The sequence below is a fragment of the Thalassospira alkalitolerans genome (genome assembly GCF_002115745.1).
Taxonomy (GTDB): Bacteria; Pseudomonadota; Alphaproteobacteria; order Rhodospirillales; family Thalassospiraceae; genus Thalassospira; species Thalassospira alkalitolerans.
Window position 1 is genome coordinate 346,029 of record NZ_JFKB01000002.1, and the last position, 89,069, is coordinate 435,097.

General features: G+C 53.5%; 100 protein-coding genes and 1 pseudogene. 23 read left to right on the forward strand and 78 right to left on the reverse strand.

What is annotated here, in order from left to right:
• Nucleotides 1–118: 118 nt before the first annotated feature.
• From TALK_RS04590 to TALK_RS04845, 52 genes are all read right to left on the reverse strand, one after another.
• Nucleotides 119–943, reverse strand: a complete 825-nt coding sequence (locus tag TALK_RS04590; protein ID WP_245829665.1) for a DNA adenine methylase — start codon at nucleotides 941–943, stop codon at nucleotides 119–121.
• Nucleotides 944–968: 25 nt separating this feature from the next.
• Nucleotides 969–1,139, reverse strand: a complete 171-nt coding sequence (locus tag TALK_RS22410; RefSeq protein ID WP_085616302.1) for a Com family DNA-binding transcriptional regulator — start codon at nucleotides 1,137–1,139, stop codon at nucleotides 969–971.
• Nucleotides 1,140–1,245: 106 nt separating this feature from the next.
• Nucleotides 1,246–1,923, reverse strand: a complete 678-nt coding sequence (locus tag TALK_RS04600; protein WP_085616304.1) for a DUF4376 domain-containing protein — start codon at nucleotides 1,921–1,923, stop codon at nucleotides 1,246–1,248.
• 15 nt (nucleotides 1,924–1,938) lie between these two features.
• A complete protein-coding gene (locus TALK_RS04605; RefSeq protein WP_085616306.1) occupies nucleotides 1,939–3,876 on the reverse strand; it encodes a DUF7483 domain-containing protein in 1,938 nt (645 codons plus the stop codon).
• Between the two features lie 297 nt (nucleotides 3,877–4,173).
• Nucleotides 4,174–4,767 (reverse strand): hypothetical protein, encoded by a 594-nt coding sequence (locus TALK_RS04610; protein ID WP_085616308.1) that lies wholly within the window; start codon nucleotides 4,765–4,767, stop codon nucleotides 4,174–4,176.
• A 2-nt stretch (nucleotides 4,768–4,769) separates the two neighbouring features.
• On the reverse strand, nucleotides 4,770–5,375 hold the full coding sequence (locus TALK_RS04615) for a YmfQ family protein (RefSeq protein WP_085616310.1): 606 nt from the start codon (nucleotides 5,373–5,375) through the stop codon (nucleotides 4,770–4,772).
• Entirely contained in the window at nucleotides 5,372–6,484 is a 1,113-nt protein-coding gene (locus tag TALK_RS04620) for a baseplate J/gp47 family protein (RefSeq protein WP_085616312.1), read from the reverse strand. Before TALK_RS04620 ends, TALK_RS04615 begins: the two co-directional genes overlap by 4 nt.
• Nucleotides 6,484–6,963 (reverse strand): phage GP46 family protein, encoded by a 480-nt coding sequence (locus tag TALK_RS04625; protein ID WP_085616314.1) that lies wholly within the window; start codon nucleotides 6,961–6,963, stop codon nucleotides 6,484–6,486. The genes TALK_RS04620 and TALK_RS04625 overlap by 1 nt, the downstream gene beginning before the upstream one ends.
• Entirely contained in the window at nucleotides 6,963–7,592 is a 630-nt protein-coding gene (locus tag TALK_RS04630) for a phage baseplate assembly protein domain-containing protein (protein ID WP_085616316.1), read from the reverse strand. Before TALK_RS04630 ends, TALK_RS04625 begins: the two co-directional genes overlap by 1 nt.
• The gene (locus tag TALK_RS04635; RefSeq protein WP_085616318.1) at nucleotides 7,582–8,646 is read right to left on the reverse strand and encodes a phage baseplate assembly protein; all 1,065 of its coding nucleotides are present in this window, start codon (nucleotides 8,644–8,646) and stop codon (nucleotides 7,582–7,584) included. Before TALK_RS04635 ends, TALK_RS04630 begins: the two co-directional genes overlap by 11 nt.
• Nucleotides 8,639–9,916: a DNA circularization N-terminal domain-containing protein gene (locus TALK_RS04640; protein WP_085616320.1), complete on the reverse strand. Its 1,278-nt coding sequence runs from the start codon at nucleotides 9,914–9,916 to the stop codon at nucleotides 8,639–8,641. The genes TALK_RS04635 and TALK_RS04640 overlap by 8 nt, the downstream gene beginning before the upstream one ends.
• Nucleotides 9,913–11,886 (reverse strand): phage tail tape measure protein, encoded by a 1,974-nt coding sequence (locus TALK_RS04645; protein ID WP_085616321.1) that lies wholly within the window; start codon nucleotides 11,884–11,886, stop codon nucleotides 9,913–9,915. The genes TALK_RS04640 and TALK_RS04645 overlap by 4 nt, the downstream gene beginning before the upstream one ends.
• Nucleotides 11,883–12,083 (reverse strand): hypothetical protein, encoded by a 201-nt coding sequence (locus TALK_RS04650; protein WP_085616323.1) that lies wholly within the window; start codon nucleotides 12,081–12,083, stop codon nucleotides 11,883–11,885. Before TALK_RS04650 ends, TALK_RS04645 begins: the two co-directional genes overlap by 4 nt.
• The gene (locus TALK_RS04655; protein ID WP_085616325.1) at nucleotides 12,061–12,459 is read right to left on the reverse strand and encodes a phage tail assembly protein; all 399 of its coding nucleotides are present in this window, start codon (nucleotides 12,457–12,459) and stop codon (nucleotides 12,061–12,063) included. The genes TALK_RS04650 and TALK_RS04655 overlap by 23 nt, the downstream gene beginning before the upstream one ends.
• Complete coding sequence (locus tag TALK_RS04660) at nucleotides 12,459–12,827, reverse strand: phage tail tube protein (protein ID WP_085616327.1); 369 nt, start codon at nucleotides 12,825–12,827, stop codon at nucleotides 12,459–12,461. The genes TALK_RS04655 and TALK_RS04660 overlap by 1 nt, the downstream gene beginning before the upstream one ends.
• Nucleotides 12,828–12,847: 20 nt before the next feature.
• Complete coding sequence (locus tag TALK_RS04665) at nucleotides 12,848–14,329, reverse strand: phage tail sheath subtilisin-like domain-containing protein (RefSeq protein WP_085616328.1); 1,482 nt, start codon at nucleotides 14,327–14,329, stop codon at nucleotides 12,848–12,850.
• 5 nt (nucleotides 14,330–14,334) lie between these two features.
• Nucleotides 14,335–14,559, reverse strand: a complete 225-nt coding sequence (locus TALK_RS04670; protein ID WP_085616330.1) for a DUF2635 domain-containing protein — start codon at nucleotides 14,557–14,559, stop codon at nucleotides 14,335–14,337.
• Complete coding sequence (locus TALK_RS04675; RefSeq protein ID WP_085616332.1) at nucleotides 14,556–15,137, reverse strand: phage protein Gp37; 582 nt, start codon at nucleotides 15,135–15,137, stop codon at nucleotides 14,556–14,558. The genes TALK_RS04670 and TALK_RS04675 overlap by 4 nt, the downstream gene beginning before the upstream one ends.
• Nucleotides 15,134–15,628, reverse strand: coding sequence for a phage virion morphogenesis protein (locus tag TALK_RS04680; protein ID WP_085616334.1), 495 nt, complete (start codon nucleotides 15,626–15,628; stop codon nucleotides 15,134–15,136). Before TALK_RS04680 ends, TALK_RS04675 begins: the two co-directional genes overlap by 4 nt.
• Nucleotides 15,625–16,023, reverse strand: a complete 399-nt coding sequence (locus TALK_RS04685) for a gp436 family protein (RefSeq protein WP_085616336.1) — start codon at nucleotides 16,021–16,023, stop codon at nucleotides 15,625–15,627. The genes TALK_RS04680 and TALK_RS04685 overlap by 4 nt, the downstream gene beginning before the upstream one ends.
• An 83-nt stretch (nucleotides 16,024–16,106) precedes the next feature.
• Entirely contained in the window at nucleotides 16,107–16,496 is a 390-nt protein-coding gene (locus TALK_RS04690) for a hypothetical protein (RefSeq protein ID WP_085616338.1), read from the reverse strand.
• Nucleotides 16,497–16,524: 28 nt separating this feature from the next.
• Entirely contained in the window at nucleotides 16,525–17,454 is a 930-nt protein-coding gene (locus TALK_RS04695; RefSeq protein WP_085616340.1) for a capsid protein, read from the reverse strand.
• Nucleotides 17,455–17,485: 31 nt separating this feature from the next.
• A complete protein-coding gene (locus TALK_RS04700) occupies nucleotides 17,486–17,863 on the reverse strand; it encodes a hypothetical protein (protein ID WP_085616343.1) in 378 nt (125 codons plus the stop codon).
• Complete coding sequence (locus tag TALK_RS04705; RefSeq protein WP_085616345.1) at nucleotides 17,860–18,975, reverse strand: hypothetical protein; 1,116 nt, start codon at nucleotides 18,973–18,975, stop codon at nucleotides 17,860–17,862. Before TALK_RS04705 ends, TALK_RS04700 begins: the two co-directional genes overlap by 4 nt.
• A 297-nt stretch (nucleotides 18,976–19,272) precedes the next feature.
• On the reverse strand, nucleotides 19,273–20,382 hold the full coding sequence (locus TALK_RS04710; protein ID WP_085616348.1) for a hypothetical protein: 1,110 nt from the start codon (nucleotides 20,380–20,382) through the stop codon (nucleotides 19,273–19,275).
• A gap of 240 nt (nucleotides 20,383–20,622) precedes the next feature.
• The gene (locus tag TALK_RS04715) at nucleotides 20,623–21,936 is read right to left on the reverse strand and encodes a phage head morphogenesis protein (RefSeq protein ID WP_085616351.1); all 1,314 of its coding nucleotides are present in this window, start codon (nucleotides 21,934–21,936) and stop codon (nucleotides 20,623–20,625) included.
• Nucleotides 21,923–23,434, reverse strand: coding sequence for a DUF935 domain-containing protein (locus tag TALK_RS04720; RefSeq protein WP_085616354.1), 1,512 nt, complete (start codon nucleotides 23,432–23,434; stop codon nucleotides 21,923–21,925). The genes TALK_RS04715 and TALK_RS04720 overlap by 14 nt, the downstream gene beginning before the upstream one ends.
• Nucleotides 23,385–25,100, reverse strand: a complete 1,716-nt coding sequence (terL, locus tag TALK_RS04725) for a phage terminase large subunit (protein WP_085616357.1) — start codon at nucleotides 25,098–25,100, stop codon at nucleotides 23,385–23,387. The genes TALK_RS04720 and terL overlap by 50 nt, the downstream gene beginning before the upstream one ends.
• Nucleotides 25,093–25,593 carry a DUF1804 family protein gene (locus tag TALK_RS04730; protein WP_085616360.1) on the reverse strand — a complete coding sequence of 167 codons (501 nt, stop codon included), beginning with the start codon at nucleotides 25,591–25,593 and terminating at the stop codon, nucleotides 25,093–25,095. Before TALK_RS04730 ends, terL begins: the two co-directional genes overlap by 8 nt.
• The gene (locus TALK_RS04735) at nucleotides 25,593–25,814 is read right to left on the reverse strand and encodes a hypothetical protein (protein WP_085616363.1); all 222 of its coding nucleotides are present in this window, start codon (nucleotides 25,812–25,814) and stop codon (nucleotides 25,593–25,595) included. The genes TALK_RS04730 and TALK_RS04735 overlap by 1 nt, the downstream gene beginning before the upstream one ends.
• A 4-nt stretch (nucleotides 25,815–25,818) precedes the next feature.
• Nucleotides 25,819–26,394: a 3TM-type holin gene (locus TALK_RS04740; RefSeq protein ID WP_085616366.1), complete on the reverse strand. Its 576-nt coding sequence runs from the start codon at nucleotides 26,392–26,394 to the stop codon at nucleotides 25,819–25,821.
• Complete coding sequence (locus tag TALK_RS04745) at nucleotides 26,391–26,876, reverse strand: D-Ala-D-Ala carboxypeptidase family metallohydrolase (RefSeq protein ID WP_085616368.1); 486 nt, start codon at nucleotides 26,874–26,876, stop codon at nucleotides 26,391–26,393. The genes TALK_RS04740 and TALK_RS04745 overlap by 4 nt, the downstream gene beginning before the upstream one ends.
• Before the next feature lie 66 nt (nucleotides 26,877–26,942).
• The gene (locus TALK_RS04750; RefSeq protein ID WP_169714939.1) at nucleotides 26,943–27,365 is read right to left on the reverse strand and encodes a helix-turn-helix domain-containing protein; all 423 of its coding nucleotides are present in this window, start codon (nucleotides 27,363–27,365) and stop codon (nucleotides 26,943–26,945) included.
• Nucleotides 27,355–27,786: a regulatory protein GemA gene (locus TALK_RS04755; protein WP_085616373.1), complete on the reverse strand. Its 432-nt coding sequence runs from the start codon at nucleotides 27,784–27,786 to the stop codon at nucleotides 27,355–27,357. Before TALK_RS04755 ends, TALK_RS04750 begins: the two co-directional genes overlap by 11 nt.
• A complete protein-coding gene (locus TALK_RS04760) occupies nucleotides 27,779–28,189 on the reverse strand; it encodes a hypothetical protein (RefSeq protein ID WP_085616376.1) in 411 nt (136 codons plus the stop codon). The genes TALK_RS04755 and TALK_RS04760 overlap by 8 nt, the downstream gene beginning before the upstream one ends.
• Complete coding sequence (locus TALK_RS04765; RefSeq protein ID WP_085616379.1) at nucleotides 28,182–28,397, reverse strand: hypothetical protein; 216 nt, start codon at nucleotides 28,395–28,397, stop codon at nucleotides 28,182–28,184. Before TALK_RS04765 ends, TALK_RS04760 begins: the two co-directional genes overlap by 8 nt.
• Nucleotides 28,394–28,609 (reverse strand): hypothetical protein, encoded by a 216-nt coding sequence (locus TALK_RS04770; protein WP_139833715.1) that lies wholly within the window; start codon nucleotides 28,607–28,609, stop codon nucleotides 28,394–28,396. The genes TALK_RS04765 and TALK_RS04770 overlap by 4 nt, the downstream gene beginning before the upstream one ends.
• 53 nt (nucleotides 28,610–28,662) lie before the next feature.
• Nucleotides 28,663–29,049: an ASCH domain-containing protein gene (locus TALK_RS04775; protein ID WP_085616384.1), complete on the reverse strand. Its 387-nt coding sequence runs from the start codon at nucleotides 29,047–29,049 to the stop codon at nucleotides 28,663–28,665.
• On the reverse strand, nucleotides 29,046–29,702 hold the full coding sequence (locus TALK_RS04780; RefSeq protein ID WP_169714940.1) for an MT-A70 family methyltransferase: 657 nt from the start codon (nucleotides 29,700–29,702) through the stop codon (nucleotides 29,046–29,048). Before TALK_RS04780 ends, TALK_RS04775 begins: the two co-directional genes overlap by 4 nt.
• A 114-nt stretch (nucleotides 29,703–29,816) precedes the next feature.
• The gene (locus TALK_RS04785; protein WP_085616386.1) at nucleotides 29,817–30,116 is read right to left on the reverse strand and encodes a hypothetical protein; all 300 of its coding nucleotides are present in this window, start codon (nucleotides 30,114–30,116) and stop codon (nucleotides 29,817–29,819) included.
• Between the two features lie 3 nt (nucleotides 30,117–30,119).
• Nucleotides 30,120–30,365, reverse strand: a complete 246-nt coding sequence (locus TALK_RS04790; protein WP_085616389.1) for a DUF2312 domain-containing protein — start codon at nucleotides 30,363–30,365, stop codon at nucleotides 30,120–30,122.
• 443 nt (nucleotides 30,366–30,808) lie between these two features.
• On the reverse strand, nucleotides 30,809–31,063 hold the full coding sequence (locus tag TALK_RS04795) for a hypothetical protein (RefSeq protein ID WP_085616391.1): 255 nt from the start codon (nucleotides 31,061–31,063) through the stop codon (nucleotides 30,809–30,811).
• The gene (locus tag TALK_RS04800) at nucleotides 31,063–31,278 is read right to left on the reverse strand and encodes a hypothetical protein (RefSeq protein ID WP_139833717.1); all 216 of its coding nucleotides are present in this window, start codon (nucleotides 31,276–31,278) and stop codon (nucleotides 31,063–31,065) included. The genes TALK_RS04795 and TALK_RS04800 overlap by 1 nt, the downstream gene beginning before the upstream one ends.
• 11 nt (nucleotides 31,279–31,289) lie before the next feature.
• The gene (locus TALK_RS04805) at nucleotides 31,290–32,012 is read right to left on the reverse strand and encodes a DUF3164 family protein (RefSeq protein WP_211274770.1); all 723 of its coding nucleotides are present in this window, start codon (nucleotides 32,010–32,012) and stop codon (nucleotides 31,290–31,292) included.
• Nucleotides 32,013–32,088: 76 nt separating this feature from the next.
• Complete coding sequence (locus tag TALK_RS04810; protein WP_085616396.1) at nucleotides 32,089–32,340, reverse strand: DnaA N-terminal domain-containing protein; 252 nt, start codon at nucleotides 32,338–32,340, stop codon at nucleotides 32,089–32,091.
• Nucleotides 32,337–32,633: a hypothetical protein gene (locus TALK_RS04815; RefSeq protein ID WP_085616399.1), complete on the reverse strand. Its 297-nt coding sequence runs from the start codon at nucleotides 32,631–32,633 to the stop codon at nucleotides 32,337–32,339. The genes TALK_RS04810 and TALK_RS04815 overlap by 4 nt, the downstream gene beginning before the upstream one ends.
• The gene (locus TALK_RS04820; protein WP_085616402.1) at nucleotides 32,623–32,973 is read right to left on the reverse strand and encodes a hypothetical protein; all 351 of its coding nucleotides are present in this window, start codon (nucleotides 32,971–32,973) and stop codon (nucleotides 32,623–32,625) included. The genes TALK_RS04815 and TALK_RS04820 overlap by 11 nt, the downstream gene beginning before the upstream one ends.
• The gene (locus tag TALK_RS21980; RefSeq protein ID WP_139833718.1) at nucleotides 32,957–33,541 is read right to left on the reverse strand and encodes a hypothetical protein; all 585 of its coding nucleotides are present in this window, start codon (nucleotides 33,539–33,541) and stop codon (nucleotides 32,957–32,959) included. The genes TALK_RS04820 and TALK_RS21980 overlap by 17 nt, the downstream gene beginning before the upstream one ends.
• Nucleotides 33,538–34,302, reverse strand: coding sequence for an AAA family ATPase (locus TALK_RS04830; RefSeq protein ID WP_085616406.1), 765 nt, complete (start codon nucleotides 34,300–34,302; stop codon nucleotides 33,538–33,540). Before TALK_RS04830 ends, TALK_RS21980 begins: the two co-directional genes overlap by 4 nt.
• A gap of 52 nt (nucleotides 34,303–34,354) precedes the next feature.
• The gene (locus TALK_RS04835) at nucleotides 34,355–36,529 is read right to left on the reverse strand and encodes a Mu transposase C-terminal domain-containing protein (RefSeq protein WP_085616409.1); all 2,175 of its coding nucleotides are present in this window, start codon (nucleotides 36,527–36,529) and stop codon (nucleotides 34,355–34,357) included.
• Nucleotides 36,526–36,993: a hypothetical protein gene (locus TALK_RS04840; RefSeq protein ID WP_085616412.1), complete on the reverse strand. Its 468-nt coding sequence runs from the start codon at nucleotides 36,991–36,993 to the stop codon at nucleotides 36,526–36,528. The genes TALK_RS04835 and TALK_RS04840 overlap by 4 nt, the downstream gene beginning before the upstream one ends.
• Nucleotides 36,994–37,053: 60 nt before the next feature.
• Nucleotides 37,054–37,353, reverse strand: coding sequence for a helix-turn-helix domain-containing protein (locus TALK_RS04845; RefSeq protein WP_085616414.1), 300 nt, complete (start codon nucleotides 37,351–37,353; stop codon nucleotides 37,054–37,056).
• 223 nt (nucleotides 37,354–37,576) lie between these two features.
• Here TALK_RS04845 and TALK_RS04850 point away from each other — a divergent pair, with 223 nt between their 5' ends.
• The 3 genes from TALK_RS04850 (at nucleotide 37,577) to TALK_RS04860 (ending at nucleotide 40,903) form a co-directional block, all read left to right on the forward strand.
• Nucleotides 37,577–38,290 carry a S24 family peptidase gene (locus tag TALK_RS04850; RefSeq protein WP_085616417.1) on the forward strand — a complete coding sequence of 238 codons (714 nt, stop codon included), beginning with the start codon at nucleotides 37,577–37,579 and terminating at the stop codon, nucleotides 38,288–38,290.
• An 8-nt stretch (nucleotides 38,291–38,298) separates the two neighbouring features.
• Nucleotides 38,299–38,832, forward strand: a complete 534-nt coding sequence (locus tag TALK_RS04855; RefSeq protein ID WP_139833719.1) for a hypothetical protein — start codon at nucleotides 38,299–38,301, stop codon at nucleotides 38,830–38,832.
• A 523-nt stretch (nucleotides 38,833–39,355) separates the two neighbouring features.
• Nucleotides 39,356–40,903, forward strand: a complete 1,548-nt coding sequence (locus TALK_RS04860) for a CYTH and CHAD domain-containing protein (protein WP_085616423.1) — start codon at nucleotides 39,356–39,358, stop codon at nucleotides 40,901–40,903.
• A gap of 28 nt (nucleotides 40,904–40,931) precedes the next feature.
• Here TALK_RS04860 and TALK_RS04865 read toward each other — a convergent pair whose 3' ends face one another.
• Together TALK_RS04865 and pdxR are read right to left on the reverse strand one after the other, a co-directional pair.
• Nucleotides 40,932–42,419: a cryptochrome/photolyase family protein gene (locus TALK_RS04865; RefSeq protein ID WP_085616425.1), complete on the reverse strand. Its 1,488-nt coding sequence runs from the start codon at nucleotides 42,417–42,419 to the stop codon at nucleotides 40,932–40,934.
• A gap of 108 nt (nucleotides 42,420–42,527) precedes the next feature.
• Nucleotides 42,528–44,042, reverse strand: coding sequence for a MocR-like pyridoxine biosynthesis transcription factor PdxR (pdxR, locus tag TALK_RS04870; protein ID WP_085616427.1), 1,515 nt, complete (start codon nucleotides 44,040–44,042; stop codon nucleotides 42,528–42,530).
• Nucleotides 44,043–44,170: 128 nt separating this feature from the next.
• Between pdxR and TALK_RS04875 the strand changes: the two genes are divergently transcribed.
• Both TALK_RS04875 and TALK_RS04880 read left to right on the forward strand, forming a co-directional pair.
• The gene (locus TALK_RS04875) at nucleotides 44,171–44,815 is read left to right on the forward strand and encodes a pyridoxamine 5'-phosphate oxidase family protein (RefSeq protein WP_085616429.1); all 645 of its coding nucleotides are present in this window, start codon (nucleotides 44,171–44,173) and stop codon (nucleotides 44,813–44,815) included.
• Nucleotides 44,816–44,928: 113 nt separating this feature from the next.
• Nucleotides 44,929–45,669 (forward strand): PDC sensor domain-containing protein, encoded by a 741-nt coding sequence (locus TALK_RS04880; RefSeq protein ID WP_085616432.1) that lies wholly within the window; start codon nucleotides 44,929–44,931, stop codon nucleotides 45,667–45,669.
• On the opposite strand, the gene TALK_RS04885 is transcribed toward TALK_RS04880, so the two are convergent.
• A complete protein-coding gene (locus TALK_RS04885) occupies nucleotides 45,656–45,931 on the reverse strand; it encodes a hypothetical protein (protein ID WP_139833720.1) in 276 nt (91 codons plus the stop codon). The two genes, TALK_RS04880 and TALK_RS04885, sit on opposite strands and share 14 nt — an antisense overlap.
• 227 nt (nucleotides 45,932–46,158) lie before the next feature.
• On the opposite strand from TALK_RS04885, the gene TALK_RS04890 reads away from it, so the two are divergent.
• Nucleotides 46,159–46,845, forward strand: a complete 687-nt coding sequence (locus TALK_RS04890) for a GNAT family N-acetyltransferase (RefSeq protein WP_085616437.1) — start codon at nucleotides 46,159–46,161, stop codon at nucleotides 46,843–46,845.
• A 109-nt stretch (nucleotides 46,846–46,954) separates the two neighbouring features.
• Here the strand turns inward: TALK_RS04890 and TALK_RS22415 are convergent.
• Nucleotides 46,955–47,155, reverse strand: a pseudogene (locus TALK_RS22415) (helix-turn-helix domain-containing protein); the annotation flags it as partial.
• A gap of 201 nt (nucleotides 47,156–47,356) precedes the next feature.
• Between TALK_RS22415 and TALK_RS04900 the strand changes: the two are divergent.
• On the forward strand, nucleotides 47,357–47,635 hold the full coding sequence (locus TALK_RS04900; protein ID WP_085616442.1) for a hypothetical protein: 279 nt from the start codon (nucleotides 47,357–47,359) through the stop codon (nucleotides 47,633–47,635).
• A 99-nt stretch (nucleotides 47,636–47,734) separates the two neighbouring features.
• On the opposite strand, the gene TALK_RS04905 is transcribed toward TALK_RS04900, so the two are convergent.
• The 5 genes from TALK_RS04905 to miaA form a co-directional block, all read right to left on the reverse strand.
• Nucleotides 47,735–48,643: a pseudouridine-5'-phosphate glycosidase gene (locus TALK_RS04905; protein ID WP_085616445.1), complete on the reverse strand. Its 909-nt coding sequence runs from the start codon at nucleotides 48,641–48,643 to the stop codon at nucleotides 47,735–47,737.
• A 173-nt stretch (nucleotides 48,644–48,816) separates the two neighbouring features.
• Nucleotides 48,817–49,836, reverse strand: a complete 1,020-nt coding sequence (gene ilvC, locus TALK_RS04910; RefSeq protein WP_085616447.1) for a ketol-acid reductoisomerase — start codon at nucleotides 49,834–49,836, stop codon at nucleotides 48,817–48,819.
• Nucleotides 49,837–49,937: 101 nt separating this feature from the next.
• Entirely contained in the window at nucleotides 49,938–50,447 is a 510-nt protein-coding gene (gene ilvN, locus TALK_RS04915; RefSeq protein WP_085616450.1) for an acetolactate synthase small subunit, read from the reverse strand.
• 106 nt (nucleotides 50,448–50,553) lie between these two features.
• Nucleotides 50,554–52,317 (reverse strand): acetolactate synthase 3 large subunit, encoded by a 1,764-nt coding sequence (locus tag TALK_RS04920; RefSeq protein ID WP_085616453.1) that lies wholly within the window; start codon nucleotides 52,315–52,317, stop codon nucleotides 50,554–50,556.
• A 152-nt stretch (nucleotides 52,318–52,469) separates the two neighbouring features.
• Nucleotides 52,470–53,435, reverse strand: a complete 966-nt coding sequence (miaA, locus tag TALK_RS04925) for a tRNA (adenosine(37)-N6)-dimethylallyltransferase MiaA (RefSeq protein WP_085616456.1) — start codon at nucleotides 53,433–53,435, stop codon at nucleotides 52,470–52,472.
• 209 nt (nucleotides 53,436–53,644) lie between these two features.
• Between miaA and serB the strand changes: the two genes are divergently transcribed.
• Nucleotides 53,645–54,535 carry a phosphoserine phosphatase SerB gene (gene serB, locus TALK_RS04930; protein WP_085616460.1) on the forward strand — a complete coding sequence of 297 codons (891 nt, stop codon included), beginning with the start codon at nucleotides 53,645–53,647 and terminating at the stop codon, nucleotides 54,533–54,535.
• An 85-nt stretch (nucleotides 54,536–54,620) separates the two neighbouring features.
• On the opposite strand, the gene TALK_RS04935 is transcribed toward serB, so the two are convergent.
• The 4 genes from TALK_RS04935 to hflK all read right to left on the reverse strand — a co-directional run bounded on the left by TALK_RS04935 (nucleotide 54,621) and on the right by hflK (nucleotide 58,683).
• Nucleotides 54,621–56,132: a DegQ family serine endoprotease gene (locus tag TALK_RS04935; protein WP_085616462.1), complete on the reverse strand. Its 1,512-nt coding sequence runs from the start codon at nucleotides 56,130–56,132 to the stop codon at nucleotides 54,621–54,623.
• Between the two features lie 217 nt (nucleotides 56,133–56,349).
• Nucleotides 56,350–56,541, reverse strand: a complete 192-nt coding sequence (locus TALK_RS04940; RefSeq protein ID WP_085616465.1) for a DUF2065 family protein — start codon at nucleotides 56,539–56,541, stop codon at nucleotides 56,350–56,352.
• 133 nt (nucleotides 56,542–56,674) lie between these two features.
• Nucleotides 56,675–57,547, reverse strand: coding sequence for a protease modulator HflC (hflC, locus tag TALK_RS04945; protein ID WP_085616467.1), 873 nt, complete (start codon nucleotides 57,545–57,547; stop codon nucleotides 56,675–56,677).
• A complete protein-coding gene (gene hflK / locus TALK_RS04950; protein ID WP_085616470.1) occupies nucleotides 57,547–58,683 on the reverse strand; it encodes an FtsH protease activity modulator HflK in 1,137 nt (378 codons plus the stop codon). The genes hflC and hflK overlap by 1 nt, the downstream gene beginning before the upstream one ends.
• A 148-nt stretch (nucleotides 58,684–58,831) precedes the next feature.
• Here hflK and TALK_RS04955 point away from each other — a divergent pair, with 148 nt between their 5' ends.
• The 3 genes from TALK_RS04955 to TALK_RS04965 all read left to right on the forward strand — a co-directional run bounded on the left by TALK_RS04955 (nucleotide 58,832) and on the right by TALK_RS04965 (nucleotide 61,426).
• On the forward strand, nucleotides 58,832–60,040 hold the full coding sequence (locus tag TALK_RS04955) for an Mrp/NBP35 family ATP-binding protein (protein ID WP_085616473.1): 1,209 nt from the start codon (nucleotides 58,832–58,834) through the stop codon (nucleotides 60,038–60,040).
• A 159-nt stretch (nucleotides 60,041–60,199) separates the two neighbouring features.
• Nucleotides 60,200–60,625 (forward strand): Panacea domain-containing protein, encoded by a 426-nt coding sequence (locus TALK_RS22420; RefSeq protein ID WP_423838828.1) that lies wholly within the window; start codon nucleotides 60,200–60,202, stop codon nucleotides 60,623–60,625.
• Between the two features lie 120 nt (nucleotides 60,626–60,745).
• A complete protein-coding gene (locus tag TALK_RS04965) occupies nucleotides 60,746–61,426 on the forward strand; it encodes a hypothetical protein (RefSeq protein ID WP_085616479.1) in 681 nt (226 codons plus the stop codon).
• Between the two features lie 88 nt (nucleotides 61,427–61,514).
• Here TALK_RS04965 and purL read toward each other — a convergent pair whose 3' ends face one another.
• From purL to TALK_RS04990, 5 genes are all read right to left on the reverse strand, one after another.
• Nucleotides 61,515–63,725, reverse strand: a complete 2,211-nt coding sequence (purL, locus tag TALK_RS04970) for a phosphoribosylformylglycinamidine synthase subunit PurL (RefSeq protein ID WP_085616481.1) — start codon at nucleotides 63,723–63,725, stop codon at nucleotides 61,515–61,517.
• A complete protein-coding gene (gene purQ, locus TALK_RS04975; RefSeq protein WP_085616484.1) occupies nucleotides 63,722–64,411 on the reverse strand; it encodes a phosphoribosylformylglycinamidine synthase subunit PurQ in 690 nt (229 codons plus the stop codon). The genes purL and purQ overlap by 4 nt, the downstream gene beginning before the upstream one ends.
• 81 nt (nucleotides 64,412–64,492) lie before the next feature.
• Nucleotides 64,493–64,732, reverse strand: coding sequence for a phosphoribosylformylglycinamidine synthase subunit PurS (gene purS, locus TALK_RS04980; RefSeq protein ID WP_085616486.1), 240 nt, complete (start codon nucleotides 64,730–64,732; stop codon nucleotides 64,493–64,495).
• A gap of 119 nt (nucleotides 64,733–64,851) precedes the next feature.
• Entirely contained in the window at nucleotides 64,852–65,610 is a 759-nt protein-coding gene (gene purC / locus TALK_RS04985) for a phosphoribosylaminoimidazolesuccinocarboxamide synthase (RefSeq protein ID WP_085616488.1), read from the reverse strand.
• Nucleotides 65,611–65,802: 192 nt separating this feature from the next.
• Nucleotides 65,803–66,582, reverse strand: a complete 780-nt coding sequence (locus TALK_RS04990) for an NRDE family protein (protein ID WP_169714942.1) — start codon at nucleotides 66,580–66,582, stop codon at nucleotides 65,803–65,805.
• Nucleotides 66,583–66,730: 148 nt separating this feature from the next.
• On the opposite strand from TALK_RS04990, the gene TALK_RS04995 reads away from it, so the two are divergent.
• The 3 genes from TALK_RS04995 to TALK_RS05005 all read left to right on the forward strand — a co-directional run bounded on the left by TALK_RS04995 (nucleotide 66,731) and on the right by TALK_RS05005 (nucleotide 68,706).
• Nucleotides 66,731–67,051, forward strand: coding sequence for a DUF1476 domain-containing protein (locus tag TALK_RS04995; protein WP_085616491.1), 321 nt, complete (start codon nucleotides 66,731–66,733; stop codon nucleotides 67,049–67,051).
• 158 nt (nucleotides 67,052–67,209) lie between these two features.
• Nucleotides 67,210–67,887, forward strand: a complete 678-nt coding sequence (locus tag TALK_RS05000; protein ID WP_085616493.1) for a response regulator — start codon at nucleotides 67,210–67,212, stop codon at nucleotides 67,885–67,887.
• 120 nt (nucleotides 67,888–68,007) lie between these two features.
• Nucleotides 68,008–68,706, forward strand: coding sequence for a CTP synthase C-terminal region-related (seleno)protein (locus TALK_RS05005; protein ID WP_085616579.1), 699 nt, complete (start codon nucleotides 68,008–68,010; stop codon nucleotides 68,704–68,706).
• A 59-nt stretch (nucleotides 68,707–68,765) separates the two neighbouring features.
• Here the strand turns inward: TALK_RS05005 and TALK_RS05010 are convergent, their stop codons facing one another.
• Nucleotides 68,766–69,713 (reverse strand): DMT family transporter, encoded by a 948-nt coding sequence (locus TALK_RS05010; RefSeq protein ID WP_085616495.1) that lies wholly within the window; start codon nucleotides 69,711–69,713, stop codon nucleotides 68,766–68,768.
• Between the two features lie 97 nt (nucleotides 69,714–69,810).
• On the opposite strand from TALK_RS05010, the gene TALK_RS05015 reads away from it, so the two are divergent.
• The gene (locus TALK_RS05015) at nucleotides 69,811–70,719 is read left to right on the forward strand and encodes a LysR substrate-binding domain-containing protein (RefSeq protein WP_085616497.1); all 909 of its coding nucleotides are present in this window, start codon (nucleotides 69,811–69,813) and stop codon (nucleotides 70,717–70,719) included.
• 55 nt (nucleotides 70,720–70,774) lie between these two features.
• Here TALK_RS05015 and purB read toward each other — a convergent pair whose 3' ends face one another.
• The gene (gene purB / locus TALK_RS05020; RefSeq protein WP_085616499.1) at nucleotides 70,775–72,085 is read right to left on the reverse strand and encodes an adenylosuccinate lyase; all 1,311 of its coding nucleotides are present in this window, start codon (nucleotides 72,083–72,085) and stop codon (nucleotides 70,775–70,777) included.
• A gap of 294 nt (nucleotides 72,086–72,379) precedes the next feature.
• On the opposite strand from purB, the gene TALK_RS05025 reads away from it, so the two are divergent.
• The 5 genes from TALK_RS05025 (at nucleotide 72,380) to TALK_RS05045 (ending at nucleotide 80,595) form a co-directional block, all read left to right on the forward strand.
• A complete protein-coding gene (locus TALK_RS05025) occupies nucleotides 72,380–74,131 on the forward strand; it encodes an HD domain-containing phosphohydrolase (RefSeq protein ID WP_085616501.1) in 1,752 nt (583 codons plus the stop codon).
• Nucleotides 74,132–74,238: 107 nt separating this feature from the next.
• Nucleotides 74,239–74,814 carry an RNA polymerase sigma factor gene (locus tag TALK_RS05030; RefSeq protein WP_169714943.1) on the forward strand — a complete coding sequence of 192 codons (576 nt, stop codon included), beginning with the start codon at nucleotides 74,239–74,241 and terminating at the stop codon, nucleotides 74,812–74,814.
• Between the two features lie 9 nt (nucleotides 74,815–74,823).
• On the forward strand, nucleotides 74,824–75,900 hold the full coding sequence (locus tag TALK_RS05035) for a FecR family protein (protein ID WP_169714944.1): 1,077 nt from the start codon (nucleotides 74,824–74,826) through the stop codon (nucleotides 75,898–75,900).
• Nucleotides 75,901–76,139: 239 nt separating this feature from the next.
• Nucleotides 76,140–78,959 carry a hypothetical protein gene (locus TALK_RS05040; protein WP_085616507.1) on the forward strand — a complete coding sequence of 940 codons (2,820 nt, stop codon included), beginning with the start codon at nucleotides 76,140–76,142 and terminating at the stop codon, nucleotides 78,957–78,959.
• A 76-nt stretch (nucleotides 78,960–79,035) separates the two neighbouring features.
• Nucleotides 79,036–80,595 carry a trypsin-like peptidase domain-containing protein gene (locus TALK_RS05045; protein WP_085616509.1) on the forward strand — a complete coding sequence of 520 codons (1,560 nt, stop codon included), beginning with the start codon at nucleotides 79,036–79,038 and terminating at the stop codon, nucleotides 80,593–80,595.
• A gap of 73 nt (nucleotides 80,596–80,668) precedes the next feature.
• Here the strand turns inward: TALK_RS05045 and TALK_RS05050 are convergent, their stop codons facing one another.
• From TALK_RS05050 to TALK_RS05070, 5 genes are all read right to left on the reverse strand, one after another.
• Nucleotides 80,669–81,673 carry an ABC transporter ATP-binding protein gene (locus tag TALK_RS05050; protein WP_085616511.1) on the reverse strand — a complete coding sequence of 335 codons (1,005 nt, stop codon included), beginning with the start codon at nucleotides 81,671–81,673 and terminating at the stop codon, nucleotides 80,669–80,671.
• Nucleotides 81,670–82,641, reverse strand: coding sequence for an ABC transporter ATP-binding protein (locus tag TALK_RS05055; RefSeq protein WP_085616513.1), 972 nt, complete (start codon nucleotides 82,639–82,641; stop codon nucleotides 81,670–81,672). Before TALK_RS05055 ends, TALK_RS05050 begins: the two co-directional genes overlap by 4 nt.
• A gap of 5 nt (nucleotides 82,642–82,646) precedes the next feature.
• Complete coding sequence (gene oppC, locus TALK_RS05060) at nucleotides 82,647–83,552, reverse strand: oligopeptide ABC transporter permease OppC (protein WP_139833722.1); 906 nt, start codon at nucleotides 83,550–83,552, stop codon at nucleotides 82,647–82,649.
• Nucleotide 83,553: 1 nt separating this feature from the next.
• Nucleotides 83,554–84,477 carry an oligopeptide ABC transporter permease OppB gene (gene oppB / locus TALK_RS05065; protein ID WP_085616515.1) on the reverse strand — a complete coding sequence of 308 codons (924 nt, stop codon included), beginning with the start codon at nucleotides 84,475–84,477 and terminating at the stop codon, nucleotides 83,554–83,556.
• 78 nt (nucleotides 84,478–84,555) lie between these two features.
• Nucleotides 84,556–86,190: a peptide ABC transporter substrate-binding protein gene (locus TALK_RS05070; RefSeq protein WP_085616517.1), complete on the reverse strand. Its 1,635-nt coding sequence runs from the start codon at nucleotides 86,188–86,190 to the stop codon at nucleotides 84,556–84,558.
• Between the two features lie 242 nt (nucleotides 86,191–86,432).
• Here TALK_RS05070 and TALK_RS05075 point away from each other — a divergent pair, with 242 nt between their 5' ends.
• Entirely contained in the window at nucleotides 86,433–86,663 is a 231-nt protein-coding gene (locus TALK_RS05075) for a hypothetical protein (RefSeq protein WP_085616519.1), read from the forward strand.
• Between the two features lie 199 nt (nucleotides 86,664–86,862).
• Here the strand turns inward: TALK_RS05075 and TALK_RS22245 are convergent, their stop codons facing one another.
• Nucleotides 86,863–87,015, reverse strand: coding sequence for a hypothetical protein (locus TALK_RS22245; protein ID WP_245829669.1), 153 nt, complete (start codon nucleotides 87,013–87,015; stop codon nucleotides 86,863–86,865).
• A 201-nt stretch (nucleotides 87,016–87,216) separates the two neighbouring features.
• Between TALK_RS22245 and TALK_RS05080 the strand changes: the two genes are divergently transcribed.
• Both TALK_RS05080 and TALK_RS05085 read left to right on the forward strand, forming a co-directional pair.
• Nucleotides 87,217–88,062: an AraC family transcriptional regulator gene (locus TALK_RS05080; protein ID WP_245829672.1), complete on the forward strand. Its 846-nt coding sequence runs from the start codon at nucleotides 87,217–87,219 to the stop codon at nucleotides 88,060–88,062.
• Between the two features lie 125 nt (nucleotides 88,063–88,187).
• Nucleotides 88,188–89,042: a MipA/OmpV family protein gene (locus TALK_RS05085; protein WP_085616523.1), complete on the forward strand. Its 855-nt coding sequence runs from the start codon at nucleotides 88,188–88,190 to the stop codon at nucleotides 89,040–89,042.
• Nucleotides 89,043–89,069 lie beyond the last annotated feature (27 nt).

The following is an 89,069-nucleotide window of genomic DNA, read 5'->3' on the forward strand; positions in this document are numbered from 1 at the left end:
GTGCCTGAAATCTTGTCATTGAAAGATTATAGCGCGGCGCGATTTTTTGCATAGTTTGGCAGTCTATTTTGCACAAAGCCACGCAATGAAAAGGGTGGCACTTGGCCACCCCGTTCGATCATTGATTGCTGATAAGCACTTCACCGTATGACTTCCTGCCTTCGGTCTTATTGCTGATCGAGTATGCCACGTTGACGGCCTCTATCTTGAAGCTGGAAAATATCTCACGCACTTCTGGCCGGTCATTCAATGACAGAATGAATGACCCTTTTATCTGGCCCAGTTGATCGGCCAGCTTGGTGAAGTCATCCCGGCTGAAGATATCCTTCCCATAGTCGCCTTCGTTCCCATAGTAAGGTGGATCAAGGTAGAACAGGGTATCAGGCCGGTCATAGCGATCAATGAAGGCCGCGTAATCCAGACATTCAATTGTCACGCCCGCAAGACGGGAATGAAGGTCTTCGAGCATCGGGGCCAGCTTGGTGATATCAAACCGTCCGGGGCGTCCCGGTGCCACCCCAAAGTTCCGGCCTGATACCTTTCCTCCAAATGCTGTCCGCTGAAGATAGAGGAAGCGTGCTGCCCTTTGGAGATCGGTTAGCGTTTCGGGATCGACAGAGGTTAATCGTTCAAATTCCACTCTGGTCGTCAGCCGCCATTTCAGCAGATCGATGAAGTATGGGTAATGTTCCTGAAGGACGCGGAACAGGTTGTAGACATCACGGTTACGATCATTGATCACCTCGCACTTTGCCTGATGATCACGGCGTAAGAAAACACCGCCCATCCCAACAAATACCTCGGCATATGTCGCGTGCGGTATGGTTTTAATCTTCCCGATAATCCGCTTGGCCAGCCTGCTTTTTCCGCCCAGATAAGGGGCCACAGGTTTCACCGGAACCGTTGGAGAATTCTCCACAATATTAGACTTTAGGTCTTTCACTTTTTCTCTCCGAAGCTCTTGGCTTTCAGAGGTGGTCCTCTGATTGGGACTCGATTGCATTAAGGGTCTTACAGCGTGTGCATTTGACCCGGATCAGAATGCGGCCAAAAGCTTCAAGTAACTTTCGACCGCAGGATTTGCACCGGATATCCCGATACTGTTCTTTTTTTGTTCCAGAGCTGGTTGACTCTGCCATCTTCGACCTTTAGCAAATCCCCGACCGTAGCTACGGTGGCGGGGCGGTTATCCGTGAGTGGTCGTTCTCACTCGGTTTGGGCGGGGACACGCCCAAACCCCCGCCGTTATTCAGCGGGGGCTACAGGAAAAGCCGGGAAACCGGCAGTGACGTCAAAATCGATATGCGCCTGAAGGTCATCCGGCAGGGCATCGATGGCGTATTCGCGCTCAGTCTGGGCATCGGTGCAGGCGCACAGCATTGCGCCGACCGAAAGCTTCAGAGCGATGATTTGCGGCTGGGCAAGAAGCGGGGACGCGTTGCTCAACATCCGAACGACCTGCCCGTTTTCCAGCATCTCGGCCTTGGCCAGCTCATAGACATTGTCGATCAGCTCACGGCTTTTAGCATCGGTTTGCACCACATAGGTCGTGCCGCTGACATCAAACGATACGCCACCAGCCATGCGGCTGAATTTGTGATCTTTGACCTTGCGTTCGAGTTTCGCCTTTGCTGCATCAAGACTAATCGGTTGGACCGTGTATTCCAGCATTGCCGTCATCGTTTCCGGCTCTTCCGGGTCGCCATTGATAACAACAGCCGGATTACCAATCACCGTCTGCCACTCCTGATCGGGCTTGGTGCCCTGATCGATCACCAGCACGAAGTTTGCCCGCAAATCCACAACAGATGCCAAGGCCGCATTGGTGTAAGTTTTGCCGGTTTCTGCCTTAAGCCCCATCGGGCTGCGGGCCGTGCGGACCAAAGCCCACTGATCGTCACAAATCGCATAAAGCACTGTCATGGTTTGTCTCCTGTTCTATCGTACCCGTGCGAATTTGCCGGGGGTTTGCGCCCAAGCGGCATAAGGGATCAGGGCTGATCCCGCTGGGTTGACGGTTGGGGTGTTTGTGCGGACTTTGATGCCGTTAGTGACCAAATCCAGAATGGCGGATTGACGTTCAGTATCAGGGAGATTGGTCATCAGGTACTGAGTGGCTGGGTTGGTGTTCTCGCCATGACCCCAAACGAAATGATCATAGGTATTCCCGCCTGTCGTGTAGTTGCGCAGCATGGCAACGCGAGGCAGGAAATCCATTGACCAGAAAGGCCCGTCAACAGTGCCATTTGATGGCATGACGCCGAAATCAGAGAATTGCGGCACAGAGCGCCAAACATAGGCCACATATCGACCAGTTGGCATTTGTGCACCGATGGTCAGGGCTGATGCCGTACTGGAAAACCATCCGGCATCGACCGCAGAGCCGGGTTCACTGTTCAAAGTATAGTAAGCACCGGCAGGCAAGGCATGGTGATAAACACGGCAATCGCCGCCATCCAAAGGCACCAGCCAAGCATATTCAATGACGCCGCCGGAAAGTTGCGTGAACGGTGTCTGGCTCCCTGTCACATGATTAATCGGACCTACGATATCGAAACCCGCCTTTGGGCTTGCGCGCCAGAACCATGTGATGCGATTGCCCTGATATTCGGCAGCGGAGCCGTACACCGGCCCATCGGCAGTCCACGTTACGCCCGTAGCACCCTCGTTGATCTCGGCTCCGCCAACGTCACATGCCCACGCTTTACCATCACCGCGAACCGTATCATTGACGCGCCAACCGGTCGCAGAATTGCGATCTTTCGTGACGGCCAACGTTTTTCCCGTCAGAGCATTCCACGGCAGCGGGTTGCTATCTCCGACAAGTCGGGTCGTAAAATAGTCATCCGGTTTCAGAATGGCCGGGCACGCCCCGTTGGCGGTGCAAACAGCCAGAGCATCCGGGGCAATGTCATAGACAAATGGCTTTTGACCACAATTAAGATCGATGGTTACACCCGAACTTGGTCCGACCGTAACCATCGGGGTCCATCCCCTGGCCGACGAAATTGCATGAGGGCCTGATAAGGGATCACCGTTTCGGAAATATGAAACTGTCCCGGCATCAAGGTCCAACCGGACACCGATATACGATCCGGCAGCAATCTGCCCAACATTTGCGACAACCACCCCGTCAATGAACACATCTCCATCAGACCGAAGGTAGGTGTTGACCATGCCTGTTCCACCAAGAATTCTGCCGTTGGCGGCGTCCTGCCAGCCGATATGGCTAAAGTCCAAGGCGGTGTTGAAACAGGCTTCAATCTTGTAAACTCCGCGGCTCACGCGAAGCGTACCGTATGTGCCCCCAACCCCCGAACTGGTAACGCGCAGGTTACCGGATGAAAGTGATGAACTGCCACTTGGAACAAGCGGGTTTAAAACACAAAAATTGTTGGTCGGAGTGTCGATAACCTGCTGATCGACCGTCAGGCCGACAGCCGTGAAGTGGTTGCCGTTGCCCGATGTGTCCTTGCCAAGGTCCAGCGGGTCGGCAAAATCAAGGTGGAAGCCGTTTGCGCCGTACGCATCAGCACCATCGCCCTTGTGGGCGAACGCTTTATGAACCCACTGACCGTAGGCATTCACGCGCAAAACATCCGTCAGTCCGATATCCGAAACCGCCGGACGGTCACAATCAAAGAACATGAACTCTGCAAGGATCGCGAACAGTTTGTGGTCGGGTGCGCTGGCCGTGCCCGAAAATTCACCAATTCTATGACGGACAGTGTTCGAGATGGCGAGAATATGACTACCAAGATCGCCAGTCGTTTCTATACGAACGCCCGAAATATAGACTTCGGTTGTTGGTGATCTTGTGTTGTCGTAATCAACGAAAAAATTGGCGTGGGTCGCGGGATCTCTTAGCAGGCCCACGCTTTGCTCAAGAGAATATGAACTAACATATTTGAATATTCCGAAGCGATAATTGTTGGCGATATGAAAACCTTCGTCTTGTTCACCTTGCGATGCCGAGAGTAGTCGTTGAGCTATAGTGTTTAGGTTCGTCCTTTTAATCCAAAAAGACGCCTTCCACTTGTTGCGATTTCCGGCGACGGTTGGTGTTCTCTCAAGGTATTGCCCACCGTCGAACAAACAGGCGAATGGGATCGGATCACCTGGATCACCACACCCAATTGCGGGCATCGGATTGTCAAATAGGATGGTCATGGATCAGCCCCCCTTGCGCTGGGTAATGTGGACGTCGATCACCGCACCGGAAAATTCCATATGGATCAGGTTGACCGCGTTCGGCTCACTACTGATTGCGCCATGATTGACGCGAAACCCGGCACCGAAATCGATGGAATAGTTGCCCGTGGCATCAATGGATAGCTCAAGCCGCGCCGACCCACCGGCAGGCAGCGGGTCCGGTGCCGTGATAGTCAGGGCCTCGGTTGCGGTCAGTGTGAAGCGGTTGCCAAGCGCGGCGTTGAACGACACATTGCCCGCTGCAACGGTTGCCGCGACTGGCGTGGTCCAGAAGCCAGCACCAAGGGTTGCAGATACCGTGCGATACAGGGCGTCGGCATTTGCATCGGTAACCGCTTTTTCAATTGCCTTTCGAAGCTGCTGCAAGTCTTCGCCAGATGCCGGAAGCGGGGTTTCCACCGTGCCAAGGAAGAAGGTTACCGCGTTAACGATCTCGCGCATCGTATGTTCAATAGCGGCGGCTGGGACTTCCGATCCTTCCATGTCCTGAGACGCATCGCCGTTGATGTACGGGGCATTAGGATCGGTTTCATTGAGCGGTTTTACATATTCCATGGTCAGTTGCCCTCGTATGAGAATGTGAGTTTCATGTGCGAGTGATTGATGCGTTCAAGAACGCAAATGAGGTCTTCTGCTCGTGCAATGCCCATCAGCTTTTCGCCAGTTCTTGACATCCCGGTGCGAAACCGGGTTAAGCGGGCTTCATAGACGCGAACAGTCCACCAGAACCGGCTTGTGGCGCGTCCCAGCCGGTCGCCACAGCGTGACAGCCCGGTGATAAATGGACGGCGTTCAATGATTTCGGCGTCGTATCCGAGTTTCTTGGCCAGCGCGACGATGGCGTTGGGGTTGAGGCTACCGACACGGGTGCGTTTTTCATGCACAGCCGCCCGGCGTTCCTGCAAGGTGGTTGCGTGCTGATGATCGCAATCAAGCAGGCCAAAGTCGGCCTCCCATTCTTCGAGCGTGATTGATGCCGTCAGCGGGCTTGCCTCGTTCATCAGGCTATCAACCAAGTCGTCCTCAAGCGCGAATTCGCGGGCGATGGCCCTGATCAACCCGTCGCGCTTTTCCGCTCCCTCACGCGGGAAGGCAGGGCCTTGCGGCAGGCCTGCAATCATGGCGGCGGTATAGGCGGTTGTTTTCTGTTCTGTTGTGGTCATTCCGGGCGCTCCCACAGGGTATCCTCGCCAACCGATATCGCGTTGATAACCGGCAGTTCATTGACCCCGTTCGCAATCGGACCACTGGGGCTGGCCAGCGTGTGGTAGTCCTCACCCACAGCCGAAGAAATGGCCGCTGTTAACCAGCTATGGCGAATGTCTTGTCCGGGTTCACCAGAACGTCTGAACAGTGCCTGAACGTTGCTTGCAATCGCCTTCAGCGTCTTGGTGTCTGATGGTGTCAAATCGGAGAATTCGAGATCCACAAGATTGGCATCGATGACGACGACGAACACTTGCGCACCCGAAGGGCGACCTTCCCATTGGCCGGTGATTTCATTGATGTATCCGTCAATGTGATCCGCGACCTTTTGGCGCAGGCTTTCAGACGGTACAGGCCATCCGTTTTCGTCATAGGACGCAATACGGACAGTGACAGTGCCAAGCCCCATTGCCTGTGGCGAAATCCAGACACCATCCACGCCGGGAATATCGGTTGCCCAGACGACATAATCGGCATTGCTGCCACCCATCGGCGGGTTAGCCTGACGATAGAGAATACGTGCGCGAAAGGTTTCCGTGTCTTCAATCGCACGACCAACCGTGAAGGCGGTTGAAACCGTTGCCACCGATGCGATCCCGGACACCGGGGATACCAGTGTAAGTTCCTGCCCAGCAATAAGGTTTCCTGCGGTGCCGGTGGCTTCTGCCTCGGCGGTTACGGTTGCTGTGCCACCGGACACAATGGCATCGGCGGTCGTGACGTAGAATTGACCGTTCGCGTGTTTCCAGCGCGTGCCGGTTTCAAGCGTAACGGATTCCGAACCGTCAAACTGGATCGCGCCGGTCGCCGGGACGGCTTGGCGCTGGCTCATCCCATATTCGGCGGCGATGTTTTTCAGGTTTTCCAGATCGGCGCTTTTGGTGAAACGCTGTTTTGCCTGATACGCAATATGCTGATGAAGATCGTCAATCTCGCCTGCTACCTCGGCGGAAATGACACCGATATTGGATGCGCGACCGGGGATGGCTGCGAGTTTAAGGCCAGTTGAAATGCCTTCGCGCAGACGCAATTCCCGTTCTGTGATGGATGTTGTTTGCCAAGGCATCAGGCAATTTCCTCTAACTTGTATCGACCGGTATTGGTGTCATAGATCAATGAAAAGCGGCGCGGCGCGGATGTCCCGGAAAGATGGAGGTTGAGTTGCGCCTCAATGCGCCCGCGATGGGATGATTTCTGTGCAATTGCACGCACCGTCGTAACGTTCCTTGCGTCACCTTGGGTGTCGTCAATCATGAACTGACAGGCTTGCTCCAAGGTCTCGGTAACGCGGTAAGGCATATTCGGTGTGATCTTTTCGCGCTGCATGAGCCATAAAAGACTGCCTTCAGGCGCGTTGTTCGACAGCGAACTGGCCCAATGGCCACGCGGATCAACGCCGGTTTCGATGGTGTCTTCAGGCGCACGGGCATCACGGAAAAGCGCGTGGATCAACATCGTGATCAATCCATCGCCAACAACAAGGTCGATGCCATCGGTCGCAAAATCGAAGCCGGTTTCACTGGGGTTTGCAAATGCGATATCCATCAGCCGACCCTCATCTTGCTTGAACCTGAAACGATCTCATGAAGGCCTGCCGAACTGCCTGAGGTCACATTAACAAGATCACCAATGCGGGCGACCGGCTGGGCGTCCTCGCCGCCAAAGGCGATATCGTCGCAGTCAAGCGATGCACTTTGGGCTGAGATCGCAACATTGGTTGCGTTCACGTTGACATCCGTGCCGTTGATGGTGACCGTGGGGGCATTTACAGTAACCTCGGGGGCGTCAACGGTTACAGCCTTTGGGGCGGATATTGCCGCAGTTCCGTCAGCATGGAACCACACGGTTTGCCCCCAGCGTGACCACAAAACAACTTCGCCGGGCCTTCCTCCTGTAGGGCGATGACGCGGGTCCGAAATGATGGTTGCAACCAAATGGGACCGTTGCCCCAAGATCGAGCTTACAAACGCTTCTGCGCCTTCTAGCGGATAAACGGCAAGGCCGTATGCCTCGGCATGCTCGATCTTGTCGTCCAACCCCAGACCATGTACTTGAAGATGACGGAGCTTGCCCGGCTCTATCTGATAGACGTAAGTCACACTTGCCCGACTAAAGAGCAGCTTTAGACGCAGTTTGATGTTGTCGAGAGTGTCTTTGATTTTATCAGTCCGCATTCCAGACCTCCCCCGGTTTGGTTTCCGGTTCTGCTACGAGTTCGTAGCTATCCGGGTGGGTAACCGTAAGACGGGTTTCATCTGCTTTTTCAGCCGTGATCGAGAATACGACCTTGCTGATCAGGCGTGTGGCTTTCAGACCGTCGATGGTGTCATTGACGGGAACCTTTTTGTTGATGTCCCACAGCTTGCCATTTGATCCGCGTAAGCCGGGGACAAGGTAATCACGGCTTTCTGAGCGTGCGGCATTGATTGCAGCAGTTGTGGTCGCAAGTTTCGTCATAGCGGAGGCATCGCCGGGTTCATCGGCAATGATCACAAGCGGGCAATAGCTGCTGATGCCGTGATCTTTGGCACGACCAATCACCTTTGAATGCTCGGAGGTTGCCCAGTCCGAACCGGGGCTTTGCGTATGGCAGATATACTCGTTGTGACGGTCGGCAATATCCTCGCTCAACGACAGGGAAAGCGCATTTCCATTGTCGGTATCAAGGCGAATTTCGTCTGACAGTACCGTCGCGGCCTTGGCCGTTGTGACGATCAGTTGACTGTTAGAATCTGCATAAACCATCAACGCCCGGTGGCGGCAAACACGTTCAATCACCTTGGCGGCGGTATCACCGGGCTGGGCGGTAAATTTCTCAAACGGCTTGCCGACAGGGACTTGTGCAGAAACGGAAATGCCGAACGGCTTACAGATATTTTCGATGATCTGAAGCGCTGTCTGATTTTTCCACTCAGCCGGGAAATTGACAACGGAACCACGGACCAACCGCGAAGTTTTGTCCTGGACAACAACGTCAAAATCAAAGCCGTCCTCGTCAAACTCCAAGTCGCGGGATTTGATATAGCCGACAATGAGAGTTTCACCATCGACTGTCAGGCGGGCGTCATCATCAAGCCGGATACTTGGTACCGTTGCCGGACCCTCTTCGAACAGGCGGGTCAGCGATAGTCTCGCCTCGCCATAGATCGCATCAAGCGATTTGGTCACGGTCGCGTCGGTCCAGCCGCTATAGATATGCCCCCGGATATAGAGTTGTACTTCACTCATTCCTGATCCCCTTTGCGAGATAGAGGATTTCTTCGCCTGCTGTGACAAAGGACGGGTGGCGGATGGCATTGCGTGATGCAAGCCCGTCCGCAATCGTTCCCGAAAGCCGGTAGGAAGTGACACGGGCGGGCGTGGATGTTGCCGGGACTTCCTTTTCAAGCCACGGCAATCCGGTGATGTTTTCAGATACATCACGGGAAACCGCTGTGCGCAGATTGCGCAAGGACTGGCTGCGGGCGGCTGCTCGTTCCGGGTCCGCTGTCGTTGAGGTGCTGGCGGCGAGAGAAAGTGCTGAAACAAGGGTGTCGCGTGCGCCAATTGTTTCTTGCACACTTTCGAACGGGGTATTTGCCACTGCCTTGGATGCTGTCACCGCCATTGCATCAAAAATTGCCAGTCCGACCAGTTCAGTATTCTTGGCCTCCGAGCTTGATGCGACATAGTTGGTCGCCATAAAGCGGTTTGATAGTTTGCTGATGACGGGCGAAATCGCAGTGCCTTGCAACACACCGCTTTCACTCACCATGTTCCATGCCTGACCGGCACCTTCCGTCAGAACGCCGGTAAAGGCCCGTACACCTTCTGGTGAAGCCCCGAAATAATCCCCGACCTGTGATGCCATTGAGAAGGCTTCAGACATGAGTGAAGGCCCGGCATGCGCGGTGACCTCAATGGCAAAGTTTGTTGCCATGTCGATAGCCGCACCTGTGATTGCGCCGGGCGTGATTGTCTGGCTCATGCGATACAGGTCAAACGCCGCTTTTGTCAGCTTTGCATAGTCCACTTGCACGGGGTCTGCGGCATCCTGCACATCAAGATCATAACCCGCGATGACGTTTTCTTCGGCAAGGCTTGCCGCCGTTAAAACGTTTGACTTCGTGTCGATGCGAACGGTTGGCCCGATGGCCTTGCCGGACTGGACGAAAGTCACGGTGAAATCGGCAACGCCGAGTTCCGTCATGCTTTCTTCGCCATTGACCGTTTCGGTCACGACTTCAAGTGTGCCACGTGTCGGGTGCACATATTTACCGGGACCGATGACCCTGAATGCGTTCTCAAGGTCACGACGGCGCTGAAACACGTCATCGCCAAGAATGAAAATGGCTTCTTGGAAAACATCGTCATTGAGACCCATGTCGGTCACAAGGCCACGCTTGCCGAACGGATAGGATTTTTTGTCAATGCGGTGCGACAGTCGCAACGAGCTGGTTGCAACGTGGAACGGAATACCCCGGAAAGAGGCCTCGCGGAATTGGGAAAGATCAATCATGGCTGACCTCCCTCAAGCGCACCTGTGGCGTCTCCGCGTTGCTGCTGTCGGCGCTGGCGTCGGCCCATCACACCTTGGACACGGGTGTTTTCCTCAATTGCCGTGGCAAGTCGCTCTTGGGATGAGGTGTTCCTTTCCAGCGCTTCATTGCCCTGACCATTTGAAGTGTTTTCTTTGTCGTCTGAAAACATTTTGTCCCATAGGCCGGTAATGGCTTCTTCGCCGAGATATGCCCCCAGACCGGCACCGATGGCCCCACCAATGGCTGTGCCGATTGGACCGACAATGGTTCCCGCCATCGCGCCAAGCTGCCCACCCGCCAGCGCACCGCCAAGGCTTCCGGTTGCCCCGGCAACGCCCCGACCGTCGCCCGCAATCGCAGCCGATCCGATGTTCATGACCGCAAGGCCGGTGGCAAGCGGACCTGCACCCCGAACGAATTTCCCTGCTTTGGACCCGATACTGGTCAACCCCGTGGCGGCGGATGCCTTTGCACCCATAGAAATCAGACCACCAAGACGACCGCCTCTGCGAATGCGCGGGCTTCTTGATTTTCCATTTTTGCCTGTGCCGCCGCCATCTGCGCCATAGCCATAACCGCCGCCTCGACCCACTGGCCAATTGGTCACGATAACCGGCGTTGCTGCCGCACTCGCCAGCGCACCGGCAGCACGGCCACCGGCTCTTGTGCCGCCACGCAGGCCTTGCACAAGCCGCACGCCTGCCGACGCCCCACGGATTGCCTTGTTTACCGCCCAGATGCCAGCAGCCGCAGCCACGCCGGTTGCCGCAATATCAAACAGGTTTTCAAGTTCCTCGCTGCTCAGTCCCGAGATGGCGTCTGCCAGCGTTTGGATGGGGCCTGAAAGGTTTTCGTCGGCCATGCGGGAAAGGGCTGCATTGAGCGTTTCAATTGCCGCTGCCATTGATTTGGTTTTATCAATAGCGTCCTGTTCAATCTGATTTCCTGTGACTTTCACATTCATTAGATCATCAAGCATCGTCATCTTACCGGTTTTGGCAAAATCGGATTGCAGTTTGGCAATGGCTTTGCCGCCGGTTTCCCCAAAAATCTCATAGACCTTGGCATTGCGTTTGATGGGGTCTTTGATTTTTTCGAGTGCGGTGAATGTATCCTGCAAGATTAGATCAAGATCGCGGCTGTTTCCTTCAGCATCGAAAAGTTTGATCCCACCGGCGTTTAGAAGAGCACCCTTGCTTTTAAGGGCATTAAAGAAGCCCTCAACTGCCGTCGCGGCCTCTGCTGTCGAACCTGTGCCCTTACGTGCGGTCATGAAAAACGCGCCGAGGAAGTTCAACGCTTCCTGTCCGCTATATCCCAAATTCTGCATTTGGGTTGCGAGTGGCCCGATCTCGTTAGCCATTTCCTTGAACGGTACAGACCCTTTTTTACCTTGCTCAATCAGCAACTCAAACGCACGTTTAACGTCCTCTGAACCGCTGACACCAATGTCACGCAACGCGTTCATTGTTTGTGCTATTGCGGTACTATCAGCACTAGAAGCACGCATGGCCAAGCCGATATTGCGCAGGTTTTCTTCGGCGTATGGCAGGTCACCGGTCAGATCGATGAAGGTTGCAAGCCCGGCAATCAGTTCTTGCGGGTTGACCCTTACGGCTTCGTCATTGGCTATTTCATAAAGCTTTTGTTTGAGGTTTTCAGCTTCATCACCGGTCATTCCTGCTTGAACCTGAATGTCCTTCAGGATAGCGCCAAAGTTAATCACACCTTTTGCCAACGCCCCGGTTGCAAAGCCGGTGGCCAACCCGGTGTATTTGTTCCCGATACGATCAATACCGTTGGAAACACCGACAGCCGCTTTGTTAAGTCGCCCAAAGGATCGCGAGGCAGAAGTTGCAAGACCCGACACGGCACGCGACATGTTCTTGGCCGCTGCCGTGAGGTTGCCGCGTAGATCGACCTGTACCTGTGAATTGAAATCACTCATCGGGGCGTGTCTTTTGCCATCATTTTGAGGTAGCGGATGATTTGCCAGACGGGCATGTTGCGAACGGCTTCAAGCGAGGTGCCTGTGGTGCGTGCCAGAGCAAACATCATGCTTTCGACATTTGCCCTGGTACTGATGATTTCTTGGCCCGAGATCGCACCCGGTGCGACGCGATCAAGCGCCAGTGCCGTCAGCACCTTCTCCGGCACCAGCTTCGTCTCGCCCCCCTTTATCGCTTTCGCGTTGCAGGTACAGGGCATCAATCTGATCAGCGCGTTCAACCAGCTTTCGATAGTCGCCTTCGCTCATCTTGCGAAGGTCCACGATCTGAATAGGCCCTTGCATGACAGTGCCAGCCTTGCTTTCGAGCTGTTTGACCTGACGCCGTAGACGCTCGGTCGACACAATGGTTGGGCTCGTGACGATGACAGGTTCACCATCCGGGGCGAACCGGACTTTCTCGCCAGCGGTCGCAGCATCAATCGCTTCACCGGCGTTGAGCGGAGCCATTGTCAGACGGGTGTAAAGGTGTTCACCGATCTTCATGCCGTCCGTTAGAATAAGAGGGTCCATCAGACTTTCTCCGCACTTGAGCCTTCAAACGACAGGCTCCATTTGCTTTCATCGCCGTCCGACATTTCGGGGTCTTCGGTCATAACCATGATCGGAAACACCCATTCCTGACTGGACGCGGTGTCGGTAAATCGTGCGGTGACTTCCTTGCCCGCCGATATGGTTGCGGGGTCAAAGCCTGCACTAGATGACGCCTCAACCTTCAAGGTGCCAAGATTGATATGCACCGACGATCCGAGATATCCACGCGGGCCTTTGCGCGGCTTCGCGGTCGCGAGACCAAGCGTTACCGTGGCGCTGCCCGGAATTGTAGGCAGTTCATATCCATCCATGGCAACGACGGCATCGCCAAACATCTTGTCTGACATTTTTTTCGTCCTTTCTTTGATCAGATCAGGCGGAACGCAGAGCGCACCGCAAGCTGGTGGAACTGGTCAATCGGGCGCGGTTGATCGAAAACATCCAGACGGCCGCGCTTTTGACTGTTTTTGTTTGCGATGATGTCGGCCTTGTAACCGTCGAAATCGTCCATAAGGCCTGCTTCAACCATCGCCTGATAGTGAGCAAGAAACTCGGCAGTACCGGTTTCAGGGGTGATGATGTTTGATGACCGACCGGCGGCTGGATGACCCGACAGTGCCAGTTTGTGGCGAGGGTATTTCAGCTTGAACCGGTTGATGACGGATCGCCGGTAGTACGACATGATCATGACCGTATTGATCGACTTGTAAGCGGTGTCTTCGGCTCCGGTCGCATTCTCACTGTAGGTCGTGACCATGCGTTCGATATGAACTTTGCCATCGTTCCCGATTGTGTGAGTCGACACCCCGCTCGACAGCAACAACTCATTTTCTGCACCAATGCGGCGTTTGCCTTCCGGCGCGCCCATGATGTCTTTCAGTTCAAGAGTTTGAAACGGACGGGCAGGATCAATGGAACCGTAATACATCACAGCACCTGCGGTGGATGCGGCCCAATCCCAAGGCGCGGAAAGGGCATCTGCTGTCGTGTCCATTACAATGCCGTTTTGGGAATTCTGGGAGTTGGCATAAGTTCCCATCTGAGCAACACCCGCACGTTTGGCGGCAAAAACCCGACCGTCGAGACCCGAAAGAGGCCCCCAACGCAGATCGAGTTCTGCACGTAGGGCGGTCATGTTCGTTTCATCCGTGAAAGGCGATACGAAACCTTGGTACTGTGTCAAATCATCCAGCGCATCAATGGCGGCCGTCATATCCGGGTTGCCTGCACCAGTGGCGAAAACACCTGTGCCGAACGTTAAGCCCGGCGTGTTTTGATCGGTGTTGTAGTGGCGGGTACGGAATACGATGTCATTGCCGGTTTCACCCTTCCACTTACAGGTCAGGGTCAGGTCTGCGCCGTCGACGGTTGCCTCTACCGGGCAACTTGGGTCGTTATTCAGAACTGTCGCCAAGCGTCCGGCAACACTGTCCGCGTCTTCAGCGGAGGCGATGCCAAGCTGGTAGCGTTTGTTGTTGATGTAGAACTGCTGAGTCGAGCTGCGGGTAGCTGACCCCGCGAACGTGCGGGTAACTTTAGCCGCAACACCGGCTTCAAGTTCTGCCAGCGGAACAACAAGTAATTCCTGATACGGGTTTTGAAGGCGAAAACATTCGACCATCCCGACCAGCATGGAATCCGTGCCAAACAAAACGGACGCTTCAGACTTGGTGATAACGTCATAGATACTGCCTGCGACGGCTTCTGCATCTGTGCCAAGCTGGCCAAACATCACTGTGCGCTGTTTGAAGACCGGCAGGCCGTTCAAGGCAAGCGTCGGGTCGATTTCGACATAGATGCCCGGTCGCCAGATATCGAGCGGGATCGCGTTAAAGCTGATATCAGCCATCGGGGTTACTCCTTAGCCTTGTTAGCCTGGGCCGCTGTGGATTTCGGGCCGGTTTTGGTTTGGGTGGAAGGGCGCGGCGGGCTTGCCTTGTCGGCTTCGCCACGATTGATGAAGCGCCGGTAAAAGCTGGTGTTCGGGACAAATGCACCCTCGGCACCCATGACTTCGCCGGTATCGGGCAAAGGGATTGTCATGCCCTTGCGCGGCTTGATGTAAATCTGCGCGTTCATGCTTCCTCTTCCTCGGTTTGCGGCAGATCGGTTTCCATGACCGGCGAACCTTCGCCGCCAATTGCTGCCGTGTGATGGATGGTTTCAAAGTCGTCGAGTTCGGCAATGTCCCAGTCGGCGGTCACCGTGAGCTTGCAGGTCAGCGCAAGGCCATAGACCGCGAGGTATTCGCGACCGACCTTGGCGTTGAACAGGTTGGTGACCCGCTGAGGTTCGAATTTCCGGTCGAGTAACTCGTGATCGAGATCGCAGGTCGCAAAGAAACTGAAATCGATCAGTTCGAATGCGCCGATGATTTTGCCGCCGCGACCGCCACCACGAGCATGTTCGTCATTGGTCGATTTACCCGCGACTATCAGCACAAAGGTTGCTTCGAAGCTGTGTGCGCCATTGCGCATCTGCCGAGCCTTTGACATGCCGGAAAAGGTTACGTAGATCGATGGTGCCTTCTGGGCGAGAACACCAAGCAATTCGTCATCAAGCTGGCCGCTATAGGTGTCGATATGAAACGGGATCCCCTTGGCATCCCGTTGCGCGATCAAACGGGCTTTCAATGCCTGTTCAAGAATTGCAATCATGGTCGTGCCTCCGATTTGGCGGCACGAATGAATTCGGCAAGCACACCCCGCATGCCTTTGATATCGTCGTCGGCAATACCAAGAACCGGACGGGCCGGAATGGTGACCTGCTTGGCGAAGACCGGCACACCACCAATCGTGAATGCCAGAAGACGTGCACGCTTGGGCTTGATGACAGCCCCTTTTTGATGGGTGCTGGCATAGATCACGTTCGTACCAGCCGCGACACTGCGGTCCGTGACACGCTTGTCGAACGAGTTGCGATACCGCGCTGTCTTTACAAGGATTTGACCACCACGCGCTGTTGGTTCCCATGGTGCGCCATCCGGGCCGCGCCCTTCCTCGAAACGACGGTCGATATTGAGCAACAACACATCACCGAATCCTTCCAGCAATTCGCGGGGGTTCGCGAGATTGGCAAGGAAGTTCATGACGCGACCGCTCATGCGGCCAAGATCGCGCTGGTCGGTGGTAATGGAAATGCCGCTCATAGCATGTCCTTTCCGACAAACACCGGTTCGGGTGTCGTGAAGACCGCCTTGCTGGACGACTGACTGCCAATGTCGATGTCACCAGCGGCAATGCGTTTGAGCAGCTTGATCGCGTTGTCGTAACGCTTCTCGACTTCCTCGGTGGAACGGCCTGCATAGAGGCGATATCGCGCAAGATCACAACAGACCGAAACAAGTACGGATGGTGCGGGCGATACCGGCGTGCTCATCCGGGAAGCAAGATTTGTATCAATAATGGCGCTGGCATCATCAAGCGCGACAGACATTGAAGCCGCATTGATCGTCTCGACAGATGGATCGTTCTGATTGGTCAGCTCGATCAATTCGTTCGTCGGGAAGCGTGCTTCCATGTCTGTCGCGGTAGCGTATGCCATTTGGTTTCACCTTGTTGGGTTTGAACTGCCGACCGGCGGGGAACGCGGAGAGCGCCGGTCGGCAATTCGGGATCAGTCTTCGCTTAGACGGCTTGTTGCTTTTGGAACTGATCCCATGCCTCGTTACGCAGGGCGGCTGAGACCGGGAAATCGATACCTTTGACGTCCTCGATAGCTTCGGTTTTCGGCTGGCCAGCCCCGGTAAAGAGATCGGTTTTGGCCGGATCGATCTTGCCAATGGCTTCGATCACACGGTCAAGTTCACTGGCTGGTTCTTTGGTCGGACCGTTCGTCGGTTCGGTGCCGGTACCGGTGTTTTCCGGTTCTTCCTGTGCCGTCGCATTCTGCACTTTGGAACCGATGAAGCCTCCCCGGATTAGGGGTGCGGCCTGTTCGGTCGTCAAATCGACCGTGCCACCGGGTTTGGTCTTCTTGCCGTCATGGTCGACGGTAATCAGAACGGGATAAATCATGTTGGAATTTCCTTGCGCTTGGGTGGTATTACGCCACGTTGGAGAGAAGGAAACCGGCATGATTTGCGACGATCAGTTCCTTGACGGTTTCGCCCGAACGGATCAGTTCGCCGCCGCGCAGGCCCATTTGTGCCGGAGTGGAACCCGCAACCTTGGTGCCGTGCTGTGCCGTCATGCCAAAGGTGATGCCACCCGTGGTGTCGGCACTTTCGTCAATGAACTGGCCAGAAACGATGCTGCCCCATGCGCGTTCGATGACCGGGGTTTCGCCGGGTTTCGTGGTGTTGACGCGTGACGCCCCGATAAGGATTTTCTGAACCTCTAACAGTTCGGCGACGGCTTCGCGTGCGGCGACACCGCTGTCGCCGGAGTTGCGATTGGTTGCTTTGACGATTTTCGGGTGACGACGGAATTTTGACCAAGCAACCTGCCCGAAGGTGAGCTGGTTCGGGCGCACCAGACATTCGTCCAGCATGTCCGAGATTTCCTTTTCCGGGTCGGCGGTCGGGTCGGTAAACATCGAGGTTCCCGAGAGCGCCTTGACCAGATCAGCGGGATAGTGGGCAGCATTGGAAATCAGGCCAGCAACGCGAACCTCGCGATCAAGCATGACGATGTTGGTTGCACGTTCTGTGGCACGATCACGCGGGTTGTATCCTGCCTGTTCGGCTTCTTCGATGGTCGGGGTGTCGAGCGGAATGTCGATACCGAAATCCTCGACGGCATCGTTCTTTTTCTTGCCTTCAATCTCGACACGGTTTGGCGCTGAACGCGCACCAACACGGGTGTCGGGCACGCTGTAACCTTCGGCAAGATCATATTCCTGCCATTCGAACTTGCGGGCGGGAACGATCACGCGTGGCAAAACCTGATCGGCGATCAACGTATAGAGCGGATTGCTATATGAAATCGCAATCGCGGTCAGGGTCGGATCGACCTCAAACTGTCCGGTAGTCATAAAACGAAACTCCTGAGTGCGGGTCTGTCAATCAGCCCTGAAGGGTGGAAGGAACGATGTGAACGTCGCCGATCACACCCAGGCCACCACTTTCAAGAGCGGTGCCGACAACGCGGGCATTTGCGCCCGCAGCCGGTTCGGCCACAACAGCACGGCCATCTGCATCGCTGGTCAGCGGATCGCCAAACTCGACGTCACCGCCGAATTCGATTTTCTGGGGACCGTCGAGGCAAACATCGATGCGCTTGTCAGCGGTATCGACACGACCGATCCCGGTGCAACCCAGCAGCTTGTCGTTCGCGGCAGTTGCCTGTTTGACAATGCCGTCAGATGCGCCAGCCGCAACAATGCGATATGGCGCAATCGCCCCGGCGCTGGTGAAGTTCTTGATGGTACCAAGGGTGCTCATTTACCGGCTTCCTTCTGGACATGACGAACAGCCTGCGAATGGCTGACCGTGATCCCTTTGGCCGACTGCTCGGTGCGATAGGCGGTTGCCTTGCTGGCCAACTGTACGGGATCAGAGAAATCGACACTCTCGCTGCCATCGGCATCGGCAGCGGAATGCTCGGAGAAATCGACGGCCTTGGGTGCAGCACCCAGAATGGCCTTAAACGCATCGAGCGGAGCAACTGCCGGGGTGCCCTCGGCAAAGCTGATTTCGCCGTCAGCATTCACGGCCAGATGCGTTGCGAGGGAAACGACCTGATCTTTTTGTGCCGGCACGAGTTTGCCGTCACGGATCAGACCATCTGCAAATTCGACGGCACTGGCGCGTGCCTGCGTTTCGGCAAAACTGGCCTCACGCTTGGCAATTTCCGCCTCGCGTGCTTTCAATTCTTCATCGGTCACCGTGTCCTCCTTGGGCGTTGGTGCAGGTTTTGGAGCGGGGGAAGGTTCCGGCGTTTCGGAAAAGGCCGGTGAAGGTGTTGCCGGTTCAGTTTCCGGCTGGGTCGCCTGTTCGGCAACGAAGTCGACATCCCAACCCGGCAAGGCTTTGTCGGCATCTTCCTGTCCGTATTTTTCGATCAGGAAGTCGCGCAGGCCCCGGAACATCCGGGCAATCGAACGCGGTTCGATCTCGCCAAATTCGATGGTGACAAACCCATCGTCGCCATCGTCGGCAAACTCGACCGGACGCAGGCCTTTGACGGCGGGTGGTTGCGCACCAAGGAAACCTACATGGCGGAGATAATATTTCCCCGGTGTTGGGTTTCCGGGTTGATTGGGCTGATAGAAGGATGCCGAGATTTTCTTATATGCATGGCTTGCGACCAGTTCGGCGAAATCGGCATTCACCTGATGCGGGATGGCGACAAGTTCACCATCGGAGAATTCAAGGCCTTTAACCCACCCATAGGCGGGGGCGTCGGTTTTCGGATGACCGACGACAAGCGGGCTTTCATGCAATGCCGGATCATAGACGGAAGCCGATGCAGCTAGATCGCTCTCACCAAACGAGATCGTCTGGCCGGTCATGGCCGTATGGGTGCCGGGTTTGAAAAGGGGAATTCGCTTCACGTCGCTCTCCGTTCGTTGGAGAGGTCACTATCGCGGTATCAAAACGGGAAAATTAGTCTGAAAATTTCAGGGGAACTGCCGTTTTTTTCGATGTGAAGCGAAGGGAGCGTGAATTATTTCAGGGGAAGCGTCAAGATAGATACGGGTGTATTGAACGTTACAATGTTGTCTTGCTGGTGCTCTAACGGGGGTCTAACGGCTATCTAAATCAGGTTAGCGGTATCGCTAACCTAAATGCATTATGAGTGCCTTCTATGGCGAATTTCGGCCTCAATCGAAATTGATGTTTCGTATTGCTCAATGCGTCGCTAAGTCGGCCTGTTCTATAAATTCAAGTAATTCGTTAAGGTCGGGCAAGGATGGAGTGGGGGAGGGCAAACCAACTACATATTTCTTGCCTCCATACCGACTGTCCGTAGCCATCAAGTTATATCCAGATGCTGAGTAATGTTCATGGAAATCAGTGTGCTGGTTGGCCCAACTCGCAATAGCTGCCAGATTTTCTGGCTGGAAGAATGCTGTCATTGCATTCGTCCTTCTTGCAAGTCCTTGAATTTCATTTGCTAATTTAGAAACCACCTTAAGTCGGGCTCCAAGTTCGCTTGTACGCAGTGTGTTGGTTTGAATAGTGCTCAGTTCTTTATAGGAAGCTTTGAGAAGGTTAGATATTCGGGTTAGCTCATCGACCGTTTGTGATTGTCGACGCGTAAAGTCGAGGCCGTTGAACCTCCCTACGACCTTAAATTGGGTCTTATAGTATTTTGGGGGTTCTGGTGGCTTGATCCCTTCTGCTCGCAGGTTTTTCTTCGCGGTTACAGTTAGGTTATCCCATTCTTCTTTTTCCGCTTCATAATTGTTAGTTCCGTTCAGTTCTCGAGCATGATCTCGAACCTCTACGGGTATTTTGAGCTCGCCCGATGACGATGCTAAAGCATGCTGCAAGTCAGAAAATTTATCGATAAGCGTAATATTGAGTTCGTCATAAGTTGCGAAAGTAGGATGCTGGCATATGATATCCAAGCTTTCGATGAACTTCGGAAAAGCGACTTGAATTCTTCCTAAACGCTGAAGTTGCAGACTTCTCTTCCGCTGATCCTTAAATTCTCTTCTTACTTGTTCAAATTTTGCAGAGTAGTGCAATTTTCCACAAACATGGCCAATCAAGAAACGCTCACCGGAGTTCGGCAATTTTAGGACAAATCCCTTAGAATGATTGGGTTGACTAACTTTGCAATGTACGCATTTAACTTTAATGCTTTCCTCGGGTGGGGACCGCGTCAGATCGTACTGAAACTCTATGATGGGAACTTCCGTGCTGTTGGGTAGGTGGTCGATCAATCCACCAAGACTTTCAGGGTCTTGTGTCCAGAACTCGCGATTTAGAAGTTCACCATCATCAATTTTCAAGCTTATCTCCAAAACAGGGATTTTCGACCGACACAACGGATGATTGATTAAACACGAATTGAGAGTGGAGTTAAAGTTTTACTCTATAAGATTGTTTGTTCCATAAATAGTGACATTCAGTTATTATAACGCCCGCGGTTGCCGGAAATTCTGGTGAAATTCGTGAGCCCAGAGTGCTGACCTTCGGGCCAGTAGCAGCAAGCCCCATGTCACGTAAGGGACGGCAACCGTATTTCTTCCTTACAGCTCTCCATCAAGCAGCTTGTATTTCTGGTCACGCAGATTTTCAGGTTGAACAACTCCTGCCGTTCTTGCTGCATTCACCCGAATGTCACGGCGTTTGCCATCAGTCCCCCGAACACGTTGATAATAGTCAATCCTGACGACAAGTTTGCCTTTGCGGTTTCCTTGGGCATCGAACACATAGATCAGTGCGGGGTCTTCTGTGTCAAAAAGCACCGCCTTGGCATTGGCCAGTTCGGTTGGCAGGTTGTGCACGAATGATTCCGATACAGCCTGTTTGCGGGTTTTTTTGGCATCGCGTAGCAGATGCAGCACGTCCTTGTCGCCAATGGTAATGGCCGCATTTTCGGGGAACTGATCGAAGTCACTCAGCCGTTCAACCGTGCGCGGCGAGAACGCACCGATCACACGCCGTTCTCCGCGTGCCTTTCCGGTGGCGACAACGTCATCAAAAAACAAACCATAGCTGTTCTGGATTTCAGCAACGACATCCGGGTCAGATTTCAATGCCAGGGCCGCGATATCAGGCGGGGCTAAACGCAGCTTTTCGGCAAAGACCCGCCCGGCTTCTGCGCGGGTTGCCGACTTGCCGACATTGTGGCTCCAGCCCGGGTCGATACCCTCGGGGATATTTGATACCTCGCCGGTACGGGCATTGAACCATTCACGGGTTTTTACTTCGGGATCGGGTGAAACCTCGTATCCCATGCGCTTGACCTGCCGTTCGGTCATGATCTGGATGGTGCAACGACACCCCCAGCCGTTTGGCGGGTAATGTGTATCCCAGAAGGTATGATCCAGCGGGAGAACGGTGCCATGCAGATTTGCATGTGCAGGCCGTGTCTGATCATCCCGAACGGATACATAGCGCAAATAGACCTTCTGCCCACTTTGCGACTGGACGCGCCCGGCCATGTCCTTGGCGCGTTTCCATTTACCTGCCGCATAGGATGCCCGCATGTTGACATCAAAGATCGTGCGCAGCCGGTGGGGTGATCCCAACTGTACCAGACGATCTTCGCCTGTCAGCGGATCGGACATCAACTGCTTGCCCCACCAGCCCTTTGCTTGCAGCGTTGGTGTTAGGTCTTTCTTGAACTGATCAAGCGTTGTGCCGTTGCGCAAGGCATCATCGACGGCGACACGTATGTCGTTCAGAACATCAAGGCGCATGCCCTTGGCCACGGTGAAGTTACGGGCATGTTCATCGGCATCAACATCGCGCCAGTCGAACGAGATTTCGAGACCCTTGCGCTCAAACGATTTGATTGCGGCCTCGGGGGCGACGGCTTCAAGATCAATCGTTGCCATCAAGGTCCGCTCCGGCGCGGGTGGCAACTTCGGTGGCGAATGTCAGTCGCGAAAGGGTTTCACGCACTTTCGAGACATCCATGTCGCCATAAATCTCGGGAAGGCGTGTTTTGATTTCCTCAAAGGATGCAGCCCCTTCGACCAGATCAAGGATCGGTTGCAGTACCGGGTCCATCATGGGTTGCCAGTCTGTCAGCCCGTCTTCAACAGCCCGGTTGATGGCATCGGGATTGCCCTCGGCAAAGTCTGTGCTTTGCTGCTCGTCTTGCTTGGTTTGAGTGTTCCGCTTTGTCCACTTTCCACCATAGGTCGAGGTGATGTAATCAAGGTCGGGCTCAAAGCCCATTTCATAGATTTCTTTGTCCCGCTTGACCCGGTTGTCGAGATCCTCGTTGTCGTCAAGCACGCGCCAGACACGCGGCGGTTTTGCGCCGGGAAAGTTCCATTCCGTCAACCATCGAACTGGCCCGCTATTGAACGTGCCGCATAGAAGATCGGTATCGGCTTTAATGATTTCGTCACGAACATCCTTGTGAACATTGGCCGTGCCGCGAAAAGAACCGGTATCGGTTGTCGATGTCTGGCCAACGATTACTTTGGCAATCATGGCATCAAGGTAAGCAACGAATTCCTTGTGATCCCCGCCAGAAGTTCGCACCGCTTCGAGCAAACTGATTTCCTGCCCATCCGGCACCGTGACAGCCGCCTGCCCATGAATGGCCGATAACAGGCTCAGAAGATTGCTAACATCGGCCTCACTTGCGCCGGGGTGATGTTTGCCAACAGCGGTCGGCATGCCGAACTTTTCCAACGCCACAGCCCAAAAGCGCAACCCATTGCGTTTGAGGTAAACCGGCCAGTAAAGGAAGTGGGCAAGCCCAAGCCCATAGGGATCATCGTCGTTATCAGTCTCAACTGTTGAAACCCAGAACTTGCGCTCAGGCATAAACTCGCCCTTGGGGCTGGTTTTGGTGATCAGGCGCAACCGGCCAGCACCATCAAACCGGAAACGGTCAAATTTGCGCACCTTGATCCCGTCAATGACGACCTGTGCACCATCGAAAGCCCACAGGATTTCGGCAATGGAGTAGCCATAGAATTGCGCATGCGCCATCTTGCGGCAGGCGGCATCAAAATCGATGGCTTCAAGCTGAGACTTGATAAATTCAGCGGCTTTCTTGTCGGCTGGGGAATCGCCGCCCGGTTCGACAATGATTTCCTTGGCGACCATCGCGTCCAGACGCTGGCTGAACGCGGCCTTGACCTGATCATCGCGCAGGAGCGCTTTGTATTCCTCATAGCGACCACCGATACTTTTGAGGATTGTATCGTTCGGCGTGGTGATTTCATTGACAAGTGCCGCCAACGCAAGATCGCTTTTAACGCCTGCGACTTCGGTCACGACCGGCTTTTGCGTCTTCGCCTGTTTCTTGTTCTTCTTTGCCATTTTACCAGCCTCGCCAGTTGAGCGCACCCGAAGCTGCGCCGTATTCACCATTTACCGAAATGCTTGAATGCTGTTGTCCGAATGCGTGATGCGATGCGCGATTTCCTGATGTCCGCATGTCAAGCGGACTGGAATAGGTCACAGAAAGGTTCCAAAGCATTTCAAGTCCGTCCGGCCCATCGTCGTGATCGCCATTCGGCCATTGTTCAAGCTGGGTGATAAGGGTCCGCTGGCTTGGATGCAGTTTGATCCGACCGTCCGAAATCGGCACCTGAAGGCTTTCGATCCGCAAATCCTTATCGGTGCTTTGATTGATTGGAACACCGTTGAGCATGACGTGCTGGCGGAGTGCTTCATCAATCAACTGGGTACGCAGGAATTCCTGAAACTGAACCGTTTCGATACCCCACGCGATGCAGCGATATTTCTTCTGAAACTCGATGATGTTGCTGATGATGACCTTGGGGACGCGCTTGCGAATTGAGGCCTCAATAACGGCGAGTTGACCTTCGCGGCGATCATACCCACCAACAAGAATTGCAGACGGGTCGCGACCCTTGCCCTTCTTGCCGAGCGACGGGTCACATGCGCCGAAATAGACCCAATCCGGCTCGAACTGCACCCAATAGGTGAAGGACTGGAACGAGGCGTTTTCGTCAATCGCTTCGTTTTGTTGTTCGGCAGAGAATGGGCCGTGCTTGATTTTGGCGCGTAGTTCCATGAGGAACAGAAGCGGGCGCTTCTGCGGCCAACTGACGACGGCACCCTGATCCATTTTGGCGCGGTGTTTTGCATAGAAATCTCGGGCTTCCTTCTTGCCCTCGTTGAGTAAAATTTCTTCCCACTTGTCCCAAAGGTCCATGCGGTCGGGCCAACGGATAATTGACTGGAACTTGACGGCACGCCACATGGCGTTCTTCATTTTGCGGACCAGAACCGAATCATAGTGCAACACGGTGCCGACATAGAAAATGTCGAACTTTTCCCCGGCTTCACCAAGGTTCTCGACACCCTTGTCGAGCCAGCTTTCCAGCTTGTCCCGTTGTTCCGGGGTGCGGACGTTCTCATCGTTCTCGATATCGTCAAGGAAACCAAGGTCGGGGCGATACGGCCCGTGTTTGAGGCCACGCACCCGCTGGCCCGCACCGCGTGCATGAAACTTGACATTGTTGTTCGTGACGCAAACACCGGCTTGCCAAACAGGGCCTTGGCCCGTTGCCTTGGGGAAATCATTCCTCAGACGGGGATTGCCCTCCATCTCCACCTTGAACGCTTCGATCACGACAGATGCCTGCTCGAACACATCCATGATGTAGAGCATGTAATGCTTTAACTCATAGACCGTGCACCACACCGCAAAGATCAGGCAATAGGTTGACTTTGCTTCACCACGCGGGGCGGCAACCACTTCGCTGACACCTTCGTCATCTTCGACAATCTCGGGAAATCGTTTGCAAAAATACTGATGCAGTTCGCTGAGATTGATCGGCTTTTCCTTGCCGGTCTTCGGGTCTTTCTTGCCGCGAATATAATGCGGGAAATAGGTGCGGGCGAAATACTCGAAAGCCTTACGGCCTTTGTCGCGACGATGCTTCGATGCGACCGGGTCTGGATCGAAACCCGAACAGCGGGCTTCCAGATTACGCACAAAGCCCTCGCGGTATTCCGCAAGGGATTTTTCGAACTGCTTGGGGGTAAGGCGTTCGCGTCTAGCCATAAACCGCACTCAGCTCCGTGCCGAAGGGTTGCAGGATTTCGACAAAGGCTTCGCCGTGCTGAGGGAACTGTTCGGCAACATAATCGCCAAGGCGTTTGATGACATCTTGGGCAACGGCCAGTTCGGAGATTTTCGGCGATGCACGACCAGCGGCGTTGATCGTTTTGTTGAAGGCATCTGCCAGACCGGCAAGGGCTTCGGCCTTGTCCATTGGCTTGATGTCCTTGGCAGTTTTCAAATCCTCAATCACCGCCAGATGCAGTTGCACATAATCCTCAACCAGCATCGTGACCATGTTGTCCGTGCCGGTGCTGGCCATGCTGGCAGCGGTTCTGGATCGGTCCCAGCAATCGCCTTCGGCACCGGCCTGAGATTTCCAGCGTCGAACCGTGCCGACAGAAACGCCGATGCGTTCGGCCACTTTGGTCAGATCGTAGCGGTCGAAAACGTAAAGGGCGCGTGCGCGGGATTTGATCTCGGGCGCATGCGCCATTACACGCCTCCGGTACTGGCTTTGAAGCCTGCGATCACACCGGCAATGGTGGCGCTGATCACACCACCTGATATGGCACCGTTAATGGCCGCCCGTTTTTCGACATTGCGTAAACGGCTATCCATGCCGTCAACCTTGCCCGAAAGCTCGGTGACATTATTGCTGATGCCATGCAACAGCCCTTTAATTTCACCCAACTGATAACTCACATCATCGACCACTTTTTTACCCCTTAATTTTCTTGATTACGCCGTTGACCAAGCTGTTGGCATTACCCCATGCGCCACCTTCTGCGCGGGCTCGTTTCTCATGACCTCGGTGCCATGACGCGATGCCAAGAACCGCTAGTGGGATCAGCCAGAATGTCTCGGGAACTGCGTTAAAGACTGACAGCGCAATTCCCACGCCATCACCTTTCAAAATCGCGACACCAAGACATGCTGCGAGAAAGGCCCATGCAGTGGCACTGGCAAACCCCCAGTAGGGTCGCCACCCTGACACCCACCAATCGTCTGACTTTGCCTCAGTTTGCATCGTCTCGTTCACTGCCTTGATGTCGGCGGTGGCGGATTGAATGACGGCTTTTGCGAGATCGGTTTGGTTCTCGATCTCGAATTTGCGGATTTTTACCAAAGCATCAGGATCGGAGTTGATCGCTTGGGCGATTTTATCGGGCTCTGGCTCTACCCCGAACAACGAGGCCAACCCAGCACCGATAGCTCCACCGGCAGGGCCGAGTAAGGCCGTTCCGACAAGCGGAGCGGCTTTGGAAACCAGATTGCCAATGTCTCCCCAGTTCATGACAACCCCGGCGCATAGAATTTGCCGTTGTAATGCAGGATTTCACGGCGGTTTTCTGAAATGCTGGCATAGGAAACATGCACCCAGCCCGACGAAGGGTCGCCCGGCACATAGCATTCAAGGATCAACTGATCGAAATCGAGGTTCTCGGAGATCCATTTAGCGATCTCGTAATTGGTGAAACCGGCAATCTCGAAATCAACAGCCTCTCCCTTGGTGTGCTGGCTGTTCGGATTTGTGCTGCCGACTGCGGTGTTGAGTGCCGGGCACCGATAGAAGCTCGACGGGACGATGGGGGCGCGAAACTGCGCCCGCACCGGTTCAAGAATATGTTCGGCAACACGAACCATTGCCGGGATCAGCTCAAGCGGAGGGGTGTTGTCGATCCCGTGACGCATGGCGACATTCGATTTGACCGCTTCACGAAGCGTGAAATGCGTCGAAAGGCGCTGGTTCAGTTCATCTGGTGAAAGCGGGGACATTTGAGGGCCTCAATGCAAGCGGTAATGTTCGGTTGCATTGAAGGTCGCTCGACAGACTGATAAAAATTAGTCTGAAAATTTCAGGGTAGATGCCGAAATATCATCAAAAAGAGAGGTTTGACGGTCATCGGTCCAGCCTGCATCGCTCAGGATTTGATACACGCGGCGTTCGGTGCATCCTGTGCGCAGGGCAATTTGACGGCGGCTCATATTCTCGGATGCGAGACGGTAAATCAAGAGGCGACGTTTGCGCGGGCTGATAAAGGACATCGGAACGGTGATGTGATTACCGCCGAATTCAAGCGAAATCGCGGCTGCATCATCGGGGCCGATGACCAATAACTCATGGTTTTCCGTTACTTTTTTCGGAATATAGAGGACGGTACCGGGGAAGGTTTCGACAAGGCGCATGGCAGCACGTTGCGAAACCAGTTTCGCAACGTCCTCAATCCCGTATGTCGAACCGATTTCCGGCATATCAGTCAGCACCCCCGGCTTTTACGCGGTGATCCCAATCCTTAAGCGCCTCGATCACCGGGGCGGCTTCGTCATAGGTCAGCCAGTCCAGTTGCCGAATATTGGCAAACTGGCGACCATTCAGGTGTTTGTTGACGAAAACCAGCAAGGCGGCATCTGTGTCGGTCGCACTCAGCGCCCCGGCTTTCTTGAGACTGCCCCACAGCGCCCAAATCTTGCGGACAAACCCTTTGGCCGATGGTTTGAACCCGACACGGGTGCCGTTCAGATGCGCGACGATCTTGCGCATTTCCGAATCCGCGCAGTCACCAAGGCTGGCTTTGCCGGTGACCTGAAGCACCAACGCCTCATGCGCATCACGATCTATGCCGCGTTCCTTTTCAGCAGCACGGATTTGACGGTTGAGTGCTTGCCATGTGGAGGATTTAGACATTGCTATCCTCCACAATCTCCAACTCTGGGAAGTGCTTTTTCAGGTGCGCGATCAGTGACCGAGGGCTGGTCCACATTGGAGAGAAACACACGGTTTCCAGCGCAGTCATCTGATCAGCTTCCCTTTTTCCAAAAGCCTTTTTGAGTTCGGAGTGTTTTTTGATAGGCCATGCCCTGCGGCGCATCGGGAACCAAAATCGAGCTTCTGGGTAGAGCGGCTTCCCATTCTTTGCGCGGAACCATTTACCTTTGATTTCGCCATTTACGTGAACCAAAGTCACAAGGCGTTCACGATCAATGCTTTTGGTAAGCGTCAACTCATAGCCATCAGCCTGCACCTTGATCTTTCCGAAAACACCCTTGAGGGTTTCTTCTATCTGTTTCCATTTATCGGGATCAGGCATTGGTTTTTCCCTCTTTTGGCTCAATCCGTCCCATTGCAAATGCCAATGGTCCGAAAAACAGGATCAAGGTCCGGTCGGCGATTTCAAATCCAACCGCCCATGCCGCTAGAAATTGCTTGATAGCCATCCAGCAGAACCATTTTTTACCAATTTTATAGGCGACGCAGTTGTAGCCATATGTCCGGCCTTCAAGTTTCAATTTGCTCACTGTTGCTCTCCCGGTGTTTGGGCTTTTGCCTTGGCGATCATCTGTTCAAGCGGTGTTGGCGGCAGTTTCTTTGCGATCTCGTTCTTTGGTGCATAGCGGGCGAGATATCGGCGTTGTGCTTTCAGCCACGCCTTGTATGGCCAGCCGCTTCGACACCCCCACGGATAGGCCTTTTGGACAGCTTTTTTGCGTTCATCGAACGAAGCGTTCACTCGAATGTTGTTATGAACCTTCGAAATGATGGATATTGCTTTGTGTTCCCAAGTCACGACGCCCTCACTTTCAGAAGGCTGAAATCGATGTCAGGCGTGAAGAAGCCGAGCTTTCCCTTGCAGGGCACGAACTCAAGCGGTGTCGGGTTGACCAGGACAAATCCGTAAGGACCGAAAAACCACTCGCTGTGCATCGATGTGACGCAATCCGTAATGGTGGCCATCCCCACAATCCCGCCGAGCGGGCTGTCTGGATGCTCGGCGGTAAACTCCCGGCGTTCAGCAGCCTTTCCGTCGAAGGTGGCGCTGGCATGGATCAGAAACGATCCACGAAAACGGGTTAGCCACGAACGGTTTTCCACCGGCTTGCCGTCAAAAAGAATGTGGTGTGGCCATGGCTGGCGGATGCTCAGTGCAATTCTGGGAAACTGGAACGTCATGCTGCCTCTCCAAATTTGTCGACCTGATTGCCCCATGCGGTCCAGCCTTTGCGGCGCTGGCGGGCAAACAGTTCGATGTAAGGACCATCGAACATCGTTTCGATCCGGTCATATTGCTCATCGGGCTTGCGGGAATGTTCCCGTGACGCGGCGCGGATTTCATCGTCCGGCCACCACTCGATCCAGTCGCGCACGGACCTCACCCCCTCTGGCACGCGACCCATGCCGAACAGATCGTCTGGCAGTTCTGATTTCAGGGATGGGTTGCCCCGCGTACACATCAGGCAGGGCTCAAGGTTCTTGCGCGTGCCATACCCGCCACCAAAGGCATACTTGCCGGTTTTGGGATTGAACTTCCGCCATTCCCAGCCCAGCGAAGCGTATTCAAAGCCAAGGGCTTCGATGACCGGGTTCCAGTGCGGCATGAGCGGCCATGTCACCCACATCAGCAAAACGCAATCCTTTGCGGCCAGATTGGCCAACGGAAACTGCTTGATCTCTTCAATGCTCATGCAGTCATAGTGCGCCTTAGCATTCTTTGCCTCGCCAAGCGCCGACCAGTTCTTGAAGTCCCATGGGAAGTCCACAAGGATGACGGGAAAACCACCAACCGGACGGATTTTGGCAAAGTGTTTGGCGAGTTGCTTACTCACTGTCCTGATCTCCATCATCACTTTCGCGGGCCTTCCCATCGCCGTCACAAACATCGCAGGGCCATATCCACAGCCATCCTTCACCTTCACAGGCAGGGCATTTGGTCTCGTGGGTCATTGTTGCCTCCGGGTTGCGCCCTCTAACGCCATGCGGTTAATCGCGGCCACAAGAGACCGCCAATCGCCGTTGGCATCGAGGTAAGCGCGAATCAACTGTTCAGGATCAGTGGGAATTTGCAGGCTATTTTGCATAGCTTCCCCGGTCCTCAACGCTTGGTTCGCTTTGCGGATGGTTTCGAGAATGTGCTGCTTGCGCTTGGGATTGCGGCAACCGCGCACAAACCCCGCCGCCAGCACTGACAGATCGTTCAGTGCTTTCTCGGCGTTTGGGGTTTGTGAAACGGTCCTCTGCATGGTTCAGGACATCCCCAGCGCACGTTTGTAGGTTTCAAGAATTTCTTCCTGTTCGCTGCGCTGGTGGTCTTCCATTTTGCGAAGGCGGATTATGTCGCGCAGGATTTTCACGTCATAGCCAAGGGCTTTGGCTTCGCCGTAAACTTCCTTGATGTCGGCCATCATGTTGGCCTTTTCTTCTTCCAGCCGTTCGATCCGCTCGACATATGAGGCGAGTTGATCTGCGGCTATGCCTCCTACTTCCGTCATGTTTTGGTTCCTTGTTTGTGTTCTTTTTGCTCGGTCTTCAAACTCAGCGTTGGTGCGGGCCGGGCGCTACTCCGGCTAGGGTCTGGTCGGGTTTGAACCGACATCTCCAGCTCGCAAAACAAACATCAGAGGCTATTGGCATAATGTTCGTCCCTATCGCGATACCGTCTCTTCCTGCCATGGAGAGATCGGCCCCCGCACTCGTCAGCACTGCGTGTCTGCTTTCCACGCCGCCGCACCGGAGAGACAAAGAGACGGGACTTGAACCCGCTTCTCGTAGCAGGGGCCGGGCTTCGCAGTGCTTGCAATCACTGCTAACCGTCGATGCATTTCCCACGGACGCGCCGTAACCAAATGGACCACTCTTTGTCTCACCGCTGAGGCGGTAACCGGGGCCGAACCAAAAACACTTGCAACAGGTCTGGACGGCCCCGGTTGGCTTCTTAGGCACCAACGACTTTGCGTCGCGGTGCGGTCAGAAACTGTTTGAAATGCTCTACCGCCCGAATGGCGGCAAATTCGTCGTCGGCCTCCGGCACGCCGGGTACGAGCAAATCTTTGCTGTCTCGGGAATGCCGTGCGCGAACGGTCACTTTGTCTTTGACCTCATCGCGCTTGCCTTCGATCAATTTGACGGCACCTTGTGGGACGCAGTCGCCAAATTCGATCAGGCCGCTTTGCCAGCAGTAAGCAAACATCACGCTGCCTCCTGATCGGGGTTCTTGCGGTTGATTGCCCGTTCCGCAAACAGGCCATCGACAAGCCGGGGTTTGGCTGATGGGCTGCGATCCGGTTCGAACCCGTGCTGGATGGCAACGCTCAACGCGCCTTTTTCATGTCGGGCGATGACGTAGATCAGGTCATTGCCGATCAGTTCGACGCGGAATACGAGGCGCGGTTTGTTTTTTGACATTTGATCCCCCATCACACTGCGGCCATGTCCAGCGGCAGGGTTTCCCATTTGCCGTTGGTTTCATTGCGTTTCTGGAAACGGACATAGGCTTTGGTGTCCTGCACATGGATGCTGTCTGAAATCGCCTCCATGGCGCGTTTCCACTTTTCGTCTGCGATCTGGAGGCGGCGCAGGCCAAGGACGCGACCCGTACTGATCTTGCCTTGCTGATCGGTCTGGAAAGCGTCCTGCACCAGCGTCTGGATTTCCGGGCGGGAGCCTTCGGACCATTCGATGATGCACTCATCAATCAGGGCCTTGGCCGCGATCAATTTTTCATCAAAGGCAAGGTTTTCTGACACCTGCCGCATCATCCGCATGTCGCCTTTGACCGTGGTCAGGGTGACGTTGCCTTTGGTGCCGCCGACCGTCACGCCGTATTTCTCGGCAGACAACTGGATGAAAGCCTGAATGTCGGCCATGACTTCGATCTTGAAGTCGCGAAGCTGCTTTTGCAGACCTTCGACCGTGCCAAGTTTTTCGCGGACCAGACCATCGCGCAAACGCAGATCGTCAGATACCTGTTCAAGCGGGATCAGCTTGCCTTTGGCGTCTTCGAGATACTGCTGATCGCGAACGGTCACGACCGGCAAGGCCTCGTTTAGATTGGTCATGTCTTTGATATGTTCCATGTCTTCGTTCCTTAGGTGTTCGGGGATATCGATTACTTTTTCCGGGATGTAATGGCGGACCATCGGTCCCTCCGGGGCGGTAGCCAGATGTGGCGCATGTAACGCCACCATTGGGTGATTGGATTTCCACGTTTCATGGTCATTCGCTCCGATCCACATAGACCCGTAGTTCAGCGGCCTTGAATGTGTCTTTGAGCTGGTTGCCGAAGCGGTTACGGGCAGCATCGGCGTGCATGGCGCTCGGTGCTGCAATGACCAGCGTGTCATTCTCTAACCGGACTTTCAGGGGCATGATCCATGTTGCGTACAGGAATGAACCAATGCGACTTTGAACGGCGGTCAATCTGCTATCTTTCGCTTTGATCGAACCGGTTGCGGTTGACTGCTTCATGCTGCGCTCCCCCCGTCGTCCGTGGTAAAGGCGCTGCAAATCTTGCTCATGCGTCGATCCGCCAGACTTACAACCGTGCCAGTGACAAGGCCGCGCTGAATGGCGGCAATATTCGGGGCACCGGCACCTATGGGGCCGTGCGATTTTTCGTACTGACCTAGGTCGACGGACATCAGCCCAAGATTATCGAGCAGAATGCTTGTCTGTCGGGCACTCAGATACAGCTTCCCATTGTGTGCTGCGGCGTTGGACATTAGCGTTTTGGTCAAGTTGGAAAGGTCTTCACTCAGCATTGTTGCAGTCCTCCCGATGTTCGCAGGATTGGCAGATTTGCCATTGACGAAGGGCACGGGGGCTGGTCGTTGGCATCGACCGTGCGGCAAATTCCACACAATCGTTTTTCGTGATGCTTGCGCCCTGTGCCGGGCAGTAGAAAGTCGGTTCCGGCCCGCCGAGAACTTCGAGAACGCGGGCCTCTAACTGATCAGTGTTCGCGGTGTATTTTCCGCCATTGGCCAGCGATACTGACGACCGGGCATAGCCGATGCGTTTTGCGGTATCCGTGACCGATGTGCGTTTGATTTCCTCGGCCAAAAGAATGCGCCATTCAGGGAGTTCACTGATTGCGTTCATGGAGCACCCCCGTGTTGCGGTCATAGATACCGCCTTTGCGCAGGACCGGCGCTTGAGGGCCGGTGTGGCGGATAAGCTGGTATCGTTTGAAGCCGTTGGAGGTGAGTGCTTCACCGGGGGCACGGCGCAATTCGCGGAGGTATCCCGCTTGGCACAGATGTTTGAGATACTTCTGAACATTATTGCGGGCGTTCTTTTCCTCGCCTTTGGCCGTGACACTCAAAAGGTCATCTATGGTGAACTTTTGTTTGACGGACATCACTCGCCAAACCCGCAGGCGGAGATTGGTGCCTTTCTGTTTTCTTACTTTGCCTGTGAGCGGGGCATTTGGACCACTGGTCAGAGCTTTGCCATTCGCCCGACTTTCCATGCCTTTTGATGTTAGCTGATAGCAGCCAAGCTCAACCCGTTCGATAAGGCCTCGGCTCATCAACTTGAGCGTTGCCTTAACGATGTTGTGTCGTGAATGCTCAGACAACGCTGCATCCAGTTCATCAATCGTCAGGCAGGCTTGTGGCGGCAATTGATCGCGCACAGCTTCTTGAATGAGGGAGCGACCCGTGCTCATTTTCCACCTCGCACGATGATCGGGCGGGAGGTTTCGCGGTCGTTCAAGAGAACTTGGCCGGTCATTTCAGCAACACCAATTACCGTGTTGCCCTGCATCTTGCCGAACCGCTCGATATGCGCGATGCCTTCCTTGACCTCGCGGACATACCCATTCGATTTGTCATGCAAAAGTGCGATCAGGTCTTCTTTAACCTCGACTTCGCACAGGCCGCACACCACCTTTTCGGTATCTTCAATGGTCATTTTCTCGAAGCGGACATATTGACCGACACGAGATGTCACCTGCGGGAAGCGTTTCAGGCTATCGCGAACCTTGCCCATGCCGACCAGAACGAACGGGACTTCAACCAAGTCACTTAGATCGCGGATGGACGAAAGCATCTTCTCTGACCGGGCGATATAATCGCACTCATCGACCCCGACGAAGAACATCTCGCCATTGTCCTCAGCCGCTTTGGCCTGCATGGACAAAGCTTCAATCAGAAGGCGGTATTTACGTTCAAAGGATGCCGGTTTTTCCCGAACGCCGCAGGCTTCAAGCAACTCGCCGAGCATCCAGTTTGGTGTCCATTCACGCTTTGCCCGGACAAACGCGCTGGCATTCTGTGCTGCCAGATAGCTGACATTTTCGGTTTTTCCGAGGCCGGGGGAGCCATCAACAACAACGAGGCAGGCTTCACCCGCACCGCGTTGCTCAATCGCGGCCATACCGGCCATCATCTTCTTGACGTTTTGCGTGTTTACAAACTTGAGACGCATAATTAACCTTTCTGCTCTTCGTGGTGCCGCTTTGCAGCGGCATTCATTGACCTCACGCGGCCTTGCGACCAACAATCCGCGTGGGGTCGATTTCTTCCATCGCCAGAAGCTGGCGGAAGGAAGCCTTTTCGAGCCGCTCTGAAAGAGCCGCACGATCCTGTTCGGTGATTTGTTCGGGGTTGGCTTCAAGCCACATCACCCATTCGATATCGTCTTTGAAAACGGGCCGACCGTTAGCCTGTGTTAGAACCGGCTTTGGCTGTTCAATGCGGGCCAGCATTTCGTCAGCAGCCTTGATCTGGAAATCTTCCATTGGAACGGCTGGCTGATATTCGATTTCAAGTGCCGGGCCTTTGGCCTCTGCAATGATTTCCTGCCGTTTTTCTTCGATACGACCCAGCCGTCCTTTAGTGCGGGCGGCAAGAATCTGATCCTGCTTGCTCTGGGCGGTGCGCAGGGTGTCGCCATCGAAATAAGCACGGGCATTGGCATCTAGTTCGGCAACCGCCAGAAGGCGCATTTCAAAATCACGGACCCAGACCCGGTTGGCATCATGAATGTCATATCCAACCAGAACGTCTTGCCCGTGATAGGCTTCAAGGTCATGGCTGAAATAGACATTGTTGAGTATACGGACCTCACAACGGGCGACCGTGCGCCGGTCATATGGGCGCAACAAGTCTGAGGCTTCTGAAACAGCGATGGTGCGGGTTTTTCCGCCCTCGGAAAGCCATTCCCCCCAAACTTCTGCCGGTGTCTGGTGCCGTTTGACTTTGGTTTCAGGATCGCGAACGCGTTTCAGACCGGATTGCGGCTTGTTGTTATAGGTATCAATCTGTTCTTGAATGAACGCCCTGAATTCATCCCACGTCACATCAAACCGGCTTCTGACCTTCCTTTTTGCGGCCTGTATCCGGGCGCGATCGATGTAGCGTTTCGCTTCCTTGTCGAGTTCCGAACCGCTATAGGCGACAAGCTTCTTGGCCCATTGGCGTACATTGCGGTTGAAGCGTTCAATAACCCCGCGTGCCTGTGAGTTGTAAGGCAAAGAGGTTTTCTGTGTGATACCCCACCGGTCAAAGAAACCAATGGCGGTGGAGCTGAACATCTCGTTCTTAAAGCCCTTGCCGTTATCCGTGTAAAAGATCAGGGGCAGGGCGCTATGTCGTCCGTCATCGCGTTCGATAACCGCGTGTGACAGGGCTTCAAGGACGCCAATGGAGTTCTCGGCCAGCCCGACCGACCACCCGACGATATAGCGGGTGAAAACATCCATCGTGAATGTGATTTCCGGTTGGAATGGTTGCCCGTGAAACGGATGCTCGATCTTGGCGCGGAATGTATGACCATCGGCGGTGTAGACCGCGCCGGGCCAAAGCTCTGATACGTCGCGCCGTGTGAATGCTTGCAGGCTTTTAAGGGCCTGTGGCCCCATGCGGCCCCGGTTCTTGTCGACAACAGAAACCTTGTTGGCAAGGAAACGCCGCGCCTGATCATAAGACGGCATGTCAACGCCATCGGGCAGGGTGCTTGGCAGCTCTTCCAGCACCGCTGTAAGTGACGGCTTGTAGGGATCAGCCCATAGTTGCATCAGGGCAGGTGCCCATGCCGGGATTTCGTAATCCAATTTATTCGCCGGTGTCGGGGCGAGGGCAAGAATGCCACCTTTTTCGTGATCGAGAACCCACTGATAGAGGGTGCGGCGCGATATCTTGTGTGCGCCTTTCGCGGTCTTTACGCGGCGACCACTTTTGGCGTTGGCGATGCCAACCAGTTCTTGCAAATCAGTCGGCAACTGACCGGCCTTTGCCAGTTCAACCACCATATCAAGTGCTTGATTGCGTCCGATTACCTGCGTGTGTTCATCGACCAAAGCAATGAGCGAAGCGCGTGCGTTCATAACGTCGCGCTGGAAGTCGTTCAGGTCGTCGCTGTTTCGTGTCTTTTCGGGGGTGGTTACGTGTGCCGGGAGTTCATCAAATAAGTCAGGCTGAACAGAAATTTGACGGCGGGCATAGGTTTTACGTGCTTCCTTGGGAAGCAGCGAAACATGATATTCCCAACCACCGCCGCTTTCGGTTCTGGCACGGGCGAGAGGTGATCCGTTCTTCGATTTTACGGTTTTCCAGTTGGACCTTTTTGCTCGATCAATAACGCCTTGTTTCGTCTTCGGTGTATCTGGGAGACCCAAATCGGCTATTTCTTGAGGTGACAACCATTCTTTCATCGCGCACTTCCCTTCCAGCGACGCCGAGCCGCGAGTTGAGACTTCCGCAATTGTTCACGTTGATCCTCAATCATCGCGTCATCGACAGCACCGAGGTAGCGCTCTGGGATTACTGCGAGGTCGAACCGCTCAAGCTCCATCCCAAATATCCGGGCGTCGCCCGTGGCGTGTAGGAGAGCAAACGCACGTTCAAGGCTAATTGTGTGACTTTCTCGGGCCATGCTGGAATAGGCATCCAGTATGTTTTTCGTTACCTCTTCACCTGTGTATTCCGACATAGCGGCAGCTATCTCTTCGCGGGTTTTGCCGCAATCCTTGAGGACTTCTGAAACGGCTCTACTGATTCGTTGAGAGAAACTTGAACCACGGACACGTTCTGGCTGTGTGAAGCGAACGGCAACCGCAGGCGGGTTCCATTCCGTGAGCAGATCGAGTGTCGTGTTATCACCGCGTGCCTTAACCATGATCGACCTATCTGAATGCGTGCATTAGAGAAAATTGAATGTCAGGAGATAGCCCGGTGTTCATGCAGCGATGTCTTTTTGACAGTGACCAAGTCGCGGAAAGTCCGTATAGTTTGCGGCAGGTTGAGGCTTGAGGCGTTCACCGGTTTTGCTGTCATATCGAGACGGCCAAATCGCGCTGGCGGGCAATTCGAGGAAATAGGCAATCGCCCATTCGCCTTCGATGCTCGGTTTACGGGTCGCTGTGCGTGGGGTGCTTTCGGGCAGTCCACATTTACGGGCAACATCGGCAAAGGTCAGTCCTTTGCCTCGCAGCAAATACTGGATTTCTTCCGGGCGTTTGTCGGCACGGTGCGCCATAAGTCTCTCCTCAATCAGAACCGGCCCCTACCCTTTGGCCGGTTTGTTTAGGTCGTTAGCGTCATCGAATGATGAGACTATGCACGTAATAACGCGCAACAGCAAGTGCAAATGCGCACTTTACTGTTCTAAAATGCGCATAAAAACGTGAATAGTGTGAGTTTTTGTTTGTTATCAATGGCTTGTGCGGGCAGTAAAGTGCGCATTTGCGGGAGAGGTCAATTTGACTGCTGAAGACGAAAGCAGTAAAGCGTTTGCCGAAAGGCTGCGCCTCGCCATGAATGGGGAGTCTGCTCGTGCGTTTAGCGCCAGAATTGGGGTTTCGCCCAGTGCGATGAACCAATACCTAGGGGCTAAAAGCGAGCCCACACGTCCCGTTCTGCACGCTATAGCGCGCGAAGCGGGGGTTTCATTGCCATGGCTGATAACAGGTGAAGGGGCGATGTCTGCCGATGGGCAGGCCGTATCCAAAGATAAGGAAACCGGAAACGGGCTTCTTGTCCCTGTTGACGTTAGCGGATTTACGCCGGTTCCTGTCTTTGATGTGCGTGCTTCTGCAGGTGGTGGAGCTATAAATTTCGGTGAAGTGGTTTCCGGCTATCTCACTTTACCTGTAAGCTATTTAAAGGACCATTTGGGCGTAAATCCCAAGGACGCCTGCGGTGTTTATATCAACGGTGACAGCATGGAGCCCGCTCTGGAAGACGGTGCGATTGCTCTGTTAGACCGTTCAGAAGACGCCCGTGCAAACAACGGGGATGGCATATACACTTTTCGTATAGCCGAGGAACTCTATATCAAACGGCTTGAACGTCAGGGGAGCCGTATCGTTGTGCATAGTGATAATCAGGCTTATCGCCCTTGGGAGATAAGCGATCACGATAAAGCCCAAATGAAGATACTTGCTCGGGTCGTTGGATCATTCAGAAATTTGTGAGATCGCAAATGTTCAGAACTATTACGTTTGTAGCAATGTTCGCCTTTGCGTCGTCTGCATATGCGCTTGATGAGATGAATTTGCGCTTTGACGGGAGCATCACCGGAGATCAAAGGGTAAAGGCGATGAAAATTTTTGCCGAACTTACGGACACCGGATGTTCAAACATTATTAAATATCAGGACTCTATCGATAACATTACCTTCTCCTCTTATGAGGAAGAATTGAATGTTGCCGACGATTCTTGGGGAACTGGAAACCCTACGACCGACTACCGGTTTGATGAATACGGCTGGACAGCAGCCGTGACAATGGATGTCCGCTTGAAAGATGGTCCCGATTTGCATTCGGATTTTCAAAGACAGAACGGGGCCAGCTCATCTTTCAGCATTGGAACGGATGGAGAAAAACCGGGCATCGTCGTTTTCAACGATTTGTCGAAAGCTTCGATTGTGTGCGGCTTTGCTCCGATGGATGAAGTCCGGGAAGTGGGGCATCGTTTCGCGCCGATCCCCGAATTGCGAGGACTGTTCGACCAATAACAGATCGCTTTGTGCAGAAAAGAGCGCATAAATCGCTCGAAATAATCCATTTTGTGCAAAAAGACATTTTGCCCTGATTTTCTTTGAACTCTTTGATTTCCGGGCGTCTCCGACCCTTTCCCCAGTTTCATGCTCTATGCAGAATGGTTCACCCCCCTATAAGATTTGCCATCGTTCTTTCCCGGCATTCCGGTCAAAAGGAATCGCAAGGGAGATGATCTTTGCACCTCGACAACTTTGCGATTCGTTGTCTGGAATTGATGAAATTCTGAGTATTTTCTGCTCGAACGAACTTATCGCGGGAAATGCGTTTTCAAATGAAACCTGCCAGAAGTGCAAGCTGTCAGGCACAAGATTAATCCTTGAAAAAATACAGTCATGTCAGGAATGTTGCGGAAATTTTACAGCCCGTTACCATAACGTCTGGCCGCTGGTTTCAAATTGCTGAAACATAATTCAGGCTATGAGGTTATGGCAGACAGCGTTTGACGCGCTGCAATAACAAGAACGCCAGGGGATTCTGATGGCCGAAAAGCAGATCGAGATCGAACTTAAACTCCGCATCGATCCGAAGCATGTCTCGCGATTGAAATTGGCACCGGTTCTGCGTGAGGTCAAAGAAGGCCGTCGTCTTCTGACCACCCATCTTGTGTCGATTTATCATGATACGCCGAAACTTTCGCTGGCGCGCAAAGGGTTGGCATTGCGGGTGCGCAAAAAGGGCACCAAGGGGTGGGAACAGACGGTCAAGGCATCGAATGGGTTGCGTGAAGCCCTGCCAGAGCGCCATGAATGGAATGTGGAACTGGCCGATGGTGTTCTTGATATCGAAAAATTCACCGATGAAGATGTCGTGGCATTGCTTGATAAGCATGTCAAAAAGAAGAAAATCGACCGTATTTTTGAAAGCGATCTGAAACGCAGTGCAGTTGACCTGACATATCGCGATGCGGTGATGGAACTTGCCATTGATCAGGGCGTGGTGCGCACGGCAGAAAAGGAAGCGCCGCTTTCCGAGGTCGAGCTTGAGCTTAAGGAAGGGCATCCGGCGGCCTTGTTTGATCTGGCGCTGGAGCTGCAACGGACGGTACCGCTGTTTTTAAGCATGCGGTCCAAGGCATCGCGGGGGCGTGCCCTTTATCTCGACGAGAAGCCGGGTTTTTATAAATCGGCCCCGGTTGGGCTGAATGCCGGTATGTCGGCCGAAACCGCGTTTCGGGCCGTTCTGGCGCAAGGGTTGCGCATGATCCTTGGCAATGAGGTTTGCGTGCGTGAAGACCTTCATATCGAAGGTTGCCATCAAATGCGGGTTGGCATGCGTCGTTTGCGGGTGACGTTTAACCTGTTCAAGAAAAACCTGCCACAGGGTGAAAGCGTTTTGATCCGTCGCCTGTTGAAGCATTGCACCAAGGCATTGGACGGGTTGCGTGATTGGGATGTGTTTCTGGGCGAAACGTTGCCGATGATTGAAGAACGGTTCCCCGGGCATCCCGGCATTGCCGATCTGCACAAGGCGGCTTTGAAACAGCGCGAGCAGGCGCTTGGTATTGCACGCCATATGCTTGAAAGTTTCGAATATCAGCAGCTTTTGCTGTTGCTTGGCGCATGGTCGAGTTATTCGCGTTGGGCATCGGGGGCGGATGCCGTACAGATGAAGGCGATGTCTGCGCCGATTTCAAAAATGGCCGAACCGCTGTTGAACCGGGCATACAAGCGTCTGACCCGGCGGGGCAGCGAGGTTGGCAAACTGACCGTGCCGCAGCTTCATGCCTTGCGTCTGGATGTCAAACAGATGCGTTATGGCACGGATTCCTTTGGCGAGATTTATGCATCAAAGCCGGTGAAGAAGTTCCGCAAGGAATTAACCGGCTTGCAGGAAATTCTCGGCTGGCTCAACGATGTTGCCGTCGCCGAAGCCCGTTTGCTGGCGCTTAAGCCGCAATTGTCAAAGGATGGCATGGTGGCCGTTGGCCTGATTGCAGGGTGGTTCGGTGCGCAGGCTGATTACCGCTTGTTGGGGCTGGATCAGGCATGGCAGAAATTTGAAAAGCAAAAGCTGTTCTGGAAATAGGTTTTACGACAAAGGAACGGGCCCCAGGTTAGCCTGTGACCCGTTTCATTTCCTGATAGGCGTTTAACGCCCGTTCACGGCCTTGTTTGAGGTCGATAAGGGGGTGGGGGTAGGTCCGATCAGGATCAACACCAGCGGCTTTGAGGATCAGTGCAGGCGCATCCCATGGTTTGTGTATATATCGGGCGGGCATATCGGCCAGTTCCGGCACCCATTGACGGACATAGCTGCCGTCCGGATCAAATTTCTCCCCCTGAAGCACGGGGTTGAAAATTCGGAAATAAGGGGCAGCATCCGCACCACACCCGCCGATCCATTGCCAGGAAAAGGCATTGTTGGCCGGGCAGGCATCGACAAGTGTGTCGTCAAACCAGGCCAAGCCATGTCGCCAGTCAGTCAACAGATGTTTGACCAGGATTGAACCGACAATCATCCGCACCCGGTTATGCATGTAACCCGTGTGCCAAAGTTCGCGCATCCCGGCGTCAACTATGGGAAATCCGGTCTGTCCGCGTTGCCAGTGTTGAAGTGTGCTTGGATCATCAATCCACGGGAATTTGGTGAACTTGCCTTGCAAGGGGACTGATTTTAAATCTTTGGCGTGAAACAGAACGTGATGGGAAAATTCACGCCACCCCAGTTCGGCCATGAATTTAGATGCGGTCTTGCCCTTGCCCGGATGGGCGTCGGCATAATGATTGGCTGCGTGCCAGACCTGTCTTGGGCTGATCTCGCCAAAGCGTAAATGCGGTGACAATTCCGATGTGACCAGATGGTCTGGTCGATCACGCAGATCGGCATAATCATCAAGACGGTCATCGATAAAACTGTGAAGCTGATCAAGGGCACCCTGTTCACCGGGCACAAACCGTTTGCCAAAGCCGGTGGCCCAGTCAAACGGCTTGGGGGATAAATCAAGAGCCGCCAGGTCAATTTCGCGGGCAAGTTTCAGATCACAAAGCGGGATGCTTTTGGGGGCTTTGTTTGGGGCCACGGGCGGGGGAAGTTTTTGGCAGGCACGCCAGAATGGGGTAAAAACCTTAAAGTCGGTTCCAGCACCGGTTTTGATTTCCCATGGTTCATATAACAACTGGCCATTAAAACTGTCGCATTCGATATCGGCGTCACGCAAGGACGACTTGATATCTGTGTCGCGTGCGATGGATGCCTTGTCATAAAGCCGGTTCCAGAAAACGGCACCGATCCTGTAATTGGCCTGCAACTGATCGAAAACCGTTGGGGCATCTGATTTGAACAGATGCAGGGCTTTTTCATTGATCCCGGCGGTTTTGGACAGGGCAGCATCCAGCCGCGCAAGACTTTTTTCCAGCCACCAGCGCGTCGCGCCGCCCAATTGGGGATCAATTACCGGATCAAGGATGAAAACCGGAAGGACAATACCATTATTCTTTTCGGCCCATTTGACCGCCGCATTCAATGCCGGATTATCCGCCAGACGCAGGTCATTTCGAAACCATATGATGGCGATCGGGACAACAGCAGAGACAGCGGACATGCGGAAACTCTTTGTTTATGAGGGCAGGGGCGAGAAGAAGAAGGATAAGAGAACGCTTTGAATGTGACAACATCACGGGGGGTGAGGCGCGCTCTCTGGCTCGGTAGATTAAGGTTTACGTCGGATCACATCGATCAGTTCATCAAAACTTTGCGAGATCATATTCTTTTTCCACCCGGCGAAGCCCAGGACCAATCCCTGTGGTAAATCGGGTCGGTTTCTTTCTGATTTGTCATGGTAATAGGACGAAAGTGCCCGGCAATCGAGCTGTGCCGTGATCATCCGTTCCTGAAGCATCACATCATCCTGCCCGTTCATCAACCGGGTGCATAAATGCAATCCGCCGTCTGAGGGCAAAATCTTTAGCATATCTGGCGCATGCGTTTCGATCAGGTTGCGCAGATGTGCGCGGCGTTCGCCGTAGCTCAGGCGCATTTTACGCACATGGCCACCAAAATGCCCTTCGGCGAAAAATTCGGCTAGTGCAGCCTGTGCCGTTGGGGCCGGAACCCCATCGGCAAAACCGCGCATGCCGCGAAAGACGGAAATAAGTGCTGCGGGCAAAACCAGATACCCCAATCGAATGCCCGGAAACATCACGCGTGAAAACGTGCCGACATAAATCACCCGATTATTACGATCCAACCCCTGAAGCGATGAAAGAGGTGGCCCGTCATAGCGGTAGTCGCTGTCGTAATCGTCTTCGACAATCCACGCATCATTGGCATCCGCCCATTGCAAAAGCGCAAGACGGCGCGCCAGTGACAGGGTCGTGCCCAGCGGATAGTTGCGTGATGGCGTGGTGACGACAATGCGGGCGGGATCACAGGTTGGAAGCTGATCAACCTGAAGCCCTTCGTCATCGACAGGGATGGGTAACAGCTTGGCGCCGCTTGCGGCAAGGACACCGCGAATGCCCTCGTAACCGGGGTCTTCGGTGGCAATGATATCCCCCGGATCGACAAGCGCACGGGCAATCAGATCAAGCGCCTGTTGCGCGCCGGATACAATCATTACCTGATCGGCATCGCAGTTGACCCCGCGGGATTGTCGCAACCATTTTGCGACTTCATCGCGCAGTTTGGGTAATCCAAGCGGATCAACCGGAATGGTTAAATCAAGAGTCGGTGCCCGCCAGCTTCGGCGCAATAATCGCGCCCAAAGATCAAATGGAAAGGCATCCAGATCAGGGGTTGCGGGGTTAAAGGGCCGGGCAACACGAAAACGCGGAAAACGCCGATCATAAGCCAGCATGCGGATGGCACTTTGGCTAAGCCGTGGCGGGGGGGCTGATTTGTGATCCTGATCGCGCCGTTTGTGCGATGTGGTTGCGGTCATTTCCCGATCCGGCAGGCTGCTGGCGACGAAACTTCCCGCCCCGATCCGGGTTTCAAGATATCCCTCCGATGCCAATAGATCGAAACTGGTCACGACGGTATTGCGCGACACGCCAAGACTTTTGGCCAGATCACGGCTGGCCGGAAGCTTTTCACCCGGATGCAGACGCCCATCAAGGATCGCCTGGCGAATGCCAAGATAAAGACGGCGATAGGCGGTATCGCCATTTGTGCCATCGCCAGATGCGGGATGGCTTGGGTAAATCCAGGTGAAGTCACTGCGCATTTTTTAACAATCAGAAAATGGGGCTTGGTAAAATTGGTCTGGTCAAAATTCTTATAACGGACCTTTGAGAAAGTCCAATTTCATTGATGATGGTGCCAACCCGCCACCAATATGAAACGAGAGACAAGATGTCAGACGCAATTGAACTGCCTGAACAGTATAAAATTCACCCGGCAACCAAAGTTGTCCGCGGACCCAAACGCGCAAGTTATGACCGCAAGCTTGTGCACGGCATCATTGATGATGCGCTGATTTGCCATGTCGGAACGGTGGTGAATGGTCGCCCGGCGATGATCCCGACGGCACATTGGCGCGTTGGGGAACGAATTTATATTCACGGCGCGTCGAAAAATCGCATTCTGGCGACAATTGCCAATGGGGCAGAAGCCTGTCTGTGCATTACCCATCTGGATGGACTGGTGATGGCACGTTCGGCGTTTCATCATTCGGCGAATTATCGTTCCGTCGTGATTTATGGCAAGGGCGACATTGTGGCCGATCCCGCCGACAAGCTTGAACATTCGAAACTGTTTGTTGAAAAGCTTTCCAAGGGCCGTTGGGATCAGGTCCGTCAACCCAATGATCAGGAACTCAAGGCCACGATGTTTCTGGGGTTTGATTTGGACGAGGTTTCGGCAAAGGTGCGTTCCGGTGGTCCGGTTGATGACGAGGAAGATAATAATTGGCCGGTCTGGGCCGGGGTTTTGCCGTGCGAAATCACATGGGGAACACCGGTTGATGATGCCCGTCTTGATCCGGCCTATCGGCGATAATCTGGCCCGTTAAACCCGTTGATTGGATGATAGATGGCCCCATGCGCTGTTGTTTCATTTACAGCAAGCCTGTTTTTGGGTAGCTGTTATGACGCACAGCGTGGGGATCGGTGATGAAAAAGTGGATGATTGTTCTGTTGGGGCTTTGGCTGGTACCAGCACAGGCGTCTGCGGAGCCAACAGGTATCTCGCTTGAAGAAAACGTACTTCTGATGGCGACGCATGTTGAAAATATCCTCAATCAGACCGATGGCTTGATGCGTCGATCCGCCGACCTTTTGCGGAACGATGGCACGATGAATGCCGTTGTCCTGCAAGGTAGCTTAAAACGTTTTACCGAACAGGTATCTGCGGTGCGCGCGCTTTTATTCATCGATGCCAAGGGAATTCTTCGGTTCGATACCACGCGACATCCGGCGGCCAATCTTGATCTTTCTGATCGCAGCTATTTCAGTGAAACCATTGTTGCGGGAAATGATGGTATTCGCATTGGTGTGCCGGTTCTGGGGCAGCAATCAGGCGTTCCGTTCATTCCGGTCACGCGTTTGTTGCGTGGTGTATCCGGAACAACGATGGGGGTTTTGGTCGCGGTGATGACGCCCGATGCCTGGCTTCCGGCAGAACGCGCTTGTCGCCTGTGTTTTTATTCCGCCTTTACCACAGACGGAACAGCCGTGATGACAAGCCCGGCGCAGATGGAACTGGACCCTGATTTCTTTGAAAGTTTGATGGTGCGGGACAGTCTTTCCGGTGTGACCGAGACCAAGCTTAATACCTATCCGGCGCGCACCATGTGGCGCAAATTGCGCGACTATCCGGTTGTGGTGACCAGTTCGGTCGTTACCATATATTGATTGTGGGTTTGGGCTGATTTTCGATCAGTTCCAAAAGGAATGCGATCGCTTTGACTTGATCATTTGCATCAAAGCTATTGGCCTTTTTGCCGATATGACGTTCCATCGCCGCCCAGATATCGACAGGCACCGTTCCCGTTACATCACTGACAATCACGGCAAGTTTTCCCAGATCGTCCGATGGCATGGCCGGGATCGCGGTCAGATGCGCATATGTCGTGATTCCGATGACGGTCGTAAACAAAGCTATGGCGATGGTCATCGTAAGCTGCTGAATCAGTGACAAGCCTGTTTTGTTTCTTCGGATAGCAGGGCCAGCCTGATCAAGGCGTTTTTGAAGGTCGATATCAAGCATGCATCAAATCCGGTCACTATCGTTTTAGGTGGTCAGGATTTTTCGGAACGTCTTTAAATAATTTTATATGGAAAACGCAACACGCGAAAGATGTGCAATTATTTTCCTCCACTAGGTCAAATGGAGGAAGAGCAATGATTTCGATCCGAGCCGCAAAAATCGATGATGTTTCAATGATTTCGCTGATCCACGCTTATTGCTGGCGTGAGACATATGCCTTTATGCCCGAAGCCGTTTTACGCAGCAGATCGCGGGAATTTCGAGAACAGCAATGGTTGAATTGGTTCGACTCCCACGAAGAAAGCGATGCTTTGTTCGTTATCGAGGCCGATCAAAAGGTGGTTGGCTTTTGTTTTTGCTGCCGAAATCGCGATCCCGAGATCGATGGACGCGGTGAATTGCATGCGGCTTATGTCCTGCCGGACTATCGTGGACGTGAAACCGGCCCGGTCATGATGTTGACGATGGTGGACTTTCTTGCCGAACAAGGATTAACGCCGCCCGTGCTATGGGCGTTTCGTGATAATCCGATTCGGTTCTGGTACGCGCAGATGGGGTGGCGCAGCCAGATCAAGCGTGACCGAGTGATAGAAGGCCGCAGATTGCCCGAGGTTGGCTATGTCTGTGATGATTGTGACAGGTTAAGGCAGCGGTTGCAGAGATTGGTCACGCGCTATTCTTCTGAAGCCGCTTTGACGCAAATTCCACAACATTCTCAAATGCTTGGGCGTCAAAAGTTTCCGAACCAGATTGCTGTTTCTCCCGGCAATAATCGTAAAGCGACAGAAATGAATCAGCAAACGCCTCAGGGTCTGCTTTGACCGCTTTGGACTTTCGGGCAAGGAAATAAGCAATGTTATAGACGATTTTGCGTTCGCTTTCGTCCTCAGCGGTTTGGCTGGGGGGGCTGGATGGCATACCGATGCCGGTCAAAAGCCATTCGATTGAAACGCCGGTTGCTTGTGCAATTGCAACACACGCAGAGGCCTTTGGGTCATTGCGCCCGTGACTGTAATTTTCAAGCGTTCGGGCAGCGATCCCGGTTTTTTCGGCTAGGGCGCTTCGTGATCCTGCGATTTTTTCGCAAATCCCGATCCGCTGGCCCAGTCCTGTCGTCGCGTCGGAGTTCATACCTTTCGCCCCTTTGCCTTATCTTAAAGGATATACAGGCTACTCCGAAAGAGAAAGACTGTGAAGTGACCATGCAGCGGGCTACGCGAATTTTGCGTATTTAGCACTTATTTGGTGTGTTTCGGGATTGTTTCTACGCGAAAAATGGTGATACTGTGCATAATGAGGGATGAGGAAAACCATAAATCGCGTAGAGATCAAATGTTGAGCGAACAAATCTCGACGATGACGGCGTTATTGCGCCGTACAGCAAATGATTACGGCGGCAGGTTGTATCTGTCGCGGCAGACGACAGATATTCTGTTATCCAATTTACAGTTTCTGTCCGAGGATATTGCGCGTTACGAACAATCAACGCAGGGCATGGATATGGAAACCCCGGCGATACTTGCGATCATACGTGAACTTGTTGTTGCCAATGCCGCACGCGAAAATTGCGAACCGTATACTCCCAAAGGCCATGTCGCGGCTGCGGACTAGGTTCTGACCCGGATTATTGATCGGTTAAATATCAAAACCGAAAAAGAAAAGCCCCCGAACAGGCCGGGGGCTTTGGCGATTTGGGACCATGCTTAGGGCTTAACCGGCCAGTGCGACCGCAATTTTGGCGCCAAGGGCCGCATTGTTGCGGACCAGCGCGATGTTGGCCTCAAGACTTTTGCCCTTGGTATGCTGAGTCACGCGTTGCAGAAGGAACGGGGTGACTTCGCGGCCATGAATGTTCAGGCCTTTGGCTTCGATCAATGCGCTGTCAATTGCATGTTCGATGGCATCAAGTTCCAATGCCTTCTCGGCCGGGGGCGGGTTGCCAATTACGGCACCGCCGGCAAGACCGAATTCCCATTTTGATTTCAGGAATTCTGCAATTTCGGCTGGGGTGTCAAGGCGAATCGGTGCTTTTTGGCCGCTTTTGACCGTGTAAAAAGCCGGAAATTCATCGGTGCCATAGGAAATCACCGGCACGCCCAGCGTTTCAAGATGTTCAAGCGTCATCGGAATATCAAGGATCGCCTTGGCCCCGGCGCAGACCACGGCAACACTGGTTCTGCCAAGCTCTGTCAGGTCGGCCGAGATATCAAAACTTGTCGCCAGTTCGCGATGAACCCCGCCAATGCCGCCGGTGGCAAACACTTTGATACCGGCTTTTTCAGCCATGATCATGGTTGCCGAAACGGTGGTGGCACCGTCGCGTTTTTTGGCAATGCAATACGGGATGTCACGGCGCGACAGTTTCAAAATGTCGGTGCCCTTGGCGAAATATTCCAGTTCCGCAGGTGACAGGCCGATTTTACAACGGCCGCCAATAACGGCAATGGTGGCCGGGATGGCACCATTGTCACGCACATCTTGTTCAACCGCTTGTGCGGTTTCAAGGTTCTGCGGATAGGGCATGCCATGGGAAATAATGGTCGATTCAAGGGCTACTACCGGCTTGCCGCTCGCAAGGGCTTCTGCAACTTCCGGGGCGATATCAATAAAGTCCGACATTCAAAATGCTCATGTGTGAGTTAAAGTTTTAAAGGTCAGAATTACGCGGATCGACCTGTGAAATCCACCTTAAACGCACATGATGATTAATCGGGGCATAATGCTGTTTTGTTCAGACAAACAAAAACGGCCGCCCCATCAGGACGGCCGTTTTGAAATCCAAGCGGTAAAGCTTAGTTCTTTTCTTTGTCGACCAACTGGTTGGCAGCAATCCACGGCATCATAGCACGCAGTTTGGTGCCGACTTCTTCGATCGGGTGTTCTGCATTCAGGCGGCGTGTTGCTTTGAACATCGGTTCACCGCAATGCATTTCCTGAACGAAGTCACGTACGAATTTGCCTTCCTGAATGTCAGTAAGAACTTCTTTCATGCGTTCTTTGACCGATGCATCGATCACGCGCGGTCCGGTGACATAGTCGCCGTATTCTGCAGTGTTCGAGATCGAATAACGCATGTTGGCCATACCGCCTTCATACATCAGATCGACGATCAGTTTGACTTCATGCAGGCATTCGAAATAGGCCATTTCCGGTGCATAACCGGCTTCGGTCAGGGTTTCGAAACCGTATTTGATCAGCTGGGTCAGGCCACCACAAAGGACAGCCTGTTCGCCGAACAGATCGGTTTCGCATTCTTCGCGGAAGCTGGTTTCGATCACGCCCGAACGGCCGCCACCGATTGCCGATGCATAGGAAAGTGCAAGTTCAAGCGCATTGCCTGATGCGTTCTGTTCAACAGCCACCAGGCACGGAACCCCGCCGCCACGTGCATATTCGGAACGAACCGTGTGGCCCGGGCCTTTCGGTGCGATCATCATAACGTCAAGATCAGCGCGCGGCTCGATCAGGCCGAAATGAACGTTCAGGCCATGTGCGAACAGAAGGGCGGCACCCTGTTTCAGGTTGTCGCGCAGTTCGTTGGCATAGATGGCTGCCTGATGTTCATCTGGCGTCAACATCATGACGACGTCGGCCCATGCAGCGGCTTCGGCCGGGGTCATGGTTTTCAAACCGGCTTTTTCAGCTTTTTTGCGCGATGAAGAACCTTCACGCAGGCCAACAGCAACTTCGGCAACACCGGAGTCATGAAGGTTCAGTGCATGGGCATGGCCCTGCGAACCGTAACCGATGATGGCAACTTTTTTGGTCTTGATCAGATTAACATCTGCATCGCGGTCGTAATAAACACGCATCTTTCGATACCTCTGGACGTTGGGCCACGCGATTTTTCTTGTGCGTGGCGGATGGATCAAACTTGTTAAACGCGGGGCTGCAAAAGCATTCCCCGGCGAACTCACATCGTCAGCGTGCCGCGCGAAATTGCCGCGACACCCGTGCGCGAAGTTTCAGAAAGTCCGAGCGGCTCCATCAATTTGATGAAAGCATCAATCTTTTCCGGACTTCCGATGATTTCGAAGACGAAGGAACTGTTGGTCGCATCGACTGCGCGTGCCTTGAAGATATCAGCAATACGCAGGGACTCGACACGTTTTTCACCCGATGCAATCACTTTGATCAAAGCCAGTTCGCGTTCGACACTTGGGCCGGAAAGGGTCAAATCGCTGACCTTGTGAACCGGAACCAAACGTGAAAGCTGTGCCTTGATCTGTTCGATCACCATGGGCGTACCCGAGGTGACAACAGTGATGCGCGACTGGTGGTAACTGGCGTCAACTTCGGCGACCGTCAGGCTTTCGATGTTATAGCCACGGCCGGAAAACAGGCCGATGACACGGGCCAGAACACCAGCCTCGTTATCCACCAGAATGGATATGGTATGTTTCGAAATTTCGGTTTCTTTCACGGGTCTTGCTCCGCTAGGGCGCGGGCGGGCGCATTCAATGTGCAGCCCGGCCCGGCCTTTGATTATGGTTTGATGAGGTCGTAATCGCGATTGTCTTGATCGTCGATCAGACCAGAACCATCCCTTCGTCGGAATCTATGGCTTCGTCACCGTTGGTTTCCGCACCAAGCAGCATTTCGTTATGCGGTTTGCCCGATGGAATCATCGGATAGCAGTTTTCCTTGTCATCCACAGCCACGTCGAGGATCACCGGACCATCGATTTCAAGCATCTGCTTGAGCGTGTCGTCCAGATCAGCCGGGTTGTTGCAGGTAAGCCCGGTAAAGCCGAATGCCTCGGAAAGTTTGACGAAGTCAGGAAGGGACTCGCTATAACTTTCGGAATAGCGTGACCCGTGCAGCAATTGCTGCCACTGGCGGACCATGCCCATATAGCGGTTGTTCAGGATCACGGTTTTGACCGGCAGGTGATACTGCTTGAGCGTGGCGCATTCTTGAATATTCATCATCACCGAAGCATCACCGGTAAAGCAGATCACGGTCGCATCGGGATGGGCAACCTGAACGCCCATGGCGGCTGGCATGCCATAGCCCATCGTGCCAAGGCCACCCGATGTCATCCATTCATGGGGATGTTCAAACCCGAAATGCTGGGCCGCCCACATCTGGTGCTGTCCGACATCGGTGGTGATATAGGTTTTGCGGTCGCGCGTCAGCGCATGCAGGCGACGGATCACGTGCTGCGGCTTGATCACGTCATTGGGCTGCTTGTAAGACAGGCAGCGTTTGCCGCGCCAGCCTTCGATCTCGTCCCACCAGCTATCAAGCGCCTTGGCGTCAATCCGGTGCTGTTTGGCTTTCCAGATTTTCATCATGTCTTCAAGGACATGACCAACATCGCCAATGATGCCGATATCGACGGGAACGTTTTTATTGATCGAGCTTTGATCAATATCGATCTGGACTTTCTGTGATCCCGGCGAGAAGAAATCAAGATTGCCGGTCACACGGTCATCAAAACGCGCGCCGATTGCAATCATGACATCGCAATCATGCATCGCCATGTTGGCTTCGTAGGTGCCGTGCATGCCCAGCATGCCAAGATACTGTTTGTCTGACGCCGGATAGGCCCCCAGACCCATCAGGGTCAGCGTGATCGGAACACCGGTCATACGGGTGAATTCGGTCAGGATCTTGCAAGCCTGACTGCCGGAATTGATCACACCGCCGCCGCAATACAGGATCGGCTTTTTCGCCGATGCCAGCAATTCGATGGCTTGTTCGATCTGGCCACGATCGCCTTTGACAATCGGATTATAGGTGCGGTGCGTGACCTGCGACGGTTCAAGATACGGCGCCTTGGCGACCAGAATATCTTTTGGCAGGTCAATCACAACCGGGCCCGGGCGGCCGCTTGTCGCAACGTGGAATGCTTCATGCATCGTGCGCGCAAGCTTCTCGCTGTCCTTCACCAGATAGTTATGCTTGGTGCAGGGGCGGGTAATACCGGTGGTATCGGCTTCCTGAAAGGCATCATTGCCGATCAGGTGGGTCGGAACCTGCCCGGTCAGGCAGATAATGGGAATCGAGTCCATCAACGCGTCGGTAAGGCCGGTAACGGCATTCGTTGCACCCGGACCACTGGTTACCAGCACAACGCCGACCTTACCGGTCGAACGTGCGTAACCTTCGGCGGCATGCACGGCAGCCTGTTCATGGCGTACTAGGATATGACGAATCCGGTTTTGCTTAAATATCTCGTCATATAGCGGTAGGACAGCGCCGCCGGGATAGCCGAATACGACTTCCACACCCTGATCGACCAGGGCCTGCAACACTACTTCCGAACCGTTTAAAATACGTTCTGCCATGATTTTCGAGCCTCTTTACTTAACGACAACAACGTGTCGTGTGATAACCGCGTGATTGAAACATGATCCAATTACCTTTGAACTGGAGTTGAAAAATCCGCCGAAACGGCGGTTTTCCGCCATTTGGAAGGCGGTAGGGCCAACCTATCGCCTCACTTTGGCGTGGTCAACAGAAATTGGTGAATATCATTACGCAATTTATCAGCTAAACTTTCCGAATATTGCGTGTCGATGATTTCCTTGTCGGTCATTTGATGGCGAAACCAGGTCAATTGACGCTTGGCATAACGTCGGGTTTCGCGTTGTGATTTCTCTTTGGCGGCGGGTAAATCCATCTCGCCTGCCAGATAGGCGGCAATCTCGCGCACGCCGACGGCCTTCATGACCGGCGCGCTTTCCGGCAGGTTTTCCGCCAAAAGCCCCCGGACTTCTTCAATAGCGCCCTGTTCGATCATCAGATCAAAACGCCGATTGCAACGATCATAAAGAATATCGCGTGGCGGCATGTAGCACAGCTTTTTGAAAACCATGCTCGCAGGCGGTGTAACCATGGGGTCGCGGTGCCAGGCGGCAAGCCCGCGTCCGGTTCCTGCCAGAACTTCGGCCGCACGGATCAGGCGCTGGGTATTGGACGGATCAAGATTGGCGGCTGTGTCAGGATCGCGTTTGGCAAAATCATCAAAAAACGCCTGATGTCCGGCTTTTTCAAGTTCGGCGGTGACCTGATCGCGAATGTCGGCGGGGATATCGGGAATGGGGGCGATCCCCTGCGTCAGGGCATTCAGATACATGCCCGTGCCACCGGTAATGATCGGCAATTTTCCCGTCGCATGGCATTCGGCGATTTCCGCCATTGCCATGCCACGCCACTTCCCGGCAGAGCACGCCTCGCGCCCGGAAAGCACACCATAAAGCCGATGCGGGGCGCGTGCGATTTCACCATCGTCAGGCCGCGCACTTAGCACGCGCAGTTCCTTGTAGACCTGCATGCTGTCGGCATTGATCACCACACCGTCAAATGCCTCGGCCATATCAAGGGCAAGTGCTGATTTGCCGCTTGCCGTTGGTCCGGCAACGATCAGGACGGGGTGAAACGGGGGAGCGGAAACAGCAGACATTGGAAAGGCACTTTCAGTTCTTCTATTTATTGAGAACGCCCAGTTTATGAGGTTCGGTTCGCAAGGCATAGAAATTAGCGCCGTTGCAGAGGACAAAAATTGTGCAGAGGACGGGCTTTGGGGAAAACGGGACTTGTCTTTGGTCGGAGCAATGCGGATAAAGACGCAAATATTATTTAGCTTTTGCCATGCCAAGGAGCCCGCAATCCATGGATCTGGTCCTGACCCTGATCACGGCCCCCCATTCTAACGCGCTGAGCGATGATATCGTCGAGCGCGCCAAAGTCGTTCTGGCCGGGGCCGGGGCGAGTGTCGGGGATGTTACCTGGCTTGCCGATGGGGAAGCCTGCGATATCGGCTTTGTCGGGCTGAGTATTGATATCGCTGATACGGCGCTTCGGGATGCCAACCTTGGTGTCGATGCCGTTACTCAGGTTGCAAGCAGGCGCCGCAAAAAGCTTTTGATCGCGGATATGGACAGCACCATGGTTACCGGTGAAACGCTGGACGAGCTTGCCGCTTTTGCCGGGGTCAAGGATCGTGTTGCGGCAATTACCGCGCGGGCGATGAATGGTGAGCTTGATTTCGAAGCCGCCCTTGATGAACGCGTTGGTTTGCTGGATGGCATGTCGACCGACATGATGGCCGAAGCTTGGAAAACGGTGGAATATACCGGTGGGGCAAAAACACTGGTTGCGACCATGAAGGCCAATGGTGGCTTTGCCGCATTGGTATCGGGTGGGTTTGATTACTTTACCGGGGCGGTGCGCGCCGAACTTGGTTTTGATTTTGATCAGGCCAATGTGCTGATCACCAAGGATGGCAAGCTGACCGGCAAGGTGCAAAAGCCGGTATTGGATCGTCAAGCCAAGGTCGATGCGCTTGAAAAACTTGCCGCTCAGCAAGGGATTGGCGTTGAAGACGCAATTGCAGTTGGCGATGGAGCCAATGATCTTCAGATGATTTCACTGGCTGGAATCGGTGTTGCGTTCCATGCCAAACCGTCGGTTCAGCAACAAGCCCGTATTTGCATTAATCATGGCGATTTGACCGCCCTGCTTTATCTGCAAGGTTATGCCAAGGCCGATTTCGTTGCCTGAGTAACCCGACGAAACACGGAAATGCAAAAAGGGCGGCCCTTGCGGGTCGCCCTTTTTGCGTATCAGGCAATAAAACCCGAAGGTCTTATTGTTCCTTGTTAAGCGTCAGACCGAAATAGCGCGGGCCTGCCGAGGTTTCGATCAGCATCAGGATCGTGCGTTTGTCATCATCAAGGGCCTTTTTGACCGCGTCAGAGACTTCCTCGACCGAGGAAACCGAGCTGTGCGAGGCTTCGATAATGATGTCGCCCGGGCGGACACCCTTTTCGGCGGCATAGCTGTCACCATTGACCTCGGTCACGATGACACCTTCGGTGCCTTCGGCCAGGTTATAGCGACGGCGCAGTTCGTCATTAACATTGGCAACCTTGACGCCAAGAGCCTTGATTTCGGCTGCGGCAACGGCGGGTGCCGGTTGCTCTGCCGGATCGGCGGCGGTGGCGACAATTTCTTCTTCTTCAAGTTCGCCAAGTTCGACCTGAACGGTTTTCTTTTCACCGTCACGCCAGAGAACTACATCGACATCCTTGCCAATTTTGGTTTCGGCAACAATACGCGGCAGGCGGCGCATGCTTTCGACTTCACGACCGTCAAATGACAGGATCACGTCACCCTGTTTGATGCCGGCGGCTTTTGCCGGGCCGTCATCTGAAACACCGGCAACCATGGCACCGGTCGAGGTATCTAGACCGACCGAGTCTGCGATGTCATCGGTTACAGTCTGGATGTGAACGCCGAGCCAGCCACGACGGGTGCGGCCGTATTCTTTGAGTTGATCAACAACCGAATTGGCGATGGCCGACGGGATGGCAAAGCCAATACCGACCGAGCCGCCGGACGGCGAGTAAATCGCACTGTTGATCCCGATGACGTCGCCATCAAGGTTGAACAGCGGGCCACCGGAATTCCCACGGTTGATTGATGCATCGGTCTGAATGAAGTCATCATACGGACCCTGATTGATGTCGCGGTTTCGTGCCGAAATGATACCGGCAGTTACCGTGCCGCCAAGGCCGAACGGGTTGCCGATGGCCACAGCCCAGTCACCGATGCGGGCATGATCGGAATCACCCCATTTAACGAAGGGCAGGTCTTTGGCCGGTTCGACTTTGAGAAGGGCAACGTCGGTTTTCGGATCGCGGCCAATCAGTTTCGCCGGAAGGGTTTCACCTTCGTGCAGGCGGACGGTGATTTCGTCGGCACCGTCAATCACATGGTTGTTGGTGACAATGTAGCCATCCGCAGAAATGATAAAGCCTGAACCAAGTGCTGTCGCGCGACGCTGTTGGGGCGCCTGACCTTGACCTTGGCCCTGACCTTGTCCGCCGCCCTGTCCGTTGCGATCCATAAAGTCGCGGAACAGGTCTTCAAATGGCGATCCGGGAGGGAACTGGAAATCCGGTCCCTGACGTTCAGCCACCATCTGGCTGGTCGAGATATTTACCACAGTGGGCAGAAGCTTTTCGGCTAGATCTGCGAAACTTTCAGGAGCGGGGCGAGCGTTCGCAATTTGCGAGACGCTGGTCACGCCAAGAAGAACAATCACCAGCGCAGCGGTAAATTTGTTTCGCGCCGGGTTGTATAATGCTTTTAGCATGTGTCTGATCCTGTTCGTTGCCGCGTTCACGGTTTTGTTTTCTTGCAGCACGCGATGCCGCTCTTTCGTATAGTTCACGCATCGCTTAACTAGCCAAGTTAGCCCCGAGTTTGTCAGAAATTTGGCAAGGCTGAGAAAAAAGAAGGCATGACGCGGTTTTTATGTGTTTCGCGACCGAAATCCACGATTTTACGTAAATATCCATCTGTCTGAGTTTTCAAAGCCAGACCCGCATGCCCCAAATCGCGGCAATTGCGACGATAGCGGCAATAAGGCCACCGATCCTAAGCTGGGATTCCGGGATTTCCTGCATAAGTTCCATCACACGTTTGGCCCCGCCCGGGAATAACGAATAAAACATCCCCTCCAGCGCGATGGCCAGGAGAATAGCTGTGGCGAGTTCCTTCATGGGCTTGGACGTTCCGGCGTTTCTATGAACCTGTGTTCAATATAACTATCAACAGGACATTATTTTCAAATAAAAAAGGGCGACCGGCACACTATGCCGGTCGCCCTAGTGCTTTGTCCAGCACCTGTTTTGTCTAGCGGCTTGCGCCAGGCGTGGAGTTGTTAAAGTACTGGAAGAACTCGGAATCCGGTGAAATCACCATGGTCGAGCCATCCGAAAGTGCCTCGCGATAGGCTTCAAGCGAACGATAGAACTCGAAGAAGCTGGCATCTTTGCCATAGGCTTCACCAAGAACAATGTTTCGCTGGCCATCGCCTTCACCGCGCAGGACTTCGGCCTGACGGCGTGCCTCGGCCAAGATACCAACGCGTTCACGATCCGCTTCTGCCTGGATTTTCGCCTTAAGTTCTTCACCCTCGGCGCGAAGCTGTGCAGCTTCGGCGATACGTGAAGAACGCATGCGGTTATAGACCGCCTGCGATGTTTCCTGCGGCAGATCGGTACGGCCGATACGAACGTCAATCAGCTCGACACCGAATTCTTTGGCCGGTTCGATCAGGGTTGACTGGATTTTTTCCATGATCTGCGACCGATTATCCGACAACAGGGCGACAAGCGGGGCCTGTGCCAATTCGCCACGGATAACCGAGTTCAGACGCTGACCGAACAGCTGTACAAAGTTTGCTGTGTTGGTTGCGCGCTGACGGAACTGAAGCGGATCAACGATTTTCCAACGGGCAAAGCTGTCAACATTGACACGCTTCTGATCCGACAGAAGAACCTGCTGAACTGGCGGGTCAAGTTCAAGAATGCGGCGTTCGTAGTATTCCACATTCTGGATCGGCAGCTTGAAATGCAGGCCCGGTTCGGAAACCGCATGGACCGGATTACCGAACTGCAATACCAGCGCCTGCTGGTCCTGACGGACGGTAAACATGCACATGGATGCAACCACGGCTGCGATAACAACAACGACGCCGGTGGCAATAAGTTTAGGACTAGCCATTAGTTGTTGCCTCCTGCGTTCGCGCGTTTCTGGATTTCAGGCAACGGCAGATACGGAACAACGCCGTTGGCACCTTCGCCCTTCTGATCAAGGATGACCTTGTTGGCGTTCTTAAGAACGTCCTGCATGGTTTCCAGATACAGACGACGCGTGGTGACATCCTTGGCGGTCAGATAAGAATTATAGACCGAGATAAAGCGTTCTGCTTCACCCTGGGCATTCTTGACCACCTGATCCTTGTAAGCACGGGCTTCAAGAACCAAACGTTGTGCTTCACCTTTGGCGCGCGGAAGGATGTCGTTGCTATAGGCCAATGCTTCGTTCTGAGAACGATCACGGTCCTGACGGGCACGCTGCACATCGTTAAATGCATCGATAACATCCCGCGGCGGATCAACTTTCTGCATTTTCACTTCGGCAATGAAAATACCCGAAGCATAACCATCGACGATGCTTTGCAGCAGAGTACGTGTCTGTTCTTCAACACGCACACGACCAACTGTCAGGGCTTCTTCCAGACTGGTCTTGCCGACGACCTCGCGGATCGCACTTTCGGCCGCAAGCTTGATGGTGTTTTCCGGATCGCGAACATTAAACAGATAGGCACCTGCATCGCTGATGCGCCACTGAACGACATAATCGATGTCGATGATGTTCTGATCGCCGGTCAGCATCAGGCTTTCTTCGGGAACGTCACGTGAACCACCATTGCCTGCACCACCGGTGCCGCGATAACCAATTTCGATTTGGTTGGTACGTTCAACGTTTGGCTTGATCACTTCACCGATTGGTGCGGGCAAGAAGTAATTCAAACCCGGACCGGTCGTGCCAACCCATTTGCCAAACAGCAAGGTGACACCCTGTTCGCCCGGCTGAATACGATAGAAGCCGGTCAGAAGCCACAACCCGATTACGGCGATACCGATCAGGACAAAGCCCTTGTAGCCGCCACCACCACCGGGAAATAGCCGTTTAAGGCGTTCCTGGCTTTTGCGGATCATTTCATCAAAATCGGGGGGTGTGTTACCACCGCCACCGCCGCCACCCTGAGGACGCTGTCCCCATGGATTGCGGCCGCCGCCGTTGTTTCCGCCACTGCCCCAGGGGCCGCCGCCCCCTTGTGAATTCCAAGGCATCGAGTGTCTTCCTCTTCTTGCCGTTCGGTGTTTATCTTTGCTTACCGTGTTCTATCGTCTTATATGACAGCTTGCCGTGCAAAACAACGATAGGCGCCCGTAAGTTCTGTTTGATCACAGACTTAAGCCAATTTTCGGAGACCGCAATATGACCTCACCCACCCAGGAAAGTATTACAAAAGCCCTTTCCAATGTCATCGACCCGGCAGACGGTAAGAATATCGTCGAAAAGGGGATGGTTCAAGGTATTGATATTCATGACGAAACAGTAAATGTCATGGTTGCGGTTGATCCTGCCCGTGGGCCTGCACTCGAAGATTTGCGTCTTGCGGCTGAACGCGCCGTTGCTGATGTGAACGGGGTCACAACCGCCCGTGTTGCTCTGACGGCGGAACGCCCGAAGGCAGCAGCCAGTTCCGCGCCGGGCGCTCATTCACATGGTCATGGTCACTCCCATGCCTCTTCAAATGGGGCGGGCGGGGCGGCACCGCAAGCTGGACAACGCCCGCAAGGTGCAGGGCAGAAGCCAATTGAGCTGCCGGACGTTCGTTCGATCATTACGGTGGCGTCTGGCAAGGGCGGTGTTGGTAAATCGACAACCTCTGTCAATCTGGCGCTGGCACTGGCGGCCAAGGGGCTGAAGGTCGGTTTGCTGGATGCCGATATTTATGGGCCCAGCTTGCCACGCATGATGGGGCTTCGCGATGCCAAGCCAAGCCATTCGGACAAGCAGGGGAAAATGATCCCGCCGTCGGCATTTGGTATTCGCATTATGTCCATCGGCTTCATGGTTGATGAAGAACAGCCGGTGATCTGGCGTGGCCCGATGGCAATGGGCGCACTTGAACAGCTTTTGCGTGATAGCGATTGGGGCGAACTTGACGTTCTGGTGGTTGATATGCCGCCGGGGACCGGGGATATCCAGCTATCGATGACACAGCGTGTGCCGGTGACGGGGGCCGTGATTGTTTCAACGCCGCAGGACATCGCGCTTTTGGATGCGCGCAAAGGGTTAAACATGTTCCGCAAGGTCAATGTTCCGGTGCTCGGCCTGATCGAGAATATGAGCTATTACCAGTGCCCGAAGTGCGGCAATGTCGATCATGTCTTTGACCATGGCGGGGCAAAAAAGGCGGCCGAGGAACTTGGCGTGCCATTTCTGGGCGAAATCCCGCTTGATCTTAAAATCCGCCTTGGCGCGGATGAAGGCAAACCGATTGTCCATAGCGATCCCGAAGGGGCACATTCCAAGGCCTATGGCGCCATTGCTGATAAGATTGCCGCCGAGATTGAAAATCGCGTTGGTCCGAAAACCGCACCGAAGAAAAGCCTGTTCCCAAAGATCAGCTTTAAGTAACTGAGGTCGAAAATATTGAGAGAACCATTCTCTGGTTTCTTGCTATCATCTGGAAATCAGGGAGAGGCTGAGCTAGGGTTTACGTCGATGCATGATTCTCGCGATATAGCGAACTACATTTTAGATATCGCAGACAAATCCGGTACGCCAATATCGAATATGGCAATTAACAAGATAATCTACTTTCTCAATGGATGGTATTTGGCAGATTTTGAGAGAGAGTTATGCTTGGATAAATTCGAGGCGTGGGAGCATGGACCGGTTTTGCCAAAGGTTTATCAGTCGTTCAAAAGCTTTGGAAAAAATTCTATTACGGTGCGCGCGGAGAGGTTTAATCCGACTACTAGGCTTTGGTATTACCAGCACTATAAATTTAACGACGAAGAGATAAGATATATCAACTTTGTCTTTAAGTCGTACGCCTCGATGAGTGCTGTTTCGTTGTCAAAGATGTCGCATGTCGAACAAGGGCCGTGGGACTTAGTTCGAAACCCTCGAAATGGTGAGGTCTTTCCAAAAGGTATAATTCCAAGCAGGTTAATTAGGGACTATTTTTTGCGTATAAGGCGTGTTTCTGACACTTGATACGATTCAGGGTTGATGATGGTAGTTAATCAGGTTAAGTTTTTCTTAATGCGGAACAAACCGTGAAGACTTGACGAAGGGAGAGCTAGGTGACACCACAACTTTGATGAGGAACTAGTTTTGCAGAACGAGCTTACATTCCTAAAAGTCTTGCAGTTGTACTCCCCAAACCCAGACTTATTTCGCCAGAATTTACGTCGATACCTCAGTAATGATGCAGGGCCTTGGGGCTATGATCCCTTCTATCGCTATTTGTTCGATTATTTGCGCGGTGTAGCGTTGAAAACTGTTTTAGCGTCAATAAATGACGGCGCTATGTTCAAGTATCAAAAATCGACCTACATAAAGCGCCTTAGAGAAATAGATAGTAAAGTTGATTTCTCAGGCGCGATAAACGTCTACCACATGAAGAAAAGTTCACGAATTGAGCTTGGTGGTGTGACGATGAGAATTCCCCAAAATATCCAATATACGACCTCAGATGGCCCCAAAATGTTGGTTTCTTTGTTTGATAAGCATTCTGGCTTGGATAATCATGCGGTTCGTTTGGCCTTGGGAGTTCTTAATGAGGAAGTTAATTCGACAATGCTCGGTGAGGGGCTGTTGCCTGAGCTTATATGTTTTGACAATGACATTTTGAGCTACTCAAGCGTAGTTGACTCACCTTTAGCAGAACATGATGAAGTAATGGAATGGTACCGGTATTGCCTGGTTACGTTGAAGGATTTATATGTGCCAGCAAAATCCAAACAACCTCAGAAAAACAAAATAGATCCAAATCAGCTCGGCCTAGACTTGTAGGGCTCGGGAAATATCTTGGGTCTATGTAAAACAAAACCCCGCCAGATTTCTCTGGCGGGGTTTTGTGTTTGCAGGAAAGAACAGTTGATTAGGTGGCGTCTGCCATGAAGGACTGCATCCAGCCTTCGTTCAGGTCGCGCAGTTCGGCAAGGCCGATTTTGTTTTTACCATCAATGGAGATCGCATCACCACCGGCCTGACCGATGATTGCAGCCGCAACATTCGAGCTGTTGGCAGCATTCAGAACCTTGTCCGGATCGCGGGTGGCGATCACATATCTGCCCTGATCTTCACCAAATAGCCATGCGACTTCGCTGCCACTTTCTGGCAGGTGCAGGTCGGCGCCGATATTGCCGGCAAGGCACATTTCGGAAACAGCAACCAGCAAACCGCCATCAGCGATATCGTGGCAGGTACGGATCAGGCCAAGTTCGATCAACTCACGTACCAGCGTACCAGCACGTTTTTCGGCATCAAGGTCGACTGGCGGCGGTGCGCCTTCTTCGCGGCCTTCGATGGTTTTAAGATACAGCGACTGGCCCAATTCACCGGTTGCCGCACCGAGCATGATCAGTGCACTGTCATCGCGCTTGATCGCGATGGTCGCATGGTGACCCAGATCGGAAATCACACCAACGCCACCAATCGCCGGGGTCGGCATGATACCAACGCCATTGGTTTCGTTGTAAAGCGACACGTTGCCCGACACGACCGGGAAGTCGAGCGTGATGCAAGCTTGGGCAATGCCCTGACATGCGCCAACAAACTGACCCATGATGCGCGGACGTTCCGGGTTGCCAAAGTTCATGTTGTCCGTGATGGCAAGCGGCTTGGCGCCGGTTGCGCACAGGTTGCGATAGGCTTCGGCAACGGCCTGTTTGCCGCCTTCAACCGGATCGGCCATGACATAGCGCGGGGTACAGTCGGTGGTCGCGGCAATGCCCTTGTTCGTGCCGGAAACGCGCACGACACCGGCATCGCCCCCCGGACGGACAATGGTGTTGCCCATGACCAGATGGTCATATTGTTCCCAAATCCAGCGACGCGACGCAAGGTCGGAGGACGCCATCAGGGTTTTAAGCGCATCAACATGGCTGATCTTGCCCGAAAGGCTTGCCGGATCAATGCGATCCTGTTTTGGGGTTTCTTCCCATGGACGGTCATATTCCGGCGATGCTTCGGCCAGCGGATCAATCGGCAGATCACCGGCAACTTCGCCATGCCACATCAGGGTCATGCGTTTGGTGTCGGTCAATTTGCCGATTACCGCAAAGTCGAGTTCCCATTTGTCAAAGATTGCCTTGGCGGCATCTTCGCAGCCGGGTTTCAGGACCATCAGCATGCGTTCCTGCGATTCTGAAAGCATGAGTTCGTAAGGCGTCATGCCTTCTTCGCGCATAGGGACTTTATCAAGCCACAGCTCGACACCAACGCCGCCTTTTGAGGCCATCTCGAACGAAGATGACGTCAGGCCAGCCGCCCCCATATCCTGAATGGCAACGATCATGTCGGTTGCCATCAGTTCAAGGCAGGCTTCCAGCAGAAGCTTTTCGGTGAACGGATCGCCGACCTGAACGGTAGGACGCTTTTCGTCGCTGTCGTCATCGAATTCAGCCGACGCCATGGTAGCACCATGGATGCCGTCGCGGCCGGTTTTCGACCCGACATAGACAACCGGGTTTCCTATACCCGCAGCAGCCGAATAGAAAATGTTGTCGACATCGGCCAGCCCCACGGTCATCGCATTGACCAGGATGTTGCCGTTGTAGGATGCGTGGAAGTTGGTTTCCCCGCCGATGGTCGGAACCCCCATGCAGTTGCCATACCCGCCGATCCCCTCGACAACACCACTAAGCAAGTGGCGGGTTTTAGGGTGTTCTGGTTCGCCAAAACGCAGCGCATTAAGGTTGGCAATCGGGCGCGCACCCATGGTGAAAACATCACGCATGATGCCGCCAACACCGGTAGCAGCCCCCTGATAGGGTTCGATAAACGACGGGTGGTTGTGGCTTTCCATTTTGAAAATGGCGGCCTGACCATCGCCAATATCAATCACGCCGGCATTTTCGCCCGGTCCCTGAATGACCCAGTCGGCCTTGGTCGGCAGCGTCTTGAGCCATTTTTTCGATGATTTGTAGGAGCAATGCTCAGACCACATGACCGAGAAAATGCCAAGCTCGTTGATGTTAGGTTCACGGCCCATGATGTCGAGGACGAGCTTGTACTCTTCCTCGTTAAGCCCGTGTTCTTTGACCAGTTCAGGCGTGATCGGTGTGCTGTTAAATTCGTTGGTGCTCACGATACGGCCTCCACCATGCTTTTGAACAGACCGCGACCATCAATCCCGCCATGCAGCGGATCAATGGCATTTTCCGGGTGGGGCATCATGCCAAGAACATTGCCCTGTTCATTGATGATACCAGCGATGTTGCGCTGCGACCCATTCAGATTGGTCGCCGGATCGACATTGCCATTCGCATCGCAGTAGCGCAGGACAACGCGGCCTTCACCCTCAAGACGGTTAAGCGTGTCTTCATCGGCAAAATAATTACCGTCATGATGGGCGACAGGATAATCAACCACATCGCCTTTGCCATACTGGTTGGTAAAGCGGCTTGTGGTGTTTTCGATTTTTAGATGCGTGTTTTTACAGATGAATTTCAGGCTGGCATTGCGCATCAGCGCACCGGGCAACAGGCCTGCTTCTGTCAAAATCTGGAAACCATTACACACGCCCAGAATGGTCACACCTGCTTTGGCGCGGTCGGCAACCGCGCGCATGATCGGGGACTTGGCAGCCATCGCTCCGCAGCGCAGATAGTCGCCATAAGAAAAGCCGCCAGGGACCATGATGATGTCGACGTTGGGCAGCTCGGTTTCGCCATGCCAGACCACGGTCGGTTTGGTGCCGGTTGCCTGTTCTAGCGCGGCAATGGCGTCATTCTCCCGGTTGATGCCGGGGAAGAGGATGACAGCGGATTTCATGAAATACCGTCTCTCGATTAGTGTCCGTTACGCAATCTCGATACGCAAAGGCCCCGCCACAGCAAGACCCCGGCGGGGCGGTTAAGCCAGCTCGATGGTGTAGTCTTCGATCACGGTATTGGCGAGAAGCTTCTCGCACATCTCGGTGACCTCGGCTTTGGCCTTTGCGGCATCCGTACCGTCGATTTCCAGTTCAATAAACTTGCCCTGGCGGACGTCGTTAACGCCATCAAAACCAAGCCCCTGCAGGGCGTGGTGAACGGCTTTACCCTGCGGGTCAAGAACACCGTTCTTCAGGGTGACATGGACACGTGCTTTCACGAGAAGCTCCTTTGAGTGCGCACTCGCCATACGGCGATACTTGTTTGCAAACAATGATTTACCGGTTCCCAATGGTTCCGGCATCGATAAGAAAAGGCCGCGCAAGCGCGGCCTTTGGATTATTTGTCTTTATTGAGCGTTTCTATGTCAGCCGATTCAGGCAGGACACCAAGACGGCGCGCTACTTCCTGATAGGCTTCTTCGACCCCGCCAAGGTCACGGCGGAACCGGTCCTTGTCCATCTTTTCATTGGTAACCGCATCCCACAGGCGGCAGTTATCCGGGCTGAATTCATCGGCCAGAACCAACTGCATGAAATCGCCTTCCCAGATGCGACCGAATTCCAGTTTGAAATCGACAAGTTTGATGCCGATACCGCGCATCAGGCCACACAGGTAATCATTAACGCGAAGCGTCATACCGACGATTTCTTCGAGTTCTTCGGCGCTGGCCCAGCCAAGGGCAAGGATATGCTCGTCAGAAACCAGCGGGTCACCCAGCGCATCGTCTTTGTAATAGAATTCGACAATCGGGCGCGGCAGACGTTCGCCTTCTTCAAGGCCAAGGCGTTTGGCCATCGAACCAGCGACAATATTGCGCACCACGACTTCAATCGGAACGATTTCACATTTTTTGCAAAGCTGTTCGCGCATGTTGATGCGGCGTATGAAATGCGTCGGGATGCCGATTTCCGCCAGACGAGTCATGACGAATTCGGTGATCATGTTGTTCAGGACGCCCTTGCCGGCAATAGTGCCGCGCTTTTGTGCGTTGAACGCGGTGGCATCGTCCTTGAAATACTGGATGATGGTGCCGGGCTCGGTACCTTCGTACAAAATCTTGGCTTTACCCTCGTAGATGGGCTGCTTTCTGGACATTGGCGGGATCTTTCACATCTTTGCTTGCGGGGAGTGTCCCCGAGCACCCTGAAAAACGCGCCCCTCGTATAGCAGTGCTGGCGAAGAAACTCAATTGCCGCGTAAGGTCTATTTACGCAGAGTTGATAATAGGATTTTGCAACCGTCGGCGACGGCTTTTGCCGCGCCGCAAAAGCCGTGTGAAAACAAGCTTTAAAGCTCCACCGGCCAAAATCCGGCCTGATCGGGTTGACCATTGGCAAACAACCAGACCGGGCGACGCGGCAGTTCATTTTTCTGAGTGGGAATCGCCGGAAGTCCGATCAATGACGAGCAGACGGTTTCGAACCCGATATTGCTGCGCACCAGCATCGCGTCGGCACGGATGTCATGATGGGCCGGATCGGGGGGCATGATACCGGTATCAGACAGTAATGCTTGCCATGCAAACCAGTCGTCGGCTTCGGGATTGGGGGGCGGGGCGCTGATGAACCGTGGCAGGTTGCGTTTGGTGCGTTCGCTGTTATCCGCATCATTCAGGTCATGAGCGGTTAGAATCGATAATCCTTCGGGGATGTCGGTGATGTCGATCTTGCCATCGCCACGATTGGCCAGCCAATAAGCATCGCGGTTATCGGCAATTACCATATTGAACGGGCGATAGGCGTTGCCGTCGAGTTCTGCCAATGCCTGTGCAGCATCGATGGCATCGGCATGATCAAGGGCTTCGAGTGGTAATTCACCACGCGACCGTTTACCCTCTGCCGGGCCAAGCGTGCCAAAGCGGTTCAAGACCGCTGCAACGACGCCATCCTCGTTAACGCCAAGCCAGGTACCACCTGCCGTTTCGTCGAGTCCTGCGATGACATCCGGGCGGTCTTCCCAGTGGCGAGCCGGTGGCTTCCAGGGGCGGTTATCCATTTCGTCACGGTTGGCGCCGATAATAACCGGCCATTCATGGTCGGGGCGGCGTAGAATGATAACTGTACACATGAGCCAGATCAAAGCGACATGCACCCGCATTTGTCAAATTCAAAAGTATAGCGACTGGGCAGTGACATAAGCTGATCCAGTTCATAAATATAAAAGACGAAGGCAAACGCGCCCTGTTGGCGAGGAAACCAAATCAAGGAGTTCATCCATGGCGAACCTAACTGATCGCGAACGCGGATTTGAGGCCAAATACAGTTTTGACCTTGAACGGGATTTCCGGATTGAGGCCCATCTTTATAAAATGCTGGCGCTTTGGGCGGGTGAAAAGATGGGGATGAGCGAAGCCGAAAGTCGTGCCTATGCTGCGAAAGTTGTTGGGGATGTCGTCACCAATCCGCAGGAGAATGGGGTGGTTGCGGTGCTTCTGGCCGAGTTTGGCCGTCATAAAATCGATATGACGGTTAGTGAATTGACCAGCAAACTGGAACAATTACGACCCATCGCACGGGCCGAATTGCTGGGCGAATAGTTGGCCTGCGCAAATAAGAAAAAGTTCGGATTTGCAAACCATTAGCCGGTTTCGTATTCTGTTCCTGAAGTCATAGTAAATTTCTGGATGCAGCCACGCGTTGTTTTGCTCGCCAAAGTCGGGCTTGGTTGTGGGGCAGATAGAGAAAGGCAAAAGCTTTGCGTATCCTGTTGGCGGACGATCACGACCTGGTTCGTGAGGCGTTATCACTGCTGTTTAAGCAATATTTTGATGGTTGCGAAGTGGTCGAGGCAGGTGCATTGGACCCCGCTCTTGAGCATATAGAAGCGCAAAATGATTTCGATCTGGTGCTTCTTGATTTGCGGATGCCCGGGATGAATGGGCTTGAGGGACTGAAGCGGACGCTTGAAAAGGCGGCGAAAACCACGTCTGTGGTTCTTCTTTCCGGTGCTTATCGTAGTGAAGATGTGCGTCGTGCTATTGAAAATGGTGCACAGGGTTTTATTCCCAAAACGTTGCGCGGGCAGGCACTGGCCAATGCGATCCAGCTTGTCTTGGCGGGTGAAAAATACCTGCCGTCTTCGATTCTTAACGATCTGAGCGAAAGTTTCGGGGGTGGTTCCGATGGCGAGCCACGCATGGCTGGCGGTTTTGGCAGTGAAGGCGACTTTGCGCGGCTGACTCCGCGTGAACGTGAAGTTTTGGCCCTTTTGGCCGAAGGTCGCCCGAACAAGGATATTGCGCGGCATCTCGATTTGCGTGAAATCACGGTGAAATATCATCTGAAAAATGTTTATCGCAAACTGCACGTGTCGAATCGTGCACAGGCGGTGAAAATTGCACTCGAAGATATGGCGCGGACCGGAACCCTGTAGTATGCTCGTCAAAGGCAGCGCTAAAAACGCTTGATAAACGGCCCGTGTTTCACGGGCCGTTTTTATTTGGCGATTGGTCTGCTTTCCCTCGTCCTGTCACCCATGAAACGAGGAATGATCATGACCGTCCGTATTGCTCTTGTCGGGGATTTCAAACCCGCCGCGATTGCCCATCAGGCCATCCCCAAAGCCCTTCAGATTGCGGGCACCGAAATTGGTGTTGTCGCAGAATGGGATTGGATCGCAACACCGCGCTTTGACGCCGGTGCAGGTGATATTCTGTCTGGTTATGACGGGATGTGGTGCGTACCGGCAAGCCCCTATGACAGTTTCGATGGCGCATTGGCGGCCATTCGCTTTGCACGTGAAAACGATATTCCATTTTTGGGGACTTGTGGCGGTTATCAACATGCGGTGCTGGAATATGCCCGTAATGTTTTGGGGCTATCCAATGCTGCGAATGCCGAGATTGAACCGGATGCAGAAGTACCGCTTATTGCGCCGCTAAGCTGCGCGCTGATCGATCAGGATGGCGGGATTGAATTGGCCGGGGGCAGTTTGATCCGCGGATATTGTGGGTCGGAAACAATCACGGAGACCTATCGCTGCAGTTATGGGTTTAATCGTGATTATGCCGGACTGTTGGATGGGCGCCCGATGCAGATCAGTGCCTGGGATGCGGATGGTGATCCGCGTGCGGTGGAACTGCGCAATCATCGCTTCTTTATCGGAACAGCGTTTCAGCCGGAACGTTCGGCTTTGCGTGGGGAAGCGCACCCGCTGATCACGGCATTCGTCAAAGCCGCATTCGAAAAATAGCCCGCATAAAAAACACCCCCGTGATCAACACGGGGGTGACACCATTGAGACAGACAGTCTCAGGCACGTTCGGGCAGGTTGTGCGCCCGGACATCGGGGGATGCGGATGGTGTTGGTAATACGGGTGCGGGTGTACGGCCTGACTGGATGATGAAGACACCAGACAGGATCATCGCGGTTGCGAGGATGTCGATGGCGGAAACCGATTCGCCCAAAATCAGACTTCCGGTCAGAAGGCCGATGACCGGCGGGATATAAGTCACCCCGGCGGTTTTCACCGCACCGAGTTTCCCAATCAGATAGTAGTAGCACATAAAGGCAAAGCCCGTGCCGAGCAGGCCCAGACCGGCGAACAGTCCGGTGGCGATTTTCCAGTCGGTAAAAATGGCACCGATCCCGTTGAAATCGGTGATCACCAGCAAGGTGGCCGACGCGAGGCCAAGCTGATAGGTGCAAAGTGCGATCGGTGAAATGCCAAGCGGGCTTAAGAACTTGCGAACATAGACGAACGAAAGACCGACACAGCCAGACCCGATTGCAACATAAAGCACCCCGGTCAGATCAATGCCGGAAACGCCGGTATTCCATGGCTTTGCAATCACCAAAACCCCGGCAAAACCAAACAAAAGCCCGGTAACCGATCGCATATTGACCGGTTCGCTGCGCAGGAATATCGCCGCAGCAATAAAGGAAAACATCGGGATGGCACCGCTTAGCATTCCGGCGACACTGGATGGCAGCAGGGAAATACCCTTGGCAAAGGCAAAGTAATAAACGGTGGCCGCGAGGAGCGACATGATAACGAAATGATGCAGATAACGCAGATGCTGCCAATGCAGGGATTTTCTGGCAATCGCAAAGACGAGGACCGGCAAAAAACCCATGATGACCCGTATCATCACGATCTGCATCGGCGAGATCAGGGTGCTTGCTGTCTTGTTAAACAGAAAGGTCAGGCCCCAGGCCAGGGCAAGGAGGCAAAAGACGATATAGGCGTTATTCTTCATGGTCGGATCTTTCGTGGGGATGATGCCGTGATTGTAGGTCCGGCCCGGATCAGCTACAAATCATGATATCTGGATCATGGAATAGAAAATCTGCATCATGAGCTCATATCCACCGCTAAATTCTTTGCGTGCGTTCGAGGCATCTATTCGATTGAATAGTTTTTCTCTTGCGGCAGAGGAGTTGAACGTGACGCCCGGCGCCATTGGTCAGCAGATCAGGAAGCTTGAGGATTGGCTTGGCGTTGAGTTGTTTACCCGTTCGGTCCGGCAGGTAAAGCCGACGGCAGATGGCCTTGAATATGCCGCACATATTCAACCCGCCTTGCAACAGATTGTGGATGCCAGTCAGCGGTTGCGAGGCCGACTGGATCAGTCGGTGCGTGTTGTTATGCCGCCAAGTTTTGCCGCAAAATGGTTTTCCAAGCGGATGGCGCGATTTTTGATCGATTATCCGTCGACGTCGCTGCATGTCGGCTCGTCATCGCAATACACGGATTTTGATCGTGATCCGGTTGATCTTGCTGTGCGTTATTTTGATGGCTGTGATGACAAACTTGAATCCGTTCTTTTGTATCGCGGGCGGGCGGCGGCATTTTGTTCGCCGGCCTATCGCGACAGGATCGGGCTTTGGCATCCGGCCGATCTTGCACGTGCGACCCTGTTAAATGACATTTTGCATGATTGGTGGGCGGAATGGCTTGGCAGATTTGCCAGCATGAATGAGGCCGAAATTGCATCAATCAAGCATATCGATATTGATCAGACATCCATGGCCATCGAGGCCGCCATCCATGAGCAGGGGGTGGTGATCGCCAATCCGCTTTTGGCCGAAGAGGATGTGATGGAAGGCAAACTGATCCATCTGTTCCCTGAACAAGTCTTGATGGTGCCGTTGGGCTATTACCTGATCCATCCTAAAAATCGGGAATTGCGCGGGCAGGTAAAACTGTTTCGCGACTGGCTGTTAAACGAGGCGCGGGAACTGACACTGGCGCAGAACCTGTAAAAAAAAAGCCCCGCCAGATTGGCAGGGCTTTGATCTTGAATGGGTGTTGTTACCGTTAGTCGGTAAAGACACGGGCGAAAATCGTGTCGACATGCTTGGTGTGATAACCAAGGTCGAACAGGCCTTCGAGGGTTTCCATCGGGATTTTTGCCGTAACGTCTTTGTCGGTTTTCAAAAGCGACAAAAGATCGCCTTCGCGGTTCCAGACCTTCATCGCGTTACGCTGAACGATACGGTACGAATCTTCGCGCGAAACGCCATATTGCGTCAGCGTGAGAAGAACGCGCTGCGAGAAAACCAAGCCGCCCATCTGATTAAGGATTTCGTCCATCCGTTCCGGATAAACCACAAGGTTTTCCACAACATTGGTCAAACGCATCAGCGCAAAGTCGAGTGTCACGGTCGCATCCGGGCCGATATTGCGTTCGACCGATGAATGCGAAATATCGCGTTCATGCCAAAGGGCAACGTTTTCCATGGCCGGGATTGCCATCGAACGCACAAGGCGCGCCAGACCGGTCAGGTTTTCGGTCAGGATCGGGTTGCGTTTGTGCGGCATCGCCGACGAGCCTTTCTGGCCCTTCGAGAAGAATTCTTCGACTTCGCGAACTTCGGTCCGCTGCAAGTGACGAATTTCGGTCGCCAGATGCTCGATCGAGGAAGCCACAACGCCAAGGGCAGCAAAATAGGCCGCATGGCGGTCGCGCGGGATCACCTGGGTTGATACCGGTTCAACCGCAAGACCGAGTTTATCCGCAACATGTTCTTCGACGCGCGGGTCGATGTTGGCGAATGTGCCAACGGCTCCGGAAATCGCACAGGTGGCGATTTCTTCGCGGGCCACCACAAGGCGGTTACGGTTACGTTTGAATTCGGCATAGAAGGTCGCAAGCTTCAGACCAAAGGTCACCGGTTCGGCGTGGATGCCGTGTGAACGGCCCATGCAGGCGATGTCTTTGGTTTCATAGGCACGCTTTTTAAGGGCGGCCAGAAGTTTGTCCATGTCTTCAATCAGGATGTCGGTTGCCTGAACCAGCTGCACGTTAAAGCAGGTGTCCAGAACATCCGAGCTGGTCATGCCCTGATGAACAAAGCGAGCTTCATCACCGACCTGTTCTGCCAGTTCCGTCAGGAAGGCGATCACGTCGTGTTTGACTTCGGCCTCGACGGTGTCGATGCGGTCGATACGGTCCTGGGTATAGGGCTTGTTGCCTTTTTCCCAGACCAGTTTCGCAGAAGCAGTAGGGATAACACCCAACTCGGCCAGTTTGTCGGCAGCGTGTGCCTCGATTTCAAACCAGATACGGAATTTGTTCGCCGGTTCCCAGATTGATGTCATCTGTGGACGGGAATAACGGGGGATCATGCAGTCGCCTCCGGGCAATGTGGTTGGGTGCCGGATATGATCTGGATGCGTGATCAGGATACGCGATCAGGATGCGCGATCTTGGGCCGGCACGCTTTCATCGGGTCGGATAGTCCATTCCGCGCGGGTTGGCAACCCTGCATAGAGGCATGACAGCCCCGTGATTGCTTTTTTACCGGTCGGAAGCTTGCGATCTGCTAAGATTATCTCAATCTCCTAAGGGATATAGTCTGTGAAACGATCATTCCAGAATGAAGGGCGGCGAACCGTTCTGTTGGCAAGTGGACATAAACGATGACGCGTATAACGGATGATTTGAAAGATCGTCCAACTGGCGTAACGCCCACCCGGAATACAGATGCGCGTTATCTTGCGCAGCTGGTTGATCTTGGCATTGCCCTTTCGGCCGAACAGGGCCGGGAAGAGCTTAATCAGAAAATCCTGTTGGCAGCGCGGCAGTTTACCAATGCCGATGGTGGTTCGCTTTATCTGGTCAACAAGGACGAGACCGAACTTCAGTTTCGCATTCTGGTCAATGATACGCTTGATACGTTTTTTGTCTCGGGCCGGGAAAACCAAAAACCGTTTCCGTCCTTGCCGTTATATGATGGGCAAGGCAATCCCAATCACAAGAATATCGCAACCTATGTCGCGCTAAGCGGTAAATCGATCAATATTGATGATGCGTATATCGCACAGGGGTTTGATTTTTCCGGTACGCGGGCCTTTGACGCCAAAACCGGTTATCGGTCGAAATCGTTTCTGACCGTCCCGCTGAAAAATACACGCGGCACTGTGATTGGTGTTTTGCAACTGATCAATGCGCGCGACGATGTCGGCAATGTCATTGCCTTTGACCCGTTGATTGAACCGATCATTAATGCGCTGGCCAGTCAGGCAGCCGTCGCACTTGAAAACACGCGCCTTTTGCGGGCGCAACGCGATCTGATGGAAAGTTTCGTGCGTGTATTGGGCCAAGCGATTGACGCCAAATCACCCCATACAGCCCATCATTGTGAAAAAGTTCCGATTATTGCCCGCATGCTTGCCAAGGCGGCCGTGGATGAAAAGCAAGGGACGTTTTCGAATTTCTATCTGACCGATATGGAATGGCACGAACTTGACCTTGCCGCCTGGCTCCATGATTGCGGCAAGATCACAACGCCTGATCATGTGGTTGAAAAGGCCACCAAACTTGAAACCATCCATAACCGTATTCATGAAATCCGCACCCGGTTCGAAGTTCTTCGCCGGGATGCTGAAATCGACATGTTAAAGCGTAAATTGGCGGGCGAGGATAGCGCGATTTGCGACGCGGATTTCAAAGCGCGCGTTGCCGAGCTTGAAAGTCAGTTTGCGATGGTGGCCCAAAGCAATATCGGCGATGAAAAACTTGACGACGATGCGATTTTTGCCCTGCACGAAATCGGGGAACAGACATGGCTATGTCATTTTGACCGGACGGTCGGGCTTTCCTGGGCAGAAAATCAGCGCTTGTCGGAAGACGACCGGGCACAATGCAGCCAGCCTGGTGTCGAAAAGCTTCTTGATGATCGCAAGGATCACCTTTATGGCCGCTTGAACCGGGGCGAGCGATATAACCTGTCGATACCGCACGGCACGCTGACATCCGAGGAACGCAAGCTGATCAATGATCATGTTGTGGTGACACAGGAAATGTTGGCCCAATTACCCTATCCCAAGGAATTGCAAGGTATTCCGGCGATTGCCGGAAACCATCATGAAAAAATGGATGGGTCAGGTTATCCTAATGGATTGCGGGGCGAAGACATGGGGGTTCTCGAAAAGGTGATGGTGATTGCCGATATTTTCGAAGCCCTGACCGCCGTAGATCGGCCGTATAAACGTCCCAAAATGTTGTCGGAATGCATCGCGATCCTTGCCGGTATGCGTGACAAGGGACAGATCGACAATGAATTGTTCGATTTGTTGCTTTCAAGCGGGGTCTATCTTGATTATGGGCGAAACTATTTACAGCCAGATCAGTGCGATGAAGTTGATATCGCGCAGTTTTTAAGCCGGTAAGGTTGGATAGAACGTCGCCGGTGAATTCGACTGGCTGTCAGATTGGGGAGGGCCAGTGATCCTCCCTCTAAAAGGTAATAATAACTATTTGCAACTTGGTGTGGCTGGTGTATGTCAGCAGGAACAAGTTCACCTTCCTGTCTGTTTTCATGACCTTTTTTGCGTCCCATCAGATATCGGCAAACCTTGTTCGCACCTTTGAAAAGGAACGGGCATCTTTGTTGCGTCTGGCCATGCGCAAGCTTGGCAACCCGGACGAGGCAAAGGATATCGTGCAAGATGCCTTTGTCCGGATCGCAGGGGTCAAGGACAGGGAAGAACCAATCAGCGATCCACCTGCATTCCTTAGAACTGTGGTTCTTAATCTGATCCGAGACCGCCAAAGACGGCGCAAGACAGGACAGATTGTCGAATTGAAGGGGGATTGTGATCCGTTGGAATGGACGGCTGAGGACAGCCCGTCCGCTGAAAACGTGATCTATCACCGTCAACGGTTGCGGGCGTTCGAGCAGGCTGTAAAGTCACTGCCAACGCGATCCAGAGAAATATTCATCTTGCGTAAGTTGCATGGTAAGACCCATGACGAAATTGCATCTACAACCGGTTTGTCCAAGGCTGCGATTGAAAAGCATCTTTATCGTGCGATGACGACATGCCGGGATTTGATGAAACACTATGACTAGGCCATGCGCATGACCGGCAATCATCATACCGGCCAAAATCCGGAAATATCAAATCAGGAAGGTCCGACGGACCTTCTTGTCGATCAGGCAATTGCATGGCTTGCGCGTGATGGTGTGGATGTTCCGGGAACCAAAACGCATGATGCTTTTCAGGTTTGGTGTGATCAAAGCCCCGCTCATGACCGGGCTGCCCGACAGGTTCGGGCGTTCCTTGCCGATAGCAGCTTTGACGATGTTCTGCGCAAATTTGATACAGCATCCTTAAATGACGGCAAAGCAGGGGCGCGGACGATGTCGGCAGGAATGCCGTCGCCATCATCGCATGCACGCCCTTTGAGGCGCGATACGGGGCGAATGGGATCGCGGATGCGCAGCGTATTTGCCGGGGCGGCGGCGGTATGTGCAGCCGTTCTGGTCGCGGTGGTAACATTGTCCCCGGCAGATCACAGTACCCATCCGGGCTATATCGCGGCCAATACCGCATCGGTAACCCAGGCATTGCCAGATGGCAGCACGTTGCAGCTTGCACGCGGGACGGAACTTTATTGGGAATTTTCCAAGCGCGAACGCCTCATCACCCTTGATAAGGGGGCGGTGGTTATTTCGGCCGCGCCAAATCGGGATCGCCCGCTTGTCGTGACAACGCCCCAAAGCCGGGTAAGTGTTGTTGGTACACGCTTTGTCGTGATCGGCGATGACAACACCAGTGAAGTTGGCGTTGCCGAGGGAACGGTTCGGGTGACACAGCAACAATCGCCACCCGCGCGCGAGGTAACCTTGCATGCCGGGGATGGCGTTGTGGTGTCGGGTGACGGCGATGTGCGCCTGCGCGATTTTGACGGGGCCAGTATCGAACAGGTCCTTGTCGGCTGGCGCGTGTTTTCGGGCGCTAGTCTGATTGATGTGATCCATGCGGTGAACCGCCAAAGCGGCACGGAAATTTTGCTTGATCCCCGTCTTTCCGATCTGGAAATTCGAGGGCGCTTTAATGTTGCCGATGCAACGGCGTCACTGGACCTTTTGACCAGAACAATCAGAGCAAAAGTCATCAACCTTCCGTTTGGTTATCGTCTGCTGACGCGTTGATTCCTTCCTGTCGATATTGAAATGCCGGGCACTGAATTTATCGGTGACACCCGCATTTTGTTCATATTTCAAAAAAAGATGGAAAAAGTTGTCCGGTTCCTGTCTTGCCCTGCGTCCATAAGTGCGAGTGATACGCAATAACTTTTGGGCAACGCCGAATGATGACTTCCGGACAACATAATAAACCGACTGCACGTGATATCGGGAAAACGGGCAGGGCTGTTGCGTGGAAGGATTTCATGTTTTGTGCGGTCGCAACCTCGGTATTGTTTGGTGCTGTGCCCGTGACATCATTGCACGCCCAGGAAAAACCGGTTGTCGATACGCCGGTCCAGCCCCGGACTGTTGCGACATACCGTTTTGACATTCCGTCCCAGTCGCTGATGCGGGCGCTGGAGCTTTTATCCCAGCAGGCGGGCATTCCGTTTTCGGTTCAGGATGGAACCAATCTGGCGATAAATGGTCAATCGGTTGTCGGTCGTTTTAGCATCGAAAATGCCTTGTTGTTGATGCTTGAAGGCACCGACGTGACTTTTGCGGTTGCCGATGGTGTTTTGGTTATTTCGCCGAAACTTTCGACGCAATCTTTGGGCGGGGAAGTTGTTACCGCCCCGGTTTCGGTAAGTGCCAGCCGAACACCAACCTTTCAGTTGGGAAGCGGGGCAGCAAGCGGGTCAACAGTCTATGGCGAGGAAATGATTGATGCGCAGGTTCAAGGAAGCAGCGATCCAAATATGCTGTTTCGGGCCAACCCGAATGTTCAGTATGTGGTCAGCGGACAACGCGGCGAAGAAGGTGCAACTGCCGTCGCCGAACAGGATTTGCGTCCGCAAAACATAAGTATCTCGGGGGCTGGGGTTGATCAGAATAATTTCAGGCTCGACGGGGTCGGGATCAATTCGTTTGGTGGTGCCGAGTCGAACTACAACGATTCAAACATGCCCGAAGACGATGACAATTCCATCAATGCCGATACGCTGCATGGCTTGCACCCGCAGACGGTATATGTGGATTCCAATGTTTTGGAACGAGCAGAAATCATCGACAGTAACGTGTCGGCCAAATATGGCGGGTTTCAGGGGGGCGTGGTTAATTACAAGGTTAAAGACCCCTCGGATGAGCTGACCTTTGGTGCAAGTATCAAGCGCGGCGGCTCGAACTGGAACGACTATCACCTTAAATCGGATGAGACGCCCGACACCGATACAAGAGAACCCGAATACGAAAAATGGTTCTATAGCGCATCGGCCAGTACGCCGCTTGATGACAATTGGGGGATGCTGGTTTCCGCCGGTCGGCGTACAGCGGAAACGACCAAAACAGCCGGGGACAAGTATTACGGTCGTCAGGTGACGACAAACACCAAAGCCGACAATGTTCTTGGGAAACTGCGATACGAAAATGATACCGGAACGGCACTAACCACACAGTTTGTGTACGCGCCTTATGCGCAGGAATTTGAAGCGTCGGAAAACTATGACAGCAAAATGGATATTATCGGCAATGGGCTGACCACGTATGTCGGGCTGGAAAAGCCGTTCGAATATGATGGTTATGGGGTTTCCAACCTGTTTCTTGATACCAAGCTGTCTTACAACACGTCGGAAAATGCACGCGATTCTGAAAGCAATGTGCGCCGTCAGGTTAGTACATCTGTTGCCGGTTCCAAATATGCCGACTTTTGCGACTCCAGCACATGTGTGACCGGCTGGTATGGCGACCTTGCCCAAACCCAGCGTGATGTCGGTTACACCGCCGACCTTACCGGTGATGTTTGGGGGGGGAACTTCTTGTTGGGGACGGATATTCATCACCTAAGCGGAACCCGCGAACGGTCCGAGGATGCGTATTACGCAACCACGCGGACGACTGGTACCAATGTGGTTTGCGGGACTGCCGGTGACATTTTTTGCGATGACGGCGATCAGGCCAACCGGCGGCGCGTCAAATACGAAGCATTTTCCGGCAGTGTCAGTCTGGTGACGGCGGCCCTTTATAATGAATACACCTTCACTTTCGATGATGTGCCATTTGGCGAGTTTGAAGTCCGCCCGGGCGCGCGTCTTGAACGTGAAACCTATCTTGGTAACACCAATCTGGCCCCGCGCTTGACGGCGACTTATTACACTGATTGGGATATCAGCTTTACCGCAGGCTGGAACCGTTATTACGCGGCAAATATGCTGAGCTATGCGTATCAGGATGCGACACCGGCAACCGTTTCACAAACACGGACCGCCGATACGACGACGACACCGGGGTCTGTGATTTTTTATGATGACTGGGCGGCGTCTTCGACGGGCGTAAAACGATCTTTTAGTGGCTCTGGCCTAAAGACCCCGTTTTCTGACGAGCAAACCGCAGCCATTTCGTTTCCATTGCCATTTTTGGGCGGGACAACGCGTTTGAAATGGATGGAAAGAAAGGGCCGTGATCAGTTTTCGCGTGATAGCACCGATAGTGGATCGACCGAATATAATCTGTCGAATGAAGGGTCGAGCCTTTACACATCCTATTCGGCGGAATGGAGCCGGGAAATCGGATCGGGCCCGTTTGGCGGGCGGCATGTTTTCAATATCAACGGGCAATATTCGGAACGTCGCACGTCAAATAACAGCTATTACGTGACCAGCGATGAGACCGAAAACGTGGCCTATAACGGTCAGGTTATATCAAGCATGGATCTATCGGTTCTGACCGGAAATCTGGACGAACCGATTTTTTTTAATGCCAGCCTGTTTTCAAGTTTTGATGATGATCGTCTGCGTACCGGTCTGACGGGGCGCTATACCATGGCCTATACCACCATCACCGATAGCGGCTCCAACACCACGATTGATGGGGAAAGCTATGATTTGTACGAGGATGGTGACGCCAAGGCGCGTTTCGATCTGGATATGACGCTGGATTATGACGTCATCCATGAAGAACACGGGGTTCTGACCCTGAACGCATCTATTGAAAATGTTCTGAACCGTGGTGGTGCCCACACGCTGTCATCATCGACCCCCTATCGCAAGGGTCGGACAGTCTGGCTTGGCCTGACTTACGCCTATTGAAAAATTTCCGCATCAATCCCGCCGGGGGCCTTTCTGTGCCTGTGTTCCGGTAAAACCCGCTTGTGAGATCGAAAAAATGAAAAGAACCCTGACAGCTACCCTGTTTGCCGTGATGTTGGCATCGACAACGGCCCTTGTTCCTGCGGTCGTAATGGCGGAAACGCCTGCTGTTGCATCAATGGATACCAGCCTTGCCGATGTCTATAGCCGGGTTTCTCTTGGTGTTGTGCGTATCAACGTCATCAAGAAAAGCTATGCTGAGATCGTCGAGGAAGAACGCGAGAAAAAAGAAAATGGCGAGGATTTCTATCTTCCGCCCAGCGAGCGTGGTGACCGCGATGATGACGACAATGACCGGCAGAAAGGCGAAAAGGACAAGGACAAGGACAGCGAAAAGGGTGAAGAACCCAAATATGATTGGCAGAAAAAGAAGCGCAATGCGGCGACCGGGACCGGTTTTTTCATCAATCATGATGGCCTGATCGTTACCAACGAGCATGTCGTTCGTGATGCCGCCCGCTTTGTCGTTGTTTTGAAAGATGGTCGGCGTATTCGGGCCGAACTTGTCGGCAAGGACTTTCTGACCGACCTTGCCGTGTTGCGTGTGACGATGCCCGAAGGGGTAAAGCCATTATCTTGGGGGAATTCGCACGCGATCCGTATCGGTGATCCGGTCTTTGCCCTTGGATATCCCTATGGCTTTGATCAAAGCCTGACCACGGGTGTGATTTCCGGCAAGCAGCGTGAATTGTCCAAAGGCAAATACAATCCTTATCTGCAGACAGATACAGCCGTGAACAAGGGGAACTCTGGTGGGCCGCTTTTGTCGATGGATGGCAAGGTCGTTGGGGTTAACTCGGCCTTGTACACCCGTTCTGGCGGGAACGAGGGGTTGGCCTTTTCCATTCCGGCCGAACATGCCCAGGGTATTATTGATCTGCTTGTGAAGGATGGCGAGATCAAGCGCGGCTGGTTTGGCATTGGTTATACCGAAGTCAAACCGGGCATCGGTGATTTGTTGGGTATGTCAGAAAACGAAGGCATGTTGATCCTACGTACCCCGGATGATGAACCTGCTTATGCGGCGGGCATTCGCGCGGGGGATGTGATTGTTGCGGTAAATGGGGAAACCGTAACGTCGCGTCTTCATTTCCGTATGCAGGCGGCATCGGTCAAAGGTGAAACGACGGTTACTGTTTGGCGTGACGGGGAATATCACAGCTTTACCCTGATCCCTGATGATATGGACGAAGCCAAAAGCCGCCGACGTCAGGCTGAACACGAAAAATTTGCCCCGACGGATAAGGATGATGGCCGCAAAAAGGTTATCGGGCTTGATTTGGTTCCGGCCAATGCAAAAGCCTGGGAAAAGCTTGACCTTCCCCAGGGAACCAAGGGGCTTGTTGTCGACCGGATGGATAAAATGGGTCAGGGCGATCAGGCCGGGTTTGAAAAGGGTGACTTCATTACCCGCATTAACGATGTCGATATGATTACCCCCGATGATTTCGAGAAGGTTTTAAAGCAGGCGCTGGAAAACGATGCTCCCTATGCGCTTGTCTATTTCAAACGGGATGGGCAGGATCGGACAAAGGTTGTCGATACTCTCAGCATGGTTGATCTTGAAGATTACTAAGCCCTGCGTATGAAAATCGGGCCGTCGCAAGACGGCCCGATTAGTTTTGGTGGTGCAAAAGGACGTTGGTCTTTTACATCCGCTCGTGAAAATGGCAGGCGACCTGATGATGATCGTTGATGGTATCAACGGTCGGAATATCGGTTGCGCAGACATCTTTGGCAAACGGACAACGGGTTCGAAATACACACCCTGATGGCGGGTTGGTCGGGCTTGGTAAATCGCCGGTCAGCACGATGCGTTCCTTATTGCGTTCAATTTCCGGGTCCGGGATCGGAACAGCAGAAATCAGCGCCTTGGTATAGGGGTGTTTGGGGGCGGCATAGATGCTGTCGCGATCGGCCAGTTCCATGACATTGCCCAGATACAGCACCAGAATGCGGTGGCAGATATGGCGCACAATCGACAGATCATGACTGATGAAAATCAGCGACAGATCGAATTCGCGCTGTAATTCCTGCAACAGATTAACGATCTGCGCCTGGATCGACACATCAAGGGCCGATACTGGTTCATCACAAATGATCAGTTTCGGCTCCAGGATCATCGCGCGTGCAATGCCAATACGCTGGCACTGACCGCCCGAAAACTCATGCGGATATCGATTGATCATCTGCGGCAACAGGCCAACACGGGCCATCATGCGTTTGACACGTGCCTTGATTTCCTCCTTGCCCAGATCGGCCTTATGCGTGACCAGTGGCTCGGCGATGATTTCGCCAATGGTCATGCGCGGATTAAGGCTGGCCAGCGGGTCTTGGAAAATGATTTGCAGGTCGCGACGCAGCGGTTGCATTGCGCTGTGCGGGGCGCCGACAATATCACGGCCCAGCCATATCACCTGACCATCGGTTGGCGGGATCAATTGCAGGATTGCACGACCAAGTGTGGATTTTCCGCAACCTGATTCACCAACAATGCCAAGCGTTTCACCGGGGAACAGATCGAAATTGATACCATCAACGGCTTTGAGTTTGCGTTCCTTGCCAAACAATCCCGTACCCGACAGGGTAAAGTGAACCTTAAGGTCGCGGACCGACAGGATGGGAACGGCTTTCTTTTTACCGATCGCGTTCATTGGCCATCCTCCCGAAAGCAGGCACTGGCCCGGCCCGTATCAAACCCGATCAGGGGCGGACGCGCCGCACGGCACCGGTCCATGACATAATCACAGCGTTCCTGATACGCACATCCCTGCGGCAGGTTTTGCAGGTTCGGCGGCTGGCCCGGAATGGCAAACAGGCTGTCTTCACTGGCGGTATCAATACGGGGCATCGATTTTAAAAGCCCCTCGGTATAGGGATGGTGGCTGTCATAGAAAATATCGCGTACCGTGCCGGTTTCGATAACGCGCCCGCCATACATCACCATCACCCGGTCACATAGCCCCGCGACAACACCAAGGTCATGGGTGATCATGACGATTGCGGTGTTGAAGTCTTTCTTAAGGTCACGCAGCAGATCAAGGATCTGGGCCTGTACCGTCACATCAAGGGCGGTGGTGGGTTCGTCGGCGATCAGGACTTCGGGATCGCATAATAATGCCATGGCAATCATCACGCGCTGGCGCATGCCGCCCGAAAATTCGTGCGGATACATGTGTACGCGCTGGGCCGCACCCGGAATGCCAACACGATCAAGCATATTGATCGCGCGTTTAAGCGCGTCACCCTCGGACATGCCGCGATGTTCAACCAGCACCTCGGTCATCTGTTTCGAGATTTTCAGGAACGGGTTGAGCGATGTCATCGGATCCTGAAAGATCATCGACATTGTGACGCCGCGGATTTTGTTAAGCTGCCGGGATGGAATGTTAAGGATATCGCTATCCTTGTATCGCACGGTTCCGGTTGCCTTGCCGTTTTTGGCAAGCAAGCCCATCACGGCCAGAAAAATCTGGGTTTTACCCGATCCGGACTCGCCGACAACGCCAAGTGTTTCACCCGGATCGATATGGAAATTCACATCGTTGACGGCCTCGACCTCGCCATCGGGGGTCTGAAACCGTGTACGAAGGTTTTCAACGTTCAGAATATGATTTGTCATGTTGCTTACCTGTCCTTCGGGTCAAGGGCATCGCGCAGACCGTCGCCGATGAAGTTGAAACAGAACAGGGTCAATGCCAGGAAGGTCGCCGGATAAATCAGCATCCAGGTTGAGGCTTCGATCACTTTCGCCCCTTCGGAAATCAAAACACCCCAACTGGTCAGGGGTTCCTGAACGCCAAGGCCAAGGAACGACAGGAAACTTTCGGTCAGGATCACCTGCGGGATGGTCAGCGTCATATAGACAATCACCGGACCCAAAACGTTGGGGATTACATGACGAAAGATGATTTTGAAGTTCGACACACCGGTGGCATGGGCGGCTTCGATAAATTCGCGACGGCGGATCGACAGGGTTTGACCGCGGACGATACGGGCCATGGTCAACCATTCAACCGCGCCAAGGGCGATGAAAATCAGGAAGATGTTTCGACCAAACACCACCATCAACATGATGACAAAGAACATGAAGGGCAGGGAATAAAGCACATCAACAAACCGCATCATGATTGTGTCGATCTTGCCACCGAAATACCCGGCAACCGCGCCATAGGTCACACCAATAACCAGCGATACCGAGGTCGCCAGTAACCCGACGGCAAGCGACACCCGTGCCCCGTAAAGAATACGGATAAACAGGTCGCGGCCATTGCCATCGGTGCCAAAAATATGGCCATTTTCCCAATTGGGGCCTTCCTGAATATATCCCCAGTCAATCTGGTCATATTCAAATGGGCTGAGCATCGGGGCAAAAATCGCCATCAGGGTGATGATGCCAAGAATGATCATCGATCCAACGGCGGCCTTGTTGCGGAACAGGCGAATACGGGCATCGCGCCAAAGGCTTCTGCCTTCGATTTCCTGTGGCGTGCCAGCGGCTTCCAGCATCGCTGTTTTTGTGTTTTTGCTCATATCAGCGTGACTTCAGCTTGGGATCGAGCAGGCCATAAACCATGTCGACCAGAAAATTCAGAAGGATGATCATGACGGCATAGACAATCACCACACCCATCACGAGCGGGTAGTCCCGGTTCAGTGCCGCCTTGATGAAATAGGTGCCGATCCCCGGTGCGCCAAAGATGCTTTCGATCACCACCGACCCGGTCATTACCGCCGCCGTTGCCGGGCCAAGATAGGAAACAACCGGCAACAGCGCGCCGCGGATGGCATGGCGCGTCACCACAATCTTTTCACGCAGGCCCTTGGCGCGTGCGGTGCGGATATAGTTGGAATGCAACACTTCAACCATTGATCCGCGTGTCAATCGCGCGATATAGGCGATTTGGGGCAGGGCAAGGGCAATGATCGGCAGGATTTTGTATTTAAGCTCCCCATCACCCCAGCCCGCCGTTGGCAGAAGTGACAAATACAAGCCAAATACCAGCGACAATAACGGGGCCATGACAAAGTTCGGGACCGCAATCCCGATCATGGCAATGCCCATGACGATGAAATCAACCGCACTGTTTTGCCTAAGTGCGGCATAGGTGCCAAACCCGACCCCGAAAACAAGGGCCAGAATGATGGCGCTTAGTCCAAGCTGCATCGATGCGGGCGCACCGGCCATGATCAGTTCGGCAACGGTAAAGTCGCGTATCTTGATGGACGGGCCGAAATCACCGCGCAGGATTTTGCCAAGATAGATGACATATTGCTCGGGTAGCGGTTTATCGAGGTCGTAGGCCGCCTTGATATTCTTTTCGATTTCCGGGGGAAGGACGCGTTCCTGATCGAATGGTCCGCCCGGTGCAATGCGCATCATGAAAAAGGCCACCGTGATCACGATCAACAAAGTCGGGATCGCAATCAGCAGGCGCCGAATGGCGTAAGATAACATAATTCTCTCTCATCCCCATGGGACATGCCGGGGGTGACGCAGGCCGGACAAGCCCAACCTGCGTCAAGGGTCCGGTATTTACTCTTTAATGTCGAGCCAGCGGGTCAGGTGGCGATCCGGGGCGTTATCGATCCAGCCTTCGATTTTCGGGGAAACCAGCTGTTTCGAGACATAGTAGTAAATCGGGACATAGGGCTGTGCTTCCATCATGATGGCTTCGGCCTGTTTCATCAGTCCTGAACGTTTTTTCAGGTCTGATTCTTTTTCTGCGGCAAGCATCAATTCGTTAAAGCGCGGATTGTCGAACGCGGCATAGTTCAGCGGGCCGGTGCGTTCTTCGCCAAGGAACAGGAAGTTTTGCGCATCGTTGTAATCGGCAATCCAGCCGGCACGTGCGACTTCAAAGTCGCCGACTTTCAGATCGGCATAGTGGATTTTGCCTTCGGTGTTGAACAGTTCGGCCTCAACGCCGATTTGTTTCCACATATTCTGTGCCGCAATCGCGATGCGTTTGTGGTTTTCCGACGTGTTGTAACGAAGGGTGAATTTCAGGGGATTGTCCGGGCCGTAACCCGCATCCGCCAAAAGCTTTTTGGCTTCGGCGACTTTTTCGTTATAGGGCAGGTTCTTCCATGAAACATAGGCCGGTTCGGCATAGTTGCCGGTTCCCGGCGGGACAAATGAATAGGCCGGAAGTTCACCGGTTTTCAGTACAGAATCCGTGATGGCTTCGCGGTTGATTGCCATCGACAATGCCTTGCGCACGCGGACATCCTTGAATTTTTCTTTGTCGGTGCGGATGGCATAGTAATAGATACCGGCATAGGGCGCGATGCGCAGGCTGTCGGCCAGATTGTCGCGCAGCCAGGAAATCTGTTCAGATGCAATGTCACGCGCAACGTCAAGTTCACCGGCACGAAAGCGGTTCTGCATCGCGGTGCGGTCTTCGTAGGCGTAATAGATTACTTCGTCGATTTTGACATTCGCAGCGTCATAGAATTTTTCGTTCTTGACCAGTTTGGTGTGAACGTTCGGCAACCATTCGACCAGTTTGTACGGGCCGTTAACAACGATGTTTTCCGGTTTCACCCAATCTTTGCCGAATTTTGCAATCGCGTGTTGCGGGATTGCAAAAGCGGTCTGGTGGGTCAATTGTGCCAAAAAGTATGGTGCCGGTGCGGTCAGTTTGACCTGTAGGGTTTTATCATCAAGCGCGGTGGCTGCGAGTTTCGCGCCTTTCTTGCCGCTATTGACGTCTTCGGCACCTTCGATAATGTAAAGCAGCGATGCATATTCAGCACCCAATGCCGGGTCAAGCAGACGTTTCCAGCCCGCGACAAAATCACCGGCGGTTACCGGAACGCCATCCGACCAGCTGTGGTCGCGAATTTTAAAGGTATAGGTCATCCCGTCATCGGAAACCGTCCAGCTTTCCGCCGCACCGGGTACCGGTTCGCCGTTCGGGCCATAGGTCAGAAGACCCAGGGACATATCGTCGGAAATACGGCTGGTCTGGACCGTCGAGATGAAATGCGGATCCATCGATTGCGGTTCGCCGTCATTGCCAACGCGCAGGATTTTTTCGGCCTGTGCGTGGGTCGTTGAGAGCATGGTCATCGAGCTGGCAATCAATGCTGTACCCAACACAAAGGCCCGCGAGGAATTAAGCAATCCCTTCACGAGACCGGTTGCGGTCTTCGCGTGTTCTGACATGTGTAATGTCTCCCTCGTTCATTTTGCTTTGTTTTGACGTGCTCCCTGAAAGCACGTACGCAAAAATACTGAGGCCGCTATGCGTAATCCGCAAGTGACGATTCCACAAAGTTGAAACAAATGGTAGGAATTTGCGTGAAATGGCCTGTTTGTTGATAGAATTGTGCGTAATTTTGCAAAAAATATGCGCAATCAATTGATTGGGTGGCGCTTCAACCGGTGCTTGCAAAGGGGGCGGGCAGGTGCCGGACCTGCGATGTTTTGGGCGTGGCGGTATCTTTGTTAAATGTGAAATGGTTCACATTCAAAGGGTTGGAAGGGATTGGGAGACAACGAATCGGGTATTTGAAAAATATGCAGATTTTTACGGCAAAAATGTTGGAAATCAATATCTTGGCGCGAAAATCTGCGGTGTCCTTTTTGCCGATGTGGGAGGGGCATGGCAGCAACCAGATTTTCTGCACCGCGATTAGGTCATTCGGATGCCATTTGTAATGCGACGCAATTTATCATTGTGCAATCTTTGTTGCCGGGCTAGGCCTTTTTCGGCTTGGTCATTTCCTGATATGGGATACCTGCTTTGGGCATCGGCTAAGAATGTTTGTTTCAGGAACTCGGATAATTTGATTCCAGACCATGCTTGAACCATTCAAAGTCATCATAATTCTGATTTCAGTCGTTGGGCTGGTTCAGGGCATTTTTCTGATTGCGTTGCTGCGCCATGAAGGCAAGCGGGCTTTTCGTGCCAATCGTTGGTTGATCATTTTCACCCTGACGATATGTATGGGGTTTGCGGATGACATCCTGGATGTTCTGTTTCCCCATGCAGTAACATTGTATTTTTCACCAATTTTTGTGCCTTCCATTTTTACATTTGTGCCATCGATATATCTTTATTTTCGCGAGATTTTCGGCAGACCGCCACGCAACCCGTTTTGGTATTTCGCAATCATCATACCCGTCATGTTTTGCATGATGGCTGTTTCTTGGTACCGGTATACGCAGTTGTCATCCGGAAACATTCAATTGCTGGATGTTGACCTTTACGACATTTACTGGGATCTGCAAGCGCCCCATTGGTTGGTTGTTTTGTTGACGACAACAATACTGGCATTCTGTGTGCAGTTCGTCATCTACATGGTCAAGATATGGCAGGTTGCGATTGGTTATTTACGGCAGGCCGGACTCCAGCTTGTCGCAGACGAAGCGGTGCTGCGTCGTTGGGTTCTTGAACTGCTTGTCGAGTTGAGCCTGATCTTTACGATCTATACTGTGACCAACCTTTTTGATATTTTTGTCGCCAGAAGTGATTGGTTGCTGGTTTTTGTCCAAGCCGGGTTTGTGCTGATCTTCTTTCGGATGTGTCACATCATTGCGGCCAATCCGGCGTTGTTTGTTCAACCAGATTGGGATGATCTTTCGGAACGGGATGAAGCACACGGCGAGCAAGAGGCTCTGGTGGCTGAAAAGGAAACGGTTAAACAGCCCGACCTGCCGCGTGTTCTTGTCGGGCCCAATGAAATTGCACGGATTTGCACCCGGCTGGATCGCATTGTCGCGCAAGGCGACATGTTGTTTGATCCGTTGCTTGCGATGCCAAAATTGGCAGCGGCTGTGGGCGCGACCCCCAATCAGCTTTCCCATGTGCTGAACCAGCATTTGGGCAAAAGTTTCTTTGATTTTGTTAATGCGGTGCGAATTGACGCAGCATCACGACAGCTGATCGAGGACCCGGATCGTACGATCCTCGATATTGCGACCGGTGTCGGTTTTAATTCCAAATCGACTTTCAATTTGGCCTTCAAGAAAATCACCGGTAAAACGCCGACAGCGTTTCGCGATGAGAACCTCTTCAAATCACAGAACTCATAGGTACGAATGCGCATTTGGACGCCAAAATTGCGTTTTCCGGGTTTGAGTTTACAGAACCGGACGCCAGCAGTAATTGTGATCGCTATTGTCAGGCACCACACAGACACACAGGGTGATCAGCTAAAATGAATTTTCATCGGTTTTCAAATATGATCGGCAATGGCTTGATATTGTTTGGTTCTGGTCTTTGTGCGACGGCACTCGTGCTTGTCATGAGTACGTCGGCGAATGCACAGCAAAACAAACGGGATACGCTTCGCGATCAGGTTAATCCGAAAGATGCCAATGCAAGCGATCCATGGCTTGGCGGGAATTGGCAGTTCGGGGCATTTGGCCAGGCCGAAAGCAATCCCTATCGCGGTGCTGATAGCATGGATTTAGACGGTTTGCCGCTTTTGGCTTACGACGCGGAACGTCTGCATGTCGGGATTGATGGTATTGCTGTGAAAGTTTGGCAGAACGAATTTGCCAGCTTTGACGTGATCGGTGCGCTTCGGATGAAGCCCTTTGATAATGATGACAGCAGTTATCTTCGCGGGATGCAGGAACGCGACATGGCGTATGATGCCGGTGTTGGTTTCAAAACGCGTCTTTGGCGCGGCGAACTGGGTGCGCATTACCTGACAGACGTCAATGATGCCCACGACGGTCATGAAGTTGATCTGACATATACGCTGCCACTGGATTTACACGGTGTAACGTTTAGCTGGGGCGGTGGTGTGCTTTGGCAAAGTGAAAAGCTGGCGAATTATTATGTTGGTGTCAGCGGCACCGAAGTTCGCAGTGATCGTAGCGCCTATAGTGCCGATGGCGCTTTCATTCCCCATCTCGACCTGACGATGACCTATCCGATCATGGACGGTCTGATGCTGATGGGGACAGGCGGGGTCAAGTTGCTGCCAGATAGCTATACCGACAGCCCGTTGATTGATGATGATTATACTTACAGCCTTGGTTTGGGGCTGGTGTATAACTTCTAGAGCGGTTCACGTTTTTACAGAAACATA

What these genes read in the sequence shown, in the direction of transcription:
- TALK_RS04675 (WP_085616332.1), bottom strand. Translation starts at nt 15,137, where the DNA reads ATGATTGCAATTCTTGAACAGGCATTGAAAGCCCGTTTGATCGCGCAA.
- TALK_RS04720 (WP_085616354.1), bottom strand. Translation starts at nt 23,434, where the DNA reads ATGGTGAATACGGCGCAGCTTCGGGTGCGCTCAACTGGCGAGGCTGGT.
- TALK_RS04855 (WP_139833719.1), top strand. Translation starts at nt 38,299, where the DNA reads ATGTTCAGAACTATTACGTTTGTAGCAATGTTCGCCTTTGCGTCGTCT.
- TALK_RS04940 (WP_085616465.1), bottom strand. Translation starts at nt 56,541, where the DNA reads ATGAAGGAACTCGCCACAGCTATTCTCCTGGCCATCGCGCTGGAGGGG.
- TALK_RS04840 (WP_085616412.1), bottom strand. Translation starts at nt 36,993, where the DNA reads ATGGTTAAGGCACGCGGTGATAACACGACACTCGATCTGCTCACGGAA.
- TALK_RS05040 (WP_085616507.1), top strand. Translation starts at nt 76,140, where the DNA reads ATGTTTTGTGCGGTCGCAACCTCGGTATTGTTTGGTGCTGTGCCCGTG.
- TALK_RS22410 (WP_085616302.1), bottom strand. Translation starts at nt 1,139, where the DNA reads ATGGCAGAGTCAACCAGCTCTGGAACAAAAAAAGAACAGTATCGGGAT.
- TALK_RS04680 (WP_085616334.1), bottom strand. Translation starts at nt 15,628, where the DNA reads ATGAGCGGCATTTCCATTACCACCGACCAGCGCGATCTTGGCCGCATG.
- TALK_RS04900 (WP_085616442.1), top strand. Translation starts at nt 47,357, where the DNA reads ATGTTGAGCGAACAAATCTCGACGATGACGGCGTTATTGCGCCGTACA.
- TALK_RS04685 (WP_085616336.1), bottom strand. Translation starts at nt 16,023, where the DNA reads ATGGCATACGCTACCGCGACAGACATGGAAGCACGCTTCCCGACGAAC.
- TALK_RS04760 (WP_085616376.1), bottom strand. Translation starts at nt 28,189, where the DNA reads ATGCCTGATCCCGATAAATGGAAACAGATAGAAGAAACCCTCAAGGGT.
- TALK_RS04625 (WP_085616314.1), bottom strand. Translation starts at nt 6,963, where the DNA reads ATGGATATCGCATTTGCAAACCCCAGTGAAACCGGCTTCGATTTTGCG.
- TALK_RS04670 (WP_085616330.1), bottom strand. Translation starts at nt 14,559, where the DNA reads ATGAACGCGCAGATTTACATCAAGCCGCGCAAGGGCATGACAATCCCT.
- TALK_RS04745 (WP_085616368.1), bottom strand. Translation starts at nt 26,876, where the DNA reads ATGTCCCCGCTTTCACCAGATGAACTGAACCAGCGCCTTTCGACGCAT.
- TALK_RS05035 (WP_169714944.1), top strand. Translation starts at nt 74,824, where the DNA reads ATGACCGGCAATCATCATACCGGCCAAAATCCGGAAATATCAAATCAG.
- TALK_RS04810 (WP_085616396.1), bottom strand. Translation starts at nt 32,340, where the DNA reads ATGAAGCAGTCAACCGCAACCGGTTCGATCAAAGCGAAAGATAGCAGA.
- TALK_RS04995 (WP_085616491.1), top strand. Translation starts at nt 66,731, where the DNA reads ATGGCGAACCTAACTGATCGCGAACGCGGATTTGAGGCCAAATACAGT.
- ilvC (WP_085616447.1), bottom strand. Translation starts at nt 49,836, where the DNA reads ATGCGTGTTTATTACGACCGCGATGCAGATGTTAATCTGATCAAGACC.
- TALK_RS04740 (WP_085616366.1), bottom strand. Translation starts at nt 26,394, where the DNA reads ATGAACTGGGGAGACATTGGCAATCTGGTTTCCAAAGCCGCTCCGCTT.
- purC (WP_085616488.1), bottom strand. Translation starts at nt 65,610, where the DNA reads ATGTCCAGAAAGCAGCCCATCTACGAGGGTAAAGCCAAGATTTTGTAC.
- TALK_RS04820 (WP_085616402.1), bottom strand. Translation starts at nt 32,973, where the DNA reads ATGAACGCAATCAGTGAACTCCCTGAATGGCGCATTCTTTTGGCCGAG.
- miaA (WP_085616456.1), bottom strand. Translation starts at nt 53,435, where the DNA reads ATGTCTGCTGTTTCCGCTCCCCCGTTTCACCCCGTCCTGATCGTTGCC.
- TALK_RS04885 (WP_139833720.1), bottom strand. Translation starts at nt 45,931, where the DNA reads ATGACCATCGCCATAGCTTTGTTTACGACCGTCATCGGAATCACGACA.
- hflC (WP_085616467.1), bottom strand. Translation starts at nt 57,547, where the DNA reads ATGGCTAGTCCTAAACTTATTGCCACCGGCGTCGTTGTTGTTATCGCA.
- TALK_RS04785 (WP_085616386.1), bottom strand. Translation starts at nt 30,116, where the DNA reads ATGCAGAGGACCGTTTCACAAACCCCAAACGCCGAGAAAGCACTGAAC.
- TALK_RS04835 (WP_085616409.1), bottom strand. Translation starts at nt 36,529, where the DNA reads ATGAAAGAATGGTTGTCACCTCAAGAAATAGCCGATTTGGGTCTCCCA.
- TALK_RS04755 (WP_085616373.1), bottom strand. Translation starts at nt 27,786, where the DNA reads ATGTCTAAATCCTCCACATGGCAAGCACTCAACCGTCAAATCCGTGCT.
- TALK_RS04845 (WP_085616414.1), bottom strand. Translation starts at nt 37,353, where the DNA reads ATGGCGCACCGTGCCGACAAACGCCCGGAAGAAATCCAGTATTTGCTG.
- TALK_RS04905 (WP_085616445.1), bottom strand. Translation starts at nt 48,643, where the DNA reads ATGTCGGACTTTATTGATATCGCCCCGGAAGTTGCAGAAGCCCTTGCG.
- TALK_RS05005 (WP_085616579.1), top strand. Translation starts at nt 68,008, where the DNA reads ATGACCGTCCGTATTGCTCTTGTCGGGGATTTCAAACCCGCCGCGATT.
- TALK_RS04830 (WP_085616406.1), bottom strand. Translation starts at nt 34,302, where the DNA reads ATGCGTCTCAAGTTTGTAAACACGCAAAACGTCAAGAAGATGATGGCC.
- TALK_RS04615 (WP_085616310.1), bottom strand. Translation starts at nt 5,375, where the DNA reads ATGACCACAACAGAACAGAAAACAACCGCCTATACCGCCGCCATGATT.
- TALK_RS04635 (WP_085616318.1), bottom strand. Translation starts at nt 8,646, where the DNA reads ATGAGTGAAGTACAACTCTATATCCGGGGGCATATCTATAGCGGCTGG.
- TALK_RS04660 (WP_085616327.1), bottom strand. Translation starts at nt 12,827, where the DNA reads ATGTCAGACAAGATGTTTGGCGATGCCGTCGTTGCCATGGATGGATAT.
- TALK_RS04795 (WP_085616391.1), bottom strand. Translation starts at nt 31,063, where the DNA reads ATGTTTGCTTACTGCTGGCAAAGCGGCCTGATCGAATTTGGCGACTGC.
- TALK_RS04690 (WP_085616338.1), bottom strand. Translation starts at nt 16,496, where the DNA reads ATGATTTATCCCGTTCTGATTACCGTCGACCATGACGGCAAGAAGACC.
- TALK_RS04955 (WP_085616473.1), top strand. Translation starts at nt 58,832, where the DNA reads ATGACCTCACCCACCCAGGAAAGTATTACAAAAGCCCTTTCCAATGTC.
- TALK_RS04875 (WP_085616429.1), top strand. Translation starts at nt 44,171, where the DNA reads ATGTCAGACGCAATTGAACTGCCTGAACAGTATAAAATTCACCCGGCA.
- hflK (WP_085616470.1), bottom strand. Translation starts at nt 58,683, where the DNA reads ATGCCTTGGAATTCACAAGGGGGCGGCGGCCCCTGGGGCAGTGGCGGA.
- oppB (WP_085616515.1), bottom strand. Translation starts at nt 84,477, where the DNA reads ATGTTATCTTACGCCATTCGGCGCCTGCTGATTGCGATCCCGACTTTG.
- TALK_RS04600 (WP_085616304.1), bottom strand. Translation starts at nt 1,923, where the DNA reads ATGACAGTGCTTTATGCGATTTGTGACGATCAGTGGGCTTTGGTCCGC.
- TALK_RS04730 (WP_085616360.1), bottom strand. Translation starts at nt 25,593, where the DNA reads ATGGCGCATGCGCCCGAGATCAAATCCCGCGCACGCGCCCTTTACGTT.
- TALK_RS04715 (WP_085616351.1), bottom strand. Translation starts at nt 21,936, where the DNA reads ATGGCAACGATTGATCTTGAAGCCGTCGCCCCCGAGGCCGCAATCAAA.
- TALK_RS05045 (WP_085616509.1), top strand. Translation starts at nt 79,036, where the DNA reads ATGAAAAGAACCCTGACAGCTACCCTGTTTGCCGTGATGTTGGCATCG.
- TALK_RS04935 (WP_085616462.1), bottom strand. Translation starts at nt 56,132, where the DNA reads ATGCTAAAAGCATTATACAACCCGGCGCGAAACAAATTTACCGCTGCG.
- TALK_RS04640 (WP_085616320.1), bottom strand. Translation starts at nt 9,916, where the DNA reads ATGATTGATCTTTCCCAATTCCGCGAGGCCTCTTTCCGGGGTATTCCG.
- TALK_RS04665 (WP_085616328.1), bottom strand. Translation starts at nt 14,329, where the DNA reads ATGGCTGATATCAGCTTTAACGCGATCCCGCTCGATATCTGGCGACCG.
- TALK_RS21980 (WP_139833718.1), bottom strand. Translation starts at nt 33,541, where the DNA reads ATGAGCACGGGTCGCTCCCTCATTCAAGAAGCTGTGCGCGATCAATTG.
- TALK_RS05050 (WP_085616511.1), bottom strand. Translation starts at nt 81,673, where the DNA reads ATGAACGCGATCGGTAAAAAGAAAGCCGTTCCCATCCTGTCGGTCCGC.
- TALK_RS04800 (WP_139833717.1), bottom strand. Translation starts at nt 31,278, where the DNA reads ATGTCAAAAAACAAACCGCGCCTCGTATTCCGCGTCGAACTGATCGGC.
- TALK_RS05055 (WP_085616513.1), bottom strand. Translation starts at nt 82,641, where the DNA reads ATGACAAATCATATTCTGAACGTTGAAAACCTTCGTACACGGTTTCAG.
- TALK_RS05085 (WP_085616523.1), top strand. Translation starts at nt 88,188, where the DNA reads ATGAATTTTCATCGGTTTTCAAATATGATCGGCAATGGCTTGATATTG.
- TALK_RS04645 (WP_085616321.1), bottom strand. Translation starts at nt 11,886, where the DNA reads ATGAGTGATTTCAATTCACAGGTACAGGTCGATCTACGCGGCAACCTC.
- TALK_RS04790 (WP_085616389.1), bottom strand. Translation starts at nt 30,365, where the DNA reads ATGACGGAAGTAGGAGGCATAGCCGCAGATCAACTCGCCTCATATGTC.
- oppC (WP_139833722.1), bottom strand. Translation starts at nt 83,552, where the DNA reads ATGAGCAAAAACACAAAAACAGCGATGCTGGAAGCCGCTGGCACGCCA.
- TALK_RS04695 (WP_085616340.1), bottom strand. Translation starts at nt 17,454, where the DNA reads ATGACTACCGGACAGTTTGAGGTCGATCCGACCCTGACCGCGATTGCG.
- TALK_RS04700 (WP_085616343.1), bottom strand. Translation starts at nt 17,863, where the DNA reads ATGAGCACCCTTGGTACCATCAAGAACTTCACCAGCGCCGGGGCGATT.
- TALK_RS04990 (WP_169714942.1), bottom strand. Translation starts at nt 66,582, where the DNA reads ATGTGTACAGTTATCATTCTACGCCGCCCCGACCATGAATGGCCGGTT.
- TALK_RS05025 (WP_085616501.1), top strand. Translation starts at nt 72,380, where the DNA reads ATGACGCGTATAACGGATGATTTGAAAGATCGTCCAACTGGCGTAACG.
- TALK_RS04880 (WP_085616432.1), top strand. Translation starts at nt 44,929, where the DNA reads ATGAAAAAGTGGATGATTGTTCTGTTGGGGCTTTGGCTGGTACCAGCA.
- TALK_RS05015 (WP_085616497.1), top strand. Translation starts at nt 69,811, where the DNA reads ATGAGCTCATATCCACCGCTAAATTCTTTGCGTGCGTTCGAGGCATCT.
- TALK_RS22420 (WP_423838828.1), top strand. Translation starts at nt 60,200, where the DNA reads ATGGCAATTAACAAGATAATCTACTTTCTCAATGGATGGTATTTGGCA.
- TALK_RS04775 (WP_085616384.1), bottom strand. Translation starts at nt 29,049, where the DNA reads ATGACGTTCCAGTTTCCCAGAATTGCACTGAGCATCCGCCAGCCATGG.
- serB (WP_085616460.1), top strand. Translation starts at nt 53,645, where the DNA reads ATGGATCTGGTCCTGACCCTGATCACGGCCCCCCATTCTAACGCGCTG.
- TALK_RS04865 (WP_085616425.1), bottom strand. Translation starts at nt 42,419, where the DNA reads ATGTCCGCTGTCTCTGCTGTTGTCCCGATCGCCATCATATGGTTTCGA.
- TALK_RS04890 (WP_085616437.1), top strand. Translation starts at nt 46,159, where the DNA reads ATGATTTCGATCCGAGCCGCAAAAATCGATGATGTTTCAATGATTTCG.
- TALK_RS04920 (WP_085616453.1), bottom strand. Translation starts at nt 52,317, where the DNA reads ATGGCAGAACGTATTTTAAACGGTTCGGAAGTAGTGTTGCAGGCCCTG.
- terL (WP_085616357.1), bottom strand. Translation starts at nt 25,100, where the DNA reads ATGGCTAGACGCGAACGCCTTACCCCCAAGCAGTTCGAAAAATCCCTT.
- TALK_RS04860 (WP_085616423.1), top strand. Translation starts at nt 39,356, where the DNA reads ATGGCCGAAAAGCAGATCGAGATCGAACTTAAACTCCGCATCGATCCG.
- pdxR (WP_085616427.1), bottom strand. Translation starts at nt 44,042, where the DNA reads ATGCGCAGTGACTTCACCTGGATTTACCCAAGCCATCCCGCATCTGGC.
- purB (WP_085616499.1), bottom strand. Translation starts at nt 72,085, where the DNA reads ATGATCCCCCGTTATTCCCGTCCACAGATGACATCAATCTGGGAACCG.
- TALK_RS04620 (WP_085616312.1), bottom strand. Translation starts at nt 6,484, where the DNA reads ATGCCTTGGCAAACAACATCCATCACAGAACGGGAATTGCGTCTGCGC.
- TALK_RS04805 (WP_211274770.1), bottom strand. Translation starts at nt 32,012, where the DNA reads ATGGTCCGCCATTACATCCCGGAAAAAGTAATCGATATCCCCGAACAC.
- TALK_RS04610 (WP_085616308.1), bottom strand. Translation starts at nt 4,767, where the DNA reads ATGGAATATGTAAAACCGCTCAATGAAACCGATCCTAATGCCCCGTAC.
- TALK_RS04655 (WP_085616325.1), bottom strand. Translation starts at nt 12,459, where the DNA reads ATGGACCCTCTTATTCTAACGGACGGCATGAAGATCGGTGAACACCTT.
- TALK_RS04815 (WP_085616399.1), bottom strand. Translation starts at nt 32,633, where the DNA reads ATGCTGAGTGAAGACCTTTCCAACTTGACCAAAACGCTAATGTCCAAC.
- TALK_RS04630 (WP_085616316.1), bottom strand. Translation starts at nt 7,592, where the DNA reads ATGCGGACTGATAAAATCAAAGACACTCTCGACAACATCAAACTGCGT.
- purQ (WP_085616484.1), bottom strand. Translation starts at nt 64,411, where the DNA reads ATGAAATCCGCTGTCATCCTCTTCCCCGGCATCAACCGGGAGAATGAC.
- TALK_RS05010 (WP_085616495.1), bottom strand. Translation starts at nt 69,713, where the DNA reads ATGAAGAATAACGCCTATATCGTCTTTTGCCTCCTTGCCCTGGCCTGG.
- TALK_RS22245 (WP_245829669.1), bottom strand. Translation starts at nt 87,015, where the DNA reads ATGGGGAAACAGAACATCCAGGATGTCATCCGCAAACCCCATACATAT.
- TALK_RS05070 (WP_085616517.1), bottom strand. Translation starts at nt 86,190, where the DNA reads ATGTCAGAACACGCGAAGACCGCAACCGGTCTCGTGAAGGGATTGCTT.